The sequence below is a fragment of the Thermus sp. 2.9 genome (assembly GCF_000794385.1).
Classification (GTDB): Bacteria; Deinococcota; Deinococci; order Deinococcales; family Thermaceae; genus Thermus; species Thermus thalpophilus.
In genome coordinates, this window is the sequence record NZ_JTJB01000001.1 from 1 (window position 1) to 110162 (window position 110162).

Sequence of the window (110162 nt, forward strand, 5' to 3'; positions counted from 1 at the left end):
GGGCCTCGGTTCTCGCCGGGGAAAGCCGCGCTTGCCCATGGCGCTGAGATGCATACTGCAGGCGAAGTTTGCAAGGTAAGCCCGGTCTGGGTTCCCGGACCAGGGAAGCCCGAGAAGGCTAAGGGTCGCCTTGCTAGGCTAGAGGCATGCGCGGGCTTTTGGTGAGGCTACTCCTCAACACCCTGGCCCTTTGGCTCGTGACCCTCCTTTACCCGGGGGTCCGGTTTGACCCGGGGGCGGGGCTTTTGGACTACCTGGTGGCGGGGGCTATCTGGGGGTTGGCCAACGCTCTTCTAAGGCCCATTCTTCTCTTCCTCACCCTGCCTTTGAACCTCCTCACCTTGGGGCTTTTCACCCTGGTGGTGAACGGGGCGGTGCTCTACTTGGTGGCGGAGGTCACGGCGCTTTCCGTGCAGGGCTTCGGCGGGGCCTTGGTGGGAGCTTTGATCCTCTCCTTGGTAAGCCTCCTCCTCAACTGGCTCTTCCGGGACTAGCGGTTTTCCGTCACGTAGCGGGATAGCTCCCCGATGAGCACCTCCTGCTCGCTGATGATGGCCTTCACCACGTCCCCGATGGACACCACGCCCACCACCTTGCCCGCTTCCACCACGGGCAGGTGGCGCACCCGGTGCTCGGTCATGAGGCGCATGGCCTGGGACAAGTCCGCCTCAGGGGGGATGGTGATGGGGTCTTGGGTCATCACCTCCCCCACCCGGGTGTCCTTGGAGAAGCGGCCCAGAAGAACCAGCTTGCGGGCGTAGTCCCGCTCGGAGAAGATGCCCAGAAGCCGCTCGCCTTCCATGACCAAAAGGGCCCCGATGTCGTGCTCGGCGAGCTTCCGCAAAGCCTCCAGCACCGTGGCCTCGGGGTGGATGGCGTAGACCTGGCTCCCCTTGTGGAGCAACACCTGGCGTACCGTCATGAACCCCCCTTTCCCTTTAGGGGTTCATTATACCAAGGGGGCCTAAACCTTATCGCACGGTGAGGACGGGGCCCACGGCGTGGCGCACCACGTACTCCGCCGTGCTCCCCAAGACAAGGCGCCGCACCGGGGCCCCGAGGGCCAAAAGGTCCTCCGGGCCCTGGAGGGCGAGGAGGTGCTCCGCCGGGTCACCGGAGAAGGCCAAGGCCTCCGTGGGAAGGCCCTGGTCCTTGAGGTACGCCTCGGCCTCGAGGGCCCAGGCCGAGGCCTGCACCGGGTCGTCGTGCACGCTCACCACCCGCACCGCTAGCCCCAAGGGCTTGGCCAAGGCCGCCAGGGTGTGGAGAGCGCGCACGGCGCTTTCCGAGGCGTTGTAGCCCAAAAGGGCCCCCGTGAGCTCCACGTATTCCACGGGAGCCACCAAGACCGGGGTGGGGGAAGCCCTCAGCACCCGGTCCACGGTGCTCCCTAGGCCGGCGAAGCTTCCCCCGTGGGCCTCCCCGCTCCGCCCCAAGACCAGGAGATCCGCGGTTCGGGCGTGGCGCAGGATCACCTCGTGGGGAAGCCCGGTTTCCATCAGGGTTTCCACGGGGATCCCCGCCTCCTTGGCGCTTTTCGCCAGGCGCGAGAGAAGGGCTTCCCCTTTGGCGGTGAGGGCCTTTTCCAGCTCCTCCCGGTAAGCGGGAACCGGGATGGTCAGGGCGCCGAAGTCCAAAAGCTCCGGCACCCGCACCAGCCGCACGTCCCGCACGAAGAGGATCAGGAGCTTGGCGCCAAGCTTGTAGGATAGCCACTCCGCCAGCACCTCCGCCCCCCGGGCCTGGGGGGAACCATCCGTGGCCAAGAGGATTCTCATAAAGCCATCTTACGCTTCCTGAGTCCTCACCCCCCGCACCCTCCGGGCGAGCTCCCAAGCGGGCAGGAGCAAAGCCCCCAAGGCCAAAAGAACCGGCATCACCCCCAGGCGCTCAATCAGGTGGCCGATGGGGGCGTAAAAAAGCCCGGCGAAGCCCCAGGTGAAGCCCATGAGGAGGCCGGAAACCGTGGCGGTCTGGGTGGGCTCCAGCTCCTGGGCCAGGGCCACCGCCACGGGGATGCCGGCGTTCATCAAGGCCCCCGTGACGGCCAGAAGGAGGAGGTAGAGGGGGTTTTCCGGGGGCAAGAGAAGCAGAGCCAGGTAAAGGGGAAGGCCGAAGCTCAAGGTGCCCACCAGCACCCTTTTGCGCCCGAAGCGGTCGGATAGGGTGCCGCCCAGGAAGGCCCCTAAGGTGGCGGAAAGACTATACGCGGAAAGGCTGAAGGCGGTGTAGGCGTCGGAAAGCCCCCGGGTGGCGTACCAGTAGGGCAAGGTGGTGGAAAAACTCATGAAGACCAGGCTCCGCAAGGTGGCCATGCCCCAAAGCCGGGCCACGTCCCCCCGGAAGACCCGGAGGAAGTCCTTAAGCCCGGCGGGCTTCCCCCGCCCCTTGACCGGGGGCAGGCGGAGGAGGAAAAGGGCCGGGATAAGGGCCAAAGGGGTGAGGAGGATGAGCCCTTTGAGCCCCAAGGCACCCACGGCGAAGAGGGCCACCATGGGCCCCAGGGAAAGCCCCAGGTAGCCGGCGGAGCCGAAAAAGGATAGCCAAAACCCCCGCCTTTGGGCCGGGGCGAACTCCCCCACCAGGCTGGCCCCCGAGGCGTGGAAGAGGGCCGAGCCGAGCCCCGCCACGCCCAGAACCAAGAGCAAAACCTCAAACCTAGGCCAAAGCCCTAAGGAGCCCATTCCCAAGGCCACCAGCACCGGGCCCAAGGCGGCGAGGAGCCTCCGGTCCACCCGGTCGGCCACCAGGCCGGCGAAGGGCTGGAGGAGGCTTCCCGTGAGGGAGTAAGCGGAAACCAAAAGCCCCGCGGTGCCCAGGCCCACCCCGAAGTGGGCCATGAGCTTGGGCAAGAGGGGGGTGAGGAAGTTGGAGAAGAGGTCGTTCACCGTGTGAAGCCAGGCAAGGAGGAGGGGCAACACCCCTCCATCCTAAACCGGTTTCTCACGGGGAGTGTGCTAAAATCCCTTCGTGCTACGGGCTTTCCGGGGTCTAAAAAGAAAAATGGCGCGCCCGAGAGGACTCGAACCTCTGACCTTCGGCTCCGGAGGCCGACGCTCTATCCAGCTGAGCTACGGGCGCACTCAGCGGGAGCTATCCTAGCACGCACAGGAGGAGGCGGTCAAGTGTTTGGCATCAACAGACGGATCATCACCATCCTCTTCGGTTTACTGGCCTTGGCCTTCGCCGTGGGGGCCATCCTCCTCTTCACCCCAAAGGCGGGGCAGCAGGCGCGGGGCAAACCTGTGCTCTGGGTAAACGGGAAGGCGGTCTACGAGCTGGACCTCCTTAGGCTCCAGGGGAACGACCCCCTCTACGCCGCTAACCCCCAAGGGCTCTTGAAGACCCTGGTGGACACCCACTTCCTGGAGCAGGTGATCCTCACCGAGGCCCTGAAGCAGGATGCTGCCCGCGTCCGGGTGGGGAGCGCCGAGGTGCGCAAGGAGGTGGACCGGATCCGGGAGCAGTACGGCCTGAAGGATAAGAAGGCCTACGAGCAGTTCCTGAACCAGATCGGCTTCACGGACGCGGAGCTCAGGGGAGAGATCAAGACGCAACTCCAGATCCAAAAGCGCCTGGAGCAGATCCGGTCCAGCGCCAAGCCCACCCCAGAAGAGGCACGTTTCTACTTTGAGGTCCACCAGGAAAACTACAAGGGCGAGCCCCGGGTGAGGGCGCGGCAGATCGTTTTGGACGACAAGAAGCTGGCGGAGGAGGTGGCCGCCAAGGCCAAGTCCGGGGAGGACTTCGCCGCCTTGGCCAAGCAGTACTCCAAGGTGGGGGCGGAGCAGGGGGGCGCCTTGGGGGCAGGCCCCGGGGAAAGCGAGCCCAAGCCCGTGACCAAGGTGGTCTTCCCCGAGAAGGTGGCCGAGGCGGTCTTCGCCCTCAAGGGCCCGGGTCTGGTGGGGCCCATGGAAGCCGGGGGGCGCTACTACCTGGTGAAGGTGGAGGAATACCTCCCCGCCAAGGCCCCGAGCTTTGAAGAGGTCAAGGATCAGGTGGAGAAGGACGCGGCGCAGGCCAAGGGGAACGGGGCCCTCGAGGCCTACCTGGAAGAGCTCCGCAAGAAAGCCCAGGTACGCTTCGCCGAGGACAGCCCCTACACCTACCAAAACCCCGTGGTGGCCACGGTGAACGGGAAGGAGATCCTCCTTTCCCAGGTGCTCCAGCCCGTCTTTTCCAACCAGCAGACGGCGGCGCTCATTCAGCAGGGCCTGGGGGAGCTGGCGGTGCAGTTCTTCCTGCCCCAGACCCTGGAGAGCCTCATTGACCGGGAACTCCTGGTGGAAGAGGCCAAGAAAAGCGGCCAGCCCTTCATCGGCAGCAAGGACGAGATCGCCCAGGCCTACGTCCTTTACGCCACCCGGGACGTGACCGCCACGGAGGAGGAGGCCAGGCGCTACTATGCGGAAAACCCCGCCCTCTTCACCGTGCCCGCCAGCGCCGAGGTGGTGGGGGTGGTCTTCCAGAACGAGGCCAAGGCCAAGGCCTTCCGCGAGGCCGCCCTGAGGGGCGGGGACCTCCAGGCCCTGGCCAAAGCCCAGGAGGGAACGGTGACGGAGTACGGCACCGTAAACCCCAACCAGCTTCCCGCCGTCCTGGACCGCCTGGTCTTCAAGGTGAAGGAAACCTTCCCCAAGGGGCCTTTGGGCGAGGTGAGCGAGGTGGTGAAGCTGGAGGACGGCACCTTCGCCGTGCTCCTCGTTAAGAACCGCCAGGCGGAGGTCCTAAAGCCCTACCCCCAGGTGGCGGAGGAGGCCCGGGAAGGGATCATCGCCCGGAAGCGGCAGGCCAAGGCCCAGGCCCTCATCCAGGACCTGAGGAAGGGGGCTAAGGTGGAAAACCGCCTGAGCCAGGTCCTGGCGGAACTCACCCCCAAAATGGAGGAAAAGCCCAAGGAGGCTCCCCAGGAAACCCCCGCCAAGCCCTAGGCCCTTGGGCACGGCATGGGGGGAGGCCTTTGGCCTCCCCCTTTAAGATGGGGCCATGGACCTTGTGCAACTCCTCACCCTGTATTATGAGGAAATCCCCGACCCGCAAGACCCCCTAAAGCGGGTGGCCTTCGGCACCAGCGGCCACCGGGGAAGCAGCCTCAAGGGCACCTTCACCGAGGCCCATGTCCTCGCCATCGCCCAGGCCATCGCCGACCTCAGGGCCTCCTTTGGGGCCACGGGGCCCCTCTTCCTGGCCAAGGACACCCACGCCCTCTCCACCCCCGCCTGGGCCACGGCCCTGGAGGTCTTCGCCGCCAACGGGGTGGAGGTGTTCGTGGAGGTGGGGGAGGGCTACACCCCCACGCCCTTGGTTTCCTTGGCCATCCTGGAGCACAACGCCCGCCACACGGCCAAGGCCGACGGGGTCCTCCTCACCCCAAGCCACAACCCCCCCGAGGACGGGGGCTTCAAGTACAACCCCCCCACGGGCGGCCCCGCCGACACCCGCCTCACCAAGGCCATTGAGGCCCGGGCCAACGCCCTTTTGGCGGAGGGGCTTAAAGGGGTGAAGCGGATCCCCCTCAAAGCGGCCAAGGAACGGGCCAAGCCCTTTGACTTCGCCGGCCTTTACGTGGAGAAGGTGAAGGAGGCGGTGGACCTCGAGGCCATCCGGGCAAGCGGCCTCAGGATCGGGGTGGACCCCCTGGGAGGGGCAAGCCTCCAGGTGTGGGAACGCCTGGCGGAGGCCTACCGCCTGAACCTGGAGGTGGTGAACCCCACCCTGGACCCCACGTTCCGCTTCATGCCGCCCGACCACGACGGCAAAATCCGCATGGACTGCTCCAGCCCCTACGCCATGGCGGGGCTTTTGGCGCTGAAGGAGCGGTTTGACCTGGCCATCGGCAACGACCCCGACGCCGACCGCCACGGCATCGTCACGCCCCGGGGCCTCATGAACCCCAACCACTACCTGGCGGCCGCCGTCCACCACCTCTACACCACCCGCACCTGGCCGGGGGCCAAGGTGGGCAAGACCGCCGTGACCAGCGCCCTTCTGGACCGGGTGGCCCAAGCCCTGGGCCGGGAGGTCTACGAAACCCCCGTGGGCTTCAAGCACTTCGTGGAGGGGCTTTTGGCGGGCTGGCTCGGCTTTGGCGGGGAGGAAAGCGCCGGGGCGAGCTTCCTGCGCTTTGACGGGAGGCCCTTCACCACCGATAAGGACGGGATCCTCTTGGGGCTTCTCGCCGCCGAGCTCCAGGCCAAGCGGGGCGAGGCCCCCGACCTCGTCTACGAGGCCCTCGCTCGTTCCTTGGGCCGCCCCTTCTACGCCCGCAAGGACATTCCCATGAGCCCGGAGGCCAAGGCCCGGCTGGCCCGGCTATCCCCGGAAGCTCTTGGGGAAAGGATCCTGGCGGGGGAGCCCATCCTCGAGGTCCTCACCCGCGCCAAAGGCAACGGCGAGCCCCTGGGGGGCCTCAAGGTGGTGACCCAAAGCGCCTGGTTCGCCGTGCGGCCGAGCGGCACCGAGGACGTGGCCAAGGTCTACGCGGAAAGCTTCAAGGATGAGGCCCACCTGGAGGAGGTCCTCCGCTCGGCCCTCGCCCTTTTGGAGCGGGCCCTGGCCTCCTAGCCCTTCACCGCCCCCGCGGTGAGGCCCGCCACGATGCGCCCCTGGAAGATGAGGACCAGAACCACCAAGGGGACCGTGACCACCACGCTGGCCGCCATGATGGAGCCCCAGGGGATCTCAAAGGGGGTGGCCCCGCCGAAGCTGGCGATGGCGGGGGGAACGGTCTTCACCGCGTCCCCCACGGTGAAGGTGAGGGCGAAGAGGTACTCGTTCCAGGCGGCGATGAAGGCCAAAAGCCCCGTGGTCACCAGCCCAGGCCCGGTGAGGGGGAGCATCACCTTTAGGAGGGTCTGCAAGGGGGTGGCCCCGTCCACGTAGGCCGCCTCCTCCAGCTCCCGGGGAAGCCCCCGGAAGTAGCCCACCAGCACCCAGACCGTGAAGGGCAGGGTGAAGAGGAGGTAGGTGAGGATGAGGCCCAGGTGGGTGTTGAAAAGCCCCGTCTGCCTCAGGAGCATGAAAAGCCCCCCCAGCACGGAGATCTGGGGAAACATGGTCATGGCCAAGACCAAGTACAAGACGGCGTTCTTGGGGGGGAAGGGAAGCCGGCCCAGGGCGTAGGCGGCCAGAACCCCCAGGACCAAGGAGAGCAGGGTGGCACCCCCGGCCACGATGAGGGAGTTCAGCAGGTTGCGGCCGAAGTTGGCCTGAAGGAAGACGTTCTTGTTGTGATCCAAGGTGAAGGGAATGGGCAAAAAGCTGGGGTCGGGGGAAAAGAGGGCATCCGAGGGTTTAAAGCTAGAGATCACCGCCCAGTAGAAGGGAAAGACGCTATACACCACCACGAAGACCACCAGGAGGTAGAAAAGCCCCCGGTTGGCCGCGCGCCAAAAGGCCTTCACTTGAGGGCCTCCTTTCCGATGGTGCGCATGTAGAGGATCACGAAGACGAAGATGAGGGCCAAAATGGCCACGCTGATGGCCGAGCCGTAGCCTAGGTCCTGGAAGTCAATGAGGGTCTGGCGGTTGTAGATGGCCAGGGAGCGGGTGGCGGGGTTGGCCCCGCTCATGACGAAGATCACGTCAAAGACCCGAAGCGCATCCAGGGTGCGGAAGATGAGGGCCACCACCAGGGCGGGGGTGAGGAGGGGCAGGGTGATGGTCCAAAACTGCTGCCAGCGGGTGGCCCCGTCTATGCTGGCCGCCTCGTAGAGCTCCTCGGGGATGAGCTGGAGGCCCGCCAGGAGGAGGAGGGCCATGAAGGGGGTGGTCTTCCACACGTCCACGGCGATGATGGAGGGGAGGATGAGCTCGGGGCGGGCCAAGAAGGCCACCTTCTGCGACAGGAGGCCAAGCTTGACCCCGATCACGTTGATGACCCCGTACACGTCGTGGAGCATCCACTGCCACATCTTGGCGGAAACCACCGTGGGGATGGCCCAGGGGATGAGGATGGCGGTGCGCACCAGGCCCCGGCCCCGGAAGTTGGAGTGGATGACGAGGGCGATGGCCAGGCCCAAGAGGGTTTCCAGGCCCACGGAGATCACGGTGAACTTCAGGGTGTTCCAAAGGGACTGGCGGAAATCGGGGTCCTGGAGGAGGAATCGGTAGTTTTCCAGGCCCACGAACACGGGGGGCTCCACGAAGGCGATGTCGGCCTTGAAGAAGGACCAGTAAAAGACCTGGGCCAAGGGGTAGCCCGCCACCAGGACCACCACCAACAAGGTGGGAAGGACCAGGAGCCAGGCCAGGCGGACCTGCCTTTGGGTGAGCATGGCTTTAGGGTAAACCCGGGGGGCTCACCGCCCCCCGGGAAAGGGGTTTTTTACCGCAGGATGCGGCGCAGGCGGGCCTCGAGGTCCCGCACCGCCACCTCGCCCGTCTTCCGCCCGGTGAGGGCGCTATGCACCTCGGTCCAGATGGCCTCGGAAACCTGGTTGTACCTGGCCCCGGCCACATCGGAGGGGCGGGAGACGGCGTTTTGGAAGACGGGAAGGAGGCTACGGAACCAGGGGTTTTTGGCCAAAACGTCCCGGTCGGTGTAGAGGGCGGGCCGGGTGGGAAGCCGGGAAAGGCGCACGGCGTTGTCCTTCTGCACCTCGTAGGAGGCCAGGTACTTGACCAAGTCCGCGGCCTCCTTGGGGTAGCGGCTGTAGGCGGAGACCATAAGCTGCCAGCCGCCAGGGTGGCGGCGTTGGGGGCGTCGGCGGCGCCTTGGGCAGCACGGTCACGGCGAACTTGCCCCGGATGGGGCTCCCCTCCGCCTGGCCCAGGGCGTAGGCGTAGGGCCAGTTGCGCATGAAGAGGGCGTTGCCCTGCTGCCAAACGTTCCTGGCTTCCTCCTCGGCGTAGGAGGTGACCCCCTGGGGGGCGATGGTGCCCACGTAGCGCCGGACGGTGTTCAAGGCCAAGGCGGCCCGGCCGTTGTTCACGCTGATGGTGCCGTCGGGCTCTATGATGCGCCCGCCCTTGTGGGAGTAAATCCACTCTAGGGCGTCGCAGGTGAGGCCCTCGTAGGGCTTGCCCTGGAAGACGAAGCCAAAGAAGTCCCGGTTGCCCGCCCGCCGCTCGCCCTCCATGACCTTCTGGGCCATCTGCTCCAGCTCGGCCCAGGTGCGGGGCGGGCTTTTGTAGCCGTATTTCTGCAAGAGGTCGGTGCGGTAGTAGAGGATGCCGGCGTCGGTGAAAAAGGGGATGGAGGTGAGCTTGCCGCGGATGGTGTTGTTCTGGACGATGCGGGGGAAGAACTCCTTGAGCTCGGCCTCGCTGAAGTACCCCTTCAGGTCCAGGGCGTGGGGGGCCACGATGCCCGGCCAGATGACGTCAATCATGTAGACGTCCACGTCGGGGCTTTTGGCCGCCCAGTACTGCTGGTAAAGGGCCAGGCGGTCGTTGGTGTCCGCGGGGGAGTCAATGTACTCCACCCGGGTGCCCGTCTTCTTCCCCCAGGCCTCCACCATCTCCTTCATCCAGCGGCCGCCCTCCCCCACGGCGGTGGAGTCGCCCGCCACCCGGATGACGGGCCCGGCCTGGGCCCGCACCACCGCCGGGCCCAGCACCAGGCTCGCCGCCAGGCCCACCCCTGCCTTCTTAAGAAACTCCCTGCGCCTCATACGAAACCTCCTATGGAAGCTTTTCCAGGGTGGATTTTACCCCCCACCCCCTGCCCCTGTCAACCAGCTGTGGGCTTGCCTAGTAAATCGCCTTGTACCCCGGAGGAGGGGGGAGGAGGGAAAAGAGAACCCTGAGGCCATAAGCCAAAAGCTCCAAGAACGCCCGCACCATCGCCGTCTTGGGCTTCCTTTCCGCCAAATACCCACCCCTAAGCCCCGTCTTCATCCCCCGCTCCCACCGCACCAGGGCCAGGAGCCGGCTATGCCCCCGCACCCGCCGCACCTCCTCCCCCCTGCGGTACCGCAGTACCTGGTCCTTGCTCCGGTAGCTCAGGCCGGTGGTGTCCATGAGGTAAAGGGGGGGTCGGGGTCTTGGTGTGCGAGGTGGGCCTCCACCTCCTGGGCGAGGCGGAGGCGGTGGGTGAGGACCTCTTTGGGGCTTGGTTCTCGCCGGGGAAAGCCGCGCTTGCCCATGGTGCTAGGATGTATACCGTAGACGAGGTTTGCAAGGCAAGCCCACCAGCTGTGGGCTTGCCCCAGACTTGACCGCTATACAAGCCTTGAGGTAGCCCTAACCCCGCGCGAGGTACTGGCCCAAGTCCCCGACCCCGGGGCAAGAATCGGCAATACCCCCTGTGGAGCCCGTTGGCCCTCATCACTCCTGGCCTTCCTTCGCCGCGTGGACTCACTTCGCGGCGTGGCCTGCTTCGCCCGCGCCAACCCCCCGGGGCACCACGCCATCGCCTCCCTCCTCCCCCGCCTGGGCCCCAAAGGCCTGCAAAAGACCCTCCTCTCCCTCTTCCCCAAAGCCCAACTGGATGCAGTGTGGGTGGTGGACGGGAAGACCCTAAGGGGGAGCCGGGAGGGACAATCCCCCCAGGTGCGGCTCTTGCGGGTCTTGGCTCCGCACCCGCGGACCACCCTGGCTTAGGCCCAGGTGGAGGGACGGGCGATCTGCCGGGATGGTCGTTTCCTGGCGAGGAAGGATCAGAGCGAGAACTCCTAGACAGATAGACAGAATCGGGGTAGGGGGATAAGGGGGTGCTATCCTGAACCTTAATGCGGCCGGGGCTTTCCGCAAAAAGGCTGGTGGTCAAGGTGGGAAGCGCGGTCCTGGCGGGGCCTGGGGGGCTGGACCTAGGCGTCATGGCCGAGCTCGCCCGCCAGGTCTTGGCCCTGAAGGCGGCGGGGCGGGAGGTGGTCCTGGTTTCCTCCGGGGCGGTGGCGGCGGGGATGTCGGCCACGGGGCTTCCCCGCCCCCAGGACATGCCCTTAAAGCAGGCCCTCGCCGCCATCGGCCAACCCCTTCTCATGGCCGCCTGGAGGGAGGCCTTTCGGGGGGTTCCCGTGGCCCAGGTTCTGCTGACGGCGGAGGACTTGGCCTCCCGGGAACGCTACCTGAGCGCCAAGGCCACCCTGAAGGCCCTTTTGGACCTGGGGGCCATCCCCGTCATCAACGAGAACGACACCGTGGCCTTCCAGGAGATCCGCTTTGGCGACAACGACCAGCTTTCCGCCCGGGTGGCGGCTTTGGTGGAGGCGGGGCTTCTTCTCCTCCTTTCCGACGTGGACGCCCTATACGAGGAGGACCCGAAGCAAAACCCCGAGGCCAAGCCCATCCTCGAGGTGCTAGACCCCACTTCCGTTCTGCGGCACGCTGGGGAGGGAAACCCCTTGGGAAGTGGCGGCATGCGCTCCAAGCTCCTCGCCGCCCGGCTTGCGGGGTGGGTGGGCATCCCCACCCTTCTTCTGCCCGGGAGGCGGCCCGGGGTCGTCGTGGAGGCCTTGGAAGGGAGGGCGCTTGGCACCTACTTCCACGCCCAAAGGCGCTACCGGGGGCAAAGGGCCTGGCTTTACGGCCTCCTGCGCCCCAAGGGGGAGCTCGTTTTGGACCAAGGGGCGGTGCGGGCCCTGAAGGAGCGGGGGGCAAGCCTCCTTCCCGCCGGGATCAAGGAGGTGCGGGGGCGGTTCGGCCGGGGCGAGGCGGTGCGCCTCCTCGCCGAAGGGGGGGAGGAGGTGGGGGTGGGGCTTGCCAACTACGCCGCCGAGGAGATCGCCCGGATCAAGGGGCGAAAGAGCAGCGAGATTGAGGCCATCTTGGGCTACCGCTACACCGAGGAGGTGGTCCACCGGGACCACCTGGCTCTAAAGGAGGAAGCATGACCTTGGGGTTGAGGGAACTGGCGGAAAGGGCGAAGGCCAAGTTGCCCCTCCTCGCCAAGGGGAGGCGGGACGAGGCCCTTTTGCGCATGGCGGCGCTTCTTTCCGAGCGCTGGCCGGAGGTGCTACGGGCCAACCAGATGGACCTGGAGGAGGCGGAAAGGGCGGGGCTTCCCAAGGCCAAGCTGGACCGGCTCGCCTTAAAGGAGAAAGACCTCAAGACCCTCACGGAGGGCCTCAGGCAGATCGCCGCCCTGCCCGACCCCTTGGGCCGGATTGAGGGCTTAAGCAAGCGGCCCAATGGCCTTAGGGTGGGCCGGATCCGGGTGCCCTTGGGCCTTATCGGCTTCATCTACGAGGCGCGCCCGGGGGCCACGGTGGAGGCGGTGGCCGTGGCCTTGAAGGCGGGAAACGCCATGCTCCTAAGGGGCGGCAAGGAGGCCTTCCGCTCCAACCGGGCCTTGGTGAGCCTCTGGCACGAGGCCTTGCGGGAAGCGGGGCTTCCCGAGGAGGCGGTCTCCCTGGTGCCCACCACGGACCGGGAGGCCATTTTGGAGATGTGCCGCCTGGAGCTTTTGGACCTCCTCATCCCGAGGGGAGGGGAGGAGCTCATCCGCCTGGTGCAGAAAGAGGCCCGGGTGCCCGTCCTAGCCCACGCCAAGGGGGTGAACCACCTCTACGTGGACGAGAAGGCGGACCTTTCCATGGCCCTCCGCCTGGCCCTGAACGGCAAGACCCAGCGCCCCGCCGTGTGCAACGCCCTCGAGGCCCTCCTGGTCCACGAGAAGGTGGCGGAGGCCTTCCTGCCCCTTCTGGAAGGGGCCATGCGGGAAAGGGGGTGGAGCTTCGGGCCTGCCCCCGGGCCCTTCCCCTCCTCAAGGAGGCGGTGCCCGCCCGGGAGGACGAGTGGGACCGGGAGTACCTGGACCTCATCCTCCGGGTCAAGGTGGTCTCGGGCCTGGAGGAGGCCTTGGCCCACATCGCCCGCTACGGCTCCCGGCACACGGAGGCCATCTGCACGGAGGACCCCAAGGCGGCTTGGCGCTTTTTGGAGGAGGTGGACGCCTCCTTGGTCCTTTGGAACGCCTCCACCCGCTTCAACGACGGCTTTGAGCTAGGCCTGGGGGCGGAGATCGGCATCAGCACCTCCAAGCTCCACGCCTACGGCCCCATGGGCCCCCTAGAGCTCACCACCTTGAAGTGGGTGGCCCTGGGGGAGGGGCAGGAGAGGGCTTAGGCGTTCCCATGGGCGGGGAAAGGGGGTGGGCGGTCCGGGCCCTTGGGGAGGTGGGCCGTTACGGGGAGGTCCAAGCTGCGGTCTACCGGGGCCTTGGGGCGCTGGACCCGGAGGGGGTGGTGTTCCCTGTTTAGGCGGCTCTTGGCCCTCTACACCGAGGCCCACGTTCCTTTCTTCGCCGCCGCCCTCGCCTACTACGCCCTTCTCTCCCTCATGCCCCTTCTTTTCCTCCTGGTGGGGGTTTTTGGCCTGGTATTGGCGGGGAACCCCCTTTGGCAAAAGGAGCTCCAGGAAGCCCTGGAGGGGCTCACCTTGTCCCTTTTCCCCGCCCGGCCCGAGCTCGCCCAGGACCTCCTCCGCTTCCTTTCGCAAAGCGCCTTTCCCCTCACCCTGGGAAGCGGCCTCCTTTTCCTTTGGTCCGGGAGCAACTTCTTCGCCGCCCTGAGCTACGCCTTGGGCCTCCTCTTCGGCCGGCCCCCGGGGGTGCGTCACCGGCTTTTAGGCCTTTTCATGCCCTTTCTCCTCGGCCTCGCCCTCATCCTCCTCTCCCTTTTGGGGTTGGCCCTAGGCTTTTTCCTCCGCTACCTGCCCCCGGCCTGGCGGGGCCTTTTGGGGCCTTTGGAGCTCCTCCTACCCCTCTTTGCCGCCTTTTGCCTCTTCCTTCTGACCTACGCCTTTTTCCGCGGGGTGCGGGGCCTACGGGACCTCCTTCCCTTAAGCGTGGGGGCGGGGATGGCGGCCCTCCTCTTTGAGGGGGTGCGGCTTGGGCTTCCCGCGCTCCTTCCCCGCTCCCAGTACGAGCTCCTCTACGGCCCCCTGGCGGGGTTCGTCCTGGCCCTCCTCGGGCTTTACCTGCTCCTCCTTTCCCTTCTCCTTGGGGCCTTGGCGGCCCGGGTCCTGGAAGACTAGCGCCTTTTCCCCAGGAAGCAAAAAGGGGTAAGATGGGGGCATGCGCCCGGCCAGGCTAGCCCCCTAAAGGGAAGGGGCCTGGCCGTCCCCTTCCCTTACCGGGAAGGGTTTTTTTTGAGGAGGCGAACATGGAGAAGTACAACCCCCACGCCATAGAGCCCAAGTGGCAACGCTTCTGGAAAGAGAAGGGCTTCATGAAGGCCAAGGAGGAGCCGGGGAAGCGGGGCAAGCAGTACGTCCTGGTCATGTTCCCCTACCCCTCCGGGGACCTGCACATGGGCCACCTGAAGAACTACACCATGGGGGACGTCTTGGCCCGCTTCCGGAAGGTGCAGGGCTACGAGGTCCTTCACCCCATGGGCTGGGACGCCTTCGGCCTGCCGGCGGAAAACGCCGCCTTGAAGTTTGGGGTCCACCCCAAGGAGTGGACCTACCAGAACATCCGCCAGGCCAAGGAGAGCCTGGAGCTCATGGGCATCCTCTACGACTGGGACCGGGAGGTCACCACCTGCGAGCCCGACTACTACCGCTGGAACCAGTGGATCTTCCTCAAGATGTGGGAGAAGGGCCTGGCCTACCGGGCCAAGGGCCTTGTGAACTGGTGCCCCAAGTGCCAGACGGTCCTCGCCAACGAACAGGTGGTGGAGGCGGCGTTGCTGGCGGCACGAGGACACTTTGGTGGAAAAGCGGGAGCTGGAGCAGTGGTACCTGCGCATCACCGCCTACGCCGACCGGCTCCTTCGGGACCTCGAGGGCCTGGACTGGCCCGAGAAGGTGAAGGCCATGCAACGGGCCTGGATCGGCCGCTCGGAAGGGGCGGAGATCCACTTCCCCGTGGAGGGGCGCGAGGAGAGGATCACCGTCTTCACCACCCGCCCCGACACCCTCTTCGGGGCCACCTTCATGGTCCTGGCCCCCGAGCACCCCTTGACCCTGGAGCTTGCCGCCCCCGAGCGCCGGGAGGAGGTCTTGGCCTACGTGGAGGCGGCCAAGCGCAAGACGGAGATTGAGCGCCAGGCGGAAGGGCGGGAGAAGACGGGGGTTTTCCTGGGGGCCTACGCCCTTAACCCCGCCACCGGGGAGCGGATCCCCATCTGGACCGCCGACTACGTGCTCTATGGCTACGGCACCGGGGCCATCATGGCCGTGCCCGCCCACGACAGCCGGGACTACGAGTTCGCCAAGAAGTACGGCCTCCCCATCAAGAAGGTGATTGAACGCCCCGGCGAGCCCCTTCCCGAGCCCCTGGAGGGGGCCTACGAGGAGCCGGGCATCATGGTGAACTCCGGCCCCTTTGACGGCACGGAGAGCGAGGAGGGCAAGCGGAAGGTCATCGCCTGGCTGGAGGAAAAGGGCTTGGGTAAGGCCCGCATCACCTACCGCCTGCGGGACTGGCTCATCAGCCGCCAGCGCTACTGGGGCACCCCCATCCCCATGGTCCACTGCCCCGCCTGCGGCGTGGTGCCCGTGCCCGAGGAGGAGCTTCCCGTCCTCCTGCCCGACCTCAAGGACGTGGAGGACATCCGCCCCAAGGGAAAAAGCCCCCTGGAGGCCCACCCCGAGTTTTACGAGACCACCTGCCCCCGGTGCGGAGGCCCCGCCAAGCGGGACACCGACACCATGGACACCTTCTTTGACAGCTCCTGGTACTACCTGCGCTACACCGACCCCAAAAACGAGCGCCTACCCTTCGCCCGGGAGAAGGCGGACTTCTGGATGCCGGTGGACCAGTACATCGGCGGGGTGGAGCACGCCGTGCTGCACCTCCTCTACAGCCGCTTCTTCACCAAGTTCCTCCACGACCTGGGCATGGTGGGGGTGGAGGAGCCCTTTAAGGGCCTCTTCACCCAGGGCATGGTCATGGCCTGGACGGACTTCGGCCCGGTGGAGGTGGAAGGGGATCGGGTGCGCCTGCCCGAGCCCACCCGCATCCAGCTGGAGATGGCCGAAAGCGAGCTCTCCCTGGAGGACGTGAAGAAGATGGGGGCCGAGCTCAGGCCCCACAAGGACGGCACCCTCCACCTCTGGAAGCCCGCGGTGATGAGTAAGTCCAAGGGCAATGGGGTCATGGTGGGGCCCTTCGTGAAGGAGGAGGGGGCGGACATCGCCCGCATCACCATCCTCTTCGCCGCCCCGCCCGAGAACGAGATGGTCTGGACCGAGGAGGGGGTGCAAGGGGCCTGGCGCTTCCTGAACCGGGTGTGGCGGCGGGTGATGGAGGACAAGGAGGCTCTTTTGGCCACCACGGGGAAGTTCCGGAAGGAGGACCTGGAGGGGGAGGACAAGGCCCTTTATGGGAAGCTCCACGAAACCCTGAAGAAGGTGACGCAGGACCTCGAGGCCCTCCGCTTCAACACCGCCATCGCCGCCCTCATGGAGCTCCTGAACGCCCTTTACGAGTACCGCCGCCAGCGGCCCGTGACCCCGGTGTACCGCACCGCCGTCCGCTACTACCTGCAGATGCTCTTCCCCTTCGCCCCCCACATCGCCGAGGAGCTTTGGCACCAGTTCTGGCCCGATAGCCTCTTTGAGGCGGGCTGGCCTGAGCTGGACGAAAGCGCCCTGGAGAAGGACGTGGTGGAGGTGGCGGTGCAGGTGAACGGGCGGGTGCGGGGCACCATCCGGATCCCCAAGGACGCCCCCCTGGAGGTGGCCTTGACGGAGGCCAAAAAGGTCCCCAACGTCCAGGCCCACCTGGAGGGTAAGGAGGTGGTGAAGGAGATCTACGTGCCGGGGAAGATCCTCAACCTGGTAGCGCGCTAAGGGTAAGGCCTAGGCGGGTGGGCACCACCTGGGCCACCTCGCCCTGGGCGGGGGTGAGGAAGAGGCCCTCGCCCTGGGCAGAGGCTAAAAGCCGCCCGTAGCCCAGGAAAAACCCCTCAGCGTCCAGGAGGCCGTAAAGCCCTTCCGGCTCTAGGGAGTGGGAGAGGGGCAGGACCCTGGGCCTCGCCTCCTGGAAGTGGGCAAGGAGGCGCTCCAAGCGGTTTTGCCGCCTGGCTTTGGCGCTTTTCCGGCGGGCTTCGGGCAAGGGGGGAACGAGGCGCACCTTCAGGTCCTTGCGCCAGGCGAAGGCCCGGTAAAGCGCTTCCGAACCCAGGACGAGGACTTCCGCCGGGCTTAGGGCCTCCGCTTGGAGGAGGCGGAACTCCGGGTCCAGAAGCCCGTCCGTGTCCGCCACCGCCGGGCTTCCCCGGGGGATGAGGCGGGCTAGGCGTAAAGCCCCCACCACCGCCCGGGCCGTGGCCCCGGCGGGGGAAGTGGCCCCCAGGAGGTAGCGGCGCACGGGGGTGAGGACGCCTTCGCGGTAGCGGAAGAGGGTGAAGGTTCCCGGAAGCGCTCCTTGCCCCGGGTCCAGGTCCAGGAAGTAGGCCTCCCCGAGCCTTTCCAGGAGCCGATGGGCCAAGGTGGTCTTGCCCACGTCCGTGGGGCCTACGAGGAGGAGCACGAGGAAAACTCTAGCACCCCTTTGTGGTCTGACGCCTTTTTGCGGATTCGCAAGAAAGTGATATACTTGGCGCACCATGGAGCTCTGGTTTGAGGAAACGGGGGAGGAGCGGCAGGTCCTGGGGCCCTTCCGGGAGTTCCTGAAGGCGGAGGTAGCCCCGGGGGCGGCGGAAAGGGACCGCACCGGGGCTTTTCCCTGGGAGCTGGTGCGCAAGCTGGCGGCCTTTGGCGTCTTCGGGGCGGTGGTGCCCGAGGCCTATGGGGGGGCGGGGCTCTCCACCCGCCTGTTCGCCCGCATGGTGGAGGAGATCGCCTACCACGATGGCTCCCTGGCCCTCACCGTGGCGAGCCACAACTCCTTGGCCACGGGGCACATTCTCCTGGCGGGGGACGAGCGGCAAAAGGAGACCTTCCTTCCCAAGCTGGCCTCGGGGGAGCTCCTTGGGGCCTGGGGCCTCACCGAACCCGGCTCGGGTTCGGACGCGGCGGCGCTCAAGACGCAGGCAAGGAAGGTGGAGGGGGGCTTTGTCCTCAACGGCACCAAGCAGTTCATCACCCAGGGGAGCGTGGCCGGGGTCTACGTGGTCATGGCCCGCACCGACCCCGCCCCAAGCCCCGAGAAGAAGCACCTGGGCATCTCCGCCTTCGCCTTTTTCCGCCCGGAGAAGGGCCTGAAGGTGGGGCGCAGGGAGGAGAAGCTGGGCCTAAACGCCTCGGACACGGCGCAACTCCTTTTGGAGGACCTGTTTGTGCCCGAGGAGGGGCTTTTGGGGGAGCGGGGTAAGGGCTTTTACCACGTGCTCCAGGTGCTGGACGGGGGGCGGATCGGCATCGCCGCCATGGCGGTGGGCCTGGGGCGGGCCGCCTTGGACTACGCCCTGCGCTACGCCAAGGAGCGGGAGGCCTTCGGCCGGCCCATCGCTGAATACCAGGGGGTTTCCTTCAAGCTGGCGGAGGCGGCCACGGAGCTGGAGGCGGCGAGGCTTCTTTACCTGAAGGCGGCGGCCCTCAAGGACGCTGGGCGGCCCTTTACCCTCGAGGCCGCCCAGGCCAAGCTCTTCGCCAGCGAGGTGGCGGTGAAGGCCTGCGACGAGGCCATCCAGATCCTGGGGGGCTACGGCTACATCAAGGACTACCCCGTGGAGCGCTACTGGCGGGACGCCCGCCTCACCCGCATCGGCGAGGGGACGAGCGAGATCTTGAAGCTCGTCATCGCCCGGCGTCTTCTAGAAGCGGTGTGAAGGTGAGGGACTGGGGGGCCTTGAGGGCGAGCTGTCCGCAGGCCGCCCCCACGTCCTGCCCGCGGCTGAAGCGGATGGAGGTGGGCACCCCCAGGCGCTTTAGCTCCTCGGCGAAGGCCAAAATCCCCGCCTTGGGCGTCCCCTCCACCGGGGCCCCTTCCCAAGGGTTAAAGGGGATGAGGTTCACGTGGGCGCTGATCCCCTTGAGGAGCTTGGCGAGGAGCCTGGCCTGCCAGGGGTGGTCGTTGAGGCCCTTCAGGAGGGTGTACTCAAAGGTCACCCGGCGCTTGGTCTTGGCGTAGTAGTGGCGCACCGCCTCCATGATTTCGGCGATGGGGTAGCGGTGGGCCGTGGGGATGATTTTCCGCCGCGTCTCGTCGTCGGGGGCGTGGAGGGAAAGGGCAAGCCGCACCCCCAAATCCTCCTCCGCCAGGCGGTAAATCCCCCGGGGGATGCCCACGGTGGAGAGGGTGATGCGCCTTGGGCTCATGGCGAGGCCCTTGGGGTGGAGCATGACCCGCACCGCTTTTAGGACGTTTTTGAGGTTCAGAAGGGGCTCCCCCATGCCCATGAGGACCACGTTGCGGATCTCCCGGGGGGAGATGCCCTGGTGGTGAGCGATGGCGAGGAGCTGGTCCAGGATTTCCGCCGCGGTGAGGTTGCGGCCAAAGCCCAAGGCCCCGGTGGCGCAGAAGGTGCACCCGGCGGGGCAGCCCACCATGCTGGAGAGGCAGACGGTCTTGCGGTTCTTGTAGGGCATGTAGACCGCCTCGGTCTTCTTCCCGTCCAGGAGGGTGAAGAGGTACTTCACGCTCCCGTCACGGCTCGGGTAGGCCTCCACCAAGGCGAACTCCGAGAGGCGCCACTCCCTGGCTAGGGCTTCCCGCAGGGCCTTGGGCAGGTCCGTTATCTCGGCGAAGTCCCGCACGCCCCGGGCATAAAGCCAGTGGGCGATCTGGGCCTTGCGAAATCCCTCGCCGGGGAGTTCTTCCGGGGACAATTCTAGGATTGGCTTCATGCGACTCCCTCGTAGATGGCCTCGAGGCCGAGGGTTCCCTCCAAGCAAGGAAGGGTGAAGGCCTCCTTGAGGGTTTCTTCCCGGAAACCCTCCGGGGTTCTTCGGTAGAGGACACCTCCCCGTCCCTCGCTTTCCAGGATCAGGTAACCCTGGAGGCTTGGCAGGCTGAGGTAGCGGGAGCGCTTTTCCCTTTTGTCTTGGGCTTCCGTGCCCCGGGAGAGCACCTCCACAACCAGGCAGGGGGCGGTCTCGTAAAGGGGGTGGGCTTTGGGGCCGCACACCACCATGACGTCCGGGTAGTAGAAAGTGTCTTCGGAAAGCTTAAGCCGGGCGGTTTCGCTATAGACCCTGCAGCCCTTGGCCCGGGCCAGCGGCTTTAGAAGGGCTACCAGATTGGTGACGATGAGGTTGTGGTCCAGGCTGGCCCCGGCCATGGCGTAGGGGTAGCCCCCCAGGAGTTCATGCCGGATGGGGCTCTCTTCCTCCAGGGCCAGGTACTCCTCCTCGGTGAGGGGGTGCAGGGCCCGCTCGGTCATCCCCCCATTATAGCTAGCGGAGGCGGCCGTAGCCCAAAAGGAGCCCAACCAGAAGGAGGAGGAGTCCCAAGGGCCTGGGCCTGGCCAGAAGGCCCAGGAAGCCACCAAAGAGGAGAAGACCAAGCCCCACCCGGCCCCTTCCTTCCCGGAAGGCCCTCCCCGCCAAGAAGCCCAGGAGGAGGGGAAGGGCGAAGAGGACGAGGAGGAGAAAGCCCGCCAGGAGGGTGAAGGAGGTCAAAGGCGGTGCTCCTCCGGGGCGGAGCCCTCCACCCAGAAGCTCCCGTCCTGGCGGTACTCTTTTTTCCAGACGGGGAGGATCTCCTTCACCCGGTCAATGGCGTACTGGCAGGCGGCGAAGGCCTCCTTGCGGTGCCGGGCCGAGACCACGATGGCGATGGAGGCTTCCCCCGGGCCCACCCGGCCCAGGCGGTGCCAGAGGGCCACCCGGCCCAAGGGCCACCGCTCCCGCATCTCGGCGACCACCTGGGCCATGACCTTTTCCGCCATCCCCGGGTAGGCCTCGTACTCTAGGTAGGCCACCTCCTCCCCCCGGTTGGGGCTCCGGGTGGTGCCCAGGAAGCTCACCACCGCCCCGTACTCGGGGGCCGTGGCCCAGTCCACCAGGGCCTTTAGGTCCAAGGGGCCCTGGGTGAGGCCGAAGGAGTCCTGGCCCCCGGACACGGGGGGCAAAAAGGCCACCTCGTCCCCTTCTTTTAAAGGGGTTTCCGCCCCGGCGAGGGCCTGGTTCACCGCCGCCATGCCCCCGGAGAGGGAAAGGCCGGGGAAAAGCCTTTCTAAAGCCTCCTTCGCCTCCTGGACCCGGGCCCCTTCCGGCAGGTCCAAGGGAAGGCGGTCCGTTCCCGCCCGTTCCCGGTACAGGGCGAAGAGCCTCACCTCAACCCGCATGGCCCCCAGTATAGACCTGGGAAAGGCCCAGGGCCACGGAGAGGGCCTCGGGGTAGCGCATGCGCATGGGACCGATGAGGGTGAGCTCCCCAAGCCACTCCCCCTTCTGGAAGCCCGCCTGCACCTGGGCCAGCCCCTCCACCTCCCCCACGCGCACGTCCACCCGGCCCGGGGGGGTGAGGACCTCCCCGTCCTCGGCCTCGTAGAGCCTAACTAGGCGTTCCAGAAAGCCCGGGTCTTGGGCCTCGGGCTCCTTTAGGGCCTCGGCGAGGCCTTCCCGGTAGGAGAGGGAAAGCCCCACGTTTAAGGCCCGGACCAGGTGGGCGAAGAGGTCTTCTAAACCTCTGGGAGGCGGGGGGAGCTCGGAAAAGGGCCCCGCCAAGACCGTCTCCGCCTCCCTAAGCCGCTCGGGGGAAAGAGCGAGGGGAAACCGCGCCTCCCTTACCCGCCCCCCCTCCAGAACGAAGACGGCCAAGGTGCCCTCGCCCAAGGAGGAGAGGTGGACCTGGAGCACCTTGGGGGTCTTGCGGGGCCGGAGGCGCAGGAGGGCAGGGTAGCCGGAAAGCCCCACCGCCACCTTCACCAAGAAGGCCTCGGGCTCCTTGGCCCCAGAAAGGGCCCGCTCCAGGCGCTCCCGGACGCTTTCGGGCAGGGGTTTGGGGGGGAGGAGGGAGAGGGAGTACTGGCGGAAGCCCTGCCGGGTGGGCACGCGGCCGGCGGAGGCGTGGGGCTTGGTGAGGTAGCCCATCTCCTCGAGGGCGATGAGCTCGTAGCGGGCCAGGGCGGGGGAAAGCCCAAGCCCCTCGGCCAGCCTGGCCGAGGGCACCGGGGCTTGGGTCTTGATGTATTCCTCCACCAAGAGGTGAAGGATGGCCCGCTGCCGCGCCGTCACACCCTTATTTTACCGGGGTGACCGCCGCCTCGTCCTCTTCCCCGGTGCGGATGCGGTAGACCTTCTCCACCGGGATCACGAAGACCTTGCCGTCCCCCACCTCCCCGGTGCGGGCCGCCTTGAGGATGGCCTCCACCGTGGGCTTGACGAAGGGTTCGGAAACCCCGATCTCCAGGCGCACCTTCTCGTGGAGCTCCATCTTCACCGTGGTGCCCCGGTAGGTTTCCACCTTTTCCGTTTCCCCGCCGTGCCCCTGGACCCGGCTCAGGGAAAGCCCCCGCACCTCGGCCCGGAAGAGGGCTTCTAGGACCTCTCCCAGCTTCTCCGGGCGGATGATGGCCACGATGAGCTTCATGCTTTACCTCCCAGGGGCTTGAGGGCGGGCGGGGAAGCCTCGGAGAGCACCAGAATGGCCCCTTCCCCGCTGGCGTAAGCCTCTTCCCCGTGTTGGGTCACGTCCAGACCCAAGCCCTCCTCCTTGGGGCTTGCCCGCAAGGGGGTGAGGAGGGCCACCAGCTTCAAGAGGACAAAGGTGCCCAAGGCGGAGTAGCCCACCGCGGCCAGGACCGCCAACGCCTGGACGCCGAGCTGGGCGGGGTTGCCGAAGAGGAGGCCATCCGCCACCCCGTTCCAGGCCTTTTCCGCCAGGACCCCCGTGAGGAGGGCGCCGGTGATGCCCGCCAGGCCATGGGCTCCGAAGACGTCCAGGGAGTCGTCCAGCCGGGTTCTAGGCCGGTAGAGGAGGAAGAAGTAGCTGGGTAAGGCGGAAACCGCCCCCAGGAGCAAGGCGGAAAGGGGCGAAATGAGGCCCGCCGCTGGGGTGATGGCCACCAGGCCCACCACGATGGCCGTGGCCAGGCCCACCGCCGTGGCCTTGCCCGTGCGCAGGAGGTCTAGAAGGGTCCAGACGGCCAGGGTGGCCGCGGGGGCCAAGAGGGTGTTGACGAAGGCCAAGGCCGCCGCCTCCCCCGAGGCGAGGGCGCTACCCCCGTTGAAGCCGAACCAGCCAAACCAGAGGAGCGCCGCCCCCAGGAGGACGAAGGGCACGTTGTGGGGCAGGATGGCCTGCCGCCCGTAATCCTTGCGGGACCCCAGGACCAAGGCTCCCACCAAGGCGGCGATCCCGGCGTTGATGTGCACCACGGTTCCCCCGGCGAAGTCCAGGGCCCCCAAGGCTCCCAAAAACCCCCCACCCCAGACCCAGTGGGCCAAGGGGGCGTAGACCAAAAGCCCCCACAGGGTGAGGAAGAGGAGGAGGGCGGGAAAGCGCATCCGCTCCACCAAGCCTCCCGTTAAGAGGGCGGCGGTGATGATGGCGAAGGTGCCCTGGAAGGCCATGAAGAGGAGGTGGGGGATCTCCCCCTTGGCCGCCAGGTCCACGCCCCTTAGCAGGGCGTGCCCCAAGCCTCCAAGCCAGGGGCTTCCCTCGGCGAAGGCCAGGCTGTAGCCCAAAAGGGCCCAGCCCACCCCCACGAAGCCCAAGGCGGCGAAGCTCATCATCATGGTGTTCAAGGCGTTCTTGGAGCGCACCAGCCCCCCGTAGAAGAAGGCCAAGGCCGGGGTCATGAGGAGGACCAGGGCGGTGGACACCAGCATCCACGCCGTGGCCGCCTTGTCCACGCCTTCCGCCCAAGCCAGCCCTGAAAGCCCGATCACCACCAATCCCCAGAAGGTCCTGTGCCTTTGCATGGCCACCCCCTCGAGGGTGAGGCTAGCACCCGGGATGCATATTGTCAAGTAAGAGCTGTACATTTAGCCAAGACTTTTGGTACAAGAAACGCAAAAGAGAGCCAATACGCGCGTGATGTCAATCTAAAGATGCGCATATGTCAAGAGAATGTTTTACACTATGCAATCCCGCATCCCTGCCCCCGGTTCCCGTCCCGCTAAACTGGGCCCCGTGACGTGGGAAGAGCTACTTGAGCGCCTGGCGCAGGGGCAAGACGAGCGCACGGTGTTCTTGCCCCCAGACCTTTCCCCCGAGGAGCTCGCCCGCCACGCCGCGGGCCTGGCCAACCACAAGGGCGGCACCCTTTTCCTGGGGGTCAGCCGGGAGGGGAACGTCCTTGGAGCCTCGGACATCCACCCCCTCCAGGTCACCCACGCCCTCTTTGAGCTCACCCAGGGCCTTCTTTTGCCCTACGTGGAGGCGGTGGAGGGGCCTATGGGAAGGGTTTTGGCCCTGCACGTGCCGCAAAGCCCAGCGGCCATCGCCGTGGGGGCGGGGCGGGTGCCCTTTTGGAACGGGCAGCGCCTCACCGAGCTCCGCATGGGCCAGGCCCTGCCCGAGCCCGACTTCACGGCCCAGGTCCTGCCAGCGGCGAGCCTTTCCGATCTGGACCCGGTGGAGGTCTTGCGCCTGCGGCGCATCCTGGAGGAGCGGGGAAGCGCCTTGGCCGCCCTGCCCGATCTGGAGCTCCTCTTTGCCCTTGGGCTTTTGGAGCGGGTGGAGGGGGAGGCGAGGCCCACGGTGGCGGGGCTTCTCCTGGCGGGGACCCCCCTGGCCTTAAGGCGGCTTCTGCCCCAGGCGGAGGTGAGTTACTACTTCCACGAGGAGGAGGAGGGGTATAGCTTCCGGGAAGACCTCCTCAGGCCCATCCCCGCCCTATTGGAGCGGCTTCGGGACCTCATCCAGGCCCGGAACCGGGTGCGCTACCTCACCGTGGGCCTATTCCGCATAGAGGTTTGGGACTTTGACCAGGAGGTCTACCGGGAAGCCCTCCTGAACGCCCTAGTCCACCGGGACTGGCAGAGCAGGGACGCCATCCAGGTCCACCACCACCGGGACCGGTTGGAGATCTCCAACCCCGGGGGCTTCCCCCCGGGCATCACCCCGGAAAACGTCCTGCGCCACCCCCCCAAGCGGCGCAACCCCCGCCTGGCGGAGGCCCTGTACCGCCTGGGCTACGTGGAGCGGGCGGGAAGCGGGGTGGACAAGATGTACCGCCTCCTCCTCAAGCACGGCAAGGAGCCCCCGGAGTACCGGCTTTTCCCCGAGGCCCTAACCCTCATCCTCTACAACCCCGAACTGGACGAAGCCTTTGTGCGGGAGCTCGCCGAGGCCCAGGAGCGCTTCGGGGCCTTCAGCCTGGACCACCTCATCGCCGTGGGCCACCTGAGGCGGGTGGGGGAGGCCACCTTGGCGGAGCTCGCCCGGGCCTTGCAGCTTTCCGAGGAGGCGAGCAAGAAGGTGCTCGCCCGCATGGAGCGCATGGGCCTTTTGCGCAAGGAAGGGGGGCGGTACCACCTGGCCCGGCGGGACCCCTTGGCGGAGCGGGCCCTGGCGTTTTTGGCCACCCCTCGGTCCAGGCGGGAGGTGGAGGCCCACCTGGGCCTGCGCCCTAGGGCCGCCTTGGCCTTGCTGAACCGGCTCCTCCGCGAGGGGCAGGCGGAGCGGGTGGGCCGGGGTACGGCCACCCGGTACCGGAGGCGGTGATGGTCCACCTGGTCCTTTACCAGCCGGAAATCCCCCAGAACGTGGGGAACATCGCCCGCACCGCCGCCGCCTTGGGGTGGCCCCTGCACCTCATCCGCCCCTTGGGCTTTCTCCTTTCCAGCCCTAAGCTCAGGCGGGCGGGGCTGGACTACTGGCCCCATGTGGACCTCCGGGTCCACGACGATTGGGCGGCCTTCCTCGCCTCCCTCCCCCCTTCCGCCCGGGTGTGGGCCTTCAGCGCCCGGGCTGGGAAGGACCTTTACCATGCCCGTTTTCAGGAGGGGGACTACCTCCTCTTCGGACCCGAAACCCGGGGGCTTCCGGATGCGGTGCTGGCCCAGTTTCCCTCCCTCAAAATCCCCATGCCGGGGCCGGTGCGCTCCCTCAACCTGGCAGTGGCCGTGGGGGTGGCGGCCTACGAGGCCTACCGCCAGCTCCAGAGCCCTTAGGGGAGGAGGCGGCCTTGCAAAAAGGCTTGGGTCCTAGGGTCCTTGGGGTTTTGGAAGAAGGCCTTGGCCTCCCCTTCCTCCACCACCTGGCCCAGGTAGAGGAAGACCACCCGCTTTGCCAGCCGCTTAGCCTGGAAGAGGTCGTGGGTGGCGAGGATCACCGCCCGCCCCTCCAGCGCCGCCTCGGCGAGGAGGGCCTCCACCTGGGCGACGTTGGCCGGGTCCAGGCTGGCGGTGGGTTCGTCCAGAAGGAGGACCTCGGTCTCCACCAAAAGGGTGCGGGCCAGGGCTAAGCGCACCGCTTCCCCGCCCGAGAGGAGGTGGGCGGGCTGGCGCGCCTTTTCCGCCAAGCCCACCCGCGCCAACAACCTTCGCGCCCGCTCCCAGGCCTCCCGCTTGGCCACGCCCTGGAGGCGGAGGCCAAAGGCGGCGTTTTCCAAAACGCTCCGCCGCAGGAGGGGCGGGGCCTGGGGCAGGTAGGCGGCACGCCCCCCCTCCACCCGGCCTCGCTCGGGTTGGAAGAGGCCCGCAAGAAGGCGGAGCAGGGTGGTCTTGCCGCTACCCGAGGGGCCTAGGACCGCCAGGATCTCCCCGGGGTAGACCTTAAGGTCTTCCACCTCCAGGCGAAACGTCCCGTGGCGGTGGAAAAGCCCCTTGGCCCAAAGCACTGGCCTCATTCCCGCTCCAGGATAACGAGAAGCCCGGTGACCAAAAGGGCAATGCCCATAAGGACCATCCCCAAGGCCAACGCCGCCTCCAACTCCCCTTTGCGGGTTTCCACCACAATGGCGGTGGTGAGAACCCGGGTGTGGTGGCGGATGTCCCCACCCACCAGGGTGGCCGCCCCCACCTCGCTGATGGCCCCGCCAAAGCCCGCGGCCAAGGCAGCGGCCAGGGTGCGGCGGCTTTCCCAAAAGAGGGTGGGGAAGACCTGGGCCTCCGTGCCGCCCAGGCTCCGCACCAAAAGGCGCACCTCCTCCACCCGGGCCCGGGCCCCGGAAAGGACAAAGGCGGCGATGAGGGGGAAGGCCAGGATGGCCTCCGCCAGGACCATGGCGTAGGGGGTGTAGAGGAGGCCGAGGAAGCCCAAGGGCCCGGAGCGGGATAGGAGGAGGTAGAGGAAAAGCCCCACCACCACAGGGGGCAGGGCCATGCCCGCATAGAGGAGCATCCGTCCCCAGGCCCCGCCCCCGCCCCGGAGGGCGAGCCAAAGCCCCAGGGGGACGGCGGGGAGCGCCGCAAGGAGCGTGGCCACCCCCGCCACCCAGAGGCTCCGCCAGGCGATCTCCCAAAGCTCAGCGGCTTCCACCTGGAGGAAGGATACACCGCCCCCGGAGGGGCTGGAAAAGGCTTTGCCCCTCCACCTTTAGGCCTGCGGTGAGCCGGGCCGCCTCCTCGGAGGCCAAGAAGGCCCGAAGCCGCCTGGCCTCCTCAGGGTTTTTCCCCTTGAGGGCCACATAGTAGCTGTACTGGTTGATAAGTAGAGGGTCGCCCCGTTCGTAAAGGGCAACCAGGCCCCTCTTTTTCCCCACGGTGAGGTAGGTGGCCAAATCGGAGAGGGTGTAGGCTCCTTTTTCCGCCGCCAGGACCAAGGTCTGGCCCATGCCCGCCCCCGACTCCAGGTACCAGGGGGGGGTCGGGGTGACGCCTGCCTCCTTCCAGAGGGCGAGTTCCTTGACGTGGGTGCCCGAGCGGTCCCCCCGGGAAACGAAGGGGGCTTGGGTCTTGGCGATCTGCCGCAGGGCCTCCAGGACGGTGGGGGCTTCCCGCACCCGGGCGGGGTCTTCCGGTGGCCCCACCAGGAGGAAACGGTTTTGCGCTAGGCAGAACCCTTCGGCCAGGTGGCCTTGCCGCACCGCCTCCGCCTCGAGGTCCGGGGCGTGGACCAAGACGGCATCCACGTCCCCGCGGGCCGCCAAGGTCAGGGCTTGGCCCGTGCCCACCGCCAAGACCTCCACCTGGATCCCCGTGGCCTTCTGGAAGGGGGGAAGAAGCTGGTCCAAAAGCCCGGAATCGTAGACGCTGGTGGTGGTGGCCAGGCGCAGGGCCACCGCCAGGATAAAAAGGGGAGGAGAAAGGCTCCGAGTCGCATAGACCTAAATATAGCTTAACCCAAGTTGCTACCCAGCCATCTTCTGGGTCAGGAGACTGATGTTATGGGCCAGGACGAAGGTGAGAACTTTGATGACGAAACCCTCCTGGGTCACGGCGTGGATGCGCCTGGGGAAGAGGTGATGGAGCATGCTCCCCACCGTCTCCACCACCCTCCGCCCCACGATGGCCAGGTACTGCATCCAAGGGAGATACCGCCGGCTGTTCCTCCTGCGGATGACCATGGGAACAACCTCCTGGGCCTCCCGGAGGAGGTCCTCGTACAGATGGCTCTCGTACCCCCGGTCCAGGTAGAGCTCCGCCCCCTCGGGAAGGTCCAGGGGAAGGAGGAGAAGCGAAGCGAGGTCGTGGAAGCTCCCCGGGGTCAGGTTCACCTCGTGGACGAACTTCCCGTCGTCCACCAGGAGGTGGAGCTTGAGGCCGTGGAAGTAGACCCGCTTGCTGGGGATGAAGCCGCGGTAGGCCTTGTCCGGGAAGAGGCGGGAGCGGGGGGCGCGGATGTTCTCGCAGGCGGGGAGGGGGAAGGTGTCCAAGGCATACGCCTGGGCCTGGTGGAGGTGCTTCCAGACCTGGGCCAGGAGGTGGAGGAGGGGGAGAAGGAGGGGGTAGAGGGCGTGGAGCCTGCGGTTGAAGCGGCTTGGGGAGGGGACGTGGGTGAAGAGGCCGAGGTCTTTGGCGAGGGCCAGGGCCTTGTTGTGCTTGCCGCCGAACTCTAGGGCGGCAAGGAGGGCGAGGGTGAGGATGGCGGAGGCGGGCGTTTTGGCTTGGGGGTCATCCTTGTAGCCCATGGCTTGCAGGGCGTCGTCTATAATGCAAAAGGCCGCTATGAGACGGGAAAGCATAGCGGCCACTATTTTTTCAGATCCAGGGGATAGGTAGCAACTTGGGTTAGCTTAAGCTTTAAGAGGGGAGGATGTTGGAGGAGGCCTTGGCCCTTTGGCGGGAGGGGCGCTACTTGAGGTGCACGAGGTTTGGAAGCGGCCTGGCTTCGGGCAGAAGGGGAAGAAAAACGCTTTCTCCAGGGGCTTATCCTCCTCGCCGCCGCCCTGCACCAAAGGTCCTTGGGCAAAAGCGGCCAAAGAAACCTCAAGAAGGCGGAAGCCCGGCTAAAGGGCCTGCCAAACCCCTATGGGGGCGTGGACTGGCAGGCGCTTTTGGCGGAGGCCCGGCGTAGACTTGGGGCGTGAACGCTTGGGTCTACGCCTACCGCGGCGGGCTGGTGGAAAACCGCCACCGGGCTTCCCTGGTGGTCTTCGGCCGGGAAGGGGTTTTGGCCTATGCTGGGGAGCCGGACCTTTGGGCCTACATGCGCTCCTCCGCTAAGCCCTTCCAGGCTTTGGCCCTTTACCTCACGGGGGCCGTGGAGCGCTTCGGCCTTGGGGAGGAGGAGGTGGCCTTGGCCACGGCGAGCCACGACGGCACCGAGGCCCACGTGGCGGTGGCCGCCCGCTTTCTCGCCAGGCTCGGCCTGGGTCCGGAGCACCTGGTCTGCGGGGTCCACCCTCCCTTTTCCAGGGAGGCCCGGAAGGCTCTGGAAGGGGCAGGGCTTTCCCCAACCCCCCTCCACCACAACTGCTCGGGCAAGCACGCCGGCATGCTGGCCGCCGCCTTGGCCATGGGGGCGCTTCCGGAGGGCTACCACCTGCCCGACCACCCGGTGCAGCTTCTGAACCGCAAAACCCTTAAAGACCTTTCGGGGACCGAGCCCCTTTACGCCACCGACGGCTGCAGCGTCCCCACCTTCGCCCTGCCCCTTTCCCGGGCGGCGCGAGCCTTTTATTTTTTGGCGGCCCCGGAAGAGGCCCCCGAAGGGTATGTGGAGCCTTTGAGGAAGGTGCGGGAGGCCATGCGCCGCCACCCCCACCTGGTGGCGGGGCCCGGAAGCATTGACACCTGGCTCATGGAGCGGCTTCCGGTGGTGGCCAAGCGGGGGGCGGACGGCTACTATGGCTTGGCTCTCTTGGAAAGCCCCAAGGGGCCTTTGGGCGTCGCCCTCAAGGTGGAGGACGGGGCTACCCAGGCCCGGGAGGTGCTGGTGGTGGCCCTTCTCCGGGCCTTGGGCCTGGACCCCGGCCCCACCCCCTGGGACCAACCCGAGATCCGGAACCACCGGGGCCTGGTGGTGGGCCGCCTCGAGGCCCATCTGGCCTTAACCTGGCTCTGACCGGCGGAGGAGGCTTTGTACGCCTTCGGGTAAAGGCTCCTCCGGGAAAAGGGTCTTATGGCGCTGGGCTAAGTCTTGGAGCAAGGGGATAAGGCTCCTTTCCCGCAGGGCCTCGGGGTAAAGCTCCCGCATTTCGGCCAAAAGCCTTTCCCGGGCCAGGTGCTGCGCCACGAGGAGCGCTTCCCCTTCCAGCCGGGCGGCCTGCCCCCGGCGTAGCCTTTCCGCCTCCTTACGCACGGCGGGGCTTTCCAGGAGGCGGCGGCAGGTGGGGCAGGGGTGGCGTTCGCTCGGGGCGCCGCAGATGGGGCAGGGGCTTCCCGTCTGGCGGGCGAAGAGGGCCAAGGCGGCCCGGGCCACCTTTTCCCGAAGCTCGGGCGGGGCTTCTTGGGCCAGCCTGATGGCCTGGCGCGCCGCCTCGGGGTTTTCCGGGGGCTTGGGGGGAGGCGGGGGCGGGGTTTGCAAGGGCCCCACCAGGAAGCGGATTTCCTCCACCACCCCAGGAAAGCGCTCCTGGTAGCGGCGGAGGAGGGCGAGGCGGCTATAGGCGAGGTGGTGGGCGGTGAGGGGGTCGGCCACCCGCACCAGCAGCGTGCCCCCCTCCAGGCCCACCGCCTCCGTGAGCCGGGCGAGCTCTTTGCCCACCACCTCCTTCCAGGCGGCGAGCACAAGCCCGCGCCGGAGCTTTTCCTTGCCCCCCGCCTTCTTCAGGGCCTCGGGCACCAGGTCCTTTAGCCGCCAGGGCATAGCACCACCCCTCCTTCCATGGTGCACACAAGGACGCCTTCCGGGGCCCAAAGCCCCGCCAAAACCGCCTGGGGAAGCCCTTGGGCGTAGGCCAGGACCGCCCGCCTTCGCGCCTCGTCCAGCTCCTCGCTCCACTCGTCCACCAGGAGGAGGGGCGCCTCCCCGTGGTGCTCCCAAAGGAGGCGGTGCTCCGCTAGCCGCAGGGCCAGGGCCAGGGCCTTGGCCTCCCCCCGGCTGGCGAAGCGGTGGGCGGGGCGGCCCGCCAGGAGGAAGACGAGGTCGTCCCGGTGGGGGCCCACCAGGGTCTGCCCCCGCTCACGCTCCTCTTCCCGCCGCTCGGCCAGCGCCTCCAGGAAGTTCCCCCGCACCGTTTCCTCCAGGGTAAGGCCCGCCTCGAGGGAAGCCAGGCTTCGGTGCACCTCCTGGAAAGTGGGCAGAAAACGCCGCAAAAAGCGGCGCCGCAAGGCCATGATCTCCTCCCCGTAGCGGGCGAGCTCCCGGTCCCAGGCCTGAAGGCCCTCCCCTCCCGCCTTAAGCAGGGCGTTCCGCTGCCTCAGGGCCTTCTCGTAGGCGGAAAGGAGGGCGGTGTAGCGGCGGGAAAAGCGCCCGATGAGCCGGTCCAGGAAGCCCCGACGCTCCTCCTTGGCTCCCAGGACCACCTCCACGTCCTCGGGGGAAACCAGCACCGAGCCGGGAAGCTCCCAAAGCGCCTTCAGGCTCACGGCTTTCTCGTTCAGGAAAACCATCCTTCCCTCGGGGGCAAGGCGCTGCTCCACCCGGAAGACCCCCAGCTCGGTTTCCACCTCGGCGAAGAGCCAGGCCTCCTCCTCCCCAAAGCGCACCAGGTCCCCCAAGGTGGCCCGCACCTCCCCCCCGAGCACGAGGTGGATGCCCCAAAGAAGCCCCGTCTTCCCCTGGGCGTTTCCCCCCACCAGGGCGAAGAGGCCCTGGGGCGGCCGGAAGGCGGAAAAGGCCAGGTTGCGGAAGTTCTTCTGCCGAAGGAGGAGAAGGCGCATCAGAGCTTTACCCGCCGGAAAAGGGCGGGAAGGAGGAGAAGGGAAAGCCCCAAAAGCCCCGCCCCAAGGAGGTAAGGGGCCTCGGGGGCCGTGCGGTATAGCCCGGTGCCTAAAATGGGTCCAAGCATCCGCCCCAGGGCCTGGGCGGCGCTATTTAACCCCGCCACGAGCCCCTGCTCCCCCTCCCCCACCGCCAGGGAAAGGGCCGCGGTCACCCCCGGTCCCGCCAGGGCCGCCCCCGCCCCCTGCAGGGCAAGGCCTAGAGCGAGGAGGGGAAAGGTGTGGGCCACCGCCAATAGGGAAAACCCCAAAATCCCCACGGGAAGCCCCAAAAGGAGGAGCGTCCTTGGGGGCCAAGCGAGCTTCCGCACCAAAACCCCCTGGATGAAGACCGCCACAAGCCCGTAGAGCACCAAGGCCATCCCCACCTTGCGGGCGGTTTCCACCCCACCCAGGCCCAAGCGGTCCTGGAAGTAAAAGGCGATGGTCTGCTCCAGGGCCACGCTGGAAAGGCTCAGGGCGAAGCCCAAGAGCAAAAGCGGGAAAACCCTCCCGTCCCATGGGGAAAGCCGCCCTTTGGGCGCTTCCCCTTGGGGGCGGGACTCGGGCAGGACCAGGGCCACGAAGAGGGCGTTGAAAAGGGCCAGGCCGCTAGCGAAGAAGACCGGGGCCAAGAGCCCAAAAACCGCAGCGAGCCCCGCCCCCAAGGCCGGCCCCAGGATCACCGCCAGGCCGAAGGCCGCCCCCAGAAGGGCCATGCCGGCGGTGCGGTCTTCCCGCTCCGTCACGTCCGCCACGTAGGCCTGGGCCGTGGGCAAGGTGGCGGAGCTAAAGGCCCCGCCCAGAAGCCGGGCCAGGAGGAGGAGGGGAAAGAGGAGGCCTGGGGAGAGGAGGCCCTTCTGCCCCAAGAGGGCGAAGAGGCCGAAGAGGAGGAAGCTTAGGGCGAAGCCCAGGATCCCCAAAAGGAGCACCGGCTTTCGGCCCCTTTCGCTTCGCCTACCCCAGTAGGGGGAAAGGAGGAACTGCATGAGGGCGTAGCCCGTGGAGAAGAGCCCCACCTGGACCTCGCTCAGCCCCAGCTCCCGGCCCAAGGGCCCCAGGATGGGGAAAAGGAGGGAAAGCCCCAGGACGCTGTTGAAGAGGGTGAGGAAGAGGAGGGTGAGGGTGGACATGCCCTAAAGTTTAGCCGAAGCGGCCGGTGATGTAGGCCTCGGTGCGGGGGTCCTTGGGTTTGGTGAAGAGGTTCTCCGTGGGGCCGAATTCCACCATTTCCCCATTTAGAAAAAATGCAGTAAAATCGGATATTCGGGCAGCTTGTTGCATGTTGTGGGTGACGATTACGATGGTCACATGGTCTTTAAGGGAGAGGAGGAGGTCCTCAATGGCCTGTGTAGAGATGGGGTCCAGGCTGGCTGTGGGTTCGTCCATTAAGAGAACTTCTGGTCCCACCGCCAAAGCCCGGGCGATGGTAAGCCGCTGCTGTTGTCCCCCCGACAAACTGCTAGCTGGGGTGCGAAGGCGGTCCTTAACCTCGTCCCATAGGGCGGCGGCCCGGAGGGCTTTCTCCACCGCCTCGTCCAGGCGGGCCTTGTCCCGGACCCCCACCAGCTTGAGCCCAGCGGCCACGTTGTCGTATATCGAAAGGGTGGGAAAAGCCGTGGGTTTCTGAAAGACCATCCCCACGCGACGCCGCACCAGCACAGGGTCTACCCCCGGCGCGTAGATGTTTTCTCCGTCCAGGAGAACCTCACCATCCACTTTGGCGATGGGGGTGAGATCGTGCATGCGGTTCAAGGCTCGGAGAAAGGTGGTTTTGCCGCATCCTGAGGGCCCAATAAGGGCCGTGATCTTGTGGCGGTAGATGGGCAAGGTGACCCCACCCCCTAGACCCACGCCCACCCGCTGGCCGTAGCGAACCACCAACCTTCTGGACTCCATGTGTACGTCTAGGGCTTCCGTGACCATTTAGAACCTCCTCGAGGCCCAGCGAGCGAGAAGACTGGTTAGGGCGATGAGGGCGAAGAGCACAAGGCCTGCAGCCCAAGCCTGGCGATGCCAGTCCTCGTAGGGGCTGATGGCAAAGTTGAAGAGCCGTAAGGGCAGGGTGTCCATGGGCTTGAATGGGTTCAGTTCTAGGAAGGGGTTTCCGAAAGCGGTGAAGAGGAGAGGTGCCGCCTCGCCCGCCGCGCGGGCAAAGGCCAGGAGCGTACCGGTGATGAGCCCGGAGCGAGCGGCGGGTAGCACCAGGGATAGGATAACCCGCCAGCGGGGTAAGCCTAGGGCGAGTCCAGCCTCGCGAATTTCTTTGGGCACCAGACTTAGGACGCCTTCAGTGCTCCGGGCCAGGATGGGGATCATGAGAAAGCCCAGGGCAAAGGCTCCGGAAAGGCCCGAGAACCCGCCCATGGGTTTGACCACCAGGACGAAGGCCAAAAGGCCGAAGAGTATGGCGGGCATGCCGTTTAGGGTATCGGAAAGGAGACGGAGGTAGGGGTTGATGGGGTGGTCCGGGTATTCGGCCAGGAGGATACCGGCGGCGAGGCCAAAGGGCAGGGCGATGAGAAGCCCAAGGCTGTCCACGATAAGGGTCCCCACGATGGCCTGACGCAAGCCCCCACCCCTTTCCCCGGGGGGACGCATGTCCTGGAGGAAGAAGTCTGGGTTTAAGGCTCCCACCCCTTGGACAAGGGCGTAGACGAGAACCAGAAGGAGGACCAAAAACGCAAGGAGGGTGCCGAAGGCCACCAAAGCCTTCATTAAGCGCTCCACTCGGTAACGCCGCTTCAAAACGATCCCCTCTTCCCGGTTCATAAGGCTCCCTTCACTAAGCGTTCCTGGCGCCTTAGCACGTAGGCGGCGGTGAAGTTAACCAGCATTGCCACCAAGAACAGCAGGAAACCCACGGCGATCAGGGCAGATAGGTGCAGGTCTTCCACCGCCTCCGTGAATTCATTGGCAATCACGCTGGGCATGGTGGCCGCGCCGCCGAAAATCGTGTAGGGGAGCTTGTGGGAGTTTCCAATCACCATGGTCACCGCCATTGTCTCCCCCACCGCCCGGCCCAGGGCCAAAAAGGCCCCAGCCAGGATGCCGCCCCGGGCCAAGGGGAGGATGGCCAAGCGCAACACCTCCCAATGGGTGGCTCCTAGGGCATAAGCGGCTTCCCGATGTTCCTTGGGTACCAAGGCGATGGCGTCTCGGGCTAGGGCGGCCGTGTAGGGCACCACCATGGAGGCCAGGATCAAGATGGCGGACATAAGGCCATACCCTGTGGGTACGCCGAGAAGGGGAAGAAGGGCTGGGGCGTGCTCCGACGCCCAGAAGTACAGGGGAAGCTGGACCTTGTCTCTAAGCCAAGGGGCAAGGACAAAGATGCCCCAAAGTCCGTAGACCACACTCGGTACGGCCGCCATCAGGTCCAAAAGAAAGTTAATGATCTGGGCAAGCCACTTGGGGGCGTACTCGGCCACGAAGATGGCTGTTGCTAGGGCGGGGAAAAAGGATAGGAAGAGGGCGGAAAGGCTGACGATCAGCGTACCCAAGATGTATGGCCAAGCCCCAAATTTTCCCCTAACCGGATCCCACTGTGTGTCCAGGGCGAACCCGAGGAGCCCGAAGCCGTGTAAAACGGGGCTACCCCCTCGGTAGAGCTCGTAGGCCATGAGGAGGGCTAGGGCCATCACCCCCGTGGCCAGCAGGAGGAGGATAAAGGCAAAAATCCGGTCGCCGAAATGGGTGTAGAGCCAGCGCATCCTTACCCTTCTACAAAGATAAGGGGTGGCCTGCGAGAAGACCACCCCTGTTAGGCCCGCTTTAGCGGTTCACGATCTCCTTGCCAATAGACTTGCCCTTGTAGGTTACCCGGGAAAGGAGGGCCAAAGCCCGCTGTTGGGCAACGGGGGAAAGGGCCCCGTAATTCAGGGACTCGTTGTACCTCTGCCCTTCGGTGAGGATCCAGTTCACAAACTGCACCAGGGCGCGGGCCTCCTCCTCCGACGCCACTGCTTTGTTAGCAGAAAGCTCCTCGTAGAGGAGGAGGTAAGTAAAGCTGGCAATGGGGTAGCCCTCCGGGGCGGCCGTGTTGGTGAGGGAGACCCGCATGTCCCCGGGTAGGGGAACGTTGGCCGCCGCTTTAATGGAGGCGAGATCCGCTAGAACAAAGCGCCCCGCTTTGTTCTGCACTGCGCCATAGGCGAGGCCGTTCTGCTTGGCGTAGGTGAGCTCCACGTAGCCCAAGGCCCCGGGAGTTTGCCGCACCACCCCGGCTACCCCCTCGTTTCCTTTGGCCCCGACTCCCACAGGCCAGGCCAAGCTGGTGCCCCGGCCCACCTTCTGTGCCCATTCGGGACTTACTTTGGAAAGATAGTCTGCCCAAACGTAGGTGGTGCCGGATCCGTCGGAACGGTGGACCACGGTGATGGGCAAGGGCGGGAGCTTGACTCCAGGGTTCAGCTCCTGGATGGCGGGATCGTTCCAGGTCTTTATCTTGCCCAAGAAGATGTTGGCTAAAACCTGACCGGTGAAGCGCAGGGGCTCCTGGACCCCGGGTAGGTTGTAGGTGGGTACCACCGCCCCCAGGGCATAACCGATATTTAGGGCGTTGGTCTTGAAGCGTCCTCTTATCTCCTTCATGCGCTGGTCATCCAGGGGGGCGTCGCTTGCTCCGAAGTGTACGGTTTGCTCCAGAAACTGCCGGATCCCGCCGCCGGAGCCGATGGACTGGTAGTTGATGCGCACCTTACCCCCCGTGAGCCGAACGTACGCATCGGCGTACTTGGCTACCAGCGGATAGGGAAAGGTGGCGCCGGCGCCCACCAACGTGACGCTTTGCTGGGCCCAAGTGAGGCCCAAAAGAACCAAAACCCCAATAAAACCGCGTTTCCTCATCGCGCTACCTCCCACGGAACACTGTGCACGCCCCATGTCAGGAGACGGTCAGGACCTTGGAGCTTACCTCGTCCAGTCCCGCCAGGTTGTAAAGCCCCCGGCGGATCACCGCTCCACCCAAAAGCCTTTCCCCCTGGTAGAAGACAGCGCTTTGCCCGGGGGTGACGGCGAAGACGGGCTCTTGGAAGCGGAGGCGCAAGGGGCTCAGGGACTCCACCCGGGCCCGCACGGGGGGGGTGCGGTAGCGCACCTGCACCTCCACCTCCTCGGGGAGCTCGGCCAGGAGGTTCAGGCCTTCCCCTTCCAAGCCCTGCCAGAAGGTGGCCTCCTTAGGTCCCACGTAGACGATGTTGGCTTCGGGGTTTAGTCCCACCACGTACCGCTCCAGGTGGGGCTTGAAGAGCCCAAGCCCCTTGCGCTGCCCCAGGGTGTAGAGGCTAGCCCCCTGGTGCTCCCCCACCACCTCCCCCGTGAGGGCGTCCACCACGGGGCCGGGGCGGGTCTGGAGCCGGCTTTGCAGGAACTCCCTTATGTCCCCGGCCACGAAGCAGAGGTTCTGGCTTTCCGGCTTCCTGGCCGTGGGGAGGCCCGCCCGCTCCGCCAGGGCCCGCACCTCGGGCTTGGTGAGGTGCCCCACGGGGAAGAGGAGGTGGGGGATGGCCTCCTTGGGGGTGCCCCAAAGGAAGTAGGTCTGGTCCTTCCTGGGGTCCAGCCCCCGGAGGAGGGCTTGCCCCTCTTTACGCACGTAATGCCCGGTGGCCACGTAGTCCAGGCCGAGCCGCCTCGCCTGCTGGAGGAGGGCCCCGAACTTCACGTGGGTGTTGCAGCGGGCGCAGGGGTTGGGGGTGCGCCCCTGGGCGTAGTCCTGGAGGAAGGGCCCGATGATCTCCTCCTCAAAGACCTCGCGGTAGTCCAGGAGGTAGAAGGGGATGCCAAGAAGCTCCGCCACCCGCCTCGCCTCGTAGGCGGCGTCGGGGCTGCAGCAGCTTTCCCAGGCCCTGGGCTTTCCCCCCTCCAGGCGCACGGGGGGCAGGTCGGGCCAGAAGCGCATCATGGCCCCCACCACCTCGTAGCCCGCCTCCTTGAGGAGGAGGGCGGCCACGGAGGAGTCCACCCCCCCGGACATGGCCACCAGGACCCGCTTCATGCCACCACCTTCTCCTTAAGCGCCGCCTCCGTGCTCCGGATGGCCACCTCCACCATCTCGGGGGGGGGCTCGGCCACGGTGAGGGCCTGGAAGCGGAAGCCAAGCTCCCTTAGGAGGCGGGAGAGGGGATCGTGGTGCCGGGCGGAGAAGTAAAGGAGCTCAAAGGCCAAGGCGGCCACCACCGGGAGGAAGAGGACCCGGGCCAGAAGCCGCCACCAGAGCACCTCGGGGGCGGGAATGAAGCTATAGACCAACACGGAAACCACGATGACGAAGGCCAGAAAGGTGGTGCCGCAGCGGGGGTGGAAGCGGGGCTGGGCCATGACGTTTTCCACCGTGAGGGGCAGGCCCTTCTCATAGGCGTGGATGGCCTTGTGCTCCGCCCCGTGGTACATGAAAAAGCGCTGGATCTCCGGCATGCGGCCGATGAAGCGGAGGTAGCCCAGGAGGATCCCCACCTTGATGAGGCCCGCCAGCCCGTTGTAGAGGACGGGGTGGCGGCTTGGGTCCACTAAGAGCCCTGAGAGGAAGCCGGGGAGGACGATGAAGAGGGCGATGCCCAAGAGGAGGCTAAAGGCCACGGTGCCCCAAAGCGCCCCCTTGGGCACCTCCTCTTCCCCGGCGAGCTCGGCGCTCCGGGCTAAGGCGCGGTAGCTCACGGAAAGGGCGTCAAAGAGGGCCACCACCCCACGGAGGAGGGGGAGGCGGGCGAAGGGGTAGCGCTCGGTGAGGGCGGGCTCCTCGTGGCGCTCCACGTGGATCTCCCCGTTCTTGAGCCGCACCGCCAGGGCCCAGGCCCAGGGAGCCTTCATCATCACGCCCTCGAGGGCCGCAGCCCCCCCCAAGGCCGCCTGTTTGGCCAAAAGCAAGAAGCGCATCCTTCCCATTCTGCCACGGGCGGCGTGGTATAACCCTAGGCGTGATCACCCTAAGCGCTAGCCAGGCGACGCTTTTGGAAGCGGAAGCCCCCTTGAAGGTGGCCTTCGTGCAAAAAGGAGCCCTCCTGCCCCAGGGAGAAGCCCTGGACGCCCGCCTGGGCGGGCTTTTGCGCCGTGCCTGGGAGGGGGCGGGGCTTAAGGAGGCGGGGGACCATCTCCTCCTCGCCACGCCCGAAGGGCACGTCCTCCTCTTCGCCCTGGGGGAGGACCTGCGGGCGGCGGGGGGTCGGCTGGCCCAGGTCCTCACCCGGCTTTCCTTCCCCCGGGTTTTGGTGGAGGGGGTGGGAGAGGCTTACCCCTTGCGGAGGGGCTGTACCTCGGGGCCTACCGCTACACCCGCCACAAGACGGAAAAAGAGGAGAAGCCCCTAACCCTGGAGCTTTCCGGCGCCCAGCCCGGGGATTTGGAGCGGGCGAGGAAGGTGGCGGAAGGGGTCTACTTCGCCCGCGACCTGGTGAACGAGCCCCCGAACCTCCTCACCCCAGAGGCCCTGGCGGAGGCGGCCCTTTCCCTAAAGGAGCTCGGGGTGGAGGTGGAGGTCTTGGACGAAGGGGCCATCCAGGCCTTGGGCATGGGGGCCTTCTTGGCGGTGGGGCAAGGCTCGGAGAATCCGCCCCGCTTCATCCACCTCCGCTACCGCCCGGAAGGGGCCAAGGGCAGGCTGGACCTGGTGGGGAAGGGCCTCACCTTTGACTCCGGGGGCTACTCCCTAAAGCCCACGGAGAGCATGGCCACCATGAAGTCGGACATGGCGGGGGCGGCGGCGGTGCTCGGGGCCTTTAGGGGGGCCGCCCTTTTGGGCCTGCCACTGGAGCTTCGGGGGTACATCGCCGCCTGCGAGAACCTGATCTCGGGCCGGGCCTACCGGGTGGGGGACGTGCTCAAGACCCTTTCCGGCAAGACCGTGGAGGTGATGAACACCGACGCCGAGGGCCGCCTCACCCTGGCGGACGCCTTGGCCTTCGCCGAGCGGCAGGGGGCCCAGCGCATCCTGGAGCTTTCCACCCTCACGGGGGCGGCGGTGGTGGCCCTGGGGGAAGAGGTGGCGGCGCTCTTCGCCACGGAGGCGGGCTTTGGGGAGGCGGTGCGCCGGGCGGCGGAGGAGGTTGGGGAGAAGGTCTGGCCCATGCCCTTGGAGAAGTCCTACCGGGAAAAGCTCAAAAGCGCCGTGGCCGACCTAAAGAACGTGGGGGACCGCAACGGGGGCGCCATCACCGCCGCCCTCTTCCTGGCGGAGTTCGTGAAGATGCCCTTGGTCCACCTGGACATCGCCGGGCCCGCCTTTTCCAAGAAGGCCCACGCCCTGGGGCCGGAAGGAGGGACGGGCTTCGGCGTGCGCACCATCCTGCGCCTGGCCGAGTCCCTGGTTCAGGGGTAAGGAAAGGGCCCGGGGCACCCCCGGGCCCTTAGGTAGCCCCCCTTAGCCCTGGCAGTTCGGGCACTTCCCCCTAAACTCCAGGCGGAAGCCTTCCAGGGCCCAGCCCGTGCGCTCGGCGGCCGCCTTGAGGGCGGGCTCGAGGTCCAGCTCGGGAAGGTTCTTCAAAAGGAGGTCTTCCACCTTGCCGCAGGAGGTGCAGACCAGGTGCGCGTGGGGCTCGTTGTAGCCGTCGTAGCGGGTGTAGCCCTTGGGGTCCTTGAACTCGTAGATGAGGCCGTGCTCCCGCAGGACGTGGAGGTTCAGGTAAACGGTGGAAAGGCCGATGTCGTAGCCCCGCTTCTTCAGGCCCTGGTAGAGCTCCTCCGGGGTGGGGTGGACGTTCTTGCGGTCCAGGAAGCTTAGGATCCGTTCCCTGGGCAGGGTGTGCCGGAGGCCCACCGCCTTTAGCCGCGCCCGGTAGTTTTCCTTTTCCTTGGTCCTTGGCATGGCTCCTCCTTCCTTTCAATTCCAGTATACACAGGCCATGTGCAAATGCAACACTTGAGCCGTGTTAAACGAGTACAATCAATAGTTTGCACGGAAGAATGCTTCTTCTGGAGGAGATTTTGCTAAGCTTCTCCTTTTTATTTTGGAGAAAATTTTCTAAAACCGCAAGGGCCCGTCCAGGGTATAATGGGCCCACCTTGGAGCGGCCCATCTACCGCATCCTGCACCTGGTCTTCGCCCTGGGCGTGGCCCACGCCCTTTTTCTCCTGGGGCAGGAGGGGGTGCGGGCCTACCGCTTGGCCCAGGAAAGGGCTAGGCTGGAGGAGGCCCTTTCCCGGGCCGAGGCCCGGGTGGCCGAGCTCAAGGCGGAGCTTGCCGCGGCCCAGGACCCCGCCCACCTCGAGGCCCTGGCCCGCAGGCTCGGCCTGGTGCGCCCAGAGGAGACGTTAAAACGGCGATGAGGGAAGACCCGGCCCACCTGCTTTTGGAAGACGAGGCCTTGACCGACGGCCTCACCGACGAGGAGGCGGAAACCCTCCTCTCTTGGCTTTTGGAGTTGGCCCACGAGGCGAGCCCCGCCCAGCTCGCCCACCTGAGGCGGCTGGGCCACGAGATCACCCGCCTTTCCCGGGATTACGGCGTGCCCGTGGAGGAGCTCATCGGCCTGGTGGAGCTGAGCTGGGGGGAAGGGGAGCCCCCGGGCCTCCAGGCCTAAAGGACCAGGGCTTTCAGGAGTTCCCGCACCTCCTCGAGGCGGGGCGGGGGCGGGCTTTTGCGGTAGATGAGGGAAACCTGCAAGGCCGCCTCCTCGGCCAGGGGCTTGAGCACCGTGCCCGGGTGGGGGAAGACCCGGTAGGGGGCCAGGGTGAGGTAGACCCCCACCCCGGCGGCCACCAGGCTCACCGCCTGGGGGAAGCGGGCCACCTCCCGGGCCACCTTGGGGGTGAACCCCGCCCGGCGGAACACCTCCATGAAGGCCTCGTGCAAAGGGGGGAGGGTCTCCTTGGGCAGGAGCAGGAAGGGCTCGTCCCTCAAGGCGGCGAGGGGCACCCGCGCTTCCCGGGCCAGGGGGTGGCTTTCCGGGAGGAGGACCACGATGGGCACCTTCAGAAGAGGCTCCTCCCCGACGGCGGGGTCGGCCACCTTGAGCCCGGCGAGGCCGTAGTCCAGCCTCCCCTCCTTCAGGGCCTTCACCTGCTCGGGGGTGTGCATCTCCAGGACCTCCACCGCCTGGCCCAACCCCCGGCGCAGGTGGTCCAGAAGGGGCATGAGGTCGGGAAGCAGGTTTTCCGGCACCCCGAAGCGGAGGGCCTGCCAGCCCGCCCGGCGCACCCTTTCCTTTAGCGCCTCCACCTCTTGGAGGAGGCGGCTTCCCTCCTCCTTGAGCACCTCCCCCGCGGGGGTGAGGCGGAAGGGCTTCCTTTCCAAAAGCCGCACCCCGAGCTCCTGTTCCAGGGCCTTGATCTGCTGGGAAAGGGCGGGCTGGGAGAGGTAGGCCCGCTCCGCCGCCCGGTGGAAGTTTCCCTCCTCCGCCAACACGAGGAAGAGCCGCAAGCGGCGCAGGTTCATGATAAGAAAATCCTATCACTCCACGCCCCACCTTTCTATTGGACAAGCCGCCTCCTTTGCCCCAGACTGGGGAATGAGTCGGTGTAGTGTAGTTGGCGCCAAAAGGGGGAAGCATGACGGAGCGCGCGCTAAGGGAAGCCTGGATGGCCCTATCCGAGGAGGAGCGGGCCCGCTTCCTGGAGGTGGAAAACCGGGAGTGGCTGGAGTCCTTGGAGTACGTCCTCCGGGTGGAGGGATTTGAGCGGGTGGAGGAGCTTTTGCGCCTTTTGGACGAGTACCTTTACCTGCAGGGGTACTTCCCGCAAAACCGCCTCTCCACCCCCTACCTGAACACCATTCCCAAGGAGAAGGAGCCGCCTTACCCGGGGGATCTGGAGCTGGAACGGCGCATCGTCAACATCCTGCGTTGGAACGCCGCGATGATGGTGGCCCGGGCCAACCAGAAGGCGGACGGCATCGGGGGGCACATCTCCACCTACGCCTCCATCGCCGAGCTTTTTGAGGTGGGGTTCAACCACTTCTTCCGGGGGCCGGAGGCGGGGCTGGACCGGGACCTGGTCTTCTTCCAGGGGCACGCCTCCCCCGGGATTTACGCCCGGGCCTTCTTGGAAGGGCGGCTTAAGGAGGCGGACCTGGAGAACTTCCGCCGGGAGGTGCACCCCCCGGTGCCGGAGGGGCGGGGGCTTTCCAGCTACCCCCACCCTTGGCTCATGCCGGATTTCTGGGAGTTTCCCACGGTTTCCATGGGCCTTGGGCCCATCCAGGCCATTTACCAGGCCCGCTTCATGCGCTACCTCGAGGACCGCGGCCTCAAGCCCAAAGCTCCGCCAAGGTCTGGGCCTTCCTGGGGGACGGGGAGCACGACGAGCCGGAGACCATCGGGGCCCTCCACCTCGCCGCCCGGGAGGGGCTGGACAACCTGATCTTCGTGGTGAACTGCAACCTCCAGCGCCTGGACGGGCCCGTGCGGGGCAACTCCAAGATCATCCAGGAGCTGGAAAGGCTTTACCGGGGAGCGGGCTGGCGGGTGATCAAGGTCGTCTGGGGCTCCGCTTGGGACGAGCTCATCGCCAAGGACCGGGAGGGCCACCTCCTCCGGCGCTTTGAGGCCTTGGTGGACGGGGAGAGCCAGCGCTACGCCGCTTTTGGGGGGAAGGAGCTCAGGGAGCGCTTTTTCAACACCCCGGAGCTAAAGCGGCTCATTGAGGGCATGACGGACGAGGAGCTCACCGAGCTCACCCGTAGCCGTGGGGGCCACGACCTCAGGAAGATCTACGCCGCCTACAAGATGGCGGTGGAGCACAAGGGAAGCCCCGTGGTCATCCTGGCCCGCACCATCAAGGGCTACGGCATGGGGCCCACGGCCATGGCCAAGAACGTGGCCCACCAGGTGAAGAAGCTCACGGAGGAGGACCTAAGGGAGGCCCGGGCCTTTTTGGGCATCCCCATCCCCGAGGAGAGGCTCAAGGACCTCCCCTACTACCACCCCGGGGAGGACGCCCCCGAGGTGCGCTACCTGAAGGAGCGGCGGAAGGCGCTGGGGGGGTTCCTCCCCGAGCGTCGGGTGCGCTTCAAGGGGGGCCTCGAGGTGCCGGGGGAGGACTTCTTCCGGGAGTTCTACGAGGGCTCGGGCGGGCGGGAGATCTCCACCACCATGGCCTTCGTGCGCATCCTGGCCAAGCTCCTCCGCCACCCCACCATCGGCAAGCTCATCGTGCCCATCGTCCCCGACGAGGCGAGGACCTTCGGCATGGAGGCCCTGATCGCCCAGGTGGGCGTCTACTCCCCCCAGGGGCAGCTGTACATCCCCGTGGACGCCGGCACCCTCACCGCCTACAAGGAGAGCAAGGAGGGCCAGATCCTGGAGGAGGGGATCACCGAGGCCGGGGCCATGGCGGACTTCATCGCCGCCGGCACCGCCTACGCCCACTGGGGCATCCCCACCATCCCCTTCCTCATCACCTACTCCATGTTCGGCCTGCAACGGGTGGGGGACCTGGTCTGGGCCGCCGCCGACCAGCGCACCCGGGGCTTCCTCCTCGGGGCCACCGCCGGGCGCACCACGCTCCTCGGCGAAGGGCTTCAGCACCAAGACGGCCAAAGCCACGTCTACGCCCTGGCCGCCCCCAACCTCCTGGCCTACGACCCCGCCTTCGCCTACGAGTTCGCCGTGATCCTCGAGGACGGCCTGAGGCGCATGTACGGGAAAGGGGAGGACGTCTTCTACTACATCACCATAGAAAACGAGAACTACGTCCACCCCCCCATGCCCGAGCCCCGGGAGGAGGTGAAGGAAGGCATCCTCAAAGGGCTTTACCTCTTCCGCAAAGGGGAGGGGAAGGGCCCCAGGGTGCAGCTATGGGGCACGGGGCCCATCCTCCCCGAGGCCATCAAAGCCCAAGACCTTCTGGCCCAGTACGGCGTGGTGGCGGACGTTTGGAGCGCCACCAGCTACAAGGCCCTTTACTACGACGCCATGGAGGCGGAACGGGAAAGGAGGCTCCTCGGCAAGGCGCGAACCCCCCACGTGCGGGCGGTGTTGGAGGGGCACGAGGGCCCGGTGGTGGCGGCCACGGACTACCTCAAGGCCCTGCCCAACCTGGTGCGGGACCACGTGGGCCGCCCCTTCTGCGCCTTGGGCACCGACGGCTTCGGCCGCTCCGACACCCGGGAGGCCCTAAGGGACTTCTTTGAGGTGGACGCCCGGCACATCGCCTACGCCGCCTTGGCCCTGCTCCACGAGGAGGGGAAGGTGGGGGCCGAGGTCTTGGAGCGGGCGCGGGGGGAGCTCGGCCTTAAGCTAGAGGAAGTGCCGCCCCACCGGCGCTAGGAGGCCAGGCATGGAACTCAAGCTTCCCGAACTGGGCGATAACGTGAGCGCGGCCACGGTGGTGGGGGTTCTGGTCAAGGAGGGCGACCGCATAACCCCCGGCCAGCCGGTTTTGGAGTTGGAAACGGACAAGGCGGTGATGGAGGTGCCCGCGGAGGCGGGCGGGGTGGTGCGGCGGGTGCTGGTGAAGGTGGGGGACGAGGTGCGCCCGGGCCAGCCCTTCTTGGAGTTGAGCGAGGAAGGTGGGGAGGCCCCCACCAGGGCGGCGGAGACGCTCCCCGAGGCGGCGCCCGCTTCTTCCAATAAGGCGGAGGCGCAAGCCCTCGAGGCCCCTTCCCCCGGGGCGCCCAAGCCCGAGCCGCCAAAGCCTCTTCCTCCTGAAGAGCGCCGCCTCATCCCCGCCGCCCCCTCCATAAGGCGGCTTGCCCGGGAGCTCGGGGTGGACCTCGCGGGGGTGCGGGGCACGGGCCTCGCCGGGCGCATCACGGAGGAGGACGTACGCCGGGCGGCGGGGCTTCTGGAAGCGCCCAAGGAGGGGGTGGCCCTTCCGGTCCCCAAGCTTCCCGACTTCGCCAAGTGGGGCCCGGTGCGCACCGAGCCCATGAGCGGGGTGCGCAAGGCCACCTTACGGGCCATGGCCCAGGCCTGGGCCCAGGTGCCCATGGTCACCCACTTTGACGAGGCGGACATCACCGAGCTGGAGGCTTTGCGCAAGCGCTACGCCAAGAAGGCGGAGGAAAGGGGCTTCCGCCTCACCCTCACCGCCTTCCTCCTCAAGGCCCTGGCCCTCACCTTGAAGGCCTTCCCCAAGTTCAACGCCTCCATAGATGCGGAAAAGGCCGAGGTCATCTACAAGGACTACGTGCACATCGGCGTGGCCGTGGACACCCCCCACGGCCTCCTGGTCCCGGTAATCCGGGACGTGGACCAGAAGGGGGTTTTGCGCCTGGCCCAGGAGCTTCAGGAGGTTTCCGAACGGGCCAGGGAGCGGAAGCTTGCCCCGGAGGAGATGCAGGGGGGGACCTTCAGCCTCTCCAACCTGGGGGGGATTGGCGGGGTGGGCTTCACCCCCATCGTCAACTGGCCCGAGGTGGCCATCCTCGGGGTTTCCCGCTCCCAGATGAAGCCCGTCTGGGATGGGGAGCGGGAGGCCTTCGTGCCGCGGCTTGTCATGCCTTTTAGCCTCACCTACGACCACCGCCTCATTGACGGGGCCGAGGCCGCCCGCTTCTGCCGGCACCTGGCGGGGCTTCTGGAGGACCCCTTGGGCCTCGCCCTGGAATAAGGGCCCTCGTGTACTATGGGAAAGTATGCGCGTCATCGTGGTGGGAACCCGGGGTAGCGCCCTTGCCCTGGCCCAGACCCGGTGGGTGGTGGAGCGCCTCAAGGAAAGCTGGCCCGAGGCGGAGTTTAAGGTCAAGACGGTGAAGACCCGGGGGGACCAGGGGGCGGACCCCAGGGAGCAGGCCATCTTCGTCAAGGAGCTCCAGGAGGCCTTGCTTTCCCGGGAGATTGACATCGCTGTGCATTCCCTCAAGGACCTGCCCACGGAAGAGCCCCCGGGGCTTAAGATTGCCGCCATCCCCCGGCGGCAAGACCCCCGGGACGTCTTTTTGGGCAAGACCTACAAGCGCCTGGAGGACCTGCCCCAAGGGGCGGTGGTGGGGACGAGCTCCGTGCGCCGTAAGGCCCAGCTTCTCGCCCACCGGCCGGACTTGGTGGTGAAGGAGCTTAGGGGAAACGTGGACACCCGCCTGGCCGCCTTGGGCAATGGGGAGTACGACGGCATCATCCTGGCGGCGGCGGGGCTTTTGCGCCTGGACCTCCGGAACCGCATTGACCAGTTCCTGGAGCCCGAGGTGATGCTTCCCGCCCCCGGCCAAGGCGCCTTGGCCCTGGAGGTGCGGAAGGGGGACGATCTGGCGGAGGAGCTCTGCTACGCCCTCCACCACCACCCCTCCCACGACCGGGTGCGGGCGGAAAGGGCTTTCCTCAAAGGTCTTGGGGCGGGTTGCCTGGCCCCCGTGGGGGCCTTGGCCCAAGTGGCGGAGGACGGCACCTTGGTCCTGGAGGGGGGGCTTTTCTCCCCTGACGGCAAGAGCTTCATCCGGGCGGAGATTGAGGGGGACGCCTCGGAGGCGGAGGAGCTGGGTTTGGAACTCGCCCAGGACGTGTTGGAGCAGGGAGGGCGGGAGATCCTCGCCCAAACCCGAGCGGTTTAGTGAGGTTTGGGGTATAGTGGAGCTGATGGCGCTGAAGCGTCTGACCCGCCAGCGCAAGGCCATTCTGGAGGTGGTGCGGCAGGCCCACCACCACCCGGACGCCGCCTGGATCTACCAGGAGGTGCGCAAGGTGGTGCCCAAGGTGAGCCTGGGCACCATTTACCGCACCCTCGAGGCCCTGGTGGCGGAGGGGTACCTGGTGCCCATCACCAAGGCGGGGGAGGCCACCCGGTACGACGCCAACCTCCACCCCCACCTGCACCTGGTCTGCGAGGCCTGTGGGGCCATCGTGGACCTGGAGGTGGACCTCCCCGACCTGGTGGCCCTGGCCCGGGAGGCCCACCCCGGGGTGGAGGTGCGGGCGGCTGAGGTCACCTTCAAGGGGCTTTGCCCCACCTGCAAGGCGGCCCCCAAGGGCTAAATGGACCCTTTGGCCTGGCTCTACGCCCGCCAGGGGGTGGTGACCCTGGGCCTGGAGCGCATCCGGGCCCTTCTCGCCCGCCTGGGCCACCCCCAGGAGGCCTACCCCGTGGCCCTGGTGGGGGGGACGAACGGCAAAGGCACCGCCGCCCGGGCCCTGGCGGCCATCCTGGAGGAGGCGGGCCTTAAGGTGGGGCTTTACACCAGCCCCCACCTGGTGGACTTCCGTGAGCGCATCGCCCTCCAGGGGGAGCCCATTCCCGAGGCCCGCCTCCACGCCCTCTTGGAGGAGGTCCGCCCCCACGCCGAGGCGGTGGGGGCGAGCTTCTTTGAGGCGGTGACCGCCCTGGCCCTCCTCCACTTCGCCCGGGAGGGGGTGGAGTTCGCGGTCCTCGAGGTGGGCCTTGGGGGGCGCCTGGACGCCACCAACGCCGCCGAGCCCGTCCTCTCCCTCGTCACCAACATCGGGCACGACCACCTGGAGGTCCTGGGCCCCACCTTAAGGGACGTGGCCCGGGAGAAGGCGGGGATCTTCCGGGGCGGCGTCCCCGCCCTCACCGCCGCCCGGGGGGAGGGCCTGGAGGAGCTCAAGCTCCAGGCCAAGGCCCGGGGCACGCCCCTATGGGTCCTGGGGGAGGACTTCCGCCTGGAAGGGGTGGCCCCCACCCCCACGGGCCTCGCCTTCACCCTCGTCCTGAGGGGGGAAGGCCAGGCCTTCCAGGCCCCCCTCCTCGGCCCCCACCAGGCGGAGAACCTGGCCCTGGCGGCGGTGGGGGGAAGGCTTTTGGGGGTGGGGTGGGAGGCCATAGGGAGGGGCCTTGCCCGCGCGGAGAACCCGGGCCGCCTGGAAAGGCTTCGCCTGGGGGAAAAGGAGCTCATCCTGGACGGGGCCCACAACCCCGAGGGCGCACTTGCCCTGCGGGAGGCCCTCCGCTTCCACGGCCTCCTGCCCGCCGCCTTCGTCCTTGCCTTCACCAAGGGCAAGGCCCACGCCCCCATGGCGGAGGCCCTCCGCGGCCTTGGCCCCGTGGTCCTCACCCGTTACGCCTCCCCCCGCGCGGAGGATCCTAGGGCCCTTCTTCCCCTCTTCCCCGGGGCGGCGGTGGAGGAGGACCCCCTAAGGGCCTTGGAGCGGGCTTGGGCTTGGGAAAGCAGGGTGGTGGTGGCGGGAAGCCTCTACCTGGTGGGGGAGGTGAAGCGGCGCCTCAGCGGTTTGCTCCCCGAGGAGCGCCTTCAGTAGCGAGGGCCCGGATGCCCTCCGCGGCCCGGAGGAGCTCCGGCAAGGGGCGCACCAAGGCGATGCGGATAAAGCCCTTCCCCCCAGGGCCGAAGCCCCGTCCCGGGGCCACGGCCACGCCCCGCTCCACCAGGCGGAGGGCGAAGTCCAAATCGTCCAGCCCCTCGGGAAGCCTTCCCCAGAGGTACATGGTGGCCCGGGGGGGTAGGAGCTCCAGGGCCCCCTCCAGGGCCTTTGCCATCCCCAAGGCCCTCTCCCGGTACACCTGGGCGAAGCCTTGGGTCACCTCCTTAGGGGTCTTGAGGGCCTCCACCCCCATGCGCAGGATGCCGGCGTACTGGTTGAAGTCTATCACCCCCTTCACCCGCTCCAGCCTTGTCAAGGCCTCCTCGCTTCCCAGGGCGAAGCCCAGGCGGAAGCCCGCCAGGTTGTAGCTCTTGGATAGGGAGAAGAGCTCCACCACCCGCTCCTTGGCCCCGGGGAGGGCCAGCGGGGAAGGTGCCTCCCCCTCGTAGACCTGGTCCACGTAGGGGTTGTCGTGGATGAGCCAAAGGCCCTCCTTTTGCGCCAGGGCCAGGGCCTCCTCAAAGTAGGCCCAGCCCGCCACCGCCCCCGTGGGGTTGTTGGGATAGTTGAGGAGGAGGACCTTGGCCTTTTGCCAGACTTCCTCCGGCACCTTGGCGAGATCGGCCAGGCCGTCTTGGCGCAGGGGGATGAGGAAGGTCTTTAGGGAGGCCACCTGGGCCGCGCCGAAGTAGCTGGGGTAGGCCACCTCGGGGAGGAGGAGGAGGTCGCCCGGCTCCGTGAGGGCGAGGAGGAGGTGGGCGAGGCCCTCTTGGCTTCCGATGAGGGCGAGGGCCTCCCGCCTGGGGTCTAGGCGGACCCCGTAGCGCCCTCGGTACCAGGCGATGGCGGCCTCCAAAAAGGGCAGGGTGCAGCTTTTCAGGCAGTAGCCGTAGGTGCTGGGGTCCAAGAGGGCCTCCTGGAGGGCCTTTAGGGGGGCCTCGGGGGGTGGGAGGTCCGTGGAGCCGATGGAGAGGTCTATGAGCTTCAAGCCCCTCTCCCGGGCCCTTCGCTTGGCCTCGTCCACCACCAGGAAAATGGAAGGCTCCGGGACCCTACTCATGGTGCCCCTCCTTCCAGGCCTTGCCCGTGACGAGGCTTAGGGCGTGGGGAAGGACGGGGAGGACGGCCTCCAAGGACTCCCTCGCCCCCTTGGGGCTTCCCGGGAGGTTGAGGATGAGGGTCTTCCCCCTAACCCCCGCCACCCCCCGGGAAAGGGCGGCCATGGGGGTCTTCTCCAGGCCCCTTAGGCGCATGAGCTCGGGTAGGCCCGGCACCTCCCGCTCCAGGACCTCCCGGGTGGCCTCAGGGGTCCGGTCCCGGGGGGAAAGGCCCGTGCCCCCGTTGGTGAGGATAAGGTCCACGCCTTCCCGGTCCGCCCAAAGCCGGAGGACCTTCTTGATCATGGGGGGCTCGTCGGGCACCACCTCGTAGGCCACCACCTCGTAGGGCCCGCCCTTTAGGGCTTCCCTAAGGGCCAGGTGGGTAGTGTCCTCCCGCTCGCCCCGGAAGCCCTTGTCGGAAACCGTGAGGATGCCCACGCGGAACATTTGCCTCAAGGTACCACACGAAAAAGGCGGCTATGACGCAAACCTAACGCACCTTCCCTTACTCTGAAGGGGCAGATAAGGATTTGGGTCCTTAGGGTTGCGGAAAGGAGTTCAGCATGACGTCGTTTGTGGTCCGATTGCAGGTGGGGGATTTTGAGGCTTGGAAGCAGGTGTACGACCGGTTCGCGGACATGCGGCGGGAACAAGGGGTGGTTTCCTCCATGGTTTTCCGGGACCCCGGGGACCCCCATGCGGCCTGGGTGGTCCACCACTTTCCCACGGCCGAAGGGGCCCAGGCCTTCGCCCGCTCCGCGGACCTCCAAGAGGCCATGCGCCAATCGGGGGTGTTTAACCACCAGATCTGGTTGCTGCAGGAGGTGGAGCGCTTCACCTACTAAAGCCCTTCTGCTTCGGTGCTACGCTGGGGATAGAGGCGGGGTGTGCGCGCCGGATGGCGGCTGTTAAAGGGCCCGGGGGCATGGTGGCCTGCGCCCTGGTCTTCGGGCGGGTTGCTTTGGCTTAACGTCCTGGGGCCCCTCACGTTGGGAGGGGTTCCCCTGCGGGGCCGGAGGCGGAGGATTCTCTTGGTGGCCTTGTTGGAGGCCCGGGCCGCGGGTCGGGCAGGGCTTACGCCCTTGGCCCTTCAGGACCTCCTTTATCCGGGCCAGGAGGAGGTCCGGGCCTTTGGGGCGCTTCGGGAGCTGGTTTTCGCCTTGCGCCGGCAGTTTGGGACGGGGGTGATTGAGCGAAGGGGCACCTTGTACACCCTGGGCGACCGGGTGGCCTCCGACCTCGAGGTGTTTTTGGAAAACCCTCAACCTTGGCTTTGGCGGGGGCCGTACTTGGATGGCCTGGGCACGGATCAAATCCTTTGGGCCCGGGTGTACCGGCGGGCCCTGGAAGCGGCGCGGCGGGCAGAGCCCCTGGAGGCGTGCCGCTTGCTTTTTAGCCTTTTGCAGGAAGAGCCTTACGACGAAACCACCTTGATGCTCCTTTTGCGCCACTTGGAAGCCGTGGGTTCCCGAAGCGCTCTGGAGGCGGTATACCTTCAGGCAAGAAACCGCTTCCAGGAAGTGGGCCTGAGCCTACCCCCTACCCCTGGCGAGTTTCTGCGGGGCGGTTCTTGAAAACGTGACGCAACCCTAACGCCCACCTGTTTAGCATTGAGGGTGCAACCCCAAACGGTTGCCTGAGGAAGGTGAGGCATGGGAAAGCTATGGGCGGGTGCATTCTTGGCCCTGGGCTTGGCGGTGGCCGCCCAGGGGGTGCCGGTCATTACCGGCTTGAACGGGCCCATGGGGCTTCTTTTTGCCCCCGATGGGCGGCTTTACGTGGTGGAATACGGCCTGGGCGGGGATACCGAGGTGGAAGCGGTAAACCCGGAAACCGGGGAGAAGGTGGTGGCTCGCGTGGGGGCCACCTCCCGGGTCTTGCGCCTGGAACCGGGTGGGGAGGTCCAGGAGGTGGCCCGTTTCCCCTCCGTGGCCTTGGGCCAGGAGTCCAGCGGGGCCTCGAGGCTGGCCTGGCTCGGGGGGCTTTTGGTCACCAGCGGGGGCTGGAACCAAGCGGACAGGGACCCCATGCCCTTCATGGGGGTGGTGGCGCGGGTAGGGCCTGAGGGGCCCGAGAAGGTGGCGGACCTTTGGGCCTTTGAGAAGGCCCAGAACCCCGATGGCTTCCACCGGGAGACCCACCCCTACGGCCTCACCGTGGGCGCCGATGGCTACGTTTACGTGGCCGACGCCGGGGCCAACGACCTTTTGAAGGTGAACCCCTCCACGGGTGCGGTCAGCTTGGTGGCGGTCTTCGCCGGGCTCCCGGGGCCTTTCGCCAACCCCGCCCGGGGCGGGGCCATGGAGATGGACCCAGTGCCCACGGCGGTGGTGGTCAAAGACGGGGTTTTCTACGTGAGCCTCCTTTCGGGGGGTTCCTTCCTCAAAGGCGCCGCCAAGGTGGTGAAGGTGGAGGGGGGTAAGGTGAGCGACTACGCCACCGGGGCCACCATGCTCACCGATCTCCAGGAGGGGCCGGACGGCCAGCTCTACGCCGTGCGCTTTGCGGAAACGGGGGAACGGGGGCCCATCCCAGGTACTGGGGCGGTCCTCAGGGTGCGGCCTGGGGGGTTTGAGGTGGTGGTGGATGGGCTTTCCTTCCCCACGGCCTTGGCCATCGCCCCAAGCGGCGACCTTTACGTGACGGTAAACGGCGTGGGGGCTCCGGGTAGCGGGGCGGTCTTGAAGTTCGCTGGAGCGATCCGGTAGGTGGGGTCATCCCCGCTTTGGCTTCCCAGCCGGGCTGGGAAGCCTTTCCTTTCCGGGGTCAGAAGCTAACCCAAACCTGGGCCTGCCGGCCTACGCTGAGCGTAGCAACCCATTTTGGTTGCGGGAACTAGGAGGTGGGTATGCGATTGCAGTTTGCGGTAGACCGGCCATTGCCGGCGAGGTTCAGGGGAGGTTGCCTTGGGCAAGCCCGCGGGGCTCCACGCTGGAGGGAGTATGTGGTTTCCTGATCCCGTTTCCTTGGAGGCGGGCGTTCGCGAGCGGCAAGCGGTGCTTCGGCGGGAAGCGGAGCGGGAACGGCTTATCCGGGAAGCGTTGGTGGTTAGGCGGTCTGGGCTCATGCGGCTTTGGCAAGCCTTCGTGTGCCGCAGGGAGGTGCCTTGCGTGCGCCGGGCCGTCCGCGCCTTCCTCGCCGAGCACCCGGAATGGCAAGGGTTTTTTCCGGATGAAGCCTTTCTTGGCCGCCTTATTCCCCGCTTCCCCCACATTCCGCACCCCCTTCACTCCAGCAGGTAATATCGCCCGGCCCCCAGGAGGCGCGCCGCGGTCTCGTGATGGGGAGCCAGGTTGAGGACGAACCACCTGCCCCCCAGCTCCACCAGTCGGACCCACATAAAGAGTTGAAACACCCAGCGCAAGGTGGGCTTGGCTGTGGGTCTCCCCTTCTGGTCCGGCAGGCTGGACCCCGCCTCCCAAAGCCTCCGCCTCAGCGCCCACTCCCCCAGGGCGTACACCAGAAGGGCCAGGGCCATCACCATCCCCAGGGCCATCACCCGCTCGGGCCGCTTCAAGAAGGTGCTCTCCGCAAAGAACAGGGGGTCCTTCAGAAACCGGAACCCCCGCTCCACCGTCCGGGCCTGGTCCTTGTACCGCCTCAGCACCTCCTGAGGGGGAAGCCCCTCCCGGTCCAGCACGTTCGTGGCCAGGAGGAATCGCCCCAGGCCCCGCCTCGCCCGCTCCAGCTTCTCCTGATCCACCTCCAGGCGGGCCCGCAGGCGGTAGACCACCGCCAAGGGTCGCTCCCCCTTGCGCGGCCGGCCCACCCGCTCCCATTGGCGTTCCTCCTGCACTCCCAGGTAGACCAGCCGGTGCGAAGGAAGTCGGCCGCTGGCCTCGCTCAGGGCCCGCCGGGCGTCCGCCTCACAGGCGAAGGTCCGAGCCGTCAGCCGGCCCAGGACCTTCCGCGCCTCCCCTTCGGCCCGCGCTATCCGCTGCTGGAGGCTCGCTTCCTCCATCCTGGCCCGCTCCTGGCTCTCCACCAACAGCCAGCGCTGCCGCACACCCCCGTACTCGCTCTCCACCTCCAGCCCCCGGTAGCCCGGCAGCAGAGGCCTCCAGGCCTCCTGGGGTAACTCCTCGCGTAGCAGGACCTTGGCCTCCTTTAGGGTGGCCGGCACCCGCATGACCCAGGAGAACCCACGCAGGGCCCCCAGGTTCTCCTGGCTGTAGCTGGCCCCGTCCAGCACCACCACCTCCCCCAGTTCCAGGCTCTGGCGGTAGCGCGCCAGCAGGGGAACCAAGGCCTCCTGATCCGACTGGTTCCCATCCCCAGGAGCGAAGAGCAGGGGAATCCCCCCGGTATCGGCGCAGATCAGGTTCATCACCCACTGCTTGAGGTCTGGGCGGTGGTCCCGGCTGTAGCCGTGGGTGAGGCGGATGACCAGGGGCTCGTCCCCCGTATCGGTCTGGCCCTCTTCCCCGCTCCCGTACACCCCGTGGACGTGAAAGCTGGTGGAGTCCACGTGAAGAGCCCGCACGGGAAAGGGAAAGGCTCTGCGGGCAGATTTAGCCACCTCCACGAACAGCTCGGTGACCCCGGCCGCGTACAGGCTGTCCAGCATGCGGCCCATGCGGTCGTCGTTCAAAGTTCGGGGGTGATGCCGGGCCCCAGGAGCAGCTCGGTGGGCTTGTCCTGGAAGAAGTGGCCGAAGAGGTAGAGGGGAGAGGTGACGAAGCCCAGGGCGTTCAGTATGGCGGCCTTGAGGGCCATGCCAGTGGAGACCTTTTCGCCCGGCCTTGGGCCCACGAACCGGTCTACGGTCTGTACCAGTCCTATCTGATCCAGGATGCTGGCCACCAGGCCCAGGTGGCCCAGGTCGTACACCTGTAGGTTGGGTGTGGTTTCCATCCCAAAATCCTAAGGCCAAGGGAGAGGGGTGCGGAATGTCGGCTTCCGCCACGGCGGAATGGGGGCGGAAGCCCTGGCTACCCTTTGGGCGCAGTACCTGGGCCTAGGAGCCAAGACCGCCGCGGACTGGCGGGGCCCCATGGTGCAGGGTGCGGCGGCGTTCTTGGCCCTTCTGGCCCGGGAGCCGGGGTTTGCCTAGGGCGTGGCGTCCCACACCCGGGCCAAAAGCGCCCGGCCGTAGGCCAAGGTATCCGCCACGGCCTCGAGGTCCAGGCGGGCGAAGGTGTCCGTGGGCCAGTGCCAGTCGGGGGGTACGCCCCCTTCCAACCGGATGAGGGTGAGGGTGGGAAAGCCCCTTTGCGCCAGGGGCAAGGCGTCAAAGTAGGCCAGGCGGTAGCGGAGGGGTTGGGCCCCCGGGGTTTTGCGGGCGGCTTCCAGAAGGGGCCCGCGATAAGGGGTGTAGCGGAGCATGCCCTCTCCCTCCACGTAGAAAAGCTCCCCCCGGCCCACGTTGTCCAGGTTGAGGAGGAGGGCCCCTTGGGGCAGTCGGCGGGCCAGGGCCTTGGCCCCCAGGGCCCCCACCTCCTCGCACCCCGTGAGGGCGAGGCCGAGCCGCCACCCCTTGGGGGGCTCGGTGGCGAGGAAAAGGGCCGTGGCCACCGCCACCCCGCTGGCGTTGTCGTTGGCCCCTTCCACGTAGGCCGCCCTTAACTCCCGGTGAAGGAGAAGGGTTGCTTGCAGGAGGAAGTAAAAGCCTAGGGGCCACTTCAAGGGGGTAAATGCCAAGAGGGGGCTTAGAAAGGCGATAAGGGCGTTTGCCAAGAAGTTTTGCCGGAAGCTCCTTACCCGTTTGGGGTGGTAGAGGAAAAAGGTCTTGGCGGTGTCCACGTGGGCTATGAGGACGAGCGCCCGTTCCCCTGTTCCCTTCCAGGCCAAGAGGTTTTGCGAGGGGTAGCGGTCCAGGAGGAAGCTCCAGGGGCGCTGGCCGCTGAAGTAAAGGAAAAAGCCGAGGGCCCCCAGGAGGGGGAGGATGGGGGAGAGGGGGCTTAGGGCGAGGAGGAGGCTAATGGCGAGGAGTTCCGTGCCGTAGCTCCTCACCCCCCGGAAGGGGAGGGTTTCCGCCTGGATGCCCTTCTCCGCCAAGAAGGCCTTGAGGCGCCGGAAGGCTTCGGCCTCGAGGTCCGTGGCGCTTCCCCGGTGGGGGAGGTGGAGGAGGGCTAAGACCGCCTTTAGGGTTTCCACGCTTTCCCAGGATAATGGGTCCATGTGGACCTTTCCCGAGCGCGTGGAGGGGCGGTACGTGCGCCTAGAACCCTTAAGCCTGGCCCACCTTCCCGGTTTCCTCGCCCACTACGATCCCGAGGTCTACCGCTTCCTGAGCGTTCCCTCGGGGCCCACGGAGGAGGCCTTGAGGGCCCACCTGGAGGCCCTGCTTTCCGAGCCCGGCCGGGTGAACTGGGCGGTCTACCTGGGGGAGGCCCTGGCGGGGCGCATCTCCGTCATCGCCCCCGAGCCCGAGCACGGGAAGCTGGAGATCGGCACCATGATCTTCAAGGCCTTCTGGGGCAGCCCCGCCAACAAGGAGGCCAAGTACCTTCTCCTCCGCCACGCCTTTGAGGTTCTTGGGGTGGAGCGGGTCCAGTTCAAGGTGAACCGGAACAATGAGCGGAGCCAAAGGGCCTTGGAGTCCTTAGGGGCGGTGCGGGAGGGGGTGCTCCGGAAAAACCGCAGGCTCCCCGATGGGACCTTTCGCGACGACGTGATCTACAGCATCCTGCGGGAGGAGTGGCCCCAGGTGAAGGCCCGCCTCGAGGCCCGCCTTTATGGAAGCCCTTAGGCTCTCGGTGGTTCTCCTCGCCTACCTGGGCCTCGCCCTGGGGGGGCTTCCCGGCTTCCGCATGAACCGGGCCGGGGTGGCGCTCGTGGGGGGGAGTTTTCTCCTCCTCCTCGGGACCTTTGACCTGGAGGAGGCCTGGCACGCCCTGGACGCCGAAACCCTGGCCTTCCTCTTCGGGGTCATGGTCCTAAACGCCCAGCTTTCCTACGCCGGCTTCTTCGGCCTGGCGGCGGAGGCCCTCTTGCGCCTGGCGAAAAGCCCCTTCTCCCTCCTCGTCCTCCTCACCTTTGGGGCCGGGCTCCTTTCCGCCCTCTTCCTCAACGACACCATGGCCCTCCTCCTCACCCCCCTGGTGGTGCGGGTGGTCCAGGGGGTTGGCCTGAACCCCGTGCCCTACCTTCTCGCCCTCATGGGGGCGGTGAACACGGGAAGCCTCTTGACCCCCACGGGCAACCCGCAGAACATCCTGGTGGCGAGCCTTTCGGGCCTTGGCTACCTGGACTTTGTCCGGAACCTTTGGCTTCCCGCCCTCCTGGGGCTTTGCCTCCAGGTCCTCCTCCTCGCCCTCCTCTACCCCGAGGCGCGCTCCCTAAAGCCCCTGCCGCCCCTTCCCCCCTTGCGCTACCGGCTGCACCCCGCCCTCCTCCGGAAGGGCCTCGCCGTGGCCCTTGGGCTCCTTTTGGCCTTCCTCCTGGGCTACCCCATGGCCCAGGGGGCCCTGGTGGCGGCGGGGCTTCTCCTCTTCACCCGGAGGCTCCGCTCCGAGCGCTACTTCCAGCGGGTGGACTGGGAGCTTTTGGTGATGTTCGGCGGGCTTTTCCTCCTCACGGAGGGAGTGAGGCGCCTGGGCCTGGCCGAGGCCCTTCTCCCCTTGGCGGCCACCCCCTTGGGGCTTCTCCTCGCCGCCACCTCGCTTTCCCTCCTCATCTCCAACGTGCCCGCGGTGCTCCTCCTCGCCCCCCTGGCCCAAAGCCCCGAGGACTGGCTCCTCCTGGCGGGGGGGAGCACCTTGGCGGGAAACCTCACCCTCCTCGCCAGCGTGGCCAACCTCATCGTGGCCGAAGGGGCGGGGAAGGAAGGGGTGCGGATGGGCTTTAGGGAGCACCTCCGCTTCGGCCTTCCCCTCACCCTCTTAAGCCTAGCCCTCCTCTACGCCCTACTTTAGGCGCTCCTCCAGCCAGCCCCCGATGGCGAGCACCCGGCCGTCCTCGGCGTAGGGCCCCACCACCTGGAGCCCCACGGGCATCCCCTCCACCCGGGCGAAGGGGAGGACCAGGGTGGGCACCCCCAAGAGGCTAAAGGGGAGGGTGAGGGTGATGAAGGCTTCCCGGTGGCTCTTCCTGCCCGATTCCAGCTCCACCTCCTCCGTGCCCAAGGGGGGGGCGGGGAGGGGTTGGGCGGGGAGGAGGAGGGCGTCCACCCCCCTCAGGGCCTTCATGAGCTCCAGGCGCAGGGCCTCCCGCTCCGCCACGGCGTCGCGGTAGTCCTTCTCCGTGAGGGCGAGGCCCGCCAGGAGGGCTTCCCGAACCGGGAGGGAGAAGCCTTCCGGGTGCCCCTTTAGGGCCCTTTCGTGGATGCGGGCCGCCTCGTAGCGCACCAGGCGGGTGTAGACCTCGTAGACCCCCTTAAGGGGCAGGGAAACCTCCTTCACCTCCGCCCGCAGGGTGGGGAGGTCCTCCAGGAGCCGCAGGAAGGCCCGCCTCACCCCGTGGCCCAGCCTGCCCTCCAAAAAGTCCGTGGGAACGCCGAAGGTGGGGTTCTGGGGGGCTTCTAGGGGTATGCTTTCCCCCGCCAGGATCTCCGTGAGAAAGTGGGCGTCCCGCACCGTCTTGGCGAGGGGCCCGGCGTGGTCGGTGGAGCGGGAAAGGGGCAAAGCCCCTTCCAAGGAGATGCGGCCGTAGGAGGGCTTGAAGCCCACCACCCCGTTGAAGGCGGCGGGGATGCGGATGGAACCCCCGGTATCCGTGCCCAAGGAGGCGAGGCCGATGCCCAGGGCCACCGCCACGGCGCTCCCGCCGCTGGAGCCTCCCGCTTGGCGGGTGGGGTCAATGGCGTTGCGCACCGGGCCCGTCCAGGGGTTTTCCCCGGTGATCCCCAAGGCGATCTCGTGCATGTTGGCCTTGGCGAAGACCAGGGCCCCCGCCTCCCTTAGCCGCCGCACCGCCTGGGCCTCCTCGGGAAGGGGGGGAAGGGGGGCGCGGGTCCCCGCTCGGGTGGGCATCCCCTTCACGGGGAAGAGGTCCTTCACCGTGAGCGGCAGCCCGTGGAGGGGGCCTCGAGGCCGCCCCTGGCGAAGCTCTTCCGTGAGGGCCTCCGCCTCCTTGCGGGCGGCCTCTTCGTCCAGATAGGCCAAGGCGTTGCGGTCGGCGAAGGCCGTGGCCCGCTCCAGCGCCTCCTCCAAAAGGGCCAAGGGGGTGGTTTCGCCCCGTTCCAGAAGGGCTTTAGCCTCGAGGAGTTCCATGCTCCATTATAAAAGCCTTTTCCTCCGCCTCTCCCAGGGGCTTCCGCCCCGGCCAGGCGTAGGTGACCACCTCCCGCTCCTTCAGGGCCAAGGCCACGAGCTCCGCCGTGGGCAGGCGGGCCTCGGCCTCCAGGACCACTTCCAGCCTCGCCCGGGTCACGGGGTGCTTGGGGGCGAAGAGGGTGCAGCACTCCTCGTCGGGGAGGATGGAGATGGGGTAGGTGCCGATGCGTTTGGCCTCGGCCATGATCTCCTGCTTGTCCAGCCCGATGAGGGGGCGGAAGACGGGGAGGGTGGCCGCCTGGTTCACCACGTGGAGGTTTTCCAGGGTCTGGGAGGCCACCTGGCCTAGGCTGTCCCCCGTGCAAAGGGCCAAGGCCTCCTCTTCCCGGGCGATGGCCTCGGCGATGCGGAGCATGTAGCGGCGGTAGAGGACCACCCGGTAGGGGGTGGGGGCCTCCACGATGATCCGCCGCTGCACCTCGCTGAAGGGCACCAGGTGGAGGCGGAGGCGGTGCTGGAAGCGGGCGAGGCGCTCGGCCAGGGCCATGGCCTTCTCCCGGCTTGCCCCGGAGAGGAGGGGGAAGGGGTGGAAGTGGACGAGGACCACCTCCGCCCCCCGGCGCATGAGGCGGTAGGCGGCCACGGGGGAGTCTATGCCCCCCGAGAGGAGGGCCACCACCTTCCCGGAAACCCCAGGGGGAAGCCCCCCTGGCCCCGGGTGGCGGGCCACCTCCAAAAGGGCCGCCCCCGGGAGGATGCGCACCACGAACTCCCGCTCCGCCCCCTTGAGCCGCACCTGGGCCCCCGTCCTTTCCTTCACGAAGGCCCCCAGGCGCCGCTCTATCTCGGGGGAGGTGAGGGGGAAGGTCTTGTCCGAGCGCTTGGCGGTGATGCGGAAGCTGTAGAAGCGCTCCTCCGCCAACACCCTCTCCAAGGCGCTTTCCAAGGCGGCGAGGCTTGGGGGCACCCGCAGGACCCGGGCGAAGCTTTCCACCCCCAGGGTGTCCTGGAGCCGGGACTGGGCCTCGAGCCAGGCCGCCTCCTCCAGGCGGAAGAGGAGGGCCATGGACCAGTCCGCCTCTAAGGTGGCCCCAAGCCCTTCTAGGGCCTCCCGCACGTGGGCCTTGGCCTTCTTCAGGAAAAAGGGGCGGTTCTGCCCCTTGAGGGCCAGCTCGTGGAAGAGGTTTACCAGGACCAGGGTTTCCATCATGGGCAAAGCCCTTTCACCGCCAGGTAAAGCCGGCTGCACAAGGAGCCCCGCCGGGCTGCCTCCTTGAGGTCCTCGGGGTGCCCATAGCGGAAGGCGGCGTAGTAGGTCTTGCCGGGTTTGGGCTCGGGGAGCTTGGGGGGAGCGGCGAGCCGCCCCTCAAAGACCCATAACTCCAGGGTGTAGCGGGGCCTCTCCTCCACGCCGAAGGCGAGGGGCTGGGCCTGGGCCAGGGCGGTGCCGAGCTTTTCCCGGGCCACGCGGAAGGCGGCCTCCTCCGGGGTTTCCTCCCCTTCCAGGCTCACGGCGGGAAGCCCCCAGGCCCCCCCGAACTCCGGGTCCTCCTCCGGCCGCAGGACGAGGAGCAGCCCCTCTTCCCCCCAGGCGGCTAGGGCCACGGAGCGCTTCCTGGGCACCCCCTCGCGCACCCCTTTAGCCTAGCAGGATTGTAGATCAGGCGCAAATCCGGCAAGGCGCAGGGGCTCCACCTCCACCGGGGTGCTGTGGAAGGTGCTCCCGCCCCCCAGGTCCGTGAGCCCCTCCCCGGTGAGGTGGTTCACCCCCTTGCCGTCGGGGGCCCACTGCTCCCACCAGGTGCCCTCGAGGACCACCACCCCGGGCCTCGGGGCCTCGCTCACCCGGGCCTTCCGGGTGATCCGCCCCCAAGGGGAATGGATGTGGACGAGCATCCCGTCCCGTATGCCCCGGGCCTCGGCGTCCAGGGGGTGGATGAGGAGCACGGGTTCCCCCCCTTCCGCCGCCACCAGGGCCTCCACGTTCCCGTAGGTGGTGTTGAGGAAGCGGTGGGCGGGCGGGGTGAGGAGGATCAAGGGGTAGCCGGGCCGGGGCTCCGTGGGGATGACCTCGGGAGGGGGGCTAAAGCGCACGGGGCCTTGGGCGAAGGGCAGGAAGGGCTTGGGCAGGTTGAGCTTGAGGAAGCCCTCCGCCTTGAGCCTTTCCAGGGTGATCCCCTCCAAGTAGGGGTGGTCCGTGGCCAGGAGGCTTCGGGCCACCTCCTCCGCCTCCCAGTAGAGGGTGGGCTCCTTCAGGCCGAGCCGCTTGGCGAGCTCCCGGAAGACCCAGGTGTTGGGCCTCGCCTCCCCCTCGGGCTCGGCCAAGGGCTCGTTCCAGGAGAGGTAGTAGTGGCCGTAGCTCGTGTAGAGGTCCGGGTGCTCGTAGAAAAAGGTGGCGGGGAGGAGGTAGTCGGCGAAGAGGGCGGTTTCCGTCCTTACCTGCTCCAGGACCACGGTGAAGAGGTCCTCCCGCGCCAGCCCCGCCCGCACCTTCCCCGTGCTCGGGGCCACCACCAGGGGGTTGCTGTTGAAGACGAAGAGGACCCGTATGGGCGGGTCAAGCTCGGTGAGGGCGGTGCCGAGCTGGTTCATGTTGATGGCCCGGGCCTTGGGGTTGGGGCGGAAGTAGCCCTCGTGGGGGTGGCCTCCCTCCAGGAGGTGCCGCCCCCCGAGATGGCGCTTGTTGAGGAAAAAAGCTCCGCTGGTGGAGAGCATGGCCCCAGAGCCCGGGTAGCGCCAGGCCCCGAGGAGGGCGGGGAGGAGGATCACCGCCCTTAAGGCGTTCCCGCCCCCGGGGTGGCGGGTCATGCCATAGCCCACCCGCAGGAAAACCCGCTTGGCCTCGCCCAGCTCCCGGGCCAGGGCCTCTATGGCCTCCTTTTCTATTCCGGTAAGGGCGCTCGCCCGCTCCGGGGGCCAGGCCTCCGCCTCCTCCCGGAACGCCTCCACCCCCGTGGCCGCCTCCTCCAGGTAGGCCCAGTCCACCAGGCCCTCCCGGAAGAGGACGTGGGCCAGGGCGTAGGCCAAGGCGGCGTCGGTGCCGGGGCGGATCTTGAGGTGGAGATGGGCGAAGCGGCTTGTCCGGTTCTCGTAGGGGTCAATGTGCACCACCTTGGCCCCCCGGGCCTTGGCCTCCTTGAGGAAGGGGGTGAGGTGGCTGTTGGTGGTGAGGTTGTTGATGCCCCACAGGAGGATGTAGCGGGCGTTTTCCGGGATGTCCTCGGGGTCGGGGGCGAGGCGGGGGCCGTAGGTCATCTCCCAGGCGGCGGCCCCCGCCGTGGCGCAGATGGTCTCCAGGAGCTCGCTCGCCCCGATGGCCCGGAAGAAGGCCAGGGGGTGCTGGTTCTCTATGAGCCCCATGGTGCCGGCGTAGTGGTAGGGCAGGACCGCCTCGCCCCCCGTGGGTGTCCAAGACGGCCTTGAGCCTATCCGCGATCTCGTCCAAAGCCTCTTCCCAGGAGACCCTTTCAAACCGCCCCTCCCCCTTGCGCCCCACCCGGCGCAGAGGGTGGCGTAGCCTTTCCTTAACCCTTTCGGGGTAGCGGTAGGTCTTGGCGCAGGCGAAGCCCCGGGTGATGGGGTGGCGGGGGTCCCCCTCCACCCGCGCCAGACGGCCTCCCTCCAGGGTGAGGAGGAGGCTGCAGGCGTCGGGGCAGTCCAGGGGGCAGGTGGCGCGGGCGCGCATGCCCCTATAGTAGGCCAAGGGCCTCGAGGGGGCTACACCGCTCCTCATAAGGGTCGGGAAGAAGCCCTATAGGGACGTCCAGCCGCAGGAGGTATCCCTCCCGGTAGAGGGGCCAGCGGGGCCATCCCTTGGGCTCCCCCTCCTTGGCGAAGCCCGTCCAGTAGCGGCGCATCCGCTTCCCCAGCCACTCCCCCTTCTCCCAGGCCTCCGCTCCCAGGAAGAGGGGAAGGAAAGGGGAGGTGTGGAGGTGGCCGAAGAGGGGGGCAAGCTCCAGGCCGTGGAAGCTGCCTAGCCCCTCAAAGCCGGGGACACGGAAGGTGAAGAGGTAGGCGTAGGTGGGGGCATGGGGGCTTTGCAAGCGGGCCGCTTGCAGGGAGGGGCAGAGGAGGGTGAGGTCGGTCTGGAGCTCTCCCCAAGCGGCCTGGGGGCTTGGGTGGCGCTTCCGGTAGAGGGCGAGGAGGGCCTCCGCCTGTTCCGGGGAAAGCCCTGACTCCCCAAGCCTCCCCTTGGCCTCCTCCCAGTCTTTGGGCCCCAAAAGCCCCTGGAGGGCGGGGAAGGTGATCTCCTCAGCGTTGGCCCCGGCGATGAGGGGTAGGTCCTGGGCCTTTCCTTGCCGGAGGGCCTCCTTGGGGTCTTGGGGCAGGAGGGGAGAGCGGTGGGGCTTGAAGGGGCCTACGCGGAAGATGGAGGGCCGGGAGAGGAAGCGGTGCATGGCCTCCAGGGTGGGCTCGCGGGGGAGGAGGTGCTCCAGGGGCAGGTTCCGGAGGCAGGCGAGGTCCTTCGGGTTGCAGCCCCGCTCCTTGGCCCAGGCTTCCCCGAAGGGGAAGTCCTCCTCTAAGGGCCTCGTGTAGGTGCATCCTCCGGACTGGAGGATGGCCCGGTGGAAGAGCCCCTGGGCCTCGGGGGTGGCGAGGAGGGTGCAGACCATCATGCCTCCGGCGGACTCCCCGAAGAGGGTGACGTTCTTTGGGTTGCCCCCGAAGTGGCGGGCGTAGCGCTGCACGAAGCGCAGGGCCTCGAGGGCATCCAGAAGGCCGTAGTTCCCCACCGCCCTCGGGTCTTCCTGGGCGAGGGCGGGGAGGGCCAAGAAGCCCAAGGGCCCCAGGCGGTAGTTGGGGGCCACCACCATGACGCCCTCCTGGGCCAGGCGGTGTCCCCGGTAGATGGGCTCGGCCCCAGCCCCCGAGGTGAAGGCGCCCCCGTGAAGGTAGACCATGATGGGAAACCCTTCCGGGGGCGGGGCCTCGAGGGGGAGGTAGATGTTTAGGAGCAAGCAGTCTTCCCGTTGCGGCGGGATGGGCCCGCCGAACCACTCCGTGATCCCCGGGGTCTGGGGGCAGGCCACCGCCTCCTGGCCCACGCCTTGGGGCCAGGCCCGGACGGGTTTGGGCGCCTTAAACCGCTCCGCCTCGGCGTAGGGGAGGCCGTAGAAGGCGATGGCCTCCCCTTCTATCCGTCCCTGGGCTTTGCCCAAGGGGGTGTGGACGGTGAAGCCCTGCGCCAGGGCTAAACCGAACAGGACCAATAATCCCACTTTCTTCGGCATATTGTAATTTTATACCCGGTTCACGTTCCTTAGGCAAGCCCCACCGGGCTTGCCTAGTAAATCGCCTTGTACCCCGGCGGAGGCGGGCGTTTTGGCTTGGGGGTCATCCTTGTAGCCCATGGCTTGCAGGGCGTCGTCTATAATGCAAAAGGCCGCTATGAGACGGGAAAGCATAGCGGCCACTATTTTTTCAGATCCAGGGGATAGGTAGCAACTTGGGTTAACCTTAGCTTTTTGCAAAGCCCTCGCGGGCTAAAAACTTTTGCCACTGAGCATACGTCTCTTGGAGGAGGTTTTCAGGAAGAGGCCTTACTTCAAGCTTTCCCAGGTCCAAGGGGACTACCCAGTGGAGGCTTTCGGAGAGTTTTTTCTTGTCACGTAGGAGATAGGGTACCAGGGTGGTAAAGGGTACAAGGGGAATGGGGGGCGGGGCTAGCCAGCGGAGGAGCCGAAGCACGAGGGGCGTGAGGTCCCTGCCACCCAAAGCCCGGCCTAAAAGGGCAGCGAAGAGGAGGCCGTAGGCCACCGCCGCCCCGTGGGGTAGGGCGTGGCGGGTGTGGGACTCGAGGGCGTGCCCTAGGGTGTGGCCCAGGTTCAAAAGCCTCCTCTCCCCCTTCTCCAAGGGGTCCTTTTCCGTGATGGCCACCTTCACCGCCACCGCCCGGGCTAAATAGCCCTCTAGGCGGGGGCTTTCCGGGGTTAAGTCCTCCACCGCTAAAAGGGCCTCATCCCCCTGGATGATCCCGTGCTTGAAGGCCTCCACCAGCCCTTCTTTGAAGGTGGCGGGAGGGAGGGTCCTGAGCGTTTTGAGCTCGGCGTAGACCCCCAAGGGGAAGTGGAAGGCCCCCACCAGGTTCTTCCCCTCGGGGAGGTTTAAGCCCGTCTTGCCCCCCACGCTGGCGTCCACCACCGCCAAGGTGGTGGTGGGAAAGGCCAGGTAGGGTATCCCCCTCAGGTACGTGGCGGCCACGAACCCCCCCAGGTCCGTGAGGGTGCCCCCGCCCACCACCAGGAGGGTGGTGTTCCGGGGCAGGCCCCGCGCCGCCAGGAAGGAAAGGACCTCTCCGTAGACCGCAAGGGTCTTCGCCCCTTCCCCCCCTTCCAGGCCCAGGCGGTGGACCACGCCCAAAGCCTCCGCCACCTCCAGGGCGAAGGCCTCCACCTTGCGGTCGTAGAGGAGGGCCAGGGGGCCTTCCACCCGCACCTCGGCCAAGACGCCCTCCCCGATGAGGATGGGGTAGGGAACAGGATTACGCACGCTTAGCCCTTGCATACGCCCAAAGCTTCTCCACAATCTCCTCCACCACCCCTTCCACCTTGCGGTGGTCGGTGGACACGTGCACGTGGGCCTCTCGGTAGATGGGGGTGCGGGCCTCGAGGAGGGCGCGGATGCGCTCCAGAGGGTTTTCCACCTGCAGAAGGGGCCTTTCCCCCGGTTTTCTCGTGGCCCGCTCCAGAATGGTTTCCGGGCTGGCCCAGAGGGCCACCACCGGGCCCCGGGCGAGGAGGAGGGAGCGGCTTTCCGGGTCCACGAAGGTCCCCCCGCCCAAGGAGAGGACCAGGAAGTCCTTGGCCAAAAGCTCCCGCACCGCCTCCTTCTCCATGCGGCGGAAGGCCTCCTCTCCCAGGTGGCGGAAGATGTCGGGGATGGAAAGGCCGGTCCGCCGTTCAATGTAGCGGTCCAGGTCTATGAAGTGAAGCATTAGGGCGCGGGCCAACTCCCGCCCGATGCGGCTTTTCCCCACCCCCATGAAGCCGGTCAGGCTGATGAAGGTGGCGGGGCGGGGGACCTCGAGGCGGGCCATGGACCTATCCTACGCCCCGCTAGTATTGGAGAGCTCGCTCCCGGTAGCGGGCCACCCGCTCCTGGATCTCTTCCAGGGTGTCCCCGCCAAACTTCTCCAGGTAGGCCTGGGCCAAGACGATGGCGGAAAGGGCGCAAAGGATCACGCTGGCGGCGGGCACGGCGGTGGTGTCCGAGCGCTCCCGGGCGGCGTCCTTGGGCTCGTGGGTCACCACGTCCACCGTGGGCAGGGGGCGCATGAGGGTGGCGATGGGTTTGAGGGCGGCCCGCACCACCAGCTCCTCCCCCGTGGTCATGCCCCCTTCCAGCCCCCCAGCCCGGTTGGTCTTGCGGTAAAACCCCCGCTCCGGGCTCCAGTAGATGGCGTCGTGCACCTCCGAGCCCCGCTTCATGGCGTTCTCAAAGGCGGGGCCGATCTCCACCCCCTTGACCGCCGGGATGGAGAGGGCCATCTGGGCCAGGCGGCCGTCCAGCTTCCGGTCCCAGTGGACGTGGCTGCCGAGGCCGGGCACCAGGCCGCGGAAGCGGGCTTCAATGACCCCGCCCAGGGTGTCCCCTTCCGCCTTGGCCTGGTCAATGCGGCGGATCACCTCGGCCTCCGCCTCGGGGTCGGTCATGCGCACCGGGCTTTCCTCTATGCGGGGTACGAGCTCCCAGGCGAAGGGGACCTGGCTCCACACCCCCGCCATCCCCGCCACGTACCCCACCCCTTCCACCCCCAGGAGGGAGAGGAGCTTCATGGCCACCGCCCCCACCGCCACCCGCATGGCGGTTTCCCGGGCGCTGGCCCTTTCCAGCACGTCCCGCAGGTCCTTGTGCCCGTACTTGATGCCCCCCGCCAGATCGGCGTGGCCGGGACGGGCGGCGGTGAGGGCCTTTTTGCGGGGCTCGTTGCCGGGGGTGGGGTCCATGATCTCCAGCCAGTTGCGGTGGTCGGCGTTCCGGATGGCCAAGGCCACGGGAGCCCCGGTGGTGCGCCCGGCCCGCACCCCGGCCCGGAACTCCACGCGGTCCGTTTCAATGGCCATGCGTCGCCCCCGGCCGTAGCCCTTTTGCCGCTTTTCCAGCCAGGGGTTGATGTCCGCCTCCGTGAGGGGTAGCCCGGCGGGAAGCCCCTCAATGATGGCCAAAAGCTCGGGGCCGTGGGACTCGCCTGCCGTGAGGAACCTCATGGGGACATTGTAAAGGGGGCGGGAACTTCCCGCCCCCCTAGGGCCCAGGGCCCTTTAGGGGTTTTGGGTTACTTCCCGCACCACGTTGGCGTTGATGACCACCAAAAGCTCCTTCTCGGTGGTTTCGTTGGTGCGTTGCTTGAAGAGTTCCCCGATGAGGGGGATGTCCATGAGGAGGGGTACACCCTGTTGCGTCTGGTTGGTTTCCTGAGAAGTAAGCCCTCCTAGGACCACGGTTTGCCCGTCCCGCACCCGCAAGGTGGTGGTCACCACCTGCTTGGTGAAACGGTCCACGTCCCCATCCACGGGGTTGCGCTGGACGTTGCCGGAAACCTCGGCCTTGATGTTCAGGAGGATCTGACCGTCGGCGGTGATCTGGGGAGTGACCTCCACGATGATGCCCACGTCAAAAGGCACCCGTTCTACCTGATCGTTTACCACCCGCCGGATGAAGAAGGTCTCGCCTGACTGGAGCCGCGCCGTTTGGTTGTTGAGCACGAGTTGGTTCACGTCCCTCAGGGCCCGGGAAAGGCCTTGCTTCTGCAAGGCGTCCAAGGTGGCCATCACGTTCAGGCTGGCGAGGCTGCGGGTGCTGTCAAAGATCAAGGAGAGGCCAGAACTCAGGATGCTGGCCACCACATTGCCGCCGGAAATGGTGTTCCACTGGATCCCCAGGTTGCGGCTCAGGTTGGACTGCACCTCCTGGATGCGCACCCTAAGGTTCACCTGGGGCACCGCCTGGTCCAGCCGGGGGATGAGCCCCTCCACCAGGGCCAAGTCCTCCTGGGTCCCAGTGACGATGAGGGTGTTGGTGCGCTCGTCCGCCACCACCGTGGCCGGGCGGCGGGCGGGCTGGGCCGCTTGCTGGCCTTGCTCTTGGGGCTGCCTTGCCTGCAGCGCCTCCTGGAGGACCTTGGCCAGCTCGGCGGCCTTGGCGTTGGAAAGCTGGTAAGCCCGCTGGAAGACCGGGGGGCCCTGCTCGGGGGCCCGGTCAATCTGCGTGAGGAGGTTTTCCACCTCGCTGAGCTGCTTCTCCGTGCCCCGCACGGAGAGGACGGGCTGGCCCGGCACGGTCTGGACCACGATCCCCGGCACCTCCCGGGCCAGGAAGGGGGCCACCTTCTCGGCGTCGGCGAAGCGCAAGGGGTAGAGGCGCCTTACCGTGGCCTCTTGGGCGGGCGCGGGGACCTGCGCGGGCACGTCCGCCGCCTTGAGCAGCTCGGCGAAAAGGGCTTGGTCCGCCTCCGTGGCCTCTAGGAGAAGGGCCTTGGGGTTGCCGGGGATGCTTTCCAGGCGGGCCTGGGGAAGCTCCTTCTCCAGGAGGGGCTTTAGGCGTTCTTGGGCCTCAGGGAAGGTGAGGTTTTGCAAGGTGTAGACCCGGCGCACCTTGGCCGGGGGCTTGGGGACGTCGGCGGCCTTGAGGAGCTCGCTCAAGCGGGCGTGGTCCTCCTCTGTGGCCAGGACGAGGGCCCGCTTGGGGTTCGTGGGCACCACGCTGATTTGGGCCCCTGGCACCTGGCCTTGGAGGAAGGCGAGGAGTTCGGGGAAGGTGGCGTGTTCCAAGGTGTAAGCCCGCTCCAAGCGGGGCTTGGGCTGGGCCAGGGGGGGAAGGGGCCTAAAGTCAATCCCCGCCCGTTGCAGGATGTCGGAGAAGCGGGCGTGTTGCTCCGGGGTGGCCAGGACGGAGAGGATGGCCTTGAGGCGGCCCCCTTCCTCCACCACGATCCAGTTCACGTTGAGCCCGGCGGCTTCCCGGGAGAGGAAGGGGAGGAGGTCGTTTTGGACCCAAGCCTTGGCGGACTCCACGTTGGAAACCACCTGGACCTGTCCCCCTTGACCTTGGATGGCTTGGCGGTAGGCGGCCTCAGGAATCCCTATCACATAGGGCCTCCGCTCCGCTGCCCCGGCGCGGCTTGGGGCGTCCACCAGGGCGGTGATCACCTGGTTGGGGGCTACCACCACCACGTCTGGGGGCAGGAAGAGGTAATCCAGGTTGAACTGGGCCCCGTAGGTGGCGAAGAGGAGGTCCCAGACCTCGCGGAAGGGCTTTCCTTGGAAGTCCAGCTTCACGTTGGGCAAGGGGGGTTGGGCCTTGGCCGGGTCCCCCGAGGCGTCGTAGGCCCGGTAGATGAGGGGCTGAAGGCCCACGCTCTTGGCCAAGGCTTCCAGGACCACGTCCAGGGGCAAGGTGGCCCCAGCCCGCACCTGGCTTTCCGAAACCTTCAAGTCCACCTTGGCGGCGAAGCGGGGCTCATCGGGCAAGCTCCCCGCCAGGGCCGCGAGGCCCAAGGCACCTAAGGCAAAGAGCACGGGCTTCATAAGCAATCCTCTCACTGACCACCTCCCGCTTGTGCCTGCAGTAGCGTCATGTCTAGGGTTTCTTCCTTCAGAGCCAAGGTGATGCGGTCGCCTTCTATGCGCCGCACCACCGCCTCGGTTCCGGGGATTTGGCTACCCACGGGCAACACCAGGTAGCCCTCCTTGCTTTCCAAAATGGCCACGCTCACCGGGCCCAAGAGGGTGCCGGAAAGCTTCAGGCCCTTTTCCGCCACCAGGGCCTCGAGGGGGGTCTTGGCCCCAGGGGTTTGCGGCGCTTCCCGGGTCCCTTGGGGGGCTTCCTCTTGGGCTAAGGGGGCTTCCACCAATGTTGCCGGCGGGGTCAAGGCCACGCCCGCTTCCACTTGGGCCGCCGGGACCGCCGCCTTGGGGGTGGGGGTGAGGACCTTGGGGGCGGGAAGGGCGCCCTGGGTGCCCGGAAGGGGCCTGGGAGCGGTGGCCACCTGGGGCGCGGGCAAGGGGGTGCCCTGGCTTACCCGCACCGGGGCCCCCGTGGGAACGGGCTGGGGCCGGATGGATGGGGTGGGCGAGGGAGCTTTGGGCGGGGCCTCCACCACCAGGGGCACGAAGGGGTTCGGGGGCGGGGCCTCCTGCTTGGCCTGGGGCAGCACCGGGAGGGGAGTGGCCTTGGGGGCCTCCGCCTGGGGCGCGGGGGTTTGGGGGGCCGCGGCCTGGGAAGGAGCGGCGGGCTGGCTCGGGGTGGGCTCGGCGAGCGGGGGGATGGGGGGGGCCTCGAGGGTCTTGGGCGTTTCCCCCGTGGGGGCTTGGGGCGCTTCCACCGTCACCGGTGTTTGGGCCGGCAGGTAAAAGCCCACGTACCACAAGCTGATGGCGCTCACCAGGAGTAGCCCTGCGAGGAGGATTTTGGTGGACTGGGGCAGGTTCCGCCAGGCCTGGGCGAGGCGCGCGAGGGCTTCCTTCACCGCTCACCTCCTTGGCCTTGCTGGCCGGAAGGCGTGCCGGCGCTCTCCAGATCCTTGGCCAGCATGTAAAGGGTCAGGGTCAGGCTGGTGCTCAAGAGGGGGTTCAGGTCCTGGCCCTGGACGCTCAGGTTGATCCCGGAAAGGGAGCTAAAGCGGGAGAGGCTTTCCAGGCGCCTTAGGTAAGCGTAGGTTTCCGGGAAAGGCCCCTCCAGGGATAGGGCCAGGTTCACCGCCCGCACCTCGGGCACGGGGGCCGAGGTGGGGGAGCGGGTGAAGGACCGCACCGTCACCCCGCTGCGCAGGGCTTCGCCCAGGATCTCGTTCAGCACCTGGGCTAGCCGCTCCTCCCGGGGAAGCGCCCTGAGGAAGGCTTGGCGCTCCGCTTGGAGCTGGGCGATGGCTGCCCGGAGCTCGGGGAGGGCCCGTTGCGCCTGGCGGCCCCGGTCCCGCTCGGGGATGAGGGTTTGGATCTCCTGACGCACGGCCTCGGTTTCCTGCCGGAGGGGAACGATAAGGAGGAAGTACCAGAGGAGGGCCACCACCACCGTGAGGAAGATGGTGATGAGGGCCCACTCCCGCTGCCCCAGCCTAGCGAGCACCTTGCTCACCCCCCACCGCACCCACCCGGGCGCTAAAGGTGTAAATGCCCCGGTTCTGGTCCAAGGAAGCCCCCTGAAACTCTATGCCGAAGCGGGGCGAGGTTTCAAAGGCCTGGATGAAGCGCACCAAGGCGTTTTGGTTCAGGGCTTCCCCCTGGAGGGTGAACTCCACCCGCACCTTCTTGCCGTCAAAGGCCCCGTTTTGCGCTTGTTGCGCCGCTTCCTCCTCCGTGAGGGCCCGGGTGCCCACGGAGCGAAGCGCCACGGGGAAGCGCCCCCCTTCCCGGGGGATTTGGTTGATGAAGGCCGCCAGGTACTCGGACCAGGGGACGAAGTTCTTGCGCAAGCCCTCCCGGATGGAGAGGAGGGCCTCGAGGGCCTTCCTCTCCTGCTGCAGACGATTTTGCTCCTGGATGAAGGGCTTTAGCGCCTCCACTTCGGCCCTTAGGGCGTCCCGCTCCTCCTTGGCCAGGGAAAGCTCGGTGTAGGCGGTGTAGTGCAGGAAGCCCAGGGTGAGGAGGACCACCAGGGCGAATAGCGCCGCCGCCAGCCGCCACCAGCCGGGCTCCACCCGGCGGCGCAGGTTCTTGGGCAGGAGGTTTAGCCTAATCAAGGGGACTCACCCCCCTCAGGGCCAGGCCCATGGGCACCATGAGCTCGGGCCCCGCTTCCCGTAGTTTCTCCAGGTCAAAGCGCTTGGGGTCCACCTGGATGCTCGCCCAGGGGTCGGGCACCTGGAAGTTGACCCCCAGGGTGTCGGTGAGCAAGGTGGCGAGCCCTCTCAAGCGGCTTCCGCCCCCGTAGAGGTAGCCCACCTCGGGTTGGATGTCCCCGAGCTGTACTCGGAAGAACTCAAGGCTGCGGCGGATTTCCTGCGTCAAGTCTACGAGGACGGGCCGGATGGCGTCGTAGATGCGGGCGGGGCTATACCGTTCCCGCTCGGCGTCAAAGTCCAAGAGGAGCTCCTCGTCCTCGGTGGGGATGGTGGCGAGGCCGTAGGTGCGCTTGACGTCCTCGGCGGTGAGGAAGTCCAGGCCGAAGGTCTTGGCGATGGCCTCGGTGAAGTCCTTGCCCGAAAGGGTGAGGACGCGCACCGCCAAGGGGCGGTCCCCCCGGGTGAGGACCAGGCTGGTGCTTTCCGCCCCAATCTCCACCGCCACCGTGACCCGGTCCGGCTCCTTGGTGAGCTCTTCCTCCAAGGGGTAAAGCCCGGCGAAGGGCTTGACGTCCAGGACCACCGGGGTAAGCCCCGCCCCCCGCAGGGCCTCAATGAGGCCGGCCACGGCCTCCTGGCGGGCCGCCGCCACCATGACCTCCATCTGCTCCCCTTCCGCCACCTCGGCCAAGGGGTCCAGGGGGGCGAAGTCCAGGATGACCTCGTCTATGGGGAAGGGAATGTAGCGCTCCGCCTCCCAACGCACTGCCTCCTCCATCTCCTTGGGGGGCATCTTGGGCACTTGGAGGGTGCGTAGGATGACGGCGGGGTTGGGCACGGCGCTCACCACGTACCGCTTCTTCGTCCGGGCCTCGCCGAGAAGCTCGCGGATTTCCTGGGATAAGGCCCCGGGCTCCGTCACCATCCCGTCCACCACGGTGCCGGGAGGGAGGGGGCGGGTGGCGTAGGCCCGGAGGACGGGCGGGTGGCCGGAAAGCTCCACCAGCTTCAGGCTGGAGGCGCCCACCTCGAGGCCCAAGGCTTCTACCCGAGGTCTAAATAGCTTGCTCAAACCCGAAAACACGGCACCTCCTTTAGGCTAAATGGGGAACCCAAACCAAGGTCATAGACGAACCTAACTTTACTCTATACCACCCAGGGCAGTTTAGGGAAGAGGCCCTAAGGGTACATGCAGTTTACCTTGTTTCCACCAGAAATAAAAATCCCTCCCCAATCCAGGGGAGGGTGTAGGGCGCTAAGGTTTAAAGGGCTTGGAGGGCTTCCACCACGGCGCGTGTGAAGGTTTCCGTGGTGGCGTCGCCGCCCAGATCGGGGGTGCGGGGGCCTTTTTCCAGGACCAGGTCCACCGCCTTTTCCACCTTTTTGGCCGCCTCCTTCTCCCCGAGGTAATCCAACATCATAGCGGCGGAGAGGATGGTGGCGGTGGGGTTGGCGATGCCCTTTCCGGCGATATCCGGGGCCGAGCCGTGGACGGGTTCAAACACCGCCGTGGTGTCCCCGATGTTGGCGGAAGGCGCGAGCCCCAGGCCGCCCACAAGCCCGGCCGTGAGGTCCGAGAGAATGTCTCCCAGGAGGTTGGTGGTGACGATGACGTCAAAGCGCTCGGGACGCATGACAAGCTGCATGGCGCAGTTGTCCACGATGATGTCCTGCACGTTGACCAAGGGGTAATCCTTGGCCACCTCCCGCACCGTGTCCAGGAAGAGGCCCTGGGTCACGGGCAGGACGTTGGCCTTGTGGGCGATGTGGAGTGTCTTGCGGGGGCGGCTTTCGGCAAGCTTCAGGGCCACGCGCCCGATGCGCTCGCTGGCCTTTTTGGAAATCACGGCGTCGGCGATGGCCACGTCCAGGTAGCGCCGTTCCTGCTCCACGTAAAGGCCTTCCGTGTTCTCCCGCACGATAATGAGATCCACCCCGGGGCGACTCCCGGGGATGGGGCGGCTCTTGGCGGGGCGCACGTTGGCGTAAAGGTCCAGCCGCCGCCTAAGGTAGCGGATGGCCCCGAAAAAGCCCGGTACCTTGCGGGTGGGGCTCGTGGCGGCCCCGAAAAGGGTGGCGTGGCAGGAAAGGATCTTCTCTACGGTTTCTTCTGGGACGGAGGTCCCTCTTCGCTCAAAGGTTTCCCAGCCGGCCTCGGCCTCCACGAACTCCAAGGGAAGCCCAGTGGCCTCCAAGACTTTCCTGGCTGCAGGCACCACCTCGTGGCCGATGCCATCCCCTTCAATAAGACAGATGCGGTACGCCATCTCGCCTCCTGGTCAGGGGTATCCCCCTCCATATACACTACACCGAACGGCTAGGCCCGCAGGAGGAGGGCCCACACCAAGGCCAGGAAGAGGAGAACCCTTAGGGCCTGTACCCGCCGGGGAAGGCGCGGGCGGCTAGACCTTAGGGCACCTTCCACCACCACCCCTGCGATGCCGAGGAGGATAAAAAGGTCCCCAGGGCTCACCACCTTGCGCAAGGGTGGCAAGGGGATCACGTCCCCCAGGAAGGGCAGGCGGGTGGTTTCGTCCAGGAGGGCGTGTACTGCATCCCCTTTGCTTTCCACAATGGGCACGAAGTCCCCGATGCCTGCCCGTTCCAGCGCCTCGGCGCTCACGGGCATGTGCCCCCCATTGACGAAGATGACGGCGGTATTGAGAAGAAGCCCTACCAGGACCAGGTAGAGGCTTTTCAGGTGGCGGTTTTGGTACAGGCCGTAGCCCACCAGGAGGAGGACCGCAACCTTGGCCAAAGGCCCCGCCCATGCCGGTGAAAAGAGTTCCCGGTAAGTGCCATAAGCCAGACCTCCCTCGGCCAAGGCGGCGAGGAGGAAGGCCCAAGGGGCCTTTAGGTCTACTCCTCCGAGGTCCTTGGGCCGGGCTCCGAGGGCGAGGGCGAGGCCGAGGCCGAAGAGAGCTGCGGTGAGGTAGAGCGTAATAAGGATCCCTCCTTTGCTGCGATGTAGGCTTTGCGGTCGCGCCAGATGGGGTTTTGCTCCCAAAGCTGGGTGAAGAGGCGGACCAGGTCGGGGTCAAACTGGCGGCCGGAGTTCTCTTGAACTTCCTTTAGGGCTTCTTCGGGTGTTAGCGCCTCCCGGTAGGGACGCCCGGCGGTCATGGCTTCGTAGGCGTCCGCCAGGCCCACGATGCGGGCTTCGTCCGGGATGTTGTGCCCGGCAAGGCCCTTAGGGTAGCCCCGCCCATCCCAGCGCTCGTGGTGGTAGAGGATGACCCGGTAGACCAGGTCGTCAAAGGCCACCTTCCGGGCGGGGGAGAGGAGCTCCACCCCCCTTTGGGAGTGGGTTTGGATGAGGGCGTACTCCGCTTCCGTTAGCTTGCCGGGCTTTAGAAGAACCGCTTCCGGGATGCCAATTTTGCCGATGTCGTGAAGCCTCGCCGCTCGGTAGATGTCTTGGGCCTTGGCCTGGTCCTTGTAGAAGGCCAGGGCCAGGTCCCGGGAGATGTCCGCCACGCGCTCAGAGTGGAAGCGGGTTTCCTGCTCTTTTGCCTCCAAGGCGTTCATCAGAAGCTCCAAGGTGGTGTCAAAGGCCTGCTCCAGGCGCACCTTCTCGTCCCAGTAGAAGCGGCTGTAGTAGAGGGGGATGAGGAAGAAGAGCACCGTCCACCCACCCCAGTTCCCCAGGAGGGGCGTTTCATACGCCCGGGCGAGGAGGAGGGCGATGGGGGAGAGGAGGAGGTAGCTGAGGGCAAGCCAGCTGAAGTTTTTTCGCCACGCTTCACGCCAGGGGACGTTGTTGGCAAGGTGGATGGCGGTGGTTACCAGGGTGGTGTTGACCAGGAAGAAGGCTAAGGAGGCTGCGACGATGCCCACCCCTGCAGATAGGTTCCAGGAACCGAGGTAAAGGGGGTTCTGCTGGAAGAACTGCCAAACCAGGGCCGCCAGGGCGGTGGCCAAAGCATTCTGGGAGCTATTAAAAAGCTCCTTATACCAGACTTTTCGGCGCCACTGGAGCAAAAAGCTGAGAAGGGGGGGTACCCATGGGGATGTTAACGCTATCAAAGCCAGAGCAAAGATAAAAAACTGGCTCATGCTGGCGCTTAAGGGGAGCGGGACACGAACAGACACGCTCCAAAGCATGAGCGCCCCCCAGAAGAGCAGGTCCAGGAGGCTCAAGCGGAGGGGCATATCTCTATAGGCCCAAAACAGGAAACCTTCCAGGGCCAGGAAGCCCAAGAAGGCCGAGAGGACCAAGAGGAGCACCCGCGGAGGGGGAAGCTCCAGGCGTTTAAGGGCCATGGTGGCCTGAGTGTAGCAAATCCCCCTTCTTGGCGCAAGAAATAAGGAGGCCAGCTTAGCTGGCCTCCTTCCTATTCCCAGCGAGCACTTGCTCCAGCCGCGAGCCCGAGAGCGATCAAGCTGCCGAGAAGAACCAACACACGTGCGATCAGCTTCTTCATCTTTATCCCTCCTTTTCCTCCGCTTCCGGGGGGTCGGCCCCGTCTGCTTGGCTTTCACTTTAGGGGGGGTCGTCAATACTGTCAAGAGGGGAAGAATAGGTATCAGCACGTAATAGATTGCTTTGCTCCTCACATAATCCTGGAATGGTTAGTATCTTGCTTTAGCCTAGCACAGACCGGCGCCGCTAGGCTTGGTGGGTAAACCCGGGGGTAGGGCCTGGGGTCCTTGCGGACGTCCAGGCCCCGGCGAACCCTTACCGCCTCATACCCTCGCCTCCAAGGGGGGAGGGAAGCGTGGGTGTAACGCGTGTCGCCCCCTTCTTGCCCAGTTTAGCAACCTGCCAAAACAAAACGCCCGCTCACTTTGGAGCGGGCGCCAGGCTCGTCTTTGGTGCCGAGGGGCGGAATCGAACCGCCGACACTGCGATTTTCAGTCGCATGCTCTACCAACTGAGCTACCTCGGCGTGGCGGCCCCGACGGGACTCGAACCCGCGATCTCCCACGTGACAGGCGGGTGTGTTAACCAACTACACCACGGGGCCTTGAGGTTTTGCCGGGTCGGGGGCGTCCGACCGGGCACTTAGGATGATAGCCGGGGGAAGGGGAAGTGTCAAGGTTAACCTGGAGCGAGGTCTTCGCCTTTCACCGCACCCGGCGGGGGATTGGACGGCAAAGCCTCCTGGTGGACCGGGGCGAGTCGGGGTACCGGAACGTTTTTCTGCCGGATGGCCGCATCCTCTACATGGGCGAGGGGAAGCGGGGGCATCAGGAGCCCGTGGGGGGAAACCTGCGCCTCCTTTTGGCCCACCGGGAGGGCAGGCCCCTAAGGGTCTTCCTCCGGGAGCGGCCCGGGGTGTGGCGGGACCTGGGATGGTACCGGGTGGAGGGGTGGCGGTACGCCCTTTGGGAAGAGGAGGGGCGGTACGTGTACTGGTTTACCCTTGCGCCCGGTGGATGCGAAGAAGCCCCTTGAGGGTGAGGTCCTCGTCCACCACGTTAAAGGAGGGGCAGAGGTCCTTGAGGGTTCCGGCGAAGCCCCCGGTGGCGATGACCAAGGCTTCCCCCGCTTCCTCCTTGAAGCGCCGCACCATTCCTTCCACCAAGGCGGCGTAGCCCAGGACGAGCCCCGAGCGCAGGGCGTCCAGGGTGTTTTTGCCCACCACCCCCTTGGGGGGCACCAGGTCTATGCGGGGTAGTTTGGCGGTGCGGGCGGCGAGGGCGTCGGCGGCGGTCTGGGGGCCGATGGTGATGGCCCCGCCCAGGTAGCGGTTGGGGGCTTCCACCAGGTCAAAGGTGGTGGCGGTGCCGAAGTCCACCACGATGTAGCGGCCCGTGGGGCTGGGGTAGCCTAGCGCCCCCACGGCGTTCACTAGGCGGTCGGCCCCCGCTTCCTTGGGGTTGTCAAGGAGGACCTCGAGGCCCGTGCTTTCGGCGTCCACCACCCGGGCCCGGATGCCGAAGAGTTTTTCTATGGCCTCCTTCATCTCCCGCTCCACCGGGGGGACCACGCTGGAGAGGAGGGCGGCTTTGGGGGGCGGGAGGCCGTCCAGGGAAAAGAGGTTTTTGAGGAGGACGCGGTACTCGCTTTCCATCCGCATCCGGTCGGTGTGGATGCGGAAGTGGGCCACGAGGTTTTCGCCGGCGAAGACCCCGAGGGCGGTGGAGGTGTTGCCGATGTCTACGGCCAGGAGCATTTAGCTTTCCTCTCCCCCTTCCCAGGGTTCCAGGACCACGCGGGTGGTGATCTCGGCGTTGAGGCTAGCGGAAACGGAGCAGTACTTGGTGTGGGAGAGGTGGACGGCCCGTTCCAGAGCCTCGAGGGTCACCCCTGGCCCCGAGGCGATGTGGGTCACGGTGATGTGGGTGTAGCGCCGGGGATGGGTTTCCGCCCGCACCCCCTCCACCTCCACCCGGTAGCGGGCGAGGGGCTGCTTCTTCTTGCGCATGATGTCCACCACATCGTAGGCGGTGCAGGCTCCCAGGGCCATGAGAAGGAGCTCCATGGGGCGGGGCCCGGTGGCGGGCTGGTCCCCGTCAATCATCACCTTGTCCCCTTGCTCGTTCACCCCTAGGAACCGGTGCCCCACGATGTTATGGACCACCACCTTCTTCGTCATGAGCAGGATTTTACCAAGCCCTCAGCTTTGCCGCTAGAATGGGCGTGAATGCGGGTTCTCCTTCTGGTTTTCGCCCTGGTATGGAGCCTGGCCCAAGCCTTTCCCCGCATAGGGGTGCACGAGGGCTTCACCCGGCTCGTGTTTGACCTGCCGGGGAAAGAGGTGGCCTACACCCTGTCCCAAGAGGGGGGGCTTTTGGTCCTCCTCTTTAAGGGGGTGGACGCCGAGGCCAAGGACCAGGTGGTGAACTCCCAAGAGGTGGCCTCGGTCCAGACTGTCCCCGAAAAGGGGCAGGTGCGGGTCCTGGTGCGGCTGAAGGCCCCGGTGGAGGTGGCGACCCACCGCTATGGCGACCCTGAGCGCTTGGTGGTGGACCTGAGCCTTAAATCCCCCACCCCTGCCCCTCCCGCCAAGCCCGAGGCCCCGCCCAGCGCCAAGGCGCCCAAGCCCCCTAGGCCCGTGGTCCTCCTGGACCCCGGCCACGGGGGGGTGGACCCGGGGATGGTGGGGTACGTGGTGGAGAAGGAGGCGGTGCTGGACGTGGCCCTTCGCCTAAAGCGCCTTCTTGAGCGGGAGGGGGTGGAGGTGCGCCTCACCCGGGATAGGGACATGCATCTTTCCCCGGACAAGCGGGAGGACCTTTCCCGCCGGGCGGCCCTAGCGGATAGCTCCCAGGTGAACCTCTTCATCTCCATTCACGTGAACGCCACCCCCACCCGCACCGCCCAGGGGGTGGAGGTCTTCTACTTCGGCCGGGCCCAGGACCCCCGGGTTCTCGCCCAGGTCATCCGGGAAAACGGGGGTGGGGACTTGGGGCAAAGGCTCACCCGGGAGGCCCAGGGCGTGGCCGAGCGGATCCTCACCGACATCGTGGCCCAGGCCAACCAACGCTACAGCCAGCGCTTGGCGGAGACCCTGGGGCGGAAGCTCTCCCAGGCCACGGGGAGCCCTTACCGGGGTAGTTTCCCCGGCGACCTCTTCGTCCTCCGCTACGCCAAGGTGCCGGCGGTTTTGGTGGAGATCGGCTTCGGCGACCATCCGGTGGAGGGGCGGCGGCTGGCCGACCCCGCGTACCGGGACAAGGTGGCGCAAGGGCTTTTGGCGGGGGTCCTCACCTTCTTGGCCAACGGGGCCTTCGCCCGCTAGAAGGGGAGGGCTTCCAGGGCTTCCTTGGCGGTGGGGAAACGCTCCGCCGGGCTTTTGGCCAGGAGGCGTTCCAGAAAGGCTTGTTGCTCCGCCTCGAGGCCAGGGACGGCGGGGATGGGGCCTTGAAGGTGCCCCCAAAGCACCTCCTCCGGCGCCCCCACAAAGGGGTGCTCCCCGGTCAGGATCCAGTAGAGGATGACCCCGGCGGCGTAGACGTCCGCCTCGGGGCCGGGGCTTTGCCCCAGGACCTGCTCCGGGGCCAGGTAGGGGAGGGTGCCCACCCTGAGGGGTTTTTTGAAGGCCTCGAGGGCGGGCCCCGAAAGGTCAAAGTCCACGAGCCTGGCCTCGTCCGTGCCCGCCACGATGATGTTCTCCGGCTTCACGTCCCGGTGGACCAGGCCTTGCTCGTGCATGTGGGCCAGGGCGGCGAGGAGCTGGCGGAAGACGAAAAGGGCCCGCTTGCGCTCGGGGCGGCGGAGCATCCAGCGGCCCAGCTCCTCCCCGGGGGCGTAGGCCAGGAGGAGGGCGGGGCCTTCTTCTAGGTCCAGGGGCTCGAGGACGGGGTTGAGGTTGGGGTGGGAAAGCCTTCTCCCCACCCATAGCTCCCGGTCCCTTCGGGCCTTGGCCCCTTGGGGGAAGACCTTGAGGGCGTAAGGGGTACCGAAGCGGTCAAAGGCCAGGAAGACGCTGGCCAGGGCCCCTTGGCCTAAGAGCCGCACCACCCGATACCTTTGCAGGAGCACCTTCCCGGTGAGGCTCACCGCCCTCACTATACCCGCCCCTCACCTCTTTCACCCATAGGCCCTTTAGGATTTTTCCGTGCGCGGGCTTGCGCTTTCAGGCGGCGGGGCCAGGGGCCTTGCCCACATCGGGGCTTTGGAGGTTTTCTTGGAGGCGGGGCTAGCCTTCCAGGCGGTGGCGGGGACCAGCATGGGGGCCATCGTGGGGGCCTTTTTCGCCGCCGGGCTTGCTCCCAGGGAGATCCTGGCCATCGCCCGCAAGACCCCGTGGCTTGGCCTCTTGGGCCTTTCCCCTCGGGAAGGGGTCTTTTCCCGGCGGAAGCTCAAGGACTTCCTGGCGGAGCACCTCCCTCCCACCTTCGCCGAGCTCCAAAGGCCCTTGGCGGTGACCGCGGTGGACGTGCGCTCGGGAAGGCTTCTTTTCCTCACCCAAGGCGACCTTCCCAGCGCTGTCTTGGCCTCCGCCGCCTACCCGGGCCTCCTCGCCCCGGTGGAGCGGGAAGGGCGGCTTCTCTTTGACGGGGGCGTTTTGGACAACCTGCCCGTGGACGCCGCCCGGCTCCTGGGGGCCACGGAGGTCTACGCCGTGGACGTGACCCCAGAGCGCTCCCTGGAGGAAGGCCCCCGGGGGCTTCTGGCCCTGGCCCGGCGGGCGGTGGACCTGATGCAGGCCCACCTCACCTCCGTGCGCTTAAGCCTTTACGCCCCCGAGGTCTACGTGCGGCCTTCCCTTCCCGGGGTGGGCATAGAGGACTTCCGCCGCCTGGAGGAGATCGTGGAGGCGGGGCGCGAGGCGGCCAGGCGCGCCCTTGGGGGTAGAGTAGGAGGGGTATGAAGGCCTTTTGGGAATACCTTTTCAAGGAGTGGTTTCGCCAGGTGGGGGAGGCCCTCCTGGTGGCCTTCTTGGTCACCACCTTCGTCTTTACCACCGTGGGGGTGGTGGGTCAGAGCATGTTCCCCACCCTAAGGAACGGGGAGCGGGTTCTGGTGCCCAAGTGGGAAACTTGGCTGGTGCGTTTTGGCCTTAGGGAGTGGCGCCGGGGGGAGATCGCCATCCTCAAGCCCCCGGAGGGCACCCCCTACGCCACCGCCCGCTTCCCTGTCCTGGGCTTTTCCTTCCGCGCCTTCTTCATTAAGCGCATCGTGGCGGTGCCGGGGGACGAGGTGTACGTGGAGCGGGGGGTGGTCTACGTGAACGGAACCCCCCTGGACGAGCGGCACATCACCGACCACCTCTCCCCCTGGCCCGACTCCTTCCCCGGGGTGTGCTACAAGGAGGGGCGCATGACCCGGATCATCACCCAGCAGGGGGACTTCCCCGTGGAGCTCCTTCCCGCCTACCTGAAGCCCCTCAAGGAGATGCTCCTTCCCCCCTCGGAGGAGGTTTTGGCCCGAAGCCAGCTTGCCGAGGCCTGCGAGGTGGGGAAGATTAAGCTGAAGAAAGGCTACTACTTCGTCATGGGGGACAACCGCACCCTGGGGGGCAGCGAGGACTCCCGCACCTTTGGCCCCGTGCCGGTGGAGGCTATCGCCGGGCGGGCGAGCTTCGTGTGGTGGCCCCTTGTCGTGCGGGAGGAGGGGGGGGTGCGCCTGAACCTCAGGCCCCTTTCCCCGCCTCCCGTCTACGGGCTCAAGTGAGGACGGCCACGATGAGCCTCCCGGGCCCGTGGACCCCCTTCACCATCACCTGGCCGATGTCCGCGCTCTTGGAAGGGCCGGAGTGGAGGCCGAGGGCGCTGGGGAGCTCCTTTAGGTCCTGGAAGGCCTGGAGGAGGGTGGGGTAGACCCTTTCCCTTTCCACCAGGACCAGGTGGGTGGGGGGGAGGAGCTGGGCCCGGCGCCCGTCGGCGCTGGAAAGGGCCAGGGTGCCCGTTTCCGCCACGGCGAAAAGCGCCCAGGAAACCCCCAGAGGGGCCTCCTCGGGGGGGAGGGGGTTGAGGCCTTCGCGGAAGGGGGTAGGGACCCCCTGGCCGAAGGCCACCCCGGGAAGCCCCTGGGCCAGTTCCCTCAGGAGGGCCTGGGCCCCTTCGGGGGAAAGGAGGTGGGGTTCGGCCCCGTTTTCCGCCAGGCGCGCCAGGAGGAGGGGTATGGGGTCCTCGGGGAAGGGCGAGTGGGGGTGTTCGGGAAGAAGGGCCTTGGGGCGGCCCTCCAGGGCCCGCCGCACCCGGTTTAGGATGCGGGTCCTAGCGTCCATGGCCTTCCTCCATCTCCCGCCAGAGCTGGTGGAAGGGCTTGGGGCTGGGCTTTAGGGGGCCTCTTCCCTCCGTCCAGGCCCTGAGGAGGGGGAGGAGGTCCTGGGGGAGGGGCAGGCCCCTGAGGGCCTTGGAGAAGAGGCGGTAGAGGGCGGGGCTTTCCATGACCCTGCGGTAGGCGGCGAGCATGGCCCGTTCCCAGGCGGGGCTTAGGCCCTCCGCCACCGCCCGGTGGCGCCAGGTGAGGAGGAGCTTGGGGATGGGGATCTTGACGGGGCAGGCCTCGAGGCAGGCCCCGCAGAGGGTGGAGGCGTAGGGGAGGGGGTACGCCTCCTCCAGGGAGAGGAGCCCGGGGTCCAGGACCGCCCCGATGGGGCCGGAGTAGACGTAGCCGTAGGGGTGGCCCCCGGTTTGGCGGTAGACGGGGCAGGCGTTGAGGCAGGCCCCGCAGCGGAGGCACCTTAGGGTCTCCCAGGCCTCGGGGTCGGCGAGGAGGGCGGTGCGGCCGTGGTCCACCAGGACCACGTGCACCTCCTCGGGGCCCTCCTCCCCCTTTCGGGCGGGGCCTTGGATGAGGGAGACGAAGGTGGAAAGGCGCTGCCCCGTGGCCGCCCGGGCGGTGAGGGGGAGGAAGAGGGCCAGGTCCTGGAAGCGGGGGAGGAGCTTCTCAATCCCCACGAAGGCCACGTGGACCTTGGGCAAGGAGGTGGAGAGGCGGATGTTCCCCTCGTTCTCCATGAGGGCCAGGGTGCCCGTTTCCGCCACCAGGAAGTTGGCCCCGCTAATCCCCAGTTCGGCGGTGAGGAAGGCCTCCCGGAGCACCTTGCGGGCCACCTGGGCCAGGGCCTCGGGGGAGGCGTCCAGGGGGGTGCCGAAGCGCTCGTGGAAAAGCGTTTGGATCTCCTTAAGGGAGAGGTGGATGGCCGGGCCCACGATGTGGCTTGGGGGCTCCCCCAGGAGCTGGATCAAGTACTCCCCCAGGTCGGTCTCGTAGACCTCCACCCCCAAGGAGGCCAGGAGGGGGTTTACCCCGAGCTCCTCCGTGAGCATGCTCTTGGCCTTCACCGCCCGCTTCACCCCGCGCCGCTCTACGATCTCCCTTAGGAGGCGGTGGGCGTCCTCCGGCTCCTCGGCGTAGTGGACCTGGACCCCGTTTTCCTTTAGCCGCTTTTCCGCCAGCTCCAGGTACTGGTCCAGGTGGCTCAGCGCGTGGTCCTTGACGGCCTTGGCCCGCTCCCGCCACTCGGCGATGGGCACCTCGGCGTAGGCCTTGAGGCGGTTCCTATCAAAGTGCAGGGTGGCCCCTGTTACCGCCTCCCGCACCCCAGGTTTTTCCCGGAGGAGCCTCGCCGCCTCCTTGGGGTAAAGCTTGGCCTTAGCCCGCATACGCCTCCCAAAGCAAGGTGGCGAGGGGCGCCACCTTTAGGCCCACCCCCTTCTTGCTCAAGCGCCCCGCCAGGTGGAGGAGGCAGCCCGCGTCCGTGGAGGTGAGGACCTCCGCCTGGGGCAAGGTGGCGACCTTGCGGTCCGCCATGGCCAAGGAGACCTCGGGGAGCTTCACCGAGAAAAGCCCCCCAAAGCCGCAGCACTCCTCCGCCGCCTCCCAGGGCACGAGCTCCGCCCCGGCTCCCTTTAGGAGAAGGAGGGGCTCCTCCCGCACCCCAAGCTCCCTCAGGGCGTGGCAGCCGTGGTGGTAGGCGATCCGCTTTCCCTTAAGCCCTTCCCCCAGCTTTTCCACCCCCAGGACCCCCACCAGGAAGGCGGAAAGCTCATAGGTCCTCTCGGCGAGGTCCAGGGCCTTTTGGCTTCCGGGAAGGAGCTCGGGGTAGTGGTTTTTCACCATGCTGGCGCAGCTTCCCGAGGGCAGGACCACGTAGTCCGCTTCCCGGAAGACCTCGAGGGTCCTTCGGGCCAAGGGCCTCGCCCCCTCCCAGTAGCCGGCGTTGAAGGCGGGCTGGCCGCAGCAGGTCTGGCCCTCGGGAAAGTCCACCTCCACCCCCAAGGCCCTTAGAAGCCGCACCGCCGCCACCCCGGCCTCGGCGAAGAACTGGTCCGCCAGGCAGGTGATGAAGAGGGCTACCCGCATTTGCGCCCCAGTATACCTCCGCTCACGCGCCCTTCTGCTTCCGCCAAGCCGCCTTAAGAAGGGCGTCTCCCAGGGCCACCAGGGGGAAGGCTAGGACCGAAAGGCCAAGCCAAGGACCCGGGTAGGCGTGGTGGAAGGCCTGGGCCAAGGGGGAGGTGTAGGTGAGGAAGAGGAGAGCAAGGCTCGCCAAAAGGGCCCAGGCCATAAAAGGGTTGGTTTTGAGGGACAGGCGCCAAAGGGGATGAACGTCGCTCCGGCTCGCTAGGGCGTTGGCCGCTTGGCCGAAGACCACGGCGGCGAAGGCGCTTCCCGAGGCCGCCGCATGGTTCCCCAGGAAGAGGACGAGGAGGAAGGTGGCCATGGTCCAGAGGGCCTCGAGGGGGCCGAGGACCCCCAGGGCCCTCAGGAGCACCTCCCGGGTCACCAGGCCGCTTTTGGGCGGGGGGTTCGCATCACCGCCGCCTCGGGGGGTTCGGTGCCCAGGGCCAAGGAAGGGAGGGCGTCGGTGCCCAGGTCCAAGGCGAGGACGTGGAGCACGTTCAACGCCAAGGGGATCCGCCCCCCGGTGAAGGCCCAGGCCAAGAAGGGGAAGAGCTCGGCCACGTTGTCCGTGAGGTGGTAGGCGAGGAGGCGGCGCAGGTTGGTGTAGGTGGCCCGGCCTTGGCGGATGGCCTCGAGGATGGTGGCGAAGTGGTCGTCCAAAAGGATGATGTCCGCCGCTTCCCGGGCCACGTCCGTGCCCCTTAGACCCATGGCCACCCCCACATGGGCCGTCCGCAGGGCGGGGGCGTCGTTCACCCCATCCCCGGTCATGGCCACCACGTGCCCCCGCGCCTGGAGCGCCTGGGTGATGCGGAGCTTGTCCTCCGGGGTGGAGCGGGCGATGACCACCTCGTCCCGGTCCACCAGGGCCCCTAAGAGGGCAAGGTCTTGGGGAAGTTCGGAGCCCAGGAGCAGCGTGGGGTTTTCCCGAACCAACCCCACTTTTCGGGCCACGGCCAGCGCCGTGGCCGGGTGGTCCCCGGTGACCATGAGGACCCGGATCCCCGCTTCCTGGGCCAGGCGCACCGCCTCCGCCGCTTCGGGGCGGATGGGGTCTTCCAGGGCCAAAAGGGCGAGGAAGCGAAGCTCCCTTTCCGCCTCCTCGGCGGTGGCGGGGGGCGGGCCGGAAAGCTCCCGGTAGGCCAAGGCCACCACCCGATACCCTTCCTCTGCCCAGGCCTCCGCCTGGGCCAGGAGGGTTTCCCCCTGGGGCACTAAGGGGGCGATGGCTTCGGGGGCGCCTTGGACCACCAAAACGTTCCCGGCCACAAAGCCTGAGCGGCGCCGCCTAGGGTCAAAGGGGTAGCGGTGGACCACCGGGCCCAGGGGCTTCCCGCCCAAGGTCGCCCCCAAGCGCCTTAGGGCCTCCTCCAAAGGGTCTAACCCGGAGAGCTCCTCGGTGGCCAGGATGTCCGCCAGCACCTTGAGGTGGAAGGGGAGGGGGCCTTGGACCGCTTCGGGCCGCACCACGCCTTGGGGAGTGAGGAGGAGGCGGGCCTCGAGGCGGTTTTCGGTAAGGGTCCCCGTTTTGTCGGTGCAAATCACCGTGGTAAGCCCGAGGTTTTCCACCGCCTCCAGGCTCCGCACCAAGGCCTTCCGCGCCGCCATCCGCTGGGCGGCCACGGCCAGGGAAAGGGTGAGGGTGGGCACCAACCCCTCGGGTACCAAGGCCACCGTGACGCCAAGGGTGAAGACAAAGGCCTTGTAAAGGTCCAGCCCGGCCACCAAGAAGAGGACGAAGAAGGCCGCGCCAGCGCCCAAGGCCACCCAGGCGATGGTCTGCACCAGGCGCCGAAGCTCCTTTTCCAAAGGCGTGGCCTCCCGGGGAGGCGTCTGGCTGAGGCGGGCGATCTCCGCCAGGCGCGTGCGCCTTCCCGTTGCCACCACCTCCCCAAGTCCCTCCCCTCGGACCACCAGGGTGCCAGCCAAGACCAGGTCCCCGGGTCCAGGCGTTTCCGGCAGGCTTTCCCCGGTGAAGGCGGAGGCGTCCACCGCCAAGTCTTCGCTTTCCAAAAGGCGGATGTCCGCCGGGACGCGGTTGCCCAGGGTGAGCTTCACCACATCCCCGGGCACCAGCTCCCGGGCATCCAGGAGGCGGAAGCGCCCATCCCGCAGGACCATCACCCGCTGGGGCACGAGCTTGAGGAGCTCTTCCGCGGTGCGCTCAGCCCGGTACTCCTGCCAAAAGGAAAAAAGCCCGTTCACCCCGATGACCGCCAGGATGGCCACCGCCAGCTCGGGGGTGCCCGCCAGGTAGGCGAGCCCTGCGGCGGCCCAAAGAAGGAGGGCCAGGAGGTGGACGAACTGGCGCAGCAAAAGGACCCAGGGGCTAACTTTACGCCCCCGGGGGATCTCGTTGGGGCCGTAAACTTTTAGGCGTTCTTGGGCCGCGGCTTCGCTGAGTCCTAAAACGGCCATGGCTAAACCCAGGCGGCCATCCCTTTGCGGATCTTGAGGAGGGCTTCCACCAGGCGGTCCACGTCCTCCTTCGTGTTGTAGAGGTAAAAGCTCGCCCGGGCGGTGGCGGGCACGCCCAGCTTGCGGTGGAGGGGTTGGGCGCAGTGGTGGCCCGCCCGCACGGCGATCCCCTCCTGGTCCAGGAAGGTGGCCAGGTCGTGGGCGTGGAGCCGGCCCAGGGTGAAGGGGATGACCCCGCCCCGGTCCTCCCCTTTGGGGCCGTAGACCTTGAGGTCCGGCACCTCCTCCAGGCGCTCCAGGGCGTAGGCCAAAAGGGCCCGGTCGTGGGCGAAGACCTTGTCCATGCCCACCTCCATGAGGTACTGGGCGGCCTCCCCCAGGGCGACGGCCTCGGCGATGGGCGGGGTGCCCGCCTCAAAGCGCTGGGGCGGGGGGGCGTAGGTGGAGCGGTCCACGTGCACCTCGAGGATCATCTCCCCTCCTCCCAGGAAGGGCCCCATGCCTTCCAGGACCTCATACCGCCCCCAAAGCACCCCGGCCCCCGTGGGCCCCAACATCTTGTGGCCGGAAAGGGCGAAGAAGTCTGCCCCCAAGGCCTTCACGTCCACGGGCAGGTGGGGGGCGCTTTGCGCCCCATCCACCACCATCAAAGCCCCCACCTCCTTGGCCCTCCTGGCGATCTCCGCCACGGGGTTAATGGTGCCCAGGACGTTGGACATGTGCACCACCGAGACCACCTTGACCCTCTCCGTAAGCAGGCGGTCCAGGGCGGAAAGGTCCAGCCGGCCCTCCTCGGTGAGGGGGATGGCCTTGATCCGGGCTCCCTTGAGCCCCGCCACCAGGTGCCAGGGCACAAGCCCTGCGTGGTGCTCCATTTCCGTGACCAGGATCTCGTCGCCCTCCTTAAGGTTCCTTAAGCCCCAAGCGTAGGCCACCAGGTTCAGGGCCTCGGTGGTGTTGCGCACGAAGATGATCTCCCTTTCCTCGGCGTTGAGGAAGCGGGCCATGCGGCGCCTTGCCTCCTCGTAGGCCTCGGTGGCGGCCACGGAAAGCCGGTAGGCTCCCCGGTGCACGTTGGCATTAAGCTCCTTGTAGTAGCGGTCCAGGGCCTCCAGGACCCGCTTGGGCTTCTGGCTGGTGGCGGCGGAGTCCAGGTAGACCAAGCCCGGCCGCCCCGCAATCAAGGGGAAGGCTTCCCTTAGGCTGGTGAAGTCCATGCCTCCAGTTTAGCCCTAGGTATCCAGGCGCGCCCGCCTTAAGAGGAGGGCGTTGAGGGCTACCACCACCGTGGAAAGGCTCATGAAGAGGGCCCCGAGGGCCGGGGGAAGCAGGAGGCCAAAGGGGTAGGCTACGCCGGCGGCCAGGGGCAGGGCCACGATGTTGTACCCCGTGGCCCAGAAGAGGTTTTGGAGCATCTTCCTCCGGGTGGCCCGGGCCAGGTGGAGGAGGCGGACCACGTCCAGGGGATCGCTTTTGACCAGCACCACATCGGCGGATTCCATGGCCACATTGGTCCCCGCTCCGATGGCCACCCCAAGGTCCGCCTCCAAGAGGGCAGGGGCGTCGTTGATCCCGTCCCCTACAAAGGCGGTGGGGCCTTGGGATTTTAGTTCCCGCACGATACGGGCCTTGTCCTGGGGTAGCACCCGGGCGCGGTAGCGCTCTATCCCCAGCTCCCGGGCCACGGTTCGGGCCACGGCCTCCGCGTCCCCAGTGAGCATCACCGGGGTGATCCCCATGCGCTTCAGGGCGTCTATCGCCTGCTTGGCCGTGGGGCGGAGGCGGTCGCGGAGGGCCAGGTAGGCGAGGACCCGACTTTCGTCCATCAGGGCCACCACGCTCTCCCCCCGGGCCTCGGCCTCCTCCAGGCCCTGCCGCAGGGAAGGGGGCACTTCCAGGCCCAGCTCCCCCGCCCACTCTGGGCGGCCCACCCGGTAGAGGCGGCCTTCCACCCGGCCCTCCACCCCTTTCCCGGGGATGGCCCGGAAGTCCTGGACCGAGGGGAGGGGAAGCCCCCGCTCCTTGGCGGCCTCCAGGATGGCCTGGGCCAGGGGGTGCTCGGAGAAGGCCTCGAGGGCCGCGGCCAAGGTTAGGGCCTCCTGCTCCCCAAGGCCATCCGCATACACCGCCCGCACCTCAAACTGCCCTTCGGTGAGGGTGCCGGTCTTGTCCAGGGCCACGTACCGGAGGCCCGTGGCCCGCTCAAAGGCCTCCCGGTTTCGGATGAGGATTCCCCTTTGGGCGGCCATGGCTGTGGCGTTGACCACCACCAAGGGTATGGCCAGGCCCAGAGCGTGGGGACAGGCGATAATCACCACGGTCACCGCCCGCTCCAGGGCGAAGGACAAGGATGCGTCGGCTAGAAGCCATAGGAGGAAGGTTGCGCTTCCACCCAGCACCGCCACGTAGAAAAGCCACCCCGCGACTCGTTCACCAAGGTCCTGAAACCGGCTCCGGGAAACCTGGGCTTCCTCCACCAGGCGCATGATCTGCCCCAGGGTGGTGGAGGTTCCGGTGCGGGTTACCCGCACCACGATGGCTCCTTCCCCGTTTAACGCCCCAGCCAGCACCTCGTCCCCCACCCCTTTGGCCACGGGCCGGGACTCCCCGGTGAGGAAGGCCTCGTTCATGCTGGTGGCTCCTTCCACCACCACGCCATCCGCGGGCACCTGCTCCCCCGGGCGGATGAGGATGAGGTCGCCTTCCTTTAGGGCCTCGGTGGGCACGTCCTCAATCCGGCCATCCCGGACCCGGTGGGCCGTCTGGGGCATCAGCTTGGCCAAGGCCCTTAGGGCCTCCCCTGCCCCCAGGATGGCCTTCATTTCCAGAAAGTGGCCCAGGAGCATCACGTCCACCAAGGTGGCCAGTTCCCACCAGAAGGGTTTCCCCTTTAGGCCCAGCTCCACAGCCAGGCTGTAGGCAAAGGCCACGGTGATCCCCAAGGCCACCAGGGTCATCATCCCCGGCCGCCTTCCCCTTAGCTCCCGGCTGGCACCCTGGAGAAATACGCCCCCGCCATAGAAGTAGATAATGGTTCCGAGGAGGAGGGGCATCCAAGGGACCCCGTCCCAGGGGGGTAAGCGGAGGAAACCCCTCACCTCATCAGAGGCGTAAAGGATCGGCAGGGTGAGGAGAAGTGAGACCAGGAAGCGATTCCGGAACATCTCCGGGGTATGGCCGGCATGCCGGTCCAAAGCCTTAGTAGAGGCAGTGTGGGAAGGGTGGTGATGGTGGTGGTGATGGTGGTGGGGAGGCATTAGCTCACCTCCAGAATCCCCATCATGCCCCGGTCCTCGTGCTCCACGATGTGGCAGTGGAAGACGGTCTTCCCGGGCAGGTTCCTAAGGGGAACCAGAAGGCGCACCACCTCCTTGGCCTTTAGGTTCACCACGTCCTTAAGGGCGCGGTAAGGGAAGGCCTTGCCGTTCACGGAGAGGACCTGGAAGGGATGGGTGTGGAGGTGGAAGGGATGGTCCATGTCCCCTTGGTTTTCCAACTCCCAGACCTCGAGGTCGCCCACCCGCCCGCGGAAGTCCACCCGACGGTGGTCAAAGGTCTTGCCGTTGATGAAGAAGCGCCCGGCCATCATGTCCTCCGTGAAGGTGATGCGCCGGGTCACCCTGGCCTGGTTGGGGCTGAGGGCGGGCAGTTTGGCCAGGGCCTTGGGCAGGGGGAGGGGTTTGGGGCGGGGCGGGGCCACCAGGGTGAGGAGGGTTTGGGGCCTTTGGCTTGTTCCCATGGCCATTCCTCCGTGGCCCATGTGCTCCATCCCGCCCATCATGTGGACCCCTCGGTCGTAGGGAAGGGCGAGGAGGCGGAAAGCCCCTTCCTTCTGGAAGCGCACCAGGACCTCTGCCCGTTCCCCGGGGGCCAGGAGGAGTTCGGGGACCTCATAGGGTTCCTCCAGGAAGCCCCCGTCGCTGGCGATGAGGTAAAGGGGGTGCGCCTCCAGCTTAAGCAGGAAGTAGCGGGCGTTGCTGGCGTTCAGCAGGCGGAGGCGCAAGGTGGCCTTGCCGGCCCGCAAGGTGGGGCGGGAGGCCCCGTTGACCAGGAGGAGGTTGCCCTCCTTGCCGTTGATCCAGTCCATGGGGGTGTGGGCGGCGGGGCGGCCTGATGCGAGTTCCAGGTCCTTGAGGACCAAAAGGTGCTCCTCGGCTTCCCGGAGTTCAGGAATCCCGTCCACGGGGCTTTCCACCACCAGGGCCCCCGCTAGTCCGGCGAAGAGCTGGGGGGCCACCCGCCCGTGCAAGTGGGGATGGTACCAGAAGGTTCCCGCCAGGTCCTGGGGGACGGTGAAAACATAGCTCCAGGTTTCCCTGGGCGGGATTTCCAAAAAGGGGTCGTCCACCTTGGGGGAGATGGGAAGCCCGTGCCAGTGCAGGTTGGTGGATTCGGGGAGGAGGTTTTCCAGCTCGAGGCGAACCGTATCCCCGGGGCGTACCCGAAGGGTGGGCCCCGGGAAGCTACCCCCATAGGTCCAAAGCCGAGCTTCCCGCCCGGCCACGGTAACGGGAGTGGGGGCCACCTTCAACCGCACCTGTAATAGCCCTTCCCGGCTTTTGAGCACCGGGGGCTCGGGAAAGGGGGCCTGCCCCCTGGCCAGGGGAGATAGAAGAAGGCCTGCCGTGAGCTTAAGAAGGGCTCGGCGGTCGGTATTCATACCCTTATGAGGATAAGGGGGGTTTGTAAAGGAAGTATAAAGGTCCCTCCAGAACCCCCTAGAGTTTGGCCAGGGCTTTCTCCAGCCGGTTTCTCGCCTCCTCGGCTACGGGTTTGAGCGCCTCCTGGGTTTCTGTAGGAAGGATCCGGAACATCTCCCTGGGATCCTGCAAGAGGACCTCCACGCCCTCTGGCCCCTCCTTGAGCACCGCATTGCAGGGGAGGAGGAGGCCGATATCGGGCTCGGCCTCGAGGGCCTTAGCGGCCAGGTTCGGGTTGCAGGCCCCCAGGATCAGGTAAGGGGGCCTTTCCAGGCCCAGGCGGGCTTTTAGGGTGGCGGCCACATCGATCTCCGTGAGGATGCCGAAGCCCTCTTCCTTTAGAGCGGCCTCCAGCCGGGCCCGGGCCTCGGCCAGGCTGGCTTTTAGGGTTTTCCTTAGGTCCGTCACGATACCCTCCTTACCTAAAGTGTAGCGGAACCTGAGGGAAAAGGCCTTTCGTGAAAGTTGTGTTGAGGGGTTTTGGGGGGTATAGGAAAGGCCCGGGCCCCGCCCAGGGCAGCTGCCCCGGGCAAGGGCCCTACCGGGATCACTCTCCCAGGAAGAAGCCGTGCCAGGTGTGGACCCAGACCTCCCCCGTGTAGGCATTCACGGAAAGCATGCCCTCCACCTCCTTGCGCCCGAAGTCAAAGGTGTAGTACCCGGGGAAAGCCCCGGCTTCCATCACCTGGGCACCCGGGAGGTAGCCTTTCAGGAAGGTCTCGGCCAGCTTCCTGGCTTCCGCCAAGGGGAAGCGGACAGGAGTCTGCACGGGCCCGCCCATCATGCCGTAACGGGTGTTCCACATCATGTTGGGGCCAGGTTCCGGGGAAACCACCCCGGTGTAGCGATCGGCGATGAGCTCAAAAAGCCCCTGCCCTTTCTCGTCCACCACCTGGGCGTAGTAGTTTTGGCTGAAGGCCATGAAGTCCTTAAGGCGTGCCCCTGGGTAGAGGCGCTTGGCGTAAGCCTCCATCCGCGCTTTGGCTTCTGCCTGGGGAATGGGCCGGGCTTCCGGAGGGTAGACCGCCATCATGCCCATCATCCCGTGGCCGCCCATCATGCCGTAGCCCATCATCCCCGGGCCGTACTGCGGGCCGTAGCCCATCATCCCCGGGCCGAAGTCCCCCATCATGCCCTGGGTGAGGGCAAGGCCTAAAAGCGCAAGGGCCAGAACTCCTAGAGTTAAACCGTAGCGTTTCATGCTTCACCTCTCTTTTCCAGTTCCTTCCGCAACCTTCTGTAGGTTTCCTCGTCCAGCTCGCCCCTGGCGTACCGGAGGCGCAGGGCCTCCAGGGCCGCATCCTTTTTGGGCCCGCCGCCTCCCCCCCAGGCCCGAAGCCCCAGGTAAAAGAGGCCAGCCAAGAGGGCCAGGATGAGGAGCATGTTGAGAAGCCCGAGGAACCACCCGAAACCCATGCCGCCCCAACCCATCATGCCCACGATCCACCTCCATCTGTACCCTAGGCCGGTATTGTTAAGCTGGCGTAAAGGAGCTGGCTTTACCTGGGCTTAACATTGGGCCCCTAGTCTTTACGTAGATGCCGAGAGGATACGTGGGGCTTGGTTTCGCTTTCCTGGTCCTGATTGGGTTGGCCTTGGGAAGTGGGTTACTGAAAGAGGTATCCTGGGAGCTTTACCGGGTAGCCAACTCCTTATACGCCCTCTTGGCCCCGTGGGTGGACGGGCTGAGGCGGGAGGTGGGGGTGCCATGGCTTTCCGCTTTTCTCCTGGGAGTCCTGGCGGCCTTCGCTCCCTGCCAGATCACCACGGGGGCCAGTGCCCTGGCCTACCTGGCTCCTTCCGCCCTCGAGGGGAGGGTCTGGCCCCGGTTTCTGGCCTTTCTCCTGGGGAAGGCCTTCACCTACCTGGCGCTGGCCGGGGTCGTTCTCTTTTTCCTGGGCGGGGTTTTGGACAACCCCGGGGCGGTCTTCCGCCCGGTGCGCTTGGCCCTTGGCCCCTTCATGGTCCTGGTGGGCTTGGGCCTTTTGGGGGTGGTGCGCTGGCCCCTGGCCTGGGGGGTGCCGGAGGGCGTGGGGGCCCGGGTGGGAACGTGGGGCGGGCTTCTTGGGCCCCTAGCCCTCGGGGGGGTTTACGGCCTGGCCTTCTGCCCCACCCTCTTCTGGCTTTTTTTCGGTCTTTTGCTTCCCCTGGCCCTGGCCTCCCCCCTGGGTTTCCTGCTCCCCGGTGTGTTTGCCCTGGGGACGGGTCTCCCCTTGGGTTTGCTGCTACTGCTCTTCGCCCGCCTGGGCCGGGGCCAAGCCCTTAAGGGGATGCGCCATCTGGGGAGCGCGCTTTTGAGGGGTGCAGGAGGGGTCTTCGTGGTGCTGGGGATTTTGGACACGGTGCTTTACTGGAACCTCTAGCATGGGAGGCAAGGGCATGAAGAGGGGTCTAAGGGCCCGGTTTTTCGCGGCGCTTCTTCCCGCTCTTTCCCAGGGGCACGCCAGGGTAAGCGAGCCCTGGCGGAGGAAACTCCTGGGAGGCCTGGCGGGCACGGTGTTGGAGATCGGCCCGGGAACGGGGGTCAACCTGGCCTACCTGCCGGATGGGGTCTACTGGATTGGCCTCGAGCCCAATCCCTACTTCCACCCCCACCTCCGGCGGGCTCTAAGCCTCAGGGGGCTTTCCGGCGATGTTCTTTTAGGTCAGGCGGAGGCCATCCCCCTGCCGGAGGGAAGCGTGGAGGCCGTGGTGGCCACCTTGGTCCTGTGCTCGGTGGAGGATCCCAGGCGGGCGTTGGCGGAGATCCTTAGGGTGTTGAAGCCCGGGGGGCGTTTCGTCTTTTTGGAACATGTGGCCGCTCCCCGGGGTTCCGGCCTGCGCTGGGCCCAGGACCTCCTCTGCCCCCTATGGGCCTTCTTGGGGGATGGCTGCCACCCCAACCGGGAAACCCTGGCCCTTATCCGGGAGGCCGGGTTTGCCCGGGTGGAGGCAGCGTCCTTCGCTTTGCCCCTTCCCCTGGTGGCCCCCCATGTGGCCGGGGTGGCCTGGAAGGAATAGCCCTTAGCGCCCCCGCCAGAGGGTGCCCCTTCCGTCCACCCAGGCCAGCAGGCCCTCCTCCTGGGGGTGGGCGGCCAGGGCCAGGACCGTCCCCTGCCAGAGCCTGCGCCACCCTGCCTCCGTCTGCCGCCAGAGGCCGAGCTTTCCTCCCAGGTGCAGGGTGCCGGAGGGGGAGAGGGCCAAGGGTCCCGGGGCAGGGTCTGGGGAGGGGAGGGGGCGGAAGCTTTGGCCCCCGTCCTCGCTCAGGAAGAGCCCTCTTTCCATAAGGGAGGCCCAGAGGCGCCCTTTTTGGTCCACCAGTAAAAAGGCCATCCCCGCCTTGGGCAGGCCCTGGGCAGGCAACTTCGTCCAGGTCTGCCCTCCATCCTGACTCTGGAAGTAGCCGTAGGTGGCCTCGAGGGTGTAGTGGACCTCGGGCTTCTTGGGATTTACGGCATAGGCGTGGAGGTCCAAGGCGGGAAGGCCCTTGGGCTTTAGGTCGCGGAAGCGCTTGAGATCCTGGCTTTCCGCAAGAATCCAGTGCCCGGCAACCAGGAGGCGCCTGCCGTCCCAGGCCAGGTTCATGGCGTCCCAGTCCCGCCGCCGCACCAGGTCCTGGGAGGTGCTGTTATTCCAGAGAACAATGCCGTCGTGGTGGCCCAGGAGCAAGGCTCCGGAGGGATGCCACAGGAGGGCGTGAACGTCCCGCGTGGGCACCGGACACAGGGGAGTTTGGGCCAGGGCGAGGCCGAGGAAGAGGGTAAAAAAGGTGAAAGGGCGCATGGCGTTCTACCGTGAGGCGAGGCGGAAGCCGGTCAAGCAGGTGGGGCTTTGGCTGAAGGTGGCCACGGAGCCGGTGGCCGCCAGGTTCCCCCAGCGGATCTCCAAGGTGTAGCGGCGGTTGCGGGGCAACCAGAGCTCAAAGAACCCGTCCTTCCCCGATCTGACCTGGGTCTTGAGCACCTCCTTTTCCCCCTCCAGCACCCGGACCTCAAAGACCTCCTCCTGGAGTTCCCCCGTGCAGCTGGAGAAGTAGTGGACCTGGCAGGGATGGGTACGGCTCACGTAGGGGGCTATCGCCAGAAGGAAGCGGTCCTTGAGGGCCACCTGGGCTTTGCGACCGTCCGGGAACTCGAAGAAGAAGGCCTTGGGGGTCACGTAGCTCACCACCCTTTGCCCTTCTTCCCGCCACCGCTTGGCCAGGGCCAGGGCCTCTTCGGGCTTCAGGCCTTTGAGGGCCTCGGGGGAGGGAGTCTGGGCCAGGCCTAAAGCCACGCCTAGGGCAAGCGCCAGAAGCTTCTTCATGGCTCTCACCCTAAGCCCTGCCTGTTAAGCCTGTGTAAAGGGGTAGGGTGAAGCGGAAAACGCTTCCCCGGCCCAGCTGGCTTTCCACCCAGATCCTTCCCCCCATGGCCTCCACCAGGCCCTTGGCGATGGTGAGGCCCACTCCGGTTCCCCCGTCCTGACGGCTGCGGGAGGGGTCTATGCGGTAGAAGCGCTCAAAGATGCGGGGAAGGTGTTCCTCGGGGATGCCGGGTCCTGTGTCCTCCACGCTGAAGACCACTGCCTGGCCTGTCCTTTCCGCCCCAAGCCTCACCCTTCCTCCCTCCGGGGTGTGGCGGAGGGCGTTGGAAAGCAGGTTGGCGAGCACCTGGAGGGTCCGTTCCGCATCGGCCCAGACCCGGGGAAGCAAGGAGGGGGTCGCCACCTCCAGGGCCACGCCCTTGGCCTGGAAGGCGGGGCGGAAGCGTTCCGCCGCCTGTTCCAAAAGCGCGTGGGGGTCCAGGGGCTGGGGGTGAAGCTCCACGGCTTTGGACTCCACCTGGGAAACCAGGGAGAGATCCCGGACCAGCCGGCTCATGGCCCGCACTTCCTGCTGGATTCTCTCCGCTGCCCTCTCGGGTTCCATGACCCCGTCCGCCAGGGCCTCGGCATAGGCTTGCAGGGCGGATAGGGGGGTCCTCAGTTCGTGGGCCACGGTACCGATGAGCTCCACCCGGCTTTGTTCCACCCTTTCCAGGGCCTCGGCCAGGCGGTTGAAGTGGAGGGCCAGCTCGCCCAGCTCGTCCTGCTCCAGAAGGGGAAGGCGCACCCGGTACTCCCCTTGGGCCATGCGCCGGCTTCCCTCGGAAAGAAGCCTTGCGGTGCGGGAGAAACGCAGGCTGGCGAAGGAGGCGGAGAGGGCGGCCCCGGCTACGGAGAGGGGAAGGGCGGCGAGGAGGGCGGTAGTGAGGGTGGAACGCAGGCCCTCCTCGAGGTCCCGCCTCAAGGCCTCGCCCATCATGAGCCCCCCCATCATGGAGAGGGCGTGGTACATGCGTTCCACATGTTCCCGGTAGAAGGAGGGGGCCAGGGCCTCGGCCAGGAGGAAGAAGAGAAAAAGGGTCAGGAGGGCTACCAGAAGGTGGCTCAGGAAAAGCTTAGCGAAGAGGCGCATCGCCTTCCCGGAAGCGGTACCCCACCCCCCGTACCGTTTCGATGAACCGGGGGTTTTCCGGATCGTCCATGAGCTTCTTCCTAAGCCCGGCGATGTGCACGTCCACCACCCGGTCTATGCCCGGGAAATCCGGCCCCCATACCTTTTCCAAGAGCCTTTCCCGGGTGAAGACCATCCCCGGATGCTGGGCCAGGGTGAGGAGGAGGTCAAATTCCAGCTGGGAAAGGGGAAGGGGCTTGCCCTCCAGGTAGGCCTGCCGCTCCTTGGGAAGAAGGCGCAAGGGGCCATAGTTGAGCTCTTCCTTGAGGCCAGCCCGCCTGAGGAGGGCCTTGACCCGGGCCACCACCTCCTTGGGGCTGAAGGGCTTGACCACGTAGTCGTCGGCCCCGAGCTCCAGCCCCTTAACCCTTTCCTCCTCCTCTCCTCTTGCCGTCAGCATGAGGATGGGTAGCTCGGGCCTTTCCCGGCGCACCTCCTCCAGGACCTTGAAACCGTCCAGCTTGGGCAGCATGAGGTCCAGGATGATGAGATCGGCCCGGGGGTAAAGCTCGAGGGCCCTTTCCCCATCCTCGGCCTGCAAAACCTCAAACCCCGCTCCTCTTAGGTAGACCCCCAGGACCTCGAGGAGGGCCGGGTCGTCGTCCGCCAGGAGGACCTTCATGCCAGGTCCCACTTCATCCGCTCAAAGGTTTCCTTGTCGATCTCCCCCCTGGCGTAGCGCTCCCTTAGCACCTCTAAGGCCCGGTCCCGCCGCTCAGGGGCTAAGGTCCTGACGATCCAGTAGACCAAGAGGCCTAGGAGGGCGAACCAAAGGAGGCTTAAGAGGGGCCCCCACCAGCCCAGGTACCCACCGTGGTCGCACCACCACATACCTTTCACCTCCTAGTTCCAGCTTAGCCTCGGCGGATTAAGCTACGGTAAAGCTCCTTGGCTGGAACCCTTTTAGCCTCAAGGAGTTGCTGAGCACGAAGAGGCTGGAGAGGGTCATGGCACCGGCCGCCAGCATGGGGTTCAGAAGAAGCCCGGTGAAGGGGTAAAGAGCCCCGGCTGCCACCGGAATGAGGAGGATGTTGTAGGCATAAGCCCAGAAGAAGTTGAGGTAAATGGTCCTTAGGGTGCGCCGGGATAGGAGGATGGCGTGCACCAATCCTTCCAGGCTCGGCGAAAGCAGGATCACATCCCCGGCTTCCACCGCGATGTCCGTGCCCGTGGCCAGGGCGATGCCCGCATCGGCCTGGGCCAAGGCGGCGGCGTCGTTGATGCCGTCCCCCACAAAGATCACCTTCCGCCCCTGGGCCTGGAGGTGCCGTATGGCCTCCACCTTACCCTCAGGGCGCACCCCGGCCAGCACCTCCTCTATGCCCAAGGCCTCGGCCACCCGCCTGGCCGGGATGGGGTGGTCCCCGGTGAGGAGGACGGGTTTGAGGCCCAGGGCCTTTAAAGCGGCTACCACCTTCTTGGCCTCGGGCTTGGGGGGGTCAAAGACCCCGAAGGCGGCCAAAAGCCTCTCCCCATCCGCCAGGTAAAGGGGAGTGTAGCCCTTTTCGGATAGCTCCCAGGCCTCCTTGGGAAGCGCCACCCCAAGCCTCTCCATCAGGGCTGGACCCCCCAGGTAAAGCCTTCTCCCCTCCACCACTCCCTCGATGCCCTCCCCGGGCAGGGCCCGCACCCCTTCGGCCTCGGGCAGGCTGAGATCCTTGGCTGCCTCCAGAACCGCCTTGGCGATGGGGTGTTCGCTTCCCCGCTCCAAGGCGGCGGCGAGGCACAAGGCTTCCTCAGGGCTTAGGGCAAACCCCAGGCGTTCCGTGAGGGTGGGCTTCCCTTGGGTCAGGGTCCCGGTTTTGTCCAGGACCACGGTATCCGCCCGGGCGAGGCCTTCGATGGCCTGGCCCTTGCGGAAAAGGAGGCCGAGCTGGGCCGCCCGCCCCGTGGCCACAGCGATGGCCGCTGGGGTGGCGAGGCCCATGGCGCAAGGGCAGGCGATGAGGAGAACGGAAAGGAGGGCCATGAAGGCGTAGGAGAGGCCGGGGCCATAGAGAATCCAAAGGGTAAAGGTGATAAGGGCGATGATGAGCACGATGGGCACGAAGACGCTGGCGATGCGGTCCGCCACCTCCTGCACCCGGGGCTTGTAGGCCTGGGCTTCCTCCACCAGGCGGGCCATCTGGGCCAGGACCGTGGCCTCCCCCACCCGGCTTACCCGGATGAGGAGGGGACCTTCCCCGTTCACCGTTCCCCCCACCACCTCATCCCCGGGCTTCTTGGCCTTGGGGATGGGCTCCCCGGTGAGCATGGCCTCGTCCACATGGCTGAAGCCCTCCACCACCACCCCATCTGCAGGGATGCGCTCCCCGGGAAGCACCCGCACCAGATCCCCGGGGATGAGGGCCTCGGCGGGGATTTCCCTTTCCTCCCCTTCCTGAACCACCCGGGCGGTCTTGGGCCTCAAGGCCAGGAGCTTGCGGATGGCCTCCGAGGCCTTCCCCTTGGCCTTTTCCTCCAGGTGCTTGCCCAAAAGGATCAGGGCCAGGATCACCGCCCCCGCCTCGAGGTAGAGATGGCGGGCCTCCTCCGGGAAAAGGGTGGGAAAGAGCAGAACTAGAAAGGAGTAGAGGTAGGCGCTTCCTGCCCCCAGGGCCACCAGGGTGCTCATGCCCAGGGAACGGTGCCGGATCTCCGCCAGGGCCTGGCGGAAGAAGCGGCGGCCGGCGTAGAGGACGGGGAGGGCGGTGAGGGCCTGCAAAAGCGGAGGGAAGTGGGGAAGGGGAAGAAGCAGGGGCCCCATGGCTAGGAGAAGGGTGAGGAAGGCAAAGGGCAGGGCGATGAGGAGATCCAAGGGGTAAGCGGGGGCCCGTTTTTCCTCCTGGGCCACCTCCAGGGGCTCGTACCCTGCATCCCGGATGGCCTGGCGCAGGCGGGGGAGGGTCACGGTGTCCGGGAGGTACTCCACGAAGGCCTTCTCCGTGGCCAGGTTCACGTGGGCGGAAAGCACCCCGGGTAGCTTCTTCAAGGCCCTTTCCACCCGGGCCACGCAGGCGGCGCAGGTCATGCCCCGGATGGGGATCTCCACCCGGGCCACCACGGGCTCGTAGCCGGCTTCCTCCACCTGCTTCAGGACCTCCTTGAGGTCTATGCCTTCCTGAAGGCGCAAAAAGGCTTCCTCGGTGGTGAGGTTGACCCGGGCTTCCTCCACGCCCGGGGCCCTCTTTAAGGCCCTTTCCACCCGCACCACGCACGAGGCGCAGGTCATGCCCTTTACCCCTACCTTCACTTCCAATGCCATGGCTTCGTACCCCCTAGCGGAAACCCCTTTGCTTTCCCCGGGCTGGTGTGCCCTTGGGCCTCTACCCCGCCCTGGACCGGGTGGGATCAACGGTACTTGAGGGCCTCCATCAGCTCCTCCACGATTTCCTCCACGTCCCCCCGCTCGTGGGCGGTGGCCACGTGGTCCCGGAGGTGGGCCCTTAGGACCATCTCCCCCACCCGGTCCAGGGCACCCTCCACCGCCTTCAGTTGCTTCAGCACGTCCACGCAGTAGACGTGGGGATCCTCCAGCATGCGCAGGATGCCCTCGAGGTGGCCCTTGGCGGAGAGGAGGCGCCTTTTGGCCTCTTCCCGCACCTTGGGGTCCAGGTGGAGGGGGTGGCGGGGCACAGGGCCTCCTTAGCCCGCCAGGGCGGCCCGGTAGCCTTCCTCTTCCACGGCCCGGATCAAGGCCTCAGGGTCCGCCTTGCCCTCCACCAGGGCCTCGGCCCGTTCCAGGCTTACCTCGGCCTTCTCCACCCCGGGCACCTTCATGAGGGCCTTCTTGACCGCCATCACGCAGTGGTTGCAGGTCATGCCTTCTACCTTGAGTTTCAGCATCCCTTACCTCCCCCCACCCCAGGTGGGGTGGGTACTCTCACCCTAGCGCTTCTTCCGCCCGCCGTCAAGGACAAAGGCCCCAAGTCCTCCTTGGGGCCTTGCGGACGGGATGGGCGTTTAGAGGTCCAGAAGGATGGTATCCCCCTCCAGCTTGGCGGGGAAGACCTTGACGGGCCTGGGGGCGGGAAGGGTCTGCCGGCCTGTTTTCAGGTCGAAGCGGGCCCCGTGCCGGGGGCAGACGATCTGGCCGTCTTCCACATCCCCCTCGTGGAGGGGGCCGCCGTCGTGGGTGCAGATGTCCTCCAGGGCGAAGACCTCCTCCCCGGTGTAGAGGAGGAGGATGGGCTTCCGGTGCTCGGGCCTTTTGACCACCAGCCTGCCGTTTTCCAGCTCGCTCAGCTTGGCCACCGGGGTCCACATGGTCTTCAGATTCTAACCTTTTCCTCGATCACCGCCTCGAGGTGGGCCCTTAAGGCCTTTAGAGGAATGCGGTTAAGGACGTCCGCCAGGTGGGCTTTGACCAAAAGCTCCTGGGCGAGGCTACGGGACAGGCCCCGGGACTGCAGGTAGAAGAGTTGCATCTCGTCCACGGGGGCGGTGGTGCTGCCGTGGGTGCAACGCACGTCGTTGGCCCCGATCTCCAGCTGGGGGATGGAGTCCACCCGGGCGGTGGGGGAGAGGATGAGGTTGCGGTTGGCCTGGTAGGCGTCGGTCTTCTGGGCCCCCCGTTCCAGCTTGATGAGGCCGGAAAAGACCGCCCGGGCCTCGTCCTTCACCGCTCCCTTGTAGAGGAGGTCGCTTCGGGTATGGTGCTCCACGTGGTGCTGCAGGGTGTAGTGGTCAAAGTGCTGCTGCCCATGGCCGAAGTAAAGGCCCAGCATCTCGCTTTCGCCGCCGGGGCCGAGAAGCTCGGAAGCCACCTCGCTCCGGGCGTAAGCGCCCCCCAGGTTCACCACCAGGTCGTTTAGCCCGGCGTCCCGCTCCAGGAGGGCCCGCTGGCGGTGGAAGTGCCACACCCCCTGGCCAAAGGTCTGGATGTGGGCGTGGCGGAGCCTGGCCCCGGGGCGGAGCACCATCTCCGTGGCGGAGAGGTGCAGGGTGGGGGGGAGGTCCAAGGAGAGGTACTCCTCGATGTAGGCGGCCTTGGCGTTGTCCTCCAGGAAGATGAGGCTCCGGCCCGCCGAGGCCTTGCCCCCTTCCAGCACCTTGAAGACCCCCAGGGGCTTTTCCACCTCGAGCCCCGCGGGTACGTAGAGGAAGGCCCCGTGGGTGAAGAAGGCGCTGTTCTGCGCGGCGAACTTGTCCTCGGTGTAGACCCCTTGGAAGAGGGCGCTTTCCACCTGGGCCGGGTGGGTTTTCAGGGCCTCGGTCAATGAGGTGAAGACGAGGCCCTTGGCCGAAAGCTCCTCAGGCACCTCGGCGTGGACCAGATCGGGCCCCACGAAGACCAGGAAGCCGGAAACGTCCGTCTTCTCCAAGCGGCGCCGCACCAGCTCGGGAAGCTCGTCCCGGGAAAGCCGTAGGCCCTTGGGGGCTTCCACCTCCTGTTCCAAGGGGGCCTCGGAGAGGTCGGTGTAGCGCCAGTTCTCGTCCTTCTTGCTGGGGTAGGGGAGTTTGGCGAAGGCCTCGAGGGCCTTAAGCCTCTTCTCCAGAAGCCAGGCGGGCTCGCCTAGAGCCTGGGAGATGGCCTCCACCCGCGTCTTGTCCAGTACCTGCATCCTGCCTCCTCGCAAAAGGGGAAGAGGCCTTTAGGCCCCTTCCCACGCCATAGGGCCTTTAGCCGACCGAGCCCTCCATCTCCAGCTCAATGAGCCGGTTGAGCTCCACGGCGTACTCCAAGGGAAGCTCCTTGGCGATGGGCTCAATGAAGCCCCGGACGATGAGGGCCGCCGCCTCGTCTTCCTTGAGGCCCCGGGACTGGAGGTAGAAGATCTGCTCGTCGTTGATCTTGGACACCGTGGCCTCGTGGCCCACGTGGGCGGTGTCCTCCTCAATCTCAATGTAGGGGTAGGTGTCCGTGCGGCTTTCCGGGTCAATGAGGAGGGCGTCGCACTCCACGTTGGCCTTGGCGCCTTTGGCTCCCTCCAGCACCTTCACCAGGCCCCGGTAGCTGGCCCGACCCTCGCCCTTGGAGATGCTCTTGGAGACGATGGTGCCCGAGGTGTGGGGGGCACCCAGGATGATCTTGGCCCCGGTGTCCTGGTGCTGCCCCGTCTTGGCAAAGGCGATGGAGAGGATCTCCGTGCGGGCCCCCGGCTCCAGGAGGTAGCTGGAGGGGTACTTCATGGTGACCTTGGAGCCCAGGTTGCCGTCCAGCCACTCGTGGAAGGCGTCCCCGTAGACCAAGGCCCGCTGGGTCACCAGGTTGTACATGTTGGTGGACCAGTTCTGAATGGTGGTGTAGCGGCTCCGCGCCCCCCGCTTCACCACGATCTCAATGACCCCGGTGTGGAGGCTTTCCGTGGAGTACATGGGGGCGGTGCAGCCCTCAATGTAGTGCACCTCCGCCCCCTCGTCCACGATGATGAGGGTGCGCTCAAACTGGCCGAACTCGGGGGTGTTCACCCGGAAGTAGGCCTGCAAGGGGAGCTCCACCTTGACCCCTGGGGGCACGTAGACGAAGGAGCCTCCAGACCAGGCGGCGGAGTTCAGGGCGGCGAACTTGTTGTCCTCGGGGGGGACCACCTTGGCGAAGTACTCCCTGAAGAGGTCCTCGTACTTTTTCAGGCCCTCCTCAATGGCCACGAAGATAACCCCCTGCCGCTCCAGCTCCTCCCGCACTCGGTGGTAGACCATCTCCGAGTCGTACTGGGCCCCCACCCCGGCCAGCACCTTGCGCTCCGCCTCGGGGATGCCCAGGCGCTCGTAGGTTTTGCGGATCTCCTCCGGGACCTCTTCCCAGCTCTTGGCGTCCCGCACCTCGGCGGGCTTCACGTAGTAGACGAGGTTGTCCAGATCCAGGCCCGAGAGGTCGGGGCCCCAGGTGGGCATGGGCTTCTTCTGGAAAATCTCCAGGGCCCGCAGGCGGAACTTCAGCATCCACTCGGGCTCGCCCTTGTGGTAGCTGATGGCCTCAATGACCCGGCGGGTAAGCCCCCGCTCGGCCACGAAGACCGGCTTGACCTCGTCCACGAAGTGGTACTTGTACTCCTCGCCAATGGCGCTCAGGTCAACCTGGCTCATGCTCCCTCCTTCACCCGTTCCCGCAGCCACTCGTACCCCTTGGCCTCCAGCTCCAAGGCGAGCTCGGGGCCGCCGGAGGTTACTATGCGCCCGTCCATCATCACGTGGACCTTATCGGGCTGGATGTAGTTCAGGATGCGCTGGTAGTGGGTGATGACCAGGGCGCCGAAGCCGGACCCCCGCATGGCGTTCACGCCCCGGGCCACCACCTTGAGGGCGTCAATGTCCAGCCCCGAGTCCGTCTCGTCCAGCACGGCGTAGCTGGGCTCCAGAACCAAAAGCTGCAGGATCTCGTTCCGCTTCTTTTCCCCGCCCGAGAAGCCGTCGTTGAGGTAGCGGGAGAGGTAGCTTTCGTCCCAGTCCAGGATCTCCAGGGCCTTCTTCACCTTGGCCCAGAACTCCGCCACCCCCACCTCCCGGCCCAGCTTGGCCTGCAGGGCCAGGCGCAGGAAGTTGGCGATGGTGACCCCTGGCACCTCCACCGGGTACTGGAAGGCCAGGAAAAGCCCCTTGCGGGCCCGCTCGTCCGGGGAAAGCTCCAGGATGCTCTCCCCGTCCAAGAGGATGTCCCCCTTCTCCACCACGTACTCGGGGTCGCCGGCCAGGATCTTGCCCAGGGTGCTCTTGCCCGCCCCGTTGGGGCCCATGAGGGCGTGCACCTCCCCCTTGGGGACCACCAGGTTCACGCCCTTGAGGATGGTCTCGCCGTCAATGGAAGCCCATAGGTCGCGGATTTCCAGCTGGTTCATGCTTCTGCCTCCTAAGGCCGGGCCGCGCCCTTACTGCGACCCGTTCGCAGTAAGAGTATAGCCCCTCCGCCTCCAAAAGTATAGTGGTTTAGTCGGGATTTGCCAGGTGGAAGCCCAAGGCCTCGGGGAGGGCCAAGGGGCCGGGAGCGAGGCGGGCCTCCAGCTCTGGGCAGAAGCGGCCCAGGGCGCGGCCAAGTTGGAAGCGGAAGGGTTCGGGCAGGCTTCCTTGGCGGGCCTCGGAGAGCTTGTGCCAGGCGGCCTCCCGTTCCCCAAGCCCCAAAAGGGAAAGCACCTCCACCGCCCGGGCCTGGGCCAAAAGGCCGGGGTCCTCCAAGGGGGGGAGGGCCACGATCTGGGCCAGGGCTTCGCCGAAGCTTCTTTCCCGGGCCAAGGCCTCGGCGTAGCCCAGGCGGGCCTGGGCCCTGAGGTAGGGGTTCTCCAGGCCCAGGAGGGGTTTGAGCAGGGCTCGGCCTTCCTCCGGGGGGAGGAGGAGGGCGAGGAGGCTTGCCGTATCCAGGCGCAAGGCGGTGTAGCGGTCCGTGGCCTCTTCGGGGATTTCCCGAAGGAGGTCCCGGAGGAGGCGAAAGGCGGTGGGGGCGGAAAGCCCTCCCAGGAACGGGGCCCGGTAGGGCTGGCCCGCCTCCAGGAGGAGGTAGGCGGCCCCCAAGCGGAAAAGGGTGCGCAGGTGGCGGTAGCGGGCCTCCTTGGGGCGCTCGGGGGTGGTGCGGAAGTAGGCCTCGGCCCGCCGGAGGTAGCCCAAGGCCTCAAAGGCCCGGCCTCGGGCGGCCTCGAGGATCCCCGCCTCGCTTTCCACCCGGGCCCGGGTGAAGGGGTCTTCCGCCTCGGCCAGGGCCTTTTGGATGGCGGCCTCCGCTTCGCCGTAGCGGCCGAGGCGCCGAAGAAGGGTGGCGTAGCGGGCCCGGACCCGGGCCACCTCGTCCTTGGGGGCCCCGGCTTCCTCCAAAAACCTTAGGCCCTCCGCCATGCGGGTTTCCGCCTCCAAACGGCCTAGGCGCATGAGGAGGTCCCCCATCTGGTAGCGGGCCCGGCCTAGAAGCAGGGGATCGTGTCCCACCTGGGCCAAGGCGGCCAGGGCCTCCTCGTAGCGGCCCAGGTCCTTGGCCACCAGGCCCCGCCAAAGCTGCACCCGGTCCCGCAGGAAGGGGGCCACGGGCAGGGCTTCCGCCTCCTCCACCAGCTTGGCCGCCTTCTCGTAATCCCCCTTCCAGCGCTCCACCGCCGCTATGACCAAAAGGCCTTCCGCCTGGGCGGTCTCGTCCAGGTGGAGGAGGTCCTCCTTGGGGGGGAGAAGGTCCTCCGCCTCCCGATAAAGGGCGGCGTCCGCCTTGGCCTCCGCCCCCTTGATGCGGGCCCAGGTGCGCAAAGAGGGGTCTTCCGCCTGGGAGAGGACCTTTAGGGCCTCTTCCGCCTCCGGGTGGGCGTACTGGCCCAGGACCGCCCGGTAGCGCACCACCACCGCTGCCAGGGTTTTTAGGTCCTCCTTGGGCCAGGTCTGGGCCTCCGGCCAAAGGCCCGGGAGGAGGGCCAGGCGGGCGGGGTCTTCTTGTAAGAGTTCAAGGAGTATTTTCCGTTCCCCCGCTTTGTGGGCGTGGTAGAGCTTGCGGAAGAGGTTTTCCTTGGGGAAGTACGCCAGGGCCAGGCGGTGGAGCTCCTGGGGAGCCTCCTCGGGGAGGAAGGTGCGCAACGAGGGGCGCACCAAACCTTCCCCCACCCAGTCCAGAAGGGCCCGCTCCGCCTGGGAAAGCTTTTCCAGGGGGCGGCCCAGGGCCTTTTCCAGAAGCTCCAAGGGAAAGGCGGGGTCGGCCTCGGGGCTAAAGGCGGCGAGGGCCTGGAGGAGGGGGCGTAGGGTGGGGTCGTCCTGGAGGGGGGTCTTGGGGTCGTGCTTGGCCGCCTCCAGGAGGACGAGGCGGGAAAGCTCCCCGAAGTTGCGGCCTGCCTGGTTCACCAGGGCCTCGAGGCGCTCGGGGGGCAGGTGGGGAAGCCTCTCCCGCACGAAACGCCTCGCCTCTTCCCGGCTCGGCGGGGAGAGGGGTTGGTAGGGAAGGGTGGGGGGTGGCTCGGAAAGGGCGGCCAGGTAAGGCACCTGCAGGGCCTTTAGGAAGGGTTCAAGCCAGGCCGCTAGGCTCCGTTTGCTCCCGTCCGGCCCCCGCAAGGGGAGGCCCTCTAGGGTTCCCTCCGCCTCGGCCCGAAGCAAGAGGGGGCGGCCCCGCCCGTTCAGGGCCCGGGCCAAAAGGGTCAGGACCTCTTGCGCCAGGGCCCCTTGCAGGATGTAGGGCTGGGTGGGGGAAAGCTGGGCCAAAAGCCCCCGCGCCTCCTCCCCCACCCCCAGGGTTTCCGCCAAGGGCACCAGGGCCTGGGCCAGCTCCCCCCCCAGGTTGAGGAGCACGGGCTCCCGCCCCGGCAGGGCGGAAAGGGCCCGGGCCAGGGCGGAAAGGAGGACGCCTTTCCCCGTGGCCGGACCCCCCACCACCACCATCTGGGGCCGCCCCCCCGCCTCCAGCTCCTTGAGGAAGCGGCGGAAGATGCGGCGCTTGTCCCGGCCCAAGGCCTTGCGGGCGCTTTCCAAGAAAAGCTCCGCTGGCGGGGGTGGAGGGGTGAGGCCCGCCTCCCGGTAGAGGTCGGCGATGACCTCGTAAAGGCGCTCCTTCTCCTCGGGGCTTCCCAGGTCCTTGTAGAGGATGTTGCGCACGGTGCCGGCCCGGCCTCCCCGCTCGGTCATGAGGGCCTCGAGCCAGCGCAAGGAACCCCGCTTACCCCGGTGGTCCCGGCCCCGGAGGTGGGGCCTTAGCTCCTCCAAGTAGCGGAGCCAGGGTGTAGGTGCTTCGGCCATAGTACTTACACCATCCTAACTTGGTGTTGGCGTTTTTTACAAGCAAAAGCCGCCCCACCCAGGGGGCGGCCGGGAAGGGGTTTCCTTAGTGGACGGGCTCGTTGAACTGAGCCTCCTCGGTGGAGCCCTTCAGGGCCAGGGTGGAGGCCTGCCCTTGGGTCAGGGCCAGGACCACCTCGTCAAAGTAGCCCGCCCCCACCTCCCGCTGGTGCTTCACGGCGGTGAAGCCTTGGGCCTGGGCCAGGAACTCCTTCTGCTGGAGCTCCACGAAGGCGGGCATACCCCGGGCCTTGTACCCCTTGGCCAGCTCCCAGGTGTAGTAGTTCAGGGTGTGCCAGCCCGCCAGGGTGATGAACTGGAACTTGTAGCCCATCTCCCCCAGCTCCCGGTTGAACTTGGCGATGGTCTCGTCGTCCAGGAACTTCTTCCAGTTGAAGGAAGGAGAGAGGTTGTAGGCGAGGAGCTTGTCCGGGAACTCCCGCTTCACCGCCTCGGCGAACTTGCGGGCCTCCTCGAGGTCGGGCTTGGAGGTCTCCATCCAGATGACGTCGGCGTAAGGGGCGTAGGCCAACGCCCGGGCGATGCCCGCTTCAATCCCGTTCTTCACCCGGTAGAAGCCCTCGGGGGTGCGCTCGTCCTTGAGGATGAAGGGGCGGTCGCGCTCGTCAATGTCGCTGGTGATGAGGGTGGCGGCCTCGGCGTCGGTGCGGGCGATGATCACCGTGGGCACCCCCATGACGTCCGCCGCCAGGCGGGCCGCCTGCAGGGTGCGGATGTGCTGGGAGGTGGGCACCAGGACCTTGCCCCCCAGGTGGCCGCACTTCTTCTCCGAGGCCAGCTGGTCCTCGTAGTGGATGCCGGCGGCTCCCGCCTCAATCATGGCCTTGGTGAGCTCAAAGACGTTGAGCGCCCCGCCGAAGCCCGCCTCGGCGTCGGCCACGATGGGCACGTACCAGTCCCGGGTCACCTTGCCTTCGGAGCGCTCAATCTGGTCGGCCCGCATGAGGGCGTTGTTGATGCGCTTCACGATCTGGGGCACGGAGTTGTAGGGGTAGAGGGACTGGTCGGGGTAGGTTTGCCATGCCAGGTTGGCGTCCGCCGCCACCTGCCAGCCGGAGAGGTAAATGGCCTCGAGGCCCGCCCGCACCATCTGCACCGCCATGGCTCCGGTGTAGGCGCCGAAGGTGTGGACGTAGGGGCGCTCGTGGAGGAGCCGCCAGAGCTTCTCCGCCCCCCGTTTGGCCAGGGTGTACTCTATGGGGATACTGGGCCTGAGGCGCACCACGTCCTCGGGCCGGTAGTCCCGCTTCACGCCCTTCCACCTTGGGTTGGTTTCCCACTCCCGCCTGAGGGCCTCCGCCTCTTCCCGCATTTCCGGGGTCAGCATGCTGAGGGGTTCCACGCTTCCACCTCCGAGGACCAGTCTGGAGTCTGGAAGCAGTGTGGTGTAGTGTGTAAGGTCCGAAGGCCCACACGGGCCTTTGGTGTGAACGGGAATTTTCTACACCGCTAGCGGGCCTGCTGGGCGGCGATGAGGAGGGGGTCCCAGACAGGGCTATAGGGAGGGGCGTAGGCCAGGTCCAGGGCCAAGAGGTCCTCCAGGGTGCCCCCTCGGTGGAGAAGGGCGGCCAGGACGTCCACCCGGAGCGCCCCGTGGCCGTGGGCCACCACCGCTCCCCCCAAGAGCCTTCCTGTGCCCTCCTCGTACACCAACTCCACCCATAGGGGGGCGCTTCCCGGGTAGTAGTGGGCCCCGTCCCGGCTTTGGATGAAGACTTTCTTGGCCCGGTACCCCTCCTTGAGGGCGGCCTCTAGGGGGAGCCCGGTGGTGGCCACCGCCAGGCCGAAGGCCTTGAAGATGGCCGTGCCCACCACCCCGTGGAAGAGGGCCTCCTTGCCGGCGATGACGCTTCCCGCCGTGCGGCCGTGCTTGTTGGCCACGTCCCCCAGGGGAAGCCAGTAGGGGCGCCCAAGCACCCGGTGGAAGCTTTCCGCCACGTCCCCGGCGGCGAAGACCCCTTCCAGGTTGGTGCGCATCTCCTGGTCGGTGGCGATGGCCCCCGTGGGGCCCAAGACCACCCCCATGGCCTGGGCCAGTTCGGTGTTGGGCCGCACCCCCGTGGCCACCAGGACCAGATCCGCCGGCACCACCCCTTCCGAGGTTTCCACCGCCTCCACCCGGCCTGCGCCCCCTATGGCC

The 110162-nt window shown here is 66.9% G+C and carries 103 protein-coding genes, 3 tRNA genes and 10 pseudogenes (1 of these 116 running past the window's edge); 35 read left to right on the forward strand and 81 right to left on the reverse strand.

The features are described from left to right. Positions 1-146: 146 nt before the first annotated feature. Positions 147-494, forward strand: coding sequence for a phage holin family protein (locus QT17_RS00005; protein WP_039454881.1), 348 nt, complete (start codon positions 147-149; stop codon positions 492-494). Here the strand turns inward: QT17_RS00005 and QT17_RS00010 are convergent. From QT17_RS00010 to QT17_RS00025, 4 genes are all read right to left on the reverse strand, one after another. Then, positions 491-922, reverse strand: coding sequence for a CBS domain-containing protein (locus QT17_RS00010; RefSeq protein WP_039454885.1), 432 nt, complete (start codon positions 920-922; stop codon positions 491-493). The two genes, QT17_RS00005 and QT17_RS00010, sit on opposite strands and share 4 nt — an antisense overlap. Positions 923-971: 49 nt before the next feature. After that, entirely contained in the window at positions 972-1778 is an 807-nt protein-coding gene (locus tag QT17_RS00015) for a universal stress protein (RefSeq protein ID WP_039454888.1), read from the reverse strand. Between the two features lie 9 nt (positions 1779-1787). Then, entirely contained in the window at positions 1788-2921 is a 1134-nt protein-coding gene (locus QT17_RS00020) for an MFS transporter (protein WP_039454889.1), read from the reverse strand. Positions 2922-3004: 83 nt separating this feature from the next. Then, positions 3005-3081 (reverse strand) — tRNA-Arg (locus QT17_RS00025). Positions 3082-3125: 44 nt separating this feature from the next. On the opposite strand from QT17_RS00025, the gene QT17_RS00030 reads away from it, so the two are divergent. Continuing rightward, positions 3126-4931 (forward strand): peptidylprolyl isomerase, encoded by a 1806-nt coding sequence (locus tag QT17_RS00030; RefSeq protein WP_039454890.1) that lies wholly within the window; start codon positions 3126-3128, stop codon positions 4929-4931. 55 nt (positions 4932-4986) lie between these two features. Next, positions 4987-6564, forward strand: a complete 1578-nt coding sequence (locus QT17_RS00035; protein WP_039454891.1) for a phosphoglucomutase — start codon at positions 4987-4989, stop codon at positions 6562-6564. Here the strand turns inward: QT17_RS00035 and QT17_RS00040 are convergent. The 4 genes and pseudogenes from QT17_RS00040 to QT17_RS00055 all read right to left on the reverse strand — a co-directional run. Continuing rightward, entirely contained in the window at positions 6561-7403 is an 843-nt protein-coding gene (locus tag QT17_RS00040) for a carbohydrate ABC transporter permease (RefSeq protein ID WP_039454893.1), read from the reverse strand. The genes QT17_RS00035 and QT17_RS00040 overlap by 4 nt on opposite strands. Further along, positions 7400-8275, reverse strand: coding sequence for a carbohydrate ABC transporter permease (locus tag QT17_RS00045; protein ID WP_039454895.1), 876 nt, complete (start codon positions 8273-8275; stop codon positions 7400-7402). Before QT17_RS00045 ends, QT17_RS00040 begins: the two co-directional genes overlap by 4 nt. 50 nt (positions 8276-8325) lie before the next feature. Then, positions 8326-9613: pseudogene (locus QT17_RS00050) on the reverse strand (extracellular solute-binding protein). A 79-nt stretch (positions 9614-9692) separates the two neighbouring features. Further along, a pseudogene (locus QT17_RS00055) lies at positions 9693-10016 on the reverse strand (hypothetical protein); the annotation flags it as partial. Between the two features lie 276 nt (positions 10017-10292). Here QT17_RS00055 and QT17_RS14110 point away from each other — a divergent pair. The 6 genes and pseudogenes from QT17_RS14110 (at position 10293) to leuS (ending at position 16682) form a co-directional block, all read left to right on the forward strand. After that, complete coding sequence (locus QT17_RS14110) at positions 10293-10544, forward strand: hypothetical protein (protein WP_235283670.1); 252 nt, start codon at positions 10293-10295, stop codon at positions 10542-10544. 128 nt (positions 10545-10672) lie between these two features. Next, entirely contained in the window at positions 10673-11776 is a 1104-nt protein-coding gene (gene proB, locus QT17_RS00065) for a glutamate 5-kinase (protein WP_039454903.1), read from the forward strand. Further along, positions 11773-13010 (forward strand): annotated as a pseudogene (locus QT17_RS00070) (glutamate-5-semialdehyde dehydrogenase). The gene proB and the pseudogene QT17_RS00070 overlap by 4 nt, the downstream one beginning before the upstream one ends. Before the next feature lie 8 nt (positions 13011-13018). After that, entirely contained in the window at positions 13019-13144 is a 126-nt protein-coding gene (locus tag QT17_RS14660; protein WP_255347406.1) for a hypothetical protein, read from the forward strand. Continuing rightward, positions 13137-13919 carry a YhjD/YihY/BrkB family envelope integrity protein gene (locus QT17_RS00075; RefSeq protein ID WP_039455459.1) on the forward strand — a complete coding sequence of 261 codons (783 nt, stop codon included), beginning with the start codon at positions 13137-13139 and terminating at the stop codon, positions 13917-13919. The genes QT17_RS14660 and QT17_RS00075 overlap by 8 nt, the downstream gene beginning before the upstream one ends. A gap of 128 nt (positions 13920-14047) precedes the next feature. After that, a pseudogene (gene leuS, locus QT17_RS00080) lies at positions 14048-16682 on the forward strand (leucine--tRNA ligase). On the opposite strand, the gene QT17_RS00085 reads toward leuS, so the two are convergent. Next, positions 16663-17364 (reverse strand): Clp1/GlmU family protein, encoded by a 702-nt coding sequence (locus QT17_RS00085; protein ID WP_039454905.1) that lies wholly within the window; start codon positions 17362-17364, stop codon positions 16663-16665. The pseudogene leuS and the gene QT17_RS00085 overlap by 20 nt on opposite strands. A 76-nt stretch (positions 17365-17440) precedes the next feature. Between QT17_RS00085 and QT17_RS00090 the strand changes: the two genes are divergently transcribed. Further along, positions 17441-18604 carry an acyl-CoA dehydrogenase family protein gene (locus QT17_RS00090; protein WP_039454910.1) on the forward strand — a complete coding sequence of 388 codons (1164 nt, stop codon included), beginning with the start codon at positions 17441-17443 and terminating at the stop codon, positions 18602-18604. Here QT17_RS00090 and rlmN read toward each other — a convergent pair. The 7 genes from rlmN to QT17_RS00125 are packed head-to-tail and all read right to left on the reverse strand — an operon-like array spanning position 18573 to position 23645. After that, on the reverse strand, positions 18573-19622 hold the full coding sequence (gene rlmN, locus QT17_RS00095; RefSeq protein WP_039454913.1) for a 23S rRNA (adenine(2503)-C(2))-methyltransferase RlmN: 1050 nt from the start codon (positions 19620-19622) through the stop codon (positions 18573-18575). The genes QT17_RS00090 and rlmN overlap by 32 nt on opposite strands. Beyond that, on the reverse strand, positions 19619-20158 hold the full coding sequence (locus QT17_RS00100; RefSeq protein WP_039454916.1) for a Uma2 family endonuclease: 540 nt from the start codon (positions 20156-20158) through the stop codon (positions 19619-19621). Before QT17_RS00100 ends, rlmN begins: the two co-directional genes overlap by 4 nt. Positions 20159-20171: 13 nt before the next feature. Then, positions 20172-20396, reverse strand: a complete 225-nt coding sequence (locus tag QT17_RS00105; RefSeq protein ID WP_039454918.1) for a hypothetical protein — start codon at positions 20394-20396, stop codon at positions 20172-20174. Beyond that, the gene (locus QT17_RS00110; protein ID WP_039454921.1) at positions 20393-21064 is read right to left on the reverse strand and encodes a molybdenum cofactor biosynthesis protein MoaE; all 672 of its coding nucleotides are present in this window, start codon (positions 21062-21064) and stop codon (positions 20393-20395) included. Before QT17_RS00110 ends, QT17_RS00105 begins: the two co-directional genes overlap by 4 nt. Beyond that, positions 21054-21956 carry an HrcA family transcriptional regulator gene (locus QT17_RS00115; protein ID WP_039454924.1) on the reverse strand — a complete coding sequence of 301 codons (903 nt, stop codon included), beginning with the start codon at positions 21954-21956 and terminating at the stop codon, positions 21054-21056. Before QT17_RS00115 ends, QT17_RS00110 begins: the two co-directional genes overlap by 11 nt. Positions 21957-21960: 4 nt before the next feature. Next, positions 21961-22311, reverse strand: coding sequence for a P-II family nitrogen regulator (locus QT17_RS00120; protein WP_039454925.1), 351 nt, complete (start codon positions 22309-22311; stop codon positions 21961-21963). Then, positions 22308-23645 carry an ammonium transporter gene (locus QT17_RS00125; protein ID WP_039454927.1) on the reverse strand — a complete coding sequence of 446 codons (1338 nt, stop codon included), beginning with the start codon at positions 23643-23645 and terminating at the stop codon, positions 22308-22310. The genes QT17_RS00120 and QT17_RS00125 overlap by 4 nt, the downstream gene beginning before the upstream one ends. Positions 23646-23856: 211 nt before the next feature. Between QT17_RS00125 and QT17_RS00130 the strand changes: the two genes are divergently transcribed. Beyond that, positions 23857-25392, forward strand: coding sequence for an ATP-binding protein (locus QT17_RS00130; RefSeq protein ID WP_039454930.1), 1536 nt, complete (start codon positions 23857-23859; stop codon positions 25390-25392). Further along, positions 25392-25841 carry a tRNA (cytidine(34)-2'-O)-methyltransferase gene (locus tag QT17_RS00135; protein WP_039454931.1) on the forward strand — a complete coding sequence of 150 codons (450 nt, stop codon included), beginning with the start codon at positions 25392-25394 and terminating at the stop codon, positions 25839-25841. Before QT17_RS00130 ends, QT17_RS00135 begins: the two co-directional genes overlap by 1 nt. Here the strand turns inward: QT17_RS00135 and QT17_RS00140 are convergent. The 4 genes from QT17_RS00140 to QT17_RS00155 are packed head-to-tail and all read right to left on the reverse strand — an operon-like array spanning position 25838 to position 28795. Beyond that, complete coding sequence (locus tag QT17_RS00140; protein ID WP_039454933.1) at positions 25838-26518, reverse strand: ATP-binding cassette domain-containing protein; 681 nt, start codon at positions 26516-26518, stop codon at positions 25838-25840. The genes QT17_RS00135 and QT17_RS00140 overlap by 4 nt on opposite strands. Continuing rightward, positions 26515-27150: an ABC transporter permease gene (locus tag QT17_RS00145; protein ID WP_039454936.1), complete on the reverse strand. Its 636-nt coding sequence runs from the start codon at positions 27148-27150 to the stop codon at positions 26515-26517. Before QT17_RS00145 ends, QT17_RS00140 begins: the two co-directional genes overlap by 4 nt. Further along, complete coding sequence (locus QT17_RS00150) at positions 27137-27901, reverse strand: substrate-binding domain-containing protein (protein WP_039454937.1); 765 nt, start codon at positions 27899-27901, stop codon at positions 27137-27139. Before QT17_RS00150 ends, QT17_RS00145 begins: the two co-directional genes overlap by 14 nt. Before the next feature lie 60 nt (positions 27902-27961). Then, positions 27962-28795: an IS982 family transposase gene (locus QT17_RS00155; protein WP_039454941.1), complete on the reverse strand. Its 834-nt coding sequence runs from the start codon at positions 28793-28795 to the stop codon at positions 27962-27964. A 71-nt stretch (positions 28796-28866) separates the two neighbouring features. On the opposite strand from QT17_RS00155, the pseudogene QT17_RS00160 reads away from it, so the two are divergent. Then, positions 28867-29140: pseudogene (locus QT17_RS00160) on the forward strand (DUF309 domain-containing protein). Continuing rightward, positions 29137-30117, forward strand: a complete 981-nt coding sequence (locus tag QT17_RS00165; protein WP_039454942.1) for an asparaginase — start codon at positions 29137-29139, stop codon at positions 30115-30117. The pseudogene QT17_RS00160 and the gene QT17_RS00165 overlap by 4 nt, the downstream one beginning before the upstream one ends. Here the strand turns inward: QT17_RS00165 and QT17_RS00170 are convergent. The 9 genes from QT17_RS00170 to QT17_RS00210 all read right to left on the reverse strand — a co-directional run bounded on the left by QT17_RS00170 (position 30103) and on the right by QT17_RS00210 (position 38789). Beyond that, entirely contained in the window at positions 30103-30861 is a 759-nt protein-coding gene (locus QT17_RS00170) for a DUF721 domain-containing protein (RefSeq protein ID WP_039454944.1), read from the reverse strand. The genes QT17_RS00165 and QT17_RS00170 overlap by 15 nt on opposite strands. Then, on the reverse strand, positions 30846-31877 hold the full coding sequence (gene recF, locus QT17_RS00175) for a DNA replication and repair protein RecF (RefSeq protein ID WP_039454946.1): 1032 nt from the start codon (positions 31875-31877) through the stop codon (positions 30846-30848). The genes QT17_RS00170 and recF overlap by 16 nt, the downstream gene beginning before the upstream one ends. Continuing rightward, a complete protein-coding gene (locus QT17_RS00180) occupies positions 31877-33049 on the reverse strand; it encodes an MFS transporter (RefSeq protein ID WP_039454949.1) in 1173 nt (390 codons plus the stop codon). Before QT17_RS00180 ends, recF begins: the two co-directional genes overlap by 1 nt. Before the next feature lie 10 nt (positions 33050-33059). Further along, positions 33060-33815, reverse strand: coding sequence for a phosphate ABC transporter ATP-binding protein PstB (pstB, locus tag QT17_RS00185; RefSeq protein ID WP_369792347.1), 756 nt, complete (start codon positions 33813-33815; stop codon positions 33060-33062). 27 nt (positions 33816-33842) lie between these two features. Beyond that, complete coding sequence (gene pstA, locus QT17_RS00190) at positions 33843-34688, reverse strand: phosphate ABC transporter permease PstA (RefSeq protein WP_039454954.1); 846 nt, start codon at positions 34686-34688, stop codon at positions 33843-33845. Then, positions 34685-35629: a phosphate ABC transporter permease subunit PstC gene (gene pstC, locus QT17_RS00195; RefSeq protein ID WP_235283672.1), complete on the reverse strand. Its 945-nt coding sequence runs from the start codon at positions 35627-35629 to the stop codon at positions 34685-34687. Before pstC ends, pstA begins: the two co-directional genes overlap by 4 nt. 61 nt (positions 35630-35690) lie before the next feature. Continuing rightward, on the reverse strand, positions 35691-36764 hold the full coding sequence (gene pstS, locus QT17_RS00200; protein ID WP_039454960.1) for a phosphate ABC transporter substrate-binding protein PstS: 1074 nt from the start codon (positions 36762-36764) through the stop codon (positions 35691-35693). A gap of 37 nt (positions 36765-36801) precedes the next feature. Beyond that, positions 36802-37911, reverse strand: coding sequence for a tRNA 2-thiouridine(34) synthase MnmA (gene mnmA, locus QT17_RS00205; protein ID WP_039454962.1), 1110 nt, complete (start codon positions 37909-37911; stop codon positions 36802-36804). Beyond that, entirely contained in the window at positions 37908-38789 is an 882-nt protein-coding gene (locus QT17_RS00210) for a DUF1385 domain-containing protein (protein WP_039454964.1), read from the reverse strand. Before QT17_RS00210 ends, mnmA begins: the two co-directional genes overlap by 4 nt. A gap of 41 nt (positions 38790-38830) precedes the next feature. Here QT17_RS00210 and QT17_RS00215 point away from each other — a divergent pair. Then, positions 38831-40227: pseudogene (locus QT17_RS00215) on the forward strand (leucyl aminopeptidase). 42 nt (positions 40228-40269) lie between these two features. On the opposite strand, the gene QT17_RS00220 reads toward QT17_RS00215, so the two are convergent. Beyond that, entirely contained in the window at positions 40270-40713 is a 444-nt protein-coding gene (locus QT17_RS00220; protein WP_039454967.1) for a Fur family transcriptional regulator, read from the reverse strand. 197 nt (positions 40714-40910) lie between these two features. Between QT17_RS00220 and QT17_RS00225 the strand changes: the two genes are divergently transcribed. Next, on the forward strand, positions 40911-41174 hold the full coding sequence (locus QT17_RS00225; protein WP_039455461.1) for a septum formation initiator family protein: 264 nt from the start codon (positions 40911-40913) through the stop codon (positions 41172-41174). Next, positions 41171-41428 carry a hypothetical protein gene (locus tag QT17_RS00230; protein ID WP_039454969.1) on the forward strand — a complete coding sequence of 86 codons (258 nt, stop codon included), beginning with the start codon at positions 41171-41173 and terminating at the stop codon, positions 41426-41428. Before QT17_RS00225 ends, QT17_RS00230 begins: the two co-directional genes overlap by 4 nt. Here the strand turns inward: QT17_RS00230 and QT17_RS00235 are convergent. Beyond that, the gene (locus tag QT17_RS00235) at positions 41425-42282 is read right to left on the reverse strand and encodes a LysR family transcriptional regulator (RefSeq protein ID WP_039454972.1); all 858 of its coding nucleotides are present in this window, start codon (positions 42280-42282) and stop codon (positions 41425-41427) included. The genes QT17_RS00230 and QT17_RS00235 overlap by 4 nt on opposite strands. Before the next feature lie 113 nt (positions 42283-42395). On the opposite strand from QT17_RS00235, the pseudogene aceE reads away from it, so the two are divergent. From aceE to QT17_RS00260, 5 genes and pseudogenes are all read left to right on the forward strand, one after another. Then, a pseudogene (gene aceE, locus QT17_RS00240) lies at positions 42396-45112 on the forward strand (pyruvate dehydrogenase (acetyl-transferring), homodimeric type). Between the two features lie 10 nt (positions 45113-45122). Continuing rightward, on the forward strand, positions 45123-46397 hold the full coding sequence (locus QT17_RS00245) for a 2-oxo acid dehydrogenase subunit E2 (protein WP_039454976.1): 1275 nt from the start codon (positions 45123-45125) through the stop codon (positions 46395-46397). Positions 46398-46422: 25 nt separating this feature from the next. Continuing rightward, positions 46423-47334 (forward strand): hydroxymethylbilane synthase, encoded by a 912-nt coding sequence (gene hemC / locus QT17_RS00250; RefSeq protein WP_039454979.1) that lies wholly within the window; start codon positions 46423-46425, stop codon positions 47332-47334. A 25-nt stretch (positions 47335-47359) separates the two neighbouring features. Next, entirely contained in the window at positions 47360-47755 is a 396-nt protein-coding gene (gene perR, locus QT17_RS00255) for a manganese-dependent transcriptional regulator PerR (RefSeq protein WP_039455462.1), read from the forward strand. Continuing rightward, on the forward strand, positions 47756-48994 hold the full coding sequence (locus QT17_RS00260; protein ID WP_039454984.1) for a folylpolyglutamate synthase/dihydrofolate synthase family protein: 1239 nt from the start codon (positions 47756-47758) through the stop codon (positions 48992-48994). It begins immediately after the preceding gene. Here the strand turns inward: QT17_RS00260 and QT17_RS00265 are convergent. Together QT17_RS00265 and QT17_RS00270 are read right to left on the reverse strand one after the other, a co-directional pair. Next, positions 48960-50117, reverse strand: coding sequence for an aminotransferase class I/II-fold pyridoxal phosphate-dependent enzyme (locus QT17_RS00265; protein ID WP_039454988.1), 1158 nt, complete (start codon positions 50115-50117; stop codon positions 48960-48962). The genes QT17_RS00260 and QT17_RS00265 overlap by 35 nt on opposite strands. Then, entirely contained in the window at positions 50110-50604 is a 495-nt protein-coding gene (locus QT17_RS00270) for a MogA/MoaB family molybdenum cofactor biosynthesis protein (RefSeq protein WP_039454991.1), read from the reverse strand. Before QT17_RS00270 ends, QT17_RS00265 begins: the two co-directional genes overlap by 8 nt. Before the next feature lie 116 nt (positions 50605-50720). Between QT17_RS00270 and QT17_RS00275 the strand changes: the two genes are divergently transcribed. The 4 genes from QT17_RS00275 to QT17_RS00290 all read left to right on the forward strand — a co-directional run bounded on the left by QT17_RS00275 (position 50721) and on the right by QT17_RS00290 (position 53399). Next, positions 50721-51002 (forward strand): putative quinol monooxygenase, encoded by a 282-nt coding sequence (locus tag QT17_RS00275; protein WP_039454994.1) that lies wholly within the window; start codon positions 50721-50723, stop codon positions 51000-51002. A gap of 186 nt (positions 51003-51188) precedes the next feature. Continuing rightward, positions 51189-51731, forward strand: a complete 543-nt coding sequence (locus QT17_RS13515) for a hypothetical protein (RefSeq protein ID WP_152607292.1) — start codon at positions 51189-51191, stop codon at positions 51729-51731. Between the two features lie 78 nt (positions 51732-51809). Beyond that, positions 51810-52865, forward strand: coding sequence for a ScyD/ScyE family protein (locus tag QT17_RS00285; protein ID WP_039454999.1), 1056 nt, complete (start codon positions 51810-51812; stop codon positions 52863-52865). Between the two features lie 234 nt (positions 52866-53099). After that, complete coding sequence (locus QT17_RS00290) at positions 53100-53399, forward strand: hypothetical protein (protein WP_039455001.1); 300 nt, start codon at positions 53100-53102, stop codon at positions 53397-53399. On the opposite strand, the pseudogene QT17_RS00295 reads toward QT17_RS00290, so the two are convergent. Further along, a pseudogene (locus QT17_RS00295) lies at positions 53384-55011 on the reverse strand (IS1634 family transposase). The gene QT17_RS00290 and the pseudogene QT17_RS00295 sit on opposite strands and share 16 nt — an antisense overlap. 28 nt (positions 55012-55039) lie before the next feature. On the opposite strand from QT17_RS00295, the gene QT17_RS13765 reads away from it, so the two are divergent. Beyond that, complete coding sequence (locus tag QT17_RS13765; RefSeq protein WP_153802414.1) at positions 55040-55210, forward strand: hypothetical protein; 171 nt, start codon at positions 55040-55042, stop codon at positions 55208-55210. Here QT17_RS13765 and QT17_RS00300 read toward each other — a convergent pair. Continuing rightward, positions 55207-56253 (reverse strand): M28 family metallopeptidase, encoded by a 1047-nt coding sequence (locus QT17_RS00300; protein WP_039455464.1) that lies wholly within the window; start codon positions 56251-56253, stop codon positions 55207-55209. The genes QT17_RS13765 and QT17_RS00300 overlap by 4 nt on opposite strands. A 22-nt stretch (positions 56254-56275) precedes the next feature. Between QT17_RS00300 and QT17_RS00305 the strand changes: the two genes are divergently transcribed. Together QT17_RS00305 and QT17_RS00310 are read left to right on the forward strand one after the other, a co-directional pair. Further along, complete coding sequence (locus QT17_RS00305) at positions 56276-56848, forward strand: GNAT family N-acetyltransferase (protein WP_039455004.1); 573 nt, start codon at positions 56276-56278, stop codon at positions 56846-56848. Next, on the forward strand, positions 56835-58013 hold the full coding sequence (locus QT17_RS00310) for an SLC13 family permease (RefSeq protein WP_039455005.1): 1179 nt from the start codon (positions 56835-56837) through the stop codon (positions 58011-58013). The genes QT17_RS00305 and QT17_RS00310 overlap by 14 nt, the downstream gene beginning before the upstream one ends. Here the strand turns inward: QT17_RS00310 and QT17_RS00315 are convergent. The 18 genes and pseudogenes from QT17_RS00315 to QT17_RS00400 form a co-directional block, all read right to left on the reverse strand. After that, on the reverse strand, positions 58005-59309 hold the full coding sequence (locus tag QT17_RS00315) for an amidase (RefSeq protein WP_039455007.1): 1305 nt from the start codon (positions 59307-59309) through the stop codon (positions 58005-58007). The genes QT17_RS00310 and QT17_RS00315 overlap by 9 nt on opposite strands. Further along, the gene (gene thiI / locus QT17_RS00320) at positions 59290-60519 is read right to left on the reverse strand and encodes a tRNA uracil 4-sulfurtransferase ThiI (RefSeq protein ID WP_039455465.1); all 1230 of its coding nucleotides are present in this window, start codon (positions 60517-60519) and stop codon (positions 59290-59292) included. The genes QT17_RS00315 and thiI overlap by 20 nt, the downstream gene beginning before the upstream one ends. Further along, positions 60519-60935 carry an NUDIX domain-containing protein gene (locus tag QT17_RS00325; protein ID WP_081995742.1) on the reverse strand — a complete coding sequence of 139 codons (417 nt, stop codon included), beginning with the start codon at positions 60933-60935 and terminating at the stop codon, positions 60519-60521. The genes thiI and QT17_RS00325 overlap by 1 nt, the downstream gene beginning before the upstream one ends. A 21-nt stretch (positions 60936-60956) precedes the next feature. Further along, positions 60957-62997 (reverse strand): annotated as a pseudogene (locus tag QT17_RS14115) (molybdopterin-dependent oxidoreductase). A 4-nt stretch (positions 62998-63001) separates the two neighbouring features. Next, positions 63002-64543 carry a carboxylesterase/lipase family protein gene (locus QT17_RS00335; RefSeq protein ID WP_039455010.1) on the reverse strand — a complete coding sequence of 514 codons (1542 nt, stop codon included), beginning with the start codon at positions 64541-64543 and terminating at the stop codon, positions 63002-63004. A gap of 226 nt (positions 64544-64769) precedes the next feature. Continuing rightward, complete coding sequence (locus QT17_RS00340) at positions 64770-65816, reverse strand: 3-dehydroquinate synthase family protein (RefSeq protein WP_039455011.1); 1047 nt, start codon at positions 65814-65816, stop codon at positions 64770-64772. Next, entirely contained in the window at positions 65794-66348 is a 555-nt protein-coding gene (locus tag QT17_RS00345) for a shikimate kinase (RefSeq protein ID WP_039455014.1), read from the reverse strand. Before QT17_RS00345 ends, QT17_RS00340 begins: the two co-directional genes overlap by 23 nt. A 19-nt stretch (positions 66349-66367) precedes the next feature. Beyond that, complete coding sequence (aroC, locus tag QT17_RS00350; protein ID WP_039455017.1) at positions 66368-67519, reverse strand: chorismate synthase; 1152 nt, start codon at positions 67517-67519, stop codon at positions 66368-66370. A gap of 54 nt (positions 67520-67573) precedes the next feature. Further along, positions 67574-69838 carry a secretin N-terminal domain-containing protein gene (locus tag QT17_RS00355; protein ID WP_152607293.1) on the reverse strand — a complete coding sequence of 755 codons (2265 nt, stop codon included), beginning with the start codon at positions 69836-69838 and terminating at the stop codon, positions 67574-67576. A gap of 11 nt (positions 69839-69849) precedes the next feature. Next, the gene (locus QT17_RS00360; RefSeq protein ID WP_039455021.1) at positions 69850-70779 is read right to left on the reverse strand and encodes a hypothetical protein; all 930 of its coding nucleotides are present in this window, start codon (positions 70777-70779) and stop codon (positions 69850-69852) included. Continuing rightward, a complete protein-coding gene (locus tag QT17_RS00365; RefSeq protein WP_039455466.1) occupies positions 70776-71378 on the reverse strand; it encodes a type 4a pilus biogenesis protein PilO in 603 nt (200 codons plus the stop codon). Before QT17_RS00365 ends, QT17_RS00360 begins: the two co-directional genes overlap by 4 nt. After that, positions 71368-71991, reverse strand: a complete 624-nt coding sequence (locus QT17_RS00370) for a competence protein (protein WP_039455023.1) — start codon at positions 71989-71991, stop codon at positions 71368-71370. The genes QT17_RS00365 and QT17_RS00370 overlap by 11 nt, the downstream gene beginning before the upstream one ends. Continuing rightward, positions 71984-73117 (reverse strand): type IV pilus assembly protein PilM, encoded by a 1134-nt coding sequence (gene pilM, locus QT17_RS00375; RefSeq protein ID WP_039455025.1) that lies wholly within the window; start codon positions 73115-73117, stop codon positions 71984-71986. Before pilM ends, QT17_RS00370 begins: the two co-directional genes overlap by 8 nt. 178 nt (positions 73118-73295) lie before the next feature. Then, positions 73296-74300, reverse strand: coding sequence for a homoisocitrate dehydrogenase (locus QT17_RS00380; protein WP_039455027.1), 1005 nt, complete (start codon positions 74298-74300; stop codon positions 73296-73298). Positions 74301-74350: 50 nt separating this feature from the next. Next, positions 74351-74842, reverse strand: a complete 492-nt coding sequence (locus QT17_RS00385; protein ID WP_081995743.1) for a DUF5317 domain-containing protein — start codon at positions 74840-74842, stop codon at positions 74351-74353. Positions 74843-74892: 50 nt separating this feature from the next. After that, a complete protein-coding gene (locus tag QT17_RS00390; protein ID WP_039455031.1) occupies positions 74893-76296 on the reverse strand; it encodes an HD-GYP domain-containing protein in 1404 nt (467 codons plus the stop codon). 550 nt (positions 76297-76846) lie between these two features. Further along, a tRNA-Phe gene (locus QT17_RS00395) sits at positions 76847-76922 on the reverse strand. A 1-nt stretch (position 76923) separates the two neighbouring features. After that, positions 76924-77000: transfer RNA gene (locus QT17_RS00400), tRNA-Asp, on the reverse strand. 65 nt (positions 77001-77065) lie between these two features. Here QT17_RS00400 and QT17_RS00405 point away from each other — a divergent pair. Next, positions 77066-77431 carry a hypothetical protein gene (locus QT17_RS00405; RefSeq protein WP_039455034.1) on the forward strand — a complete coding sequence of 122 codons (366 nt, stop codon included), beginning with the start codon at positions 77066-77068 and terminating at the stop codon, positions 77429-77431. Here QT17_RS00405 and QT17_RS00410 read toward each other — a convergent pair. Then, positions 77394-78152 (reverse strand): type III pantothenate kinase, encoded by a 759-nt coding sequence (locus tag QT17_RS00410; RefSeq protein WP_039455036.1) that lies wholly within the window; start codon positions 78150-78152, stop codon positions 77394-77396. The genes QT17_RS00405 and QT17_RS00410 overlap by 38 nt on opposite strands. Then, positions 78153-78575, reverse strand: a complete 423-nt coding sequence (locus tag QT17_RS00415) for an OsmC family protein (RefSeq protein WP_039455039.1) — start codon at positions 78573-78575, stop codon at positions 78153-78155. 48 nt (positions 78576-78623) lie between these two features. On the opposite strand from QT17_RS00415, the gene QT17_RS00420 reads away from it, so the two are divergent. After that, positions 78624-79721 carry an N-acetylmuramoyl-L-alanine amidase gene (locus QT17_RS00420; RefSeq protein ID WP_039455040.1) on the forward strand — a complete coding sequence of 366 codons (1098 nt, stop codon included), beginning with the start codon at positions 78624-78626 and terminating at the stop codon, positions 79719-79721. Here the strand turns inward: QT17_RS00420 and QT17_RS00425 are convergent. Beyond that, positions 79718-80491 carry a serine/threonine-protein kinase gene (locus QT17_RS00425; RefSeq protein WP_039455043.1) on the reverse strand — a complete coding sequence of 258 codons (774 nt, stop codon included), beginning with the start codon at positions 80489-80491 and terminating at the stop codon, positions 79718-79720. The genes QT17_RS00420 and QT17_RS00425 overlap by 4 nt on opposite strands. Positions 80492-80540: 49 nt before the next feature. Between QT17_RS00425 and QT17_RS00430 the strand changes: the two genes are divergently transcribed. Together QT17_RS00430 and lepB are read left to right on the forward strand one after the other, a co-directional pair. After that, positions 80541-81296: a patatin-like phospholipase family protein gene (locus QT17_RS00430; RefSeq protein ID WP_039455045.1), complete on the forward strand. Its 756-nt coding sequence runs from the start codon at positions 80541-80543 to the stop codon at positions 81294-81296. Continuing rightward, entirely contained in the window at positions 81293-82099 is an 807-nt protein-coding gene (gene lepB, locus QT17_RS00435; RefSeq protein WP_039455047.1) for a signal peptidase I, read from the forward strand. Before QT17_RS00430 ends, lepB begins: the two co-directional genes overlap by 4 nt. On the opposite strand, the gene QT17_RS00440 is transcribed toward lepB, so the two are convergent. The 10 genes and pseudogenes from QT17_RS00440 to QT17_RS00485 all read right to left on the reverse strand — a co-directional run bounded on the left by QT17_RS00440 (position 82092) and on the right by QT17_RS00485 (position 93333). Continuing rightward, a complete protein-coding gene (locus QT17_RS00440) occupies positions 82092-82655 on the reverse strand; it encodes a lactate utilization protein (protein ID WP_039455049.1) in 564 nt (187 codons plus the stop codon). The two genes, lepB and QT17_RS00440, sit on opposite strands and share 8 nt — an antisense overlap. Continuing rightward, a complete protein-coding gene (locus QT17_RS00445) occupies positions 82645-84039 on the reverse strand; it encodes a LutB/LldF family L-lactate oxidation iron-sulfur protein (RefSeq protein WP_039455051.1) in 1395 nt (464 codons plus the stop codon). The genes QT17_RS00440 and QT17_RS00445 overlap by 11 nt, the downstream gene beginning before the upstream one ends. Next, positions 84029-84739 carry a (Fe-S)-binding protein gene (locus QT17_RS00450; RefSeq protein ID WP_039455054.1) on the reverse strand — a complete coding sequence of 237 codons (711 nt, stop codon included), beginning with the start codon at positions 84737-84739 and terminating at the stop codon, positions 84029-84031. The genes QT17_RS00445 and QT17_RS00450 overlap by 11 nt, the downstream gene beginning before the upstream one ends. Positions 84740-84761: 22 nt before the next feature. After that, positions 84762-87199 (reverse strand): annotated as a pseudogene (locus QT17_RS00455) (cation-translocating P-type ATPase). A gap of 2 nt (positions 87200-87201) precedes the next feature. Further along, positions 87202-88416, reverse strand: a complete 1215-nt coding sequence (locus QT17_RS00460) for a cysteine desulfurase (RefSeq protein WP_039455057.1) — start codon at positions 88414-88416, stop codon at positions 87202-87204. A gap of 15 nt (positions 88417-88431) precedes the next feature. Next, a complete protein-coding gene (locus QT17_RS00465; RefSeq protein WP_039455060.1) occupies positions 88432-90456 on the reverse strand; it encodes a heavy metal translocating P-type ATPase in 2025 nt (674 codons plus the stop codon). Then, positions 90456-91859 (reverse strand): multicopper oxidase family protein, encoded by a 1404-nt coding sequence (locus QT17_RS00470; protein ID WP_039455063.1) that lies wholly within the window; start codon positions 91857-91859, stop codon positions 90456-90458. The genes QT17_RS00465 and QT17_RS00470 overlap by 1 nt, the downstream gene beginning before the upstream one ends. A 58-nt stretch (positions 91860-91917) precedes the next feature. After that, entirely contained in the window at positions 91918-92307 is a 390-nt protein-coding gene (locus QT17_RS00475; RefSeq protein WP_039455065.1) for a DUF302 domain-containing protein, read from the reverse strand. A gap of 139 nt (positions 92308-92446) precedes the next feature. After that, entirely contained in the window at positions 92447-93100 is a 654-nt protein-coding gene (locus QT17_RS00480) for a hypothetical protein (protein WP_039455068.1), read from the reverse strand. Beyond that, positions 93097-93333, reverse strand: a complete 237-nt coding sequence (locus QT17_RS00485; RefSeq protein WP_039455070.1) for a hypothetical protein — start codon at positions 93331-93333, stop codon at positions 93097-93099. The genes QT17_RS00480 and QT17_RS00485 overlap by 4 nt, the downstream gene beginning before the upstream one ends. Positions 93334-93437: 104 nt before the next feature. Here QT17_RS00485 and QT17_RS00490 point away from each other — a divergent pair, with 104 nt between their 5' ends. Together QT17_RS00490 and QT17_RS00495 are read left to right on the forward strand one after the other, a co-directional pair. Further along, positions 93438-94262 carry a sulfite exporter TauE/SafE family protein gene (locus tag QT17_RS00490; protein ID WP_039455073.1) on the forward strand — a complete coding sequence of 275 codons (825 nt, stop codon included), beginning with the start codon at positions 93438-93440 and terminating at the stop codon, positions 94260-94262. 16 nt (positions 94263-94278) lie between these two features. Beyond that, the gene (locus QT17_RS00495) at positions 94279-94899 is read left to right on the forward strand and encodes a class I SAM-dependent methyltransferase (RefSeq protein ID WP_038044681.1); all 621 of its coding nucleotides are present in this window, start codon (positions 94279-94281) and stop codon (positions 94897-94899) included. Between the two features lie 3 nt (positions 94900-94902). Here the strand turns inward: QT17_RS00495 and QT17_RS00500 are convergent, their stop codons facing one another. The 15 genes from QT17_RS00500 to QT17_RS00570 form a co-directional block, all read right to left on the reverse strand. Beyond that, positions 94903-95661 carry a hypothetical protein gene (locus QT17_RS00500; RefSeq protein WP_039455076.1) on the reverse strand — a complete coding sequence of 253 codons (759 nt, stop codon included), beginning with the start codon at positions 95659-95661 and terminating at the stop codon, positions 94903-94905. 6 nt (positions 95662-95667) lie between these two features. Next, positions 95668-96183: a CueP family metal-binding protein gene (locus tag QT17_RS00505; protein ID WP_039455078.1), complete on the reverse strand. Its 516-nt coding sequence runs from the start codon at positions 96181-96183 to the stop codon at positions 95668-95670. Positions 96184-96193: 10 nt separating this feature from the next. Beyond that, a complete protein-coding gene (locus QT17_RS00510; protein WP_039455080.1) occupies positions 96194-97315 on the reverse strand; it encodes a cell wall metabolism sensor histidine kinase WalK in 1122 nt (373 codons plus the stop codon). Continuing rightward, positions 97299-97976 (reverse strand): response regulator transcription factor, encoded by a 678-nt coding sequence (locus tag QT17_RS00515; RefSeq protein WP_039455082.1) that lies wholly within the window; start codon positions 97974-97976, stop codon positions 97299-97301. The genes QT17_RS00510 and QT17_RS00515 overlap by 17 nt, the downstream gene beginning before the upstream one ends. Beyond that, positions 97973-98185 (reverse strand): SHOCT domain-containing protein, encoded by a 213-nt coding sequence (locus QT17_RS00520; RefSeq protein WP_039455084.1) that lies wholly within the window; start codon positions 98183-98185, stop codon positions 97973-97975. The genes QT17_RS00515 and QT17_RS00520 overlap by 4 nt, the downstream gene beginning before the upstream one ends. Positions 98186-98222: 37 nt before the next feature. Next, positions 98223-100598, reverse strand: coding sequence for a heavy metal translocating P-type ATPase (locus QT17_RS00525; protein ID WP_255347403.1), 2376 nt, complete (start codon positions 100596-100598; stop codon positions 98223-98225). An 86-nt stretch (positions 100599-100684) separates the two neighbouring features. Further along, positions 100685-100969, reverse strand: a complete 285-nt coding sequence (locus tag QT17_RS00530; protein ID WP_015716307.1) for a metal-sensitive transcriptional regulator — start codon at positions 100967-100969, stop codon at positions 100685-100687. A gap of 9 nt (positions 100970-100978) precedes the next feature. Then, on the reverse strand, positions 100979-101179 hold the full coding sequence (locus QT17_RS00535) for a heavy-metal-associated domain-containing protein (RefSeq protein WP_015716308.1): 201 nt from the start codon (positions 101177-101179) through the stop codon (positions 100979-100981). A gap of 117 nt (positions 101180-101296) precedes the next feature. Next, positions 101297-101599 (reverse strand): Rieske 2Fe-2S domain-containing protein, encoded by a 303-nt coding sequence (locus QT17_RS00540; protein WP_039455105.1) that lies wholly within the window; start codon positions 101597-101599, stop codon positions 101297-101299. A gap of 5 nt (positions 101600-101604) precedes the next feature. Next, positions 101605-102897: a Fe-S cluster assembly protein SufD gene (gene sufD, locus QT17_RS00545; protein ID WP_039455110.1), complete on the reverse strand. Its 1293-nt coding sequence runs from the start codon at positions 102895-102897 to the stop codon at positions 101605-101607. Positions 102898-102955: 58 nt separating this feature from the next. Next, the gene (gene sufB, locus QT17_RS00550) at positions 102956-104362 is read right to left on the reverse strand and encodes a Fe-S cluster assembly protein SufB (RefSeq protein WP_039455112.1); all 1407 of its coding nucleotides are present in this window, start codon (positions 104360-104362) and stop codon (positions 102956-102958) included. Continuing rightward, positions 104359-105111 (reverse strand): Fe-S cluster assembly ATPase SufC, encoded by a 753-nt coding sequence (gene sufC, locus QT17_RS00555; protein WP_039455114.1) that lies wholly within the window; start codon positions 105109-105111, stop codon positions 104359-104361. Before sufC ends, sufB begins: the two co-directional genes overlap by 4 nt. A gap of 88 nt (positions 105112-105199) precedes the next feature. Further along, on the reverse strand, positions 105200-107962 hold the full coding sequence (locus tag QT17_RS00560) for a hypothetical protein (RefSeq protein ID WP_039455122.1): 2763 nt from the start codon (positions 107960-107962) through the stop codon (positions 105200-105202). 85 nt (positions 107963-108047) lie between these two features. Next, complete coding sequence (gene aceA, locus QT17_RS00565) at positions 108048-109364, reverse strand: isocitrate lyase (RefSeq protein ID WP_039455130.1); 1317 nt, start codon at positions 109362-109364, stop codon at positions 108048-108050. A gap of 107 nt (positions 109365-109471) precedes the next feature. Continuing rightward, on the reverse strand, positions 109472-110162 hold the 3' portion of the coding sequence (locus tag QT17_RS00570) for an FAD-dependent oxidoreductase (protein WP_039455136.1). 641 nt of this gene lie beyond the right edge of the window; the window shows 691 of its 1332 coding nt (coding positions 642-1332); its start codon lies beyond the right edge, outside the window — the gene reads right to left on this strand; the stop codon is at positions 109472-109474.

What these genes read in the sequence shown, in the direction of transcription:
- QT17_RS00005 (WP_039454881.1), top strand. Translation starts at nt 147, where the DNA reads ATGCGCGGGCTTTTGGTGAGGCTACTCCTCAACACCCTGGCCCTTTGG.
- QT17_RS00010 (WP_039454885.1), bottom strand. Translation starts at nt 922, where the DNA reads ATGACGGTACGCCAGGTGTTGCTCCACAAGGGGAGCCAGGTCTACGCC.
- QT17_RS00015 (WP_039454888.1), bottom strand. Translation starts at nt 1,778, where the DNA reads ATGAGAATCCTCTTGGCCACGGATGGTTCCCCCCAGGCCCGGGGGGCG.
- QT17_RS00035 (WP_039454891.1), top strand. Translation starts at nt 4,987, where the DNA reads ATGGACCTTGTGCAACTCCTCACCCTGTATTATGAGGAAATCCCCGAC.
- QT17_RS00045 (WP_039454895.1), bottom strand. Translation starts at nt 8,275, where the DNA reads ATGCTCACCCAAAGGCAGGTCCGCCTGGCCTGGCTCCTGGTCCTTCCC.
- proB (WP_039454903.1), top strand. Translation starts at nt 10,673, where the DNA reads ATGCGGCCGGGGCTTTCCGCAAAAAGGCTGGTGGTCAAGGTGGGAAGC.
- QT17_RS14660 (WP_255347406.1), top strand. Translation starts at nt 13,019, where the DNA reads ATGGGCGGGGAAAGGGGGTGGGCGGTCCGGGCCCTTGGGGAGGTGGGC.
- QT17_RS00090 (WP_039454910.1), top strand. Translation starts at nt 17,441, where the DNA reads ATGGAGCTCTGGTTTGAGGAAACGGGGGAGGAGCGGCAGGTCCTGGGG.
- rlmN (WP_039454913.1), bottom strand. Translation starts at nt 19,622, where the DNA reads ATGAAGCCAATCCTAGAATTGTCCCCGGAAGAACTCCCCGGCGAGGGA.
- QT17_RS00100 (WP_039454916.1), bottom strand. Translation starts at nt 20,158, where the DNA reads ATGACCGAGCGGGCCCTGCACCCCCTCACCGAGGAGGAGTACCTGGCC.
- QT17_RS00110 (WP_039454921.1), bottom strand. Translation starts at nt 21,064, where the DNA reads ATGCGGGTTGAGGTGAGGCTCTTCGCCCTGTACCGGGAACGGGCGGGA.
- QT17_RS00120 (WP_039454925.1), bottom strand. Translation starts at nt 22,311, where the DNA reads ATGAAGCTCATCGTGGCCATCATCCGCCCGGAGAAGCTGGGAGAGGTC.
- QT17_RS00125 (WP_039454927.1), bottom strand. Translation starts at nt 23,645, where the DNA reads ATGCAAAGGCACAGGACCTTCTGGGGATTGGTGGTGATCGGGCTTTCA.
- QT17_RS00135 (WP_039454931.1), top strand. Translation starts at nt 25,392, where the DNA reads ATGGTCCACCTGGTCCTTTACCAGCCGGAAATCCCCCAGAACGTGGGG.
- QT17_RS00140 (WP_039454933.1), bottom strand. Translation starts at nt 26,518, where the DNA reads ATGAGGCCAGTGCTTTGGGCCAAGGGGCTTTTCCACCGCCACGGGACG.
- QT17_RS00155 (WP_039454941.1), bottom strand. Translation starts at nt 28,795, where the DNA reads ATGCTTTCCCGTCTCATAGCGGCCTTTTGCATTATAGACGACGCCCTG.
- QT17_RS00170 (WP_039454944.1), bottom strand. Translation starts at nt 30,861, where the DNA reads ATGCCCTGGCGGCTAAAGGACCTGGTGCCCGAGGCCCTGAAGAAGGCG.
- recF (WP_039454946.1), bottom strand. Translation starts at nt 31,877, where the DNA reads ATGCGCCTTCTCCTCCTTCGGCAGAAGAACTTCCGCAACCTGGCCTTT.
- QT17_RS00180 (WP_039454949.1), bottom strand. Translation starts at nt 33,049, where the DNA reads ATGTCCACCCTCACCCTCCTCTTCCTCACCCTCTTCAACAGCGTCCTG.
- pstB (WP_369792347.1), bottom strand. Translation starts at nt 33,815, where the DNA reads ATGGAGTCCAGAAGGTTGGTGGTTCGCTACGGCCAGCGGGTGGGCGTG.
- pstA (WP_039454954.1), bottom strand. Translation starts at nt 34,688, where the DNA reads ATGAACCGGGAAGAGGGGATCGTTTTGAAGCGGCGTTACCGAGTGGAG.
- pstC (WP_235283672.1), bottom strand. Translation starts at nt 35,629, where the DNA reads ATGCGCTGGCTCTACACCCATTTCGGCGACCGGATTTTTGCCTTTATC.
- pstS (WP_039454960.1), bottom strand. Translation starts at nt 36,764, where the DNA reads ATGAGGAAACGCGGTTTTATTGGGGTTTTGGTTCTTTTGGGCCTCACT.
- mnmA (WP_039454962.1), bottom strand. Translation starts at nt 37,911, where the DNA reads ATGAAGCGGGTCCTGGTGGCCATGTCCGGGGGGGTGGACTCCTCCGTG.
- QT17_RS00210 (WP_039454964.1), bottom strand. Translation starts at nt 38,789, where the DNA reads ATGCGCTTCTTGCTTTTGGCCAAACAGGCGGCCTTGGGGGGGGCTGCG.
- QT17_RS00220 (WP_039454967.1), bottom strand. Translation starts at nt 40,713, where the DNA reads ATGCCAAGGACCAAGGAAAAGGAAAACTACCGGGCGCGGCTAAAGGCG.
- QT17_RS00230 (WP_039454969.1), top strand. Translation starts at nt 41,171, where the DNA reads ATGAGGGAAGACCCGGCCCACCTGCTTTTGGAAGACGAGGCCTTGACC.
- QT17_RS00235 (WP_039454972.1), bottom strand. Translation starts at nt 42,282, where the DNA reads ATGAACCTGCGCCGCTTGCGGCTCTTCCTCGTGTTGGCGGAGGAGGGA.
- QT17_RS00245 (WP_039454976.1), top strand. Translation starts at nt 45,123, where the DNA reads ATGGAACTCAAGCTTCCCGAACTGGGCGATAACGTGAGCGCGGCCACG.
- hemC (WP_039454979.1), top strand. Translation starts at nt 46,423, where the DNA reads ATGCGCGTCATCGTGGTGGGAACCCGGGGTAGCGCCCTTGCCCTGGCC.
- perR (WP_039455462.1), top strand. Translation starts at nt 47,360, where the DNA reads ATGGCGCTGAAGCGTCTGACCCGCCAGCGCAAGGCCATTCTGGAGGTG.
- QT17_RS00260 (WP_039454984.1), top strand. Translation starts at nt 47,756, where the DNA reads ATGGACCCTTTGGCCTGGCTCTACGCCCGCCAGGGGGTGGTGACCCTG.
- QT17_RS00265 (WP_039454988.1), bottom strand. Translation starts at nt 50,117, where the DNA reads ATGAGTAGGGTCCCGGAGCCTTCCATTTTCCTGGTGGTGGACGAGGCC.
- QT17_RS00270 (WP_039454991.1), bottom strand. Translation starts at nt 50,604, where the DNA reads ATGTTCCGCGTGGGCATCCTCACGGTTTCCGACAAGGGCTTCCGGGGC.
- QT17_RS00275 (WP_039454994.1), top strand. Translation starts at nt 50,721, where the DNA reads ATGACGTCGTTTGTGGTCCGATTGCAGGTGGGGGATTTTGAGGCTTGG.
- QT17_RS00285 (WP_039454999.1), top strand. Translation starts at nt 51,810, where the DNA reads ATGGGAAAGCTATGGGCGGGTGCATTCTTGGCCCTGGGCTTGGCGGTG.
- QT17_RS00290 (WP_039455001.1), top strand. Translation starts at nt 53,100, where the DNA reads ATGTGGTTTCCTGATCCCGTTTCCTTGGAGGCGGGCGTTCGCGAGCGG.
- QT17_RS00305 (WP_039455004.1), top strand. Translation starts at nt 56,276, where the DNA reads ATGTGGACCTTTCCCGAGCGCGTGGAGGGGCGGTACGTGCGCCTAGAA.
- QT17_RS00310 (WP_039455005.1), top strand. Translation starts at nt 56,835, where the DNA reads ATGGAAGCCCTTAGGCTCTCGGTGGTTCTCCTCGCCTACCTGGGCCTC.
- QT17_RS00315 (WP_039455007.1), bottom strand. Translation starts at nt 59,309, where the DNA reads ATGGAACTCCTCGAGGCTAAAGCCCTTCTGGAACGGGGCGAAACCACC.
- thiI (WP_039455465.1), bottom strand. Translation starts at nt 60,519, where the DNA reads ATGGAAACCCTGGTCCTGGTAAACCTCTTCCACGAGCTGGCCCTCAAG.
- QT17_RS00335 (WP_039455010.1), bottom strand. Translation starts at nt 64,543, where the DNA reads ATGCCGAAGAAAGTGGGATTATTGGTCCTGTTCGGTTTAGCCCTGGCG.
- QT17_RS00340 (WP_039455011.1), bottom strand. Translation starts at nt 65,816, where the DNA reads ATGCAAGGGCTAAGCGTGCGTAATCCTGTTCCCTACCCCATCCTCATC.
- QT17_RS00345 (WP_039455014.1), bottom strand. Translation starts at nt 66,348, where the DNA reads ATGGCCCGCCTCGAGGTCCCCCGCCCCGCCACCTTCATCAGCCTGACC.
- aroC (WP_039455017.1), bottom strand. Translation starts at nt 67,519, where the DNA reads ATGAGGTTCCTCACGGCAGGCGAGTCCCACGGCCCCGAGCTTTTGGCC.
- QT17_RS00355 (WP_152607293.1), bottom strand. Translation starts at nt 69,838, where the DNA reads ATGAAGCCCGTGCTCTTTGCCTTAGGTGCCTTGGGCCTCGCGGCCCTG.
- QT17_RS00380 (WP_039455027.1), bottom strand. Translation starts at nt 74,300, where the DNA reads ATGGCGTACCGCATCTGTCTTATTGAAGGGGATGGCATCGGCCACGAG.
- QT17_RS00390 (WP_039455031.1), bottom strand. Translation starts at nt 76,296, where the DNA reads ATGGCCCTTAAACGCCTGGAGCTTCCCCCTCCGCGGGTGCTCCTCTTG.
- QT17_RS00410 (WP_039455036.1), bottom strand. Translation starts at nt 78,152, where the DNA reads ATGCTCCTGGCCGTAGACATCGGCAACACCTCCACCGCCCTCGGGGTC.
- QT17_RS00415 (WP_039455039.1), bottom strand. Translation starts at nt 78,575, where the DNA reads ATGACGAAGAAGGTGGTGGTCCATAACATCGTGGGGCACCGGTTCCTA.
- QT17_RS00420 (WP_039455040.1), top strand. Translation starts at nt 78,624, where the DNA reads ATGCGGGTTCTCCTTCTGGTTTTCGCCCTGGTATGGAGCCTGGCCCAA.
- lepB (WP_039455047.1), top strand. Translation starts at nt 81,293, where the DNA reads ATGAAGGCCTTTTGGGAATACCTTTTCAAGGAGTGGTTTCGCCAGGTG.
- QT17_RS00440 (WP_039455049.1), bottom strand. Translation starts at nt 82,655, where the DNA reads ATGGACGCTAGGACCCGCATCCTAAACCGGGTGCGGCGGGCCCTGGAG.
- QT17_RS00445 (WP_039455051.1), bottom strand. Translation starts at nt 84,039, where the DNA reads ATGCGGGCTAAGGCCAAGCTTTACCCCAAGGAGGCGGCGAGGCTCCTC.
- QT17_RS00450 (WP_039455054.1), bottom strand. Translation starts at nt 84,739, where the DNA reads ATGCGGGTAGCCCTCTTCATCACCTGCCTGGCGGACCAGTTCTTCGCC.
- QT17_RS00460 (WP_039455057.1), bottom strand. Translation starts at nt 88,416, where the DNA reads ATGGACTTCACCAGCCTAAGGGAAGCCTTCCCCTTGATTGCGGGGCGG.
- QT17_RS00465 (WP_039455060.1), bottom strand. Translation starts at nt 90,456, where the DNA reads ATGCCTCCCCACCACCATCACCACCACCATCACCACCCTTCCCACACT.
- QT17_RS00470 (WP_039455063.1), bottom strand. Translation starts at nt 91,859, where the DNA reads ATGAATACCGACCGCCGAGCCCTTCTTAAGCTCACGGCAGGCCTTCTT.
- QT17_RS00480 (WP_039455068.1), bottom strand. Translation starts at nt 93,100, where the DNA reads ATGAAACGCTACGGTTTAACTCTAGGAGTTCTGGCCCTTGCGCTTTTA.
- QT17_RS00485 (WP_039455070.1), bottom strand. Translation starts at nt 93,333, where the DNA reads ATGATGGGTTGGGGCGGCATGGGTTTCGGGTGGTTCCTCGGGCTTCTC.
- QT17_RS00490 (WP_039455073.1), top strand. Translation starts at nt 93,438, where the DNA reads ATGCCGAGAGGATACGTGGGGCTTGGTTTCGCTTTCCTGGTCCTGATT.
- QT17_RS00495 (WP_038044681.1), top strand. Translation starts at nt 94,279, where the DNA reads ATGAAGAGGGGTCTAAGGGCCCGGTTTTTCGCGGCGCTTCTTCCCGCT.
- QT17_RS00500 (WP_039455076.1), bottom strand. Translation starts at nt 95,661, where the DNA reads ATGCGCCCTTTCACCTTTTTTACCCTCTTCCTCGGCCTCGCCCTGGCC.
- QT17_RS00505 (WP_039455078.1), bottom strand. Translation starts at nt 96,183, where the DNA reads ATGAAGAAGCTTCTGGCGCTTGCCCTAGGCGTGGCTTTAGGCCTGGCC.
- QT17_RS00510 (WP_039455080.1), bottom strand. Translation starts at nt 97,315, where the DNA reads ATGCGCCTCTTCGCTAAGCTTTTCCTGAGCCACCTTCTGGTAGCCCTC.
- QT17_RS00515 (WP_039455082.1), bottom strand. Translation starts at nt 97,976, where the DNA reads ATGAAGGTCCTCCTGGCGGACGACGACCCGGCCCTCCTCGAGGTCCTG.
- QT17_RS00520 (WP_039455084.1), bottom strand. Translation starts at nt 98,185, where the DNA reads ATGTGGTGGTGCGACCACGGTGGGTACCTGGGCTGGTGGGGGCCCCTC.
- QT17_RS00525 (WP_255347403.1), bottom strand. Translation starts at nt 100,598, where the DNA reads ATGGCATTGGAAGTGAAGGTAGGGGTAAAGGGCATGACCTGCGCCTCG.
- QT17_RS00535 (WP_015716308.1), bottom strand. Translation starts at nt 101,179, where the DNA reads ATGCTGAAACTCAAGGTAGAAGGCATGACCTGCAACCACTGCGTGATG.
- QT17_RS00540 (WP_039455105.1), bottom strand. Translation starts at nt 101,599, where the DNA reads ATGTGGACCCCGGTGGCCAAGCTGAGCGAGCTGGAAAACGGCAGGCTG.
- sufD (WP_039455110.1), bottom strand. Translation starts at nt 102,897, where the DNA reads ATGCAGGTACTGGACAAGACGCGGGTGGAGGCCATCTCCCAGGCTCTA.
- sufB (WP_039455112.1), bottom strand. Translation starts at nt 104,362, where the DNA reads ATGAGCCAGGTTGACCTGAGCGCCATTGGCGAGGAGTACAAGTACCAC.
- sufC (WP_039455114.1), bottom strand. Translation starts at nt 105,111, where the DNA reads ATGAACCAGCTGGAAATCCGCGACCTATGGGCTTCCATTGACGGCGAG.
- QT17_RS00560 (WP_039455122.1), bottom strand. Translation starts at nt 107,962, where the DNA reads ATGGCCGAAGCACCTACACCCTGGCTCCGCTACTTGGAGGAGCTAAGG.